The 115,343-nt window shown below is 68.4% G+C and carries 102 protein-coding genes (2 of these 102 cut by a window edge); 46 read left to right on the top strand and 56 right to left on the bottom strand.

All coding sequences use genetic code 11. The features are described 5' to 3' along the window. Positions 1–96 carry the start of a DUF1990 domain-containing protein gene (locus EV649_RS37340; protein ID WP_206751601.1) on the bottom strand. Its footprint begins 426 nt before the window's first position, so only the first 96 of its 522 coding nucleotides appear in the window; the start codon lies at positions 94–96; the stop codon falls past the left edge of the window. A 58-nt stretch (positions 97–154) separates the two neighbouring features. Here EV649_RS37340 and EV649_RS37335 point away from each other — a divergent pair, with 58 nt between their 5' ends. After that, the gene (locus EV649_RS37335; protein WP_157996385.1) at positions 155–865 is read left to right on the top strand and encodes a class I SAM-dependent methyltransferase; all 711 of its coding nucleotides are present in this window, start codon (positions 155–157) and stop codon (positions 863–865) included. Here EV649_RS37335 and EV649_RS37330 read toward each other — a convergent pair. The 8 genes from EV649_RS37330 to EV649_RS37295 form a co-directional block, all read right to left on the bottom strand. Further along, a complete protein-coding gene (locus tag EV649_RS37330; RefSeq protein WP_130388426.1) occupies positions 849–1,202 on the bottom strand; it encodes a GntR family transcriptional regulator in 354 nt (117 codons plus the stop codon). The two genes, EV649_RS37335 and EV649_RS37330, sit on opposite strands and share 17 nt — an antisense overlap. 12 nt (positions 1,203–1,214) lie before the next feature. Next, complete coding sequence (locus EV649_RS37325; protein WP_130388425.1) at positions 1,215–1,640, bottom strand: VOC family protein; 426 nt, start codon at positions 1,638–1,640, stop codon at positions 1,215–1,217. 32 nt (positions 1,641–1,672) lie between these two features. Beyond that, positions 1,673–2,098 carry an AraC family transcriptional regulator gene (locus tag EV649_RS37320; RefSeq protein WP_130388424.1) on the bottom strand — a complete coding sequence of 142 codons (426 nt, stop codon included), beginning with the start codon at positions 2,096–2,098 and terminating at the stop codon, positions 1,673–1,675. Between the two features lie 150 nt (positions 2,099–2,248). Beyond that, a complete protein-coding gene (locus tag EV649_RS37315) occupies positions 2,249–3,196 on the bottom strand; it encodes a glycoside hydrolase family 19 protein (RefSeq protein ID WP_130388423.1) in 948 nt (315 codons plus the stop codon). Positions 3,197–3,312: 116 nt separating this feature from the next. Beyond that, positions 3,313–4,581, bottom strand: coding sequence for a crosslink repair DNA glycosylase YcaQ family protein (locus tag EV649_RS37310; RefSeq protein ID WP_241999157.1), 1,269 nt, complete (start codon positions 4,579–4,581; stop codon positions 3,313–3,315). Between the two features lie 36 nt (positions 4,582–4,617). After that, positions 4,618–6,393 (bottom strand): aspartate--tRNA ligase, encoded by a 1,776-nt coding sequence (gene aspS, locus EV649_RS37305; RefSeq protein ID WP_130388422.1) that lies wholly within the window; start codon positions 6,391–6,393, stop codon positions 4,618–4,620. Further along, the gene (hisS, locus tag EV649_RS37300) at positions 6,390–7,721 is read right to left on the bottom strand and encodes a histidine--tRNA ligase (protein ID WP_130388421.1); all 1,332 of its coding nucleotides are present in this window, start codon (positions 7,719–7,721) and stop codon (positions 6,390–6,392) included. Before hisS ends, aspS begins: the two co-directional genes overlap by 4 nt. After that, positions 7,718–8,407, bottom strand: a complete 690-nt coding sequence (locus EV649_RS37295; RefSeq protein WP_130388420.1) for an MBL fold metallo-hydrolase — start codon at positions 8,405–8,407, stop codon at positions 7,718–7,720. Before EV649_RS37295 ends, hisS begins: the two co-directional genes overlap by 4 nt. A gap of 260 nt (positions 8,408–8,667) precedes the next feature. On the opposite strand from EV649_RS37295, the gene EV649_RS37290 reads away from it, so the two are divergent. From EV649_RS37290 to EV649_RS37280, 3 genes are read left to right on the top strand one after another with little or no spacing between them, the layout of a single operon-like run. Beyond that, positions 8,668–9,894, top strand: coding sequence for a DUF349 domain-containing protein (locus EV649_RS37290; protein WP_130388419.1), 1,227 nt, complete (start codon positions 8,668–8,670; stop codon positions 9,892–9,894). A 56-nt stretch (positions 9,895–9,950) separates the two neighbouring features. Further along, a complete protein-coding gene (locus tag EV649_RS37285) occupies positions 9,951–10,814 on the top strand; it encodes a hypothetical protein (RefSeq protein WP_130388418.1) in 864 nt (287 codons plus the stop codon). A 5-nt stretch (positions 10,815–10,819) separates the two neighbouring features. Continuing rightward, a complete protein-coding gene (locus EV649_RS37280) occupies positions 10,820–11,707 on the top strand; it encodes a GNAT family N-acetyltransferase (RefSeq protein ID WP_130388417.1) in 888 nt (295 codons plus the stop codon). 265 nt (positions 11,708–11,972) lie between these two features. On the opposite strand, the gene EV649_RS37275 is transcribed toward EV649_RS37280, so the two are convergent. Both EV649_RS37275 and EV649_RS37270 read right to left on the bottom strand, forming a co-directional pair. Beyond that, positions 11,973–12,743 carry a hypothetical protein gene (locus EV649_RS37275; protein ID WP_130388416.1) on the bottom strand — a complete coding sequence of 257 codons (771 nt, stop codon included), beginning with the start codon at positions 12,741–12,743 and terminating at the stop codon, positions 11,973–11,975. 1 nt (position 12,744) lies between these two features. Continuing rightward, positions 12,745–13,332 carry a papain-like cysteine protease family protein gene (locus EV649_RS37270; RefSeq protein ID WP_130388415.1) on the bottom strand — a complete coding sequence of 196 codons (588 nt, stop codon included), beginning with the start codon at positions 13,330–13,332 and terminating at the stop codon, positions 12,745–12,747. A gap of 178 nt (positions 13,333–13,510) precedes the next feature. Between EV649_RS37270 and EV649_RS37265 the strand changes: the two genes are divergently transcribed. After that, on the top strand, positions 13,511–14,413 hold the full coding sequence (locus EV649_RS37265; protein WP_130388414.1) for a hypothetical protein: 903 nt from the start codon (positions 13,511–13,513) through the stop codon (positions 14,411–14,413). A 172-nt stretch (positions 14,414–14,585) separates the two neighbouring features. Here the strand turns inward: EV649_RS37265 and EV649_RS37260 are convergent, their stop codons facing one another. From EV649_RS37260 to EV649_RS37205, 12 genes are all read right to left on the bottom strand, one after another. Then, the gene (locus tag EV649_RS37260; RefSeq protein ID WP_241999155.1) at positions 14,586–15,302 is read right to left on the bottom strand and encodes a hypothetical protein; all 717 of its coding nucleotides are present in this window, start codon (positions 15,300–15,302) and stop codon (positions 14,586–14,588) included. A gap of 235 nt (positions 15,303–15,537) precedes the next feature. Next, positions 15,538–17,727 (bottom strand): bifunctional (p)ppGpp synthetase/guanosine-3',5'-bis(diphosphate) 3'-pyrophosphohydrolase, encoded by a 2,190-nt coding sequence (locus EV649_RS37255; protein WP_198682927.1) that lies wholly within the window; start codon positions 17,725–17,727, stop codon positions 15,538–15,540. Positions 17,728–18,044: 317 nt separating this feature from the next. Then, positions 18,045–18,584, bottom strand: coding sequence for an adenine phosphoribosyltransferase (locus EV649_RS37250; protein WP_130388412.1), 540 nt, complete (start codon positions 18,582–18,584; stop codon positions 18,045–18,047). Next, complete coding sequence (gene secF / locus EV649_RS37245; protein WP_130388411.1) at positions 18,584–19,771, bottom strand: protein translocase subunit SecF; 1,188 nt, start codon at positions 19,769–19,771, stop codon at positions 18,584–18,586. The genes EV649_RS37250 and secF overlap by 1 nt, the downstream gene beginning before the upstream one ends. Beyond that, on the bottom strand, positions 19,771–21,522 hold the full coding sequence (gene secD, locus EV649_RS37240) for a protein translocase subunit SecD (protein ID WP_241999150.1): 1,752 nt from the start codon (positions 21,520–21,522) through the stop codon (positions 19,771–19,773). Before secD ends, secF begins: the two co-directional genes overlap by 1 nt. An 86-nt stretch (positions 21,523–21,608) precedes the next feature. Next, on the bottom strand, positions 21,609–22,106 hold the full coding sequence (gene yajC / locus EV649_RS37235; RefSeq protein ID WP_130388410.1) for a preprotein translocase subunit YajC: 498 nt from the start codon (positions 22,104–22,106) through the stop codon (positions 21,609–21,611). 235 nt (positions 22,107–22,341) lie between these two features. Further along, positions 22,342–23,394: a Holliday junction branch migration DNA helicase RuvB gene (gene ruvB, locus EV649_RS37230; RefSeq protein WP_130388409.1), complete on the bottom strand. Its 1,053-nt coding sequence runs from the start codon at positions 23,392–23,394 to the stop codon at positions 22,342–22,344. A 3-nt stretch (positions 23,395–23,397) separates the two neighbouring features. Beyond that, positions 23,398–24,000 carry a Holliday junction branch migration protein RuvA gene (gene ruvA / locus EV649_RS37225; protein ID WP_130388408.1) on the bottom strand — a complete coding sequence of 201 codons (603 nt, stop codon included), beginning with the start codon at positions 23,998–24,000 and terminating at the stop codon, positions 23,398–23,400. A gap of 31 nt (positions 24,001–24,031) precedes the next feature. Beyond that, on the bottom strand, positions 24,032–24,628 hold the full coding sequence (ruvC, locus tag EV649_RS37220; protein WP_130388407.1) for a crossover junction endodeoxyribonuclease RuvC: 597 nt from the start codon (positions 24,626–24,628) through the stop codon (positions 24,032–24,034). Between the two features lie 70 nt (positions 24,629–24,698). Next, complete coding sequence (locus EV649_RS37215; RefSeq protein WP_241999148.1) at positions 24,699–25,859, bottom strand: GNAT family N-acetyltransferase; 1,161 nt, start codon at positions 25,857–25,859, stop codon at positions 24,699–24,701. 27 nt (positions 25,860–25,886) lie between these two features. After that, a complete protein-coding gene (locus EV649_RS37210; RefSeq protein ID WP_130388406.1) occupies positions 25,887–26,345 on the bottom strand; it encodes a hotdog fold domain-containing protein in 459 nt (152 codons plus the stop codon). Positions 26,346–26,354: 9 nt separating this feature from the next. Next, a complete protein-coding gene (locus EV649_RS37205; RefSeq protein ID WP_130388405.1) occupies positions 26,355–28,184 on the bottom strand; it encodes a heparinase II/III family protein in 1,830 nt (609 codons plus the stop codon). An 87-nt stretch (positions 28,185–28,271) separates the two neighbouring features. On the opposite strand from EV649_RS37205, the gene EV649_RS37200 reads away from it, so the two are divergent. The 10 genes from EV649_RS37200 (at position 28,272) to EV649_RS37155 (ending at position 41,197) form a co-directional block, all read left to right on the top strand. After that, positions 28,272–29,309: a LacI family DNA-binding transcriptional regulator gene (locus tag EV649_RS37200; RefSeq protein ID WP_241999146.1), complete on the top strand. Its 1,038-nt coding sequence runs from the start codon at positions 28,272–28,274 to the stop codon at positions 29,307–29,309. Further along, positions 29,309–29,944: a DUF1961 family protein gene (locus EV649_RS37195; protein WP_130388404.1), complete on the top strand. Its 636-nt coding sequence runs from the start codon at positions 29,309–29,311 to the stop codon at positions 29,942–29,944. Before EV649_RS37200 ends, EV649_RS37195 begins: the two co-directional genes overlap by 1 nt. A 121-nt stretch (positions 29,945–30,065) precedes the next feature. Further along, positions 30,066–30,686: a DUF624 domain-containing protein gene (locus tag EV649_RS37190; RefSeq protein ID WP_130388403.1), complete on the top strand. Its 621-nt coding sequence runs from the start codon at positions 30,066–30,068 to the stop codon at positions 30,684–30,686. Further along, entirely contained in the window at positions 30,683–32,233 is a 1,551-nt protein-coding gene (locus EV649_RS37185) for an extracellular solute-binding protein (protein ID WP_130388402.1), read from the top strand. The genes EV649_RS37190 and EV649_RS37185 overlap by 4 nt, the downstream gene beginning before the upstream one ends. 3 nt (positions 32,234–32,236) lie before the next feature. Further along, positions 32,237–33,217 carry an ABC transporter permease subunit gene (locus EV649_RS37180; protein ID WP_130388401.1) on the top strand — a complete coding sequence of 327 codons (981 nt, stop codon included), beginning with the start codon at positions 32,237–32,239 and terminating at the stop codon, positions 33,215–33,217. A 13-nt stretch (positions 33,218–33,230) separates the two neighbouring features. Next, a complete protein-coding gene (locus EV649_RS37175) occupies positions 33,231–34,118 on the top strand; it encodes a carbohydrate ABC transporter permease (protein WP_130388400.1) in 888 nt (295 codons plus the stop codon). After that, on the top strand, positions 34,115–36,661 hold the full coding sequence (locus EV649_RS37170) for a Tat pathway signal sequence domain protein (protein ID WP_130388399.1): 2,547 nt from the start codon (positions 34,115–34,117) through the stop codon (positions 36,659–36,661). The genes EV649_RS37175 and EV649_RS37170 overlap by 4 nt, the downstream gene beginning before the upstream one ends. Next, the gene (locus EV649_RS37165; RefSeq protein ID WP_130388398.1) at positions 36,634–39,327 is read left to right on the top strand and encodes a Tat pathway signal sequence domain protein; all 2,694 of its coding nucleotides are present in this window, start codon (positions 36,634–36,636) and stop codon (positions 39,325–39,327) included. The genes EV649_RS37170 and EV649_RS37165 overlap by 28 nt, the downstream gene beginning before the upstream one ends. A 10-nt stretch (positions 39,328–39,337) precedes the next feature. Next, a complete protein-coding gene (locus EV649_RS37160) occupies positions 39,338–40,336 on the top strand; it encodes a rhamnogalacturonan acetylesterase (protein WP_130388397.1) in 999 nt (332 codons plus the stop codon). Positions 40,337–40,405: 69 nt separating this feature from the next. Next, complete coding sequence (locus EV649_RS37155; protein WP_130388396.1) at positions 40,406–41,197, top strand: hypothetical protein; 792 nt, start codon at positions 40,406–40,408, stop codon at positions 41,195–41,197. On the opposite strand, the gene EV649_RS37150 is transcribed toward EV649_RS37155, so the two are convergent. The 7 genes from EV649_RS37150 to EV649_RS37120 form a co-directional block, all read right to left on the bottom strand. After that, positions 41,198–41,914 carry an alpha/beta hydrolase gene (locus EV649_RS37150; protein ID WP_130388395.1) on the bottom strand — a complete coding sequence of 239 codons (717 nt, stop codon included), beginning with the start codon at positions 41,912–41,914 and terminating at the stop codon, positions 41,198–41,200. It abuts the gene before it with no gap. 118 nt (positions 41,915–42,032) lie between these two features. Beyond that, complete coding sequence (locus tag EV649_RS37145) at positions 42,033–42,794, bottom strand: YebC/PmpR family DNA-binding transcriptional regulator (RefSeq protein ID WP_130388394.1); 762 nt, start codon at positions 42,792–42,794, stop codon at positions 42,033–42,035. A 33-nt stretch (positions 42,795–42,827) separates the two neighbouring features. Continuing rightward, complete coding sequence (pdxT, locus tag EV649_RS37140) at positions 42,828–43,421, bottom strand: pyridoxal 5'-phosphate synthase glutaminase subunit PdxT (RefSeq protein ID WP_130388393.1); 594 nt, start codon at positions 43,419–43,421, stop codon at positions 42,828–42,830. 115 nt (positions 43,422–43,536) lie between these two features. Continuing rightward, entirely contained in the window at positions 43,537–44,082 is a 546-nt protein-coding gene (locus EV649_RS37135; RefSeq protein WP_241999144.1) for a hypothetical protein, read from the bottom strand. 45 nt (positions 44,083–44,127) lie between these two features. Next, complete coding sequence (gene hrpB / locus EV649_RS37130; protein WP_130388392.1) at positions 44,128–46,635, bottom strand: ATP-dependent helicase HrpB; 2,508 nt, start codon at positions 46,633–46,635, stop codon at positions 44,128–44,130. 64 nt (positions 46,636–46,699) lie between these two features. Further along, positions 46,700–47,599, bottom strand: a complete 900-nt coding sequence (gene pdxS, locus EV649_RS37125; protein WP_130388391.1) for a pyridoxal 5'-phosphate synthase lyase subunit PdxS — start codon at positions 47,597–47,599, stop codon at positions 46,700–46,702. 72 nt (positions 47,600–47,671) lie between these two features. After that, the gene (locus tag EV649_RS37120) at positions 47,672–49,024 is read right to left on the bottom strand and encodes a PLP-dependent aminotransferase family protein (protein WP_130388390.1); all 1,353 of its coding nucleotides are present in this window, start codon (positions 49,022–49,024) and stop codon (positions 47,672–47,674) included. Positions 49,025–49,151: 127 nt separating this feature from the next. On the opposite strand from EV649_RS37120, the gene EV649_RS37115 reads away from it, so the two are divergent. After that, positions 49,152–50,807 carry a bifunctional 3'-5' exonuclease/DNA polymerase gene (locus EV649_RS37115; protein ID WP_130388389.1) on the top strand — a complete coding sequence of 552 codons (1,656 nt, stop codon included), beginning with the start codon at positions 49,152–49,154 and terminating at the stop codon, positions 50,805–50,807. Here EV649_RS37115 and EV649_RS37110 read toward each other — a convergent pair. The 3 genes from EV649_RS37110 to EV649_RS37100 form a co-directional block, all read right to left on the bottom strand. Then, a complete protein-coding gene (locus EV649_RS37110) occupies positions 50,789–51,733 on the bottom strand; it encodes an RNA polymerase subunit sigma-70 (protein ID WP_130388388.1) in 945 nt (314 codons plus the stop codon). The two genes, EV649_RS37115 and EV649_RS37110, sit on opposite strands and share 19 nt — an antisense overlap. Beyond that, a complete protein-coding gene (locus EV649_RS37105) occupies positions 51,730–52,872 on the bottom strand; it encodes an NAD(P)/FAD-dependent oxidoreductase (RefSeq protein WP_130388387.1) in 1,143 nt (380 codons plus the stop codon). The genes EV649_RS37110 and EV649_RS37105 overlap by 4 nt, the downstream gene beginning before the upstream one ends. Before the next feature lie 127 nt (positions 52,873–52,999). Further along, positions 53,000–53,494, bottom strand: coding sequence for a hypothetical protein (locus EV649_RS37100; protein ID WP_241999142.1), 495 nt, complete (start codon positions 53,492–53,494; stop codon positions 53,000–53,002). 197 nt (positions 53,495–53,691) lie between these two features. Between EV649_RS37100 and EV649_RS37095 the strand changes: the two genes are divergently transcribed. Both EV649_RS37095 and EV649_RS37090 read left to right on the top strand, forming a co-directional pair. Continuing rightward, a complete protein-coding gene (locus EV649_RS37095; RefSeq protein WP_130388386.1) occupies positions 53,692–54,444 on the top strand; it encodes an S-methyl-5'-thioadenosine phosphorylase in 753 nt (250 codons plus the stop codon). Then, positions 54,441–55,466 carry an NAD-dependent epimerase/dehydratase family protein gene (locus EV649_RS37090; protein WP_130388385.1) on the top strand — a complete coding sequence of 342 codons (1,026 nt, stop codon included), beginning with the start codon at positions 54,441–54,443 and terminating at the stop codon, positions 55,464–55,466. Before EV649_RS37095 ends, EV649_RS37090 begins: the two co-directional genes overlap by 4 nt. On the opposite strand, the gene EV649_RS37085 is transcribed toward EV649_RS37090, so the two are convergent. Beyond that, entirely contained in the window at positions 55,446–56,591 is a 1,146-nt protein-coding gene (locus EV649_RS37085) for a HAMP domain-containing sensor histidine kinase (protein WP_130388384.1), read from the bottom strand. The two genes, EV649_RS37090 and EV649_RS37085, sit on opposite strands and share 21 nt — an antisense overlap. Continuing rightward, positions 56,591–57,286, bottom strand: coding sequence for a response regulator transcription factor (locus EV649_RS37080; RefSeq protein WP_130388383.1), 696 nt, complete (start codon positions 57,284–57,286; stop codon positions 56,591–56,593). The genes EV649_RS37085 and EV649_RS37080 overlap by 1 nt, the downstream gene beginning before the upstream one ends. Before the next feature lie 122 nt (positions 57,287–57,408). Between EV649_RS37080 and EV649_RS37075 the strand changes: the two genes are divergently transcribed. The 4 genes from EV649_RS37075 (at position 57,409) to EV649_RS37060 (ending at position 61,553) form a co-directional block, all read left to right on the top strand. After that, a complete protein-coding gene (locus EV649_RS37075; RefSeq protein WP_130388382.1) occupies positions 57,409–58,059 on the top strand; it encodes a glycosyltransferase family 2 protein in 651 nt (216 codons plus the stop codon). Continuing rightward, positions 58,056–59,312, top strand: a complete 1,257-nt coding sequence (locus EV649_RS37070; RefSeq protein WP_130388381.1) for a DUF2064 domain-containing protein — start codon at positions 58,056–58,058, stop codon at positions 59,310–59,312. The genes EV649_RS37075 and EV649_RS37070 overlap by 4 nt, the downstream gene beginning before the upstream one ends. A gap of 263 nt (positions 59,313–59,575) precedes the next feature. After that, positions 59,576–60,748 carry a glycosyltransferase family 87 protein gene (locus EV649_RS37065; protein ID WP_157996384.1) on the top strand — a complete coding sequence of 391 codons (1,173 nt, stop codon included), beginning with the start codon at positions 59,576–59,578 and terminating at the stop codon, positions 60,746–60,748. Further along, positions 60,705–61,553 (top strand): hypothetical protein, encoded by an 849-nt coding sequence (locus EV649_RS37060; protein WP_130388379.1) that lies wholly within the window; start codon positions 60,705–60,707, stop codon positions 61,551–61,553. The genes EV649_RS37065 and EV649_RS37060 overlap by 44 nt, the downstream gene beginning before the upstream one ends. Here EV649_RS37060 and EV649_RS37055 read toward each other — a convergent pair. Next, positions 61,550–61,810 carry a WhiB family transcriptional regulator gene (locus EV649_RS37055; RefSeq protein ID WP_130388378.1) on the bottom strand — a complete coding sequence of 87 codons (261 nt, stop codon included), beginning with the start codon at positions 61,808–61,810 and terminating at the stop codon, positions 61,550–61,552. The two genes, EV649_RS37060 and EV649_RS37055, sit on opposite strands and share 4 nt — an antisense overlap. An 83-nt stretch (positions 61,811–61,893) precedes the next feature. Between EV649_RS37055 and EV649_RS37050 the strand changes: the two genes are divergently transcribed. Beyond that, on the top strand, positions 61,894–62,820 hold the full coding sequence (locus EV649_RS37050) for a threonine/serine dehydratase (RefSeq protein WP_130388377.1): 927 nt from the start codon (positions 61,894–61,896) through the stop codon (positions 62,818–62,820). Here EV649_RS37050 and EV649_RS37045 read toward each other — a convergent pair. Next, positions 62,817–64,262: a glycosyltransferase 87 family protein gene (locus tag EV649_RS37045; protein WP_130388579.1), complete on the bottom strand. Its 1,446-nt coding sequence runs from the start codon at positions 64,260–64,262 to the stop codon at positions 62,817–62,819. The genes EV649_RS37050 and EV649_RS37045 overlap by 4 nt on opposite strands. Positions 64,263–64,343: 81 nt before the next feature. Beyond that, positions 64,344–64,844 (bottom strand): MarR family transcriptional regulator, encoded by a 501-nt coding sequence (locus EV649_RS37040; protein WP_130388376.1) that lies wholly within the window; start codon positions 64,842–64,844, stop codon positions 64,344–64,346. 31 nt (positions 64,845–64,875) lie between these two features. On the opposite strand from EV649_RS37040, the gene EV649_RS37035 reads away from it, so the two are divergent. Then, entirely contained in the window at positions 64,876–65,772 is an 897-nt protein-coding gene (locus EV649_RS37035; RefSeq protein ID WP_130388375.1) for an EamA family transporter, read from the top strand. Here EV649_RS37035 and EV649_RS37030 read toward each other — a convergent pair. Then, on the bottom strand, positions 65,751–66,443 hold the full coding sequence (locus EV649_RS37030; protein ID WP_130388374.1) for a hypothetical protein: 693 nt from the start codon (positions 66,441–66,443) through the stop codon (positions 65,751–65,753). The genes EV649_RS37035 and EV649_RS37030 overlap by 22 nt on opposite strands. A gap of 121 nt (positions 66,444–66,564) precedes the next feature. On the opposite strand from EV649_RS37030, the gene EV649_RS37025 reads away from it, so the two are divergent. Then, a complete protein-coding gene (locus EV649_RS37025) occupies positions 66,565–67,590 on the top strand; it encodes a LacI family DNA-binding transcriptional regulator (protein WP_130388373.1) in 1,026 nt (341 codons plus the stop codon). Here the strand turns inward: EV649_RS37025 and EV649_RS37020 are convergent. From EV649_RS37020 to EV649_RS37000, 5 genes are read right to left on the bottom strand one after another with little or no spacing between them, the layout of a single operon-like run. Further along, positions 67,566–69,473: a beta-galactosidase gene (locus tag EV649_RS37020; RefSeq protein ID WP_130388372.1), complete on the bottom strand. Its 1,908-nt coding sequence runs from the start codon at positions 69,471–69,473 to the stop codon at positions 67,566–67,568. The two genes, EV649_RS37025 and EV649_RS37020, sit on opposite strands and share 25 nt — an antisense overlap. Continuing rightward, the gene (locus EV649_RS37015) at positions 69,470–71,641 is read right to left on the bottom strand and encodes a sialidase family protein (protein ID WP_130388371.1); all 2,172 of its coding nucleotides are present in this window, start codon (positions 71,639–71,641) and stop codon (positions 69,470–69,472) included. The genes EV649_RS37020 and EV649_RS37015 overlap by 4 nt, the downstream gene beginning before the upstream one ends. A 7-nt stretch (positions 71,642–71,648) precedes the next feature. After that, positions 71,649–72,551, bottom strand: coding sequence for a carbohydrate ABC transporter permease (locus EV649_RS37010; RefSeq protein ID WP_130388370.1), 903 nt, complete (start codon positions 72,549–72,551; stop codon positions 71,649–71,651). Then, a complete protein-coding gene (locus EV649_RS37005; RefSeq protein ID WP_130388369.1) occupies positions 72,548–73,456 on the bottom strand; it encodes an ABC transporter permease subunit in 909 nt (302 codons plus the stop codon). The genes EV649_RS37010 and EV649_RS37005 overlap by 4 nt, the downstream gene beginning before the upstream one ends. Before the next feature lie 46 nt (positions 73,457–73,502). Further along, entirely contained in the window at positions 73,503–75,167 is a 1,665-nt protein-coding gene (locus tag EV649_RS37000; protein WP_130388368.1) for an extracellular solute-binding protein, read from the bottom strand. A 108-nt stretch (positions 75,168–75,275) separates the two neighbouring features. Here EV649_RS37000 and EV649_RS36995 point away from each other — a divergent pair, with 108 nt between their 5' ends. Beyond that, the gene (locus EV649_RS36995; protein WP_130388367.1) at positions 75,276–76,469 is read left to right on the top strand and encodes an ROK family transcriptional regulator; all 1,194 of its coding nucleotides are present in this window, start codon (positions 75,276–75,278) and stop codon (positions 76,467–76,469) included. Positions 76,470–76,587: 118 nt separating this feature from the next. Further along, positions 76,588–79,383, top strand: a complete 2,796-nt coding sequence (locus EV649_RS36990) for a glycoside hydrolase family 3 protein (RefSeq protein ID WP_130388366.1) — start codon at positions 76,588–76,590, stop codon at positions 79,381–79,383. On the opposite strand, the gene yicI is transcribed toward EV649_RS36990, so the two are convergent. Beyond that, entirely contained in the window at positions 79,332–81,563 is a 2,232-nt protein-coding gene (gene yicI, locus EV649_RS36985; RefSeq protein WP_130388365.1) for an alpha-xylosidase, read from the bottom strand. The genes EV649_RS36990 and yicI overlap by 52 nt on opposite strands. A gap of 120 nt (positions 81,564–81,683) precedes the next feature. On the opposite strand from yicI, the gene EV649_RS36980 reads away from it, so the two are divergent. The 5 genes from EV649_RS36980 to EV649_RS36960 all read left to right on the top strand — a co-directional run bounded on the left by EV649_RS36980 (position 81,684) and on the right by EV649_RS36960 (position 86,072). After that, positions 81,684–82,361, top strand: coding sequence for a response regulator transcription factor (locus tag EV649_RS36980; RefSeq protein WP_130388364.1), 678 nt, complete (start codon positions 81,684–81,686; stop codon positions 82,359–82,361). Positions 82,362–82,375: 14 nt separating this feature from the next. Next, the gene (locus EV649_RS36975; protein WP_130388363.1) at positions 82,376–83,788 is read left to right on the top strand and encodes a HAMP domain-containing sensor histidine kinase; all 1,413 of its coding nucleotides are present in this window, start codon (positions 82,376–82,378) and stop codon (positions 83,786–83,788) included. Positions 83,789–83,843: 55 nt separating this feature from the next. Further along, on the top strand, positions 83,844–84,488 hold the full coding sequence (locus tag EV649_RS36970; RefSeq protein ID WP_130388362.1) for a LysE family translocator: 645 nt from the start codon (positions 83,844–83,846) through the stop codon (positions 84,486–84,488). Positions 84,489–84,524: 36 nt separating this feature from the next. After that, positions 84,525–84,713 (top strand): DUF1918 domain-containing protein, encoded by a 189-nt coding sequence (locus EV649_RS36965; protein WP_130388361.1) that lies wholly within the window; start codon positions 84,525–84,527, stop codon positions 84,711–84,713. A 123-nt stretch (positions 84,714–84,836) separates the two neighbouring features. Further along, positions 84,837–86,072 carry an HNH endonuclease signature motif containing protein gene (locus EV649_RS36960; RefSeq protein WP_130388360.1) on the top strand — a complete coding sequence of 412 codons (1,236 nt, stop codon included), beginning with the start codon at positions 84,837–84,839 and terminating at the stop codon, positions 86,070–86,072. 81 nt (positions 86,073–86,153) lie between these two features. Here the strand turns inward: EV649_RS36960 and EV649_RS36955 are convergent, their stop codons facing one another. Both EV649_RS36955 and EV649_RS36950 read right to left on the bottom strand, forming a co-directional pair. Next, the gene (locus EV649_RS36955) at positions 86,154–86,762 is read right to left on the bottom strand and encodes a superoxide dismutase family protein (RefSeq protein ID WP_130388359.1); all 609 of its coding nucleotides are present in this window, start codon (positions 86,760–86,762) and stop codon (positions 86,154–86,156) included. 63 nt (positions 86,763–86,825) lie between these two features. Then, positions 86,826–87,722 carry a LysR family transcriptional regulator gene (locus EV649_RS36950; protein WP_130388358.1) on the bottom strand — a complete coding sequence of 299 codons (897 nt, stop codon included), beginning with the start codon at positions 87,720–87,722 and terminating at the stop codon, positions 86,826–86,828. Positions 87,723–87,803: 81 nt separating this feature from the next. Here EV649_RS36950 and EV649_RS36945 point away from each other — a divergent pair, with 81 nt between their 5' ends. Continuing rightward, positions 87,804–88,682 (top strand): DMT family transporter, encoded by an 879-nt coding sequence (locus EV649_RS36945; protein WP_130388357.1) that lies wholly within the window; start codon positions 87,804–87,806, stop codon positions 88,680–88,682. A 45-nt stretch (positions 88,683–88,727) separates the two neighbouring features. Beyond that, positions 88,728–92,000, top strand: a complete 3,273-nt coding sequence (locus tag EV649_RS36940) for a BTAD domain-containing putative transcriptional regulator (protein WP_198682901.1) — start codon at positions 88,728–88,730, stop codon at positions 91,998–92,000. 60 nt (positions 92,001–92,060) lie between these two features. Here EV649_RS36940 and EV649_RS36935 read toward each other — a convergent pair whose 3' ends face one another. Then, a complete protein-coding gene (locus tag EV649_RS36935) occupies positions 92,061–92,552 on the bottom strand; it encodes a hypothetical protein (RefSeq protein WP_130388356.1) in 492 nt (163 codons plus the stop codon). A gap of 123 nt (positions 92,553–92,675) precedes the next feature. Next, positions 92,676–94,058 (bottom strand): ricin-type beta-trefoil lectin domain protein, encoded by a 1,383-nt coding sequence (locus EV649_RS36930; protein WP_241999141.1) that lies wholly within the window; start codon positions 94,056–94,058, stop codon positions 92,676–92,678. A 138-nt stretch (positions 94,059–94,196) separates the two neighbouring features. Here EV649_RS36930 and EV649_RS36925 point away from each other — a divergent pair, with 138 nt between their 5' ends. After that, the gene (locus tag EV649_RS36925; protein ID WP_130388354.1) at positions 94,197–94,607 is read left to right on the top strand and encodes a hypothetical protein; all 411 of its coding nucleotides are present in this window, start codon (positions 94,197–94,199) and stop codon (positions 94,605–94,607) included. A 53-nt stretch (positions 94,608–94,660) separates the two neighbouring features. Here the strand turns inward: EV649_RS36925 and EV649_RS36920 are convergent, their stop codons facing one another. Next, the gene (locus tag EV649_RS36920) at positions 94,661–95,770 is read right to left on the bottom strand and encodes a crosslink repair DNA glycosylase YcaQ family protein (RefSeq protein ID WP_130388353.1); all 1,110 of its coding nucleotides are present in this window, start codon (positions 95,768–95,770) and stop codon (positions 94,661–94,663) included. Positions 95,771–95,870: 100 nt separating this feature from the next. Here EV649_RS36920 and EV649_RS36915 point away from each other — a divergent pair, with 100 nt between their 5' ends. Next, positions 95,871–96,716, top strand: coding sequence for a hypothetical protein (locus EV649_RS36915; RefSeq protein WP_130388352.1), 846 nt, complete (start codon positions 95,871–95,873; stop codon positions 96,714–96,716). A 117-nt stretch (positions 96,717–96,833) separates the two neighbouring features. Beyond that, complete coding sequence (locus EV649_RS36910; protein WP_130388351.1) at positions 96,834–97,088, top strand: hypothetical protein; 255 nt, start codon at positions 96,834–96,836, stop codon at positions 97,086–97,088. A gap of 36 nt (positions 97,089–97,124) precedes the next feature. Here EV649_RS36910 and EV649_RS36905 read toward each other — a convergent pair whose 3' ends face one another. The 5 genes from EV649_RS36905 to EV649_RS36885 all read right to left on the bottom strand — a co-directional run bounded on the left by EV649_RS36905 (position 97,125) and on the right by EV649_RS36885 (position 102,724). Next, on the bottom strand, positions 97,125–99,494 hold the full coding sequence (locus tag EV649_RS36905) for a glycoside hydrolase family 65 protein (RefSeq protein ID WP_130388350.1): 2,370 nt from the start codon (positions 99,492–99,494) through the stop codon (positions 97,125–97,127). Further along, positions 99,491–100,234 (bottom strand): beta-phosphoglucomutase family hydrolase, encoded by a 744-nt coding sequence (locus tag EV649_RS36900; protein WP_130388349.1) that lies wholly within the window; start codon positions 100,232–100,234, stop codon positions 99,491–99,493. Before EV649_RS36900 ends, EV649_RS36905 begins: the two co-directional genes overlap by 4 nt. Positions 100,235–100,254: 20 nt before the next feature. After that, positions 100,255–101,205, bottom strand: coding sequence for a sigma-70 family RNA polymerase sigma factor (locus tag EV649_RS36895; protein WP_130388348.1), 951 nt, complete (start codon positions 101,203–101,205; stop codon positions 100,255–100,257). Next, a complete protein-coding gene (locus tag EV649_RS36890) occupies positions 101,202–101,615 on the bottom strand; it encodes a glyoxalase superfamily protein (RefSeq protein WP_130388347.1) in 414 nt (137 codons plus the stop codon). Before EV649_RS36890 ends, EV649_RS36895 begins: the two co-directional genes overlap by 4 nt. A gap of 104 nt (positions 101,616–101,719) precedes the next feature. Continuing rightward, on the bottom strand, positions 101,720–102,724 hold the full coding sequence (locus EV649_RS36885; RefSeq protein WP_241999140.1) for an acetylxylan esterase: 1,005 nt from the start codon (positions 102,722–102,724) through the stop codon (positions 101,720–101,722). Between the two features lie 145 nt (positions 102,725–102,869). Between EV649_RS36885 and EV649_RS36880 the strand changes: the two genes are divergently transcribed. The 9 genes from EV649_RS36880 to EV649_RS36840 are packed head-to-tail and all read left to right on the top strand — an operon-like array spanning position 102,870 to position 114,995. Continuing rightward, a complete protein-coding gene (locus EV649_RS36880; protein WP_157996383.1) occupies positions 102,870–103,457 on the top strand; it encodes a PadR family transcriptional regulator in 588 nt (195 codons plus the stop codon). A 40-nt stretch (positions 103,458–103,497) separates the two neighbouring features. After that, positions 103,498–105,081: a sulfatase gene (locus EV649_RS36875; protein ID WP_130388344.1), complete on the top strand. Its 1,584-nt coding sequence runs from the start codon at positions 103,498–103,500 to the stop codon at positions 105,079–105,081. Between the two features lie 10 nt (positions 105,082–105,091). Then, positions 105,092–106,606, top strand: coding sequence for an ABC transporter substrate-binding protein (locus EV649_RS36870; protein WP_130388343.1), 1,515 nt, complete (start codon positions 105,092–105,094; stop codon positions 106,604–106,606). 4 nt (positions 106,607–106,610) lie between these two features. Next, the gene (locus EV649_RS36865) at positions 106,611–107,552 is read left to right on the top strand and encodes an ABC transporter permease (RefSeq protein WP_130388342.1); all 942 of its coding nucleotides are present in this window, start codon (positions 106,611–106,613) and stop codon (positions 107,550–107,552) included. Continuing rightward, positions 107,549–109,243 carry a dipeptide/oligopeptide/nickel ABC transporter permease/ATP-binding protein gene (locus EV649_RS36860; RefSeq protein ID WP_130388341.1) on the top strand — a complete coding sequence of 565 codons (1,695 nt, stop codon included), beginning with the start codon at positions 107,549–107,551 and terminating at the stop codon, positions 109,241–109,243. The genes EV649_RS36865 and EV649_RS36860 overlap by 4 nt, the downstream gene beginning before the upstream one ends. Continuing rightward, positions 109,236–110,066, top strand: coding sequence for an ATP-binding cassette domain-containing protein (locus tag EV649_RS36855; protein ID WP_130388340.1), 831 nt, complete (start codon positions 109,236–109,238; stop codon positions 110,064–110,066). The genes EV649_RS36860 and EV649_RS36855 overlap by 8 nt, the downstream gene beginning before the upstream one ends. Beyond that, entirely contained in the window at positions 110,063–111,823 is a 1,761-nt protein-coding gene (locus tag EV649_RS36850) for a sulfatase (protein WP_130388339.1), read from the top strand. The genes EV649_RS36855 and EV649_RS36850 overlap by 4 nt, the downstream gene beginning before the upstream one ends. Next, complete coding sequence (locus tag EV649_RS36845; RefSeq protein WP_130388338.1) at positions 111,823–113,331, top strand: sulfatase; 1,509 nt, start codon at positions 111,823–111,825, stop codon at positions 113,329–113,331. The genes EV649_RS36850 and EV649_RS36845 overlap by 1 nt, the downstream gene beginning before the upstream one ends. A 26-nt stretch (positions 113,332–113,357) precedes the next feature. Continuing rightward, complete coding sequence (locus tag EV649_RS36840) at positions 113,358–114,995, top strand: MOSC and FAD-binding oxidoreductase domain-containing protein (protein ID WP_130388337.1); 1,638 nt, start codon at positions 113,358–113,360, stop codon at positions 114,993–114,995. A 9-nt stretch (positions 114,996–115,004) separates the two neighbouring features. Here EV649_RS36840 and EV649_RS36835 read toward each other — a convergent pair whose 3' ends face one another. Further along, positions 115,005–115,343: the 3' portion of an enolase C-terminal domain-like protein gene (locus EV649_RS36835; protein WP_130388336.1), read on the bottom strand. It continues 696 nt past the right edge of the window; the window shows 339 of its 1,035 coding nt (coding positions 697–1,035); its start codon lies beyond the right edge, outside the window — the gene reads right to left on this strand; it ends in the stop codon at positions 115,005–115,007.

Below are 115,343 nucleotides of genomic sequence, written 5' to 3'. Positions count from 1 at the left end.
CCGCTCGACGCATCGATACCCAGGCGGCACGACTGTCCAGACGGGGTCAGAAACGCACGTCGCCCCGACGGCCGAGTACGTCAGGCCTGTCGTCACACCCCCATTGTGTCCAAATTGCGTGGCTCGCCGCAGCACGGCGAGACATAGTAAGCGGGTGCGGTACTACTACGCCGAGCATCAGGCGGCCTACCAGCGGCTCGGGCACGAAGGTATGACGCAGTGGAACGACCTCTTCGGCGAGAGTTGGACGTTCGACGACTTCCCCAACCGGGTGTTCCTCGAGAGCGTTCTCGATCGGCTGCCTGCGTCGGGTGATGTGCTGGAGTACGGATGTGGCACCGGTCCGGCCGCGTGCTTCCTCGCCGCACGAGGGTTCCGCGTCGACGCGATCGACCTGATCCCGGAAGCGATCACCCTCGCCCGCCAATTCGCGCGACAGCGAGGTGTGACCGTCAACTTCAGCGTGCAGGACGTGTGCGCGATGCCGCCCGGGAGCAAGCAGTACGACGTGATTCTCGACAGCTACTGCCTCCAGTCGATCGTCACGGACCCCGACCGGGCCAGCGTCTTCACCGCCGTACGCGACCGCCTGAAACCCAACGGCCACTACATCCTCTCAACAGCCATGTACGACCCGGACCGCGTCTACGAAGGCGACTTCCGGTACGACGCCACCACCGGCATCTGCTACGAAAGATCCCCCGAACCAGCGGACGACGCCGTCCAACTCGACAACACCTGGTACCTCCCCCACCGCCGCCACCTGCGTCCGGACGCGCTCCGTGCCGAACTAGAGCGCGCCGGCCTCCACGTCATCGCACAGGACGGCGGCAACGTGATCTGCACACCTACCAAGCGTGGCTGAGGATCTGAGTTGCTTCGGCCAATGACAGACCGGCTTTGCGAGCCGCGCGGACCAAGGTGACAGCCGCGGCTCGGGTTGCTTCGTCGTCGATCTGGCTGCGGGAGGCCAGGACGAAGGTGCCGTTGCGGCCTCGGGTCTCGACCAGGTGGTCGGCTTCCAGTTCCTTGTAGGCGCGCGCGACGGTGTTCACGGCCAGCCCGAGGTCCAGCGACAGCTGCCGCACGGTCGGCAGCCTGGTGCCCCGCGCCAGCTCGCCCGCGCGGATCAACGCCTCAATCTGCGAGCGGACCTGCTCGTACGGCGGCGTCAGACCGACCGGATCGACTGTGATGTCCATCCGGTCAGCATCTCAGGTGAAGTCCTCCGCGGTGTACGGGCGCTGCTCTACCAGGACCAGCCAGTTGCCCGAGTTGTCACGCAGTACCGCTTCCACGCCGTACGGGCGGTCCGATGGTTCCTGGATGTACTCGACGCCCTTGGCGGTCAGTTCGGCGAAGGTCTTGCGGCAGTCGTCGGTGGCGATGCCGAAGCCGTGCATGGTGCCCTTCGCCATCATCCGCTTGATCGCCGTGGCGGCCTCCTCGTCCAGCGGCGGCCCTGGCAGCGCGAGCTGCAGCTCCAGCTCCGGGTGGTCGGCCTGGTACACAGTGCACCAGCGGAAGTCGGGCAGGCTCACGTCGTTCTTCAGCACGAAACCGAGCTTCTCGGTGTAGAAGGCCTTTGCTTCGTCGATGTCGTCGACAAAGACACTGAGCAGGCTGATGTTGGTGATCACGGCAGCTCCTCATCGTTGCGTTCGGTACGAACCTAGGCCCCGGACTCCCCCGCCGGCTTCTCCGGAATTGCTGAGTTCAGTCCGAGCATGAACACGAAACACCCCGGGATCCGCGCGCCGGCCTGCGTCCGCTGGCACTGCGTCGGCGTCATCCCCACCAGCTCGGTGAACCGCTGCGAGAACGACCCGAGGCTGCTGTACCCGACCATCGTGCAGACCTCGGTGACGGTCAGGTTCGTCGCCCGCAGCAGATCCGTCGCGCGCTCGATCCGCCGGCGCGTGACGTACTGCATCGGAGTCTCGCCGTACGCCGCCGCGAAACACCGCAGGAAGTGGTACTTCGACACACCCGCCGCGGCCGCCAGCGCGGCCAGGTCGAGCGGCTCGGCATAGTTGCGATCGGCAACGTCCCGCGCCCGCCGCAGATGCGGCAACAACTCCACCGGTACGACGCTCACCTCAACGAGCCTAGGGACTTTCGGCCGGTGCCGAAAGAGCGGCGGGCCGATCACGACCCGACGGAGGGTACGGCGTATGAGAGTCGGACAGGGTGGTACCGGGCCAGCACCGCGGCCGGACCCCCAGGGCGCTGGGTCCGGCCGCAGCGGTCAGCCGAGGCCGGAGCCCTGTTTGGCGAGGGTGGCGAACTGGGTGCGGGTCAGTTTGGTTGTGTCGGCGTTCAGGGCGGACGGGCGGGTGCAGATGACGCCGGACGGGACGGAGCCGGTCAGGTAGTTCAGTGCGCTCTTGAACGAGTCGCAGCGGCGCTGGTCCTCGGCGCCGGCCGGGTAGCCGATCGCGGCGTTGACGCGGCCCATGTCGAGGTTGTCGGCGTACGGATTGATGTCGCGGGCAACGGTCCAGTACCAGCGGGCGATCGGCGCGCTCCACTGCAGCGACAGCGCGAGGTCCGGGTTGCCGAGCAGGTCGATGCCGAAGTACTGGCCGGCCGGGCCGTAGTTGAAGTCACCGGTGAGCTGGATGTACCCGCGCCCGCCGTACGGCCGGGTGTCGCCGATCTCGCGGATGTTGTACTCCAGCCGCGACTCGTGCACCAGCGTCGCGAGGAACGCGGCCTTCCGGTACGGCGTGTTGATCTGAGCGTCCCGCATCGCCTGGTTCAGCGAGGGCAGACCGGTCTCGACGAGGGACGGGTTGGCGATCCGGCTGCCGAACATCGTCTGTACGTCGGCCAGCGTGATGTCCTCACCCGGCGGCTCCGGATCGCCGCCGCACTCGGGTACGCCAGGCAGCTTGTCCTCGGGAATCGCGACGTACACGACCGTCACGTAGCCGCCGAGCGCGGGCACGTGGGCCCACCACGAGCTCGTCCCGTCCGAGTTGCTGACCAGGTCGCCGCTCTTCTGGCAGTCCACGTCGATCGAGGTGGGACCGCTCAACGTGCCGACGACGGCGGAGGACAGATAGGCGTCGGCGCGGACGTTGACGCCGCTGCCGTACGTCTGGAAAACGGCCGCGTACGCCGGTGAGGCGGCGACCAATGCGCCCGCCGTGAGACCGAGGCAGGCGAGAACAGCTAGGAGAAAGCGACGCATTGAACAACTCCTGGGGCGGTAGGAGGGGGCGGTTGCTGTGAAAACCTAACCAAGCATCCTCACAACGCCGCCAGTTTCCTCCACAATCCGGGAGGGCTCAACCCTTTCGACCAGGGCTAGTGCTCTGACCGTCGGCCGGCGGTAACTGCCTTCGCCAGCTTCCCGGCGAGGTCGCCTTTCCTCGCCACCGAGACGTGTTCGAGCTCGAGCCATCCGGCGAGCAGCCGCAGCTCGTCCGCCAGTTCCAGAGCGACCGCGCGGGTATCAGCCCCCGGCTCGGCGAATGCGCCGAGCACCCGCAGGACACCCGCACCGCGGTCGCTCTTGACATCGATCCGCGCCACCAGGCTGTCGCCGAGGAGGAACGGAAGCACGTAGTAACCGTGCAGCCGCTGGGCCGCCGGCGTGTAGAGCTCGATCCGATGGCGGAAGCCGAAGACCCTCTCGGTGCGCGGCCGCGACCAGACCAGCGGATCGAAGGGCGACAGTAGGGCGCGCGCTTCGCGCGCGGCCTTTGGGAGCCGCCCCGCGGTGACGTAGGCGGGTGCGCTCCAGCCTTCGACTCGGGCCGGGGTGAGGGCGCCGGCCTCGACCAGCTCGGCCACGCGCGCCTTGGACTCCGCCCGTGGCAGGCGGAAGTAGTCACCGAGGTCGGGCTCGGCCGCGACGCCGAGGCTCGCCGACGCGATCATCAGCAGCTGACGCTGCGCCTCGTCCTCGGGCGGGGTCGGGGCGTCGAGGACGGCTGCGGGCAACACGCGCTCGGGAAGGTCATAACGGCGCTCGAAGCGGACGCGATGCGTGGCGCAGACGCGGCCGGCGAAGAAGAGGTAGTCGAGCGCGATCTTGCCCTCGCTCCAGTTGTACCAAGGGTTTCCGGGCTTGCGCACCGGCGTGGCGAGCTCGGCGGCACGGATCGGACCTCGCTCGCGCACCGTGCGCAGAACCGACTCGAGCAGCTCGGGCTTCTCCGCGGCCAGGAGGCGGGCAGGTCTCTCGGTGAGCTTCTCCGCTCGCGCCATCCGCCAGCGCAACAGCGGCTGCAGTTCGACCGGCAGTAGCGAGGCTTCGTGTCCCCAGTACTCGAACAGGCTGCGGTCGCGCCCGGCCCGCGTCGCGGATCCGGCGGCGCTGTCAGCATGCGACGCCAGTCGGTCGAGGATGCCCCGCGGGTAGGGGCCGAGCCGGGAGAAGAGCGGCAGGTAATGCGAGCGGCACAGGACGTTGACCGAGTCCAGCTGCAGCAGACCGACATCCTCGATCCCGCGCCGCAGGCGGCCGGCGGCGATCCGGCCGCCCGGCCGCCGTCGGCCCATGCCCTGCGCACCGAGTGCGACGCCCCGCGCCTCCGCCGCACTCAGCTCGATCTCGGCGTCGACGCCCACCCTCCTCGTTCTGGCGCTGACTTTTGATCGACCTTCCTAGTTGTCCTTGGGCTCCGGCTTCGCGTCGACGCCGGCTTCCTTGCGCTGCTCGGGGGTGATCGGCGCCGGCGCCGCGGTCAGCGGGTCGAAACCGCCGCCGGACTTCGGGAACGCGATCACGTCGCGGATCGACTCGGTGCCGGCCAGCAGCGCTGTGATCCGGTCCCAGCCGAACGCGATCCCGCCGTGCGGCGGCGCACCGAACTTGAACGCGTCGAGCAGGAACCCGAACTTCTCCGAGGCTTCCTCGTCGGTCAGGCCCATCACCTTGAAGACCCGCTTCTGCACGTCCTCGCGATGAATACGGATCGAGCCGCCGCCGATCTCGTTGCCGTTGCAGACGATGTCGTACGCGTACGCCAGCGCCGACCCCGGATCGGTGTCGAACGTCTCCAGCGAATCCGGCTTCGGCGACGTGAAGGCATGGTGTACGGCGGTCCACGCGCCGGAACCGACCGCGACATCGCCCGCGGCGGTCGCGTCGTCGGCCGGCTCGAACAGCGGCGCGTCCACGACCCACACGAACGACCACGCCGACTCGTCGATCAGACCGCCGCGACGGCCGATCTCCAGCCGGGCCGCACCGAGCAGCGCCCGCGACGTCTTCACCGGACCCGCAGCGAAGAAGATGCAGTCACCCGGCTTCGCGCCGACGTGGTCGGCGATGCCCGCGCGCTCCTCCTCGGACAGGTTCTTCGCGACCGGCCCGGCGAGCTCGCCGTCCTGACCGACCAGCACGTAGGCCAATCCGCGAGCGCCTCGCTGCTTGGCCCACTCCTGCCACGCGTCCAGCTGCTTGCGCGGCTGGTCAGCGCCACCCGGCATCACAACAGCACCGACGTACGGCGCCTGGAACACGCGGAACGGCGTGTCCTTGAAGTACTCCGTGCACTCGACGAGCTCGAGGCCCATCCGCAGATCCGGCTTGTCGGAGCCGAACCGCGCCATTGCCTCGCCGTACGTCATCCGCGGGATCGGCGTCTGCACGTCGTACCCGACGAGCTTCCAGAGCGCGGTGAGGATCTCCTCGGACAGCGCGATGATGTCGTCCTGGTCGACGAAGCTCATCTCGATGTCCAGCTGGGTGAACTCGGGCTGCCGGTCGGCGCGGAAGTCCTCGTCGCGGTAGCAGCGGGCGATCTGGTAGTACCGCTCCATACCGGCCACCATCAGCAGCTGCTTGAACAGCTGCGGCGACTGCGGCAGCGCGTACCAGCTGCCCGGCTGCAGGCGGGCCGGGACCAGGAAGTCGCGGGCGCCCTCCGGCGTCGACTTGGTCAGCGTCGGCGTCTCGAGCTCGACGAAGTCGTGCTTCGACAGCACCTCACGGGCGGCCTTGTTCACCTCGCTGCGCAGACGCAGCGCCGAGCCCGGGCCCTGGCGGCGCAGGTCGAGGTACCGGTACTTGAGCCGGATCTCCTCGTTCACCGGCGTCGCGTGGTGCTCCTCGACCGGGAACGGCAGCGGCGCGGCCTCGTTCAGCACCTCGACCTCTTGCGCGATGACCTCGATCTCGCCCGTCGGCAGGTTCGGGTTCGCGTTGCCCTCCGGGCGCGGCGAGACCTCGCCGACGATCTTCAGGCAGTACTCCGAACGCAGGCCGTGCGCGGCGTCCTCGTCGCGGATCACGACCTGGACGGTGCCGGTCGAGTCGCGCAGGTCGATGAACGCCACGCCGCCGTGATCGCGTCGCCGCGCCACCCAGCCCGCCAGAATCACCGTCTGCCCGGCGTGCTCGGCACGCAACGAGCCTGCGGAATGGGTACGGATCACGAGTTCTCCTCTTGCGTGTTGATGCTTGGACGTAGATCTTGGGCCGGCGGGGTCCAGTTGGCCGCATCCGCGGGCACCTGCTCACCGCTGCGGATGTCCTTCACCTCGGGCCCGTTCTCGGTGCTGAACCAGACGAACGGAATCCCGCGGCGATCGGCGAACTTGATCTGCTTCCCGAACTTGGCCGCGGCCGGCGCCACCTCCACCGCAATCCCGCGGGACCGCAGCTGAATCGCCGTCCGCATCGCCTCGGCCCGATCGTCCTCCGAGTTCAGCGCGATCAACACAGCCGTTGGCGTACGCCGGGACGCGGTGAGCAGACCCTGGCTCACCAGCCGGTGCACGAGGCGGGACACACCGACCGAGATCCCGACACCTGGGTACGTCGTCTTGCCGTCGGAGGCGAGCGCGTCGTACCGACCACCGCCACCGACCGAACCGAACGACTCCTGGCCCACCAGGTAGATCTCGTAGACGGCGCCCGTGTAGTAATCGAGCCCACGCGCGATCCGCAGGTCGGCCATCAGCAGTCCCGGAGCGTGCTCGGCCGCCGCGGCCATCACCTGGCTGAGCTGCTCCAGCCCTTCCTCCAGCGTCGGGTGCTCGACACCCAACGCGCGCACCTGGTCCGCGAACGACGTGTCCGTGCTCGAGATGTCGGCGAGCTGCACCGCGAGCCGGGCCTGCTTGTCGGTCGCACCCGCCTCGATCAGCCGCTCGACGACCTTCTCCGGGCCGATCTTGTCGATCTTGTCGACGATCCGCAGCACCGTGGTCACGTCGTCCAGGCCGAGACCGCGGTAGAAACCCTCGGGGATCTTGCGGTTGTTGACCTTGATGACGAATTCCGGCACCGGCAGCTTGCGCAGCGCGTCCGCGATCACCAGCGGCAGCTCGACCTCGTAGTGGAACGGCAGTTCGCCACTGTCGATGATGTCGATGTCCGCCTGGGTGAACTCGCGGTACCGGCCCTCCTGCGGCCGCTCACCGCGCCACACCTTCTGGATCTGGTAGCGCCGGAACGGGAACACCAGCTTGCCGCTGTGCTCCAGCACGTAGCGGGCGAACGGCACGGTCAGGTCGAAGTGCAGGCCGAGGGCCGCGTCCTCGTCGGCGCCGGCCGCGAGCCGCCGTACGCCGTAGATCTCCTTGTCGGCGTCCTCGCCCTGGTTGGACAGCCGCTCGACCGGCTCGACCGCACGGGTCTCGATCGACGCGAAACCGTGCAGCTCGAACGTCTCCCGGATCACGTCGAGGAACTGCAGCTCGACGATCCGGTCACTGGGCAAGAACTCCGGGAACCCGCTGAGCGGGGTCACCTTACTCATTTCGGTTGAATCTCCAGGTCCTGCAAGTAGGGGTTGGTCGCCTTCTCCCGGCCGATCGTGGTCTGGCCACCATGACCCGGCAGGACGACGATCTCGTCGCGCATCGGCAGGATCTTGGTGGCCAACGTATGCAGCATCGCCGGATGGTCGCCGCCAGGCAGATCCGTCCGGCCGATCGACCCGGCGAACAACACGTCACCGGAGAACAGCACCGCCGGCACTTCTTCCGGCCCGTCGTACGGCGTGGTGAAGGTGACCGACCCGCGGGTGTGACCCGGGGTGTGGTCGACCGTGAACTGGAGCCCCGCTAACTCGAGCGCCTGTCCGTCCTTCAGTTCGGCGACCTCGTCGGGCTCGGCAAAGCTGTGATTGCCGCCGAGCAGCATCCGCGCCGTCTCCGGGCTGATCCCGGCCATCGGGTCGGCGAGCAGGTGCCGGTCGTCCGGGTGGATCCAGGCGGTCGCGTCGTACGTCCCGCAGACCGGGAGCACCGAGAACATGTGGTCGATGTGACCGTGCGTGAGCAGCACCGCGACGGGTTTCAGCCTGTTCTCCCGGACCACCTGCTCGACGCCGTCGGTCGCGTCCTGACCAGGGTCGATGACGATGCATTCCGCGCCCTGGCCGGTGGCGACGACGTAGCAGTTCGTACCCCACGACCCCGCGGGGAACCCGGCGATGAGCACGGCAGACCTTCCTGGAACGGGGTTCGGGACCCACCAAGGTTACCCGGGTCGTTCGCCGTACTTCGAACCGGATTGTGATGCAACCCCGTTGCGCCTGAGCTGGGAGTTTGTGATTGTTCAGGGATAGGCCTTCGCACGCCGGAGGCTTGAGCGTCGAGAAGGTAGCTCGACGCGCCCAGGCGGGCCCTGTTCGCGCGGTTGGACCGGGGACTGACCAGAATGGGCACGAGCGCAGTGCATACCGCCGGAAGGGGCGAGTTGTGGCCGGAGAGAACTGGGGCCGGGTAGCCGAGGACGGAACGGTCTTCGTACGGACGAAGGACGGTGAACGGGCGGTCGGCCAGTGGCCGGACGCGAACCCGCAGGAGGCGCTCGCCTTCTACACCCGCCGGTACGACGCGCTGGCCTTCGAGGTGGAGCTGCTGGAACAGCGGGTCCAGGCCGGCACGGTGTCCCCGGACGACGCCCGCGCCGCGGTCAAGAAAGTCACCGGCTCGATCGAGGACGCCCAGGCCGTCGGCGACCTGGACGGCCTGCTGACCCGCCTCGAGGCTCTCACCCCCCTGGTCGCGCAGCAGCGTGAACGCCGGAAGGCCGAGCGGGCCGCCAAGGTTGAGGAGGCGCGCTCCTCCAAGACCAAGATCGCCACCGAGGCCGAGACCATCGCGGCCGGCACCGACTGGCGGCACGGCGTGACCCGGCTGCGCGAACTGCTCGACGAGTGGAAGGCACTCCCCCGGCTCGACAAGTCCAGCGACGACGAGCTCTGGCACCGGTTCTCCTCCGCGCGTACGACGTACACGCGGCATCGCAAGCAGCACTTCGCCGAGCTGTCCTCCAAGCGTGAAGAGGCCGCCCTGGTGAAGGAGCGGCTCGCCGCCGAGGCAGAGACGCTCGCGTCGTCGAACGAATGGGGCCCGACCTCCGGGCGCTTCCGGGACCTGATGCGGCAGTGGAAGGCCGCCGGGCCGGCACCGCGCGAGGTGGACGACAAGCTGTGGGCCCGCTTCCGGGCCGCGCAGGACCTGTTCTTCGGTGCGCGGGACGCCGTACAGGCAGAGGAGAACGCCGAGCAGGTTCAGAACCTGCAGGCCAAGGAAGCGCTGCTGGCCGAGATCGAGACCATCCTGCCGGTCGAGGACGCGCGCACCGCCCGCGAGCAGCTCCGGGAATACCTGGACCGCTGGGACCAGATCGGCAAGGTCCCGCGGGACTCGATGCGCGCGATCGACGGTCGGCTGCGCGCCGTCGAGCAGGCCGTGAAGGCAGCCGAGGACGAGGTCTGGAACCGCAGCAACCCCGAGGCCCGAGCCCGCGCCGAGGCCACGGTCAAGCAGCTCCAGTCCCTGATCTCGGACCTGGAGAAGCAGGCCAGCAAGTTCGAGGCCCAGGGCAACACCCGCAAGGCCACCGAAGCCCGCGAAGCCATCGCCGCCCGCCGCGAATGGCTAACCCAAGCCCAAAACGCCCTCACCGACTTCAGCTGACCGAACCCTGTGGACAACTTCCGGCACCGGAACGACGAATCAGTCATCCTGCTGGGATGTTCGAGTACGACCAGCCGTTCTATTTCGCCGGCCTCCCCTTCACCGCCCGCCAGGTGCCCCGCAAACTCGCCTGGCTACTGGCCCGCGGCGAGATCCGCCAGTTCCTGAAAGGCGTGTACGTCGACGTCCGGGTACCCGACTCCCCCACCCTCCGCGCCGACGCCCTGCGACTCGTAGTCCCGTCCGACGCGATCATCTGCGGCCGGGCCGCAGCCTGGCTCCACGGCATCGAAACCACGGCCCTCGGACCAGAGCCAATGGTCAGCCCACACTGGACCTTCGTCGAGCAACCCTTCGTCGAGACGCAGGGTCTGAACGTGATCCCTCCGGCCGCGACGGCCATCGAGCTCGCCAGGAACCTCAGGCTCCCGTTCGCGCTCTCAGCCGTCGATGCACTGCTCCATGCGAAGGTGGTCAGCTTCCACGACCTCAGAACAGCCGCCGCGGCGTACTTCGCCGAAGACGACAACTCTCTGGCCGCCCGCGTCATCCGCTACGCCGACCATCGCGCTGCCTCGCCGGCGGAGTCCTGGCTGCGGTTGCGGCTACTGGATGCCGGTTTCGGGCAGCCGGATCTACAGGTACGCGTGGATGGGCCCGACCGTATGTATCGGCTTGACGTCGGGTATCCGGATCGGCCCGTCGACGGGCGGCGGCTCGGCCTCGAGTACGACAGCGACGAGTGGCACTCGAGTACGAAGCAACAGCTCCGCGACGAGACCCGCCGTACAGAACTGGACGCCTTGGGCTGGCACATCATCTCAGTACGCCGAACAGACCTGTGGGGCTCCTATCCGGCGCTGGAGCTGGCAGTAGGCGGCTTCCTATCCCAGGAACCGCGCTTGCCGCGGCGGTGGTGACCGGCATGGACTGGCGCCGGGCGACTGCCGACGACGCTGTGCTGGTGGCCGAGCTGGCGAGCCGGACGTCTGACACCGAACTCAGCGCGGAGCAGGCGTTGGCCTTCCTCAACTCCTGGTACGTCGAGATCGCTGACCAAGGTCTCGCCACCGAAGCCGCAGTGGCTGTTCTTCCGCCTGCGAAGGGCCGGAGCAGAGGGTACGGCGCCTGGTGGACCCGCCACGACTCGGACTCCGACCGGTTCGGCACGATCGGCGGTCGTCTCGTGCAACTGGCGGAATCGACGCCCGGCCTGAGCGTCCTGCAGATCTCCGTGCCTGCCGAGCGCCCGATTGATGCAGATCAGCTCCGCGATCTCCGGTTCGAGCGCGCGTACCCGCTGTGGACCATGGTCCACGACAACGCGACCTGGCCGAACCGGCAGCTGGACTTACCGCCACCCCTGCGCTTCGGCCGTTGGGTGGACGTCGCGTCAGACGAGTTTCAGGCTGCCTATGAACACGCGTACCGCGATCAGCGCCTCGTTGAACCACAGACGCCCGAAACCTGGGATCTCCTGGTCGGCAGCGACAGTTTCGCGACGGATCTCGCCACCATGGCAATAGCCCCTGACGGCCAAGTCGCAGGATTCGTTCTCGGCTTCCACCACAGCGGCGGCGGAATCGAACTAGGGCCGATCGGCACCCTCCCGTCGTGGCGTGGGCGCGGCGTGTGCTCTGCGCTGCTGGCAACGGTCTTGATGCGCTGTCGAGACTCCCGATCACACCCGATAGGCCTCACAGTCGACGGCGAGAGTCCCACACGGGCCCAGCAGCTCTATCTACGACACGGTTTCCAGGTAACCCGACGCCTCGTCGCGTACCAAGTCCAGCCGTCCGCACGGATCACTTGACCATCCAGCCCGTTTGGGTTGCCCACCGTTCGGCGGCGGTCATGAGGAGGTTGGTGGCGGGCGGCTACCCGGATCTGCGCGTCGATGCAGTTCTTCGGCAAGACCGGGCATGCTGCCAACCACCCGGTTCGCCGCACCAATGGATTTGTGCGGCGAACCGGGTGGGGCGGACCCCGCGCGCCCCGGCGGGGACATGGTGCCCGGGTGGCGACCAGTCCGGTACGGCGGGATCATCTCCGGTGCCGACGACCGACAACCGGAGGGGTCAGTCGTTGTAGCGGGCCTTTAGGGAGTAGCGGCGGGCGAGCACTAGGAGTGCGAGCACGAGCACGCCGCCGGAAGCGGTGATCAGCAGGATGTGGGTGTTGGCAGGCGCGACCTCAGCGACGGCGGTAGCCGTGGGGTCGTAGCCGCCCGCCATGCCGACGTCGTTGTAGTGGGTGCCGGGGAGTTTGTCGGAGTAGCGGTCGGAGACGAGTTCTTGGTAGGCGGTGACGGTGATCGGTCGGGCGCCGATCGACTTGATAGCCGACTGGTTCAGCGGCCGGACCTGAGTGCCGGAGAGTGCGTACCAAGCGCCGACCTGGGGCTCGGTGAACACAAGCGAACCCGCAGCAGCCGACACCATCCGCGCCTCGGTGTTGCCGGAGGCCACGTTGACCGCATGCCAAGCGCCCTTCGCGTCCGGTGTGGTGAAGACGGTCAACGTCCGGCCGCCTTGCGCTGCAGTGGTTGCGGCGTACCAGAAGGTCGCGACCGGCGCCGACGCGTCACGCACGAAACCTGGGTTGAGCGCGTAGATCGGCTGCGTGTCCCGCGCGACACTAGCCGCAGCCGCCTTCGCCGTACCTCCGGCCTTGTCCAGCAGGCTCAGCGCCTCGGACGAACGCGCGGCATTAGTTGCCTTGGACAACTCCGTCGGCGCGACCGGCTGCGGACCCGCCGCACCGGCCAGACCGGCGGCAGCGAAGGTGAAACCGAGACCAGCAGCGAGTACGGCGGCGCAGCGGAGCAGGACGTTCTTCGGGCGGCGCATGTCAGGCTCCGATCCGGTACAGGGAATGCGTCCAGGTGAACTGCGAGTTGGACCGGTACCAGTTGTAGGACGAGTAGTTGTAGCGCGGGTCGTCCGGCCACGGGTTGTAGTACTCGATGGTCGAGTCGGAGGCGTCGTACCCGATGATGTCCATCATGTGACCGCCGCCCGAGGTCCAGCCGATCCGCGTCATCACCGGGCGGCCGGCGGCGATCTCGGTGACGAGCGTGCTGAAGGTGAGCGTGGACGAGACGTAGCTGCCGGCGCTGATACCGATCGCCCGGAAGGCCTTCTGGTCGTTGCCGAGGGTGGCCTGGTTGTTCGGGCAGGTGCCGTTCATCGAGTAGCCGAAGGCAAGGTTGCAGAACTGGTTCTGCGAGTACGAGCGGCCGTAGAACGCGGCGATGCTGTTGCCGCTCGCGGCCCAGCACCAGTTCGACTTCTGCTGGGCCTGGCCGGTGACGTTCAGGTAGTAGCTGCTGGGTGCGGCCGAGGCCGGCGGGGCGAGCGGCGCCAGTGTCACCAGACCGAGGATCGTGGCCAGGAGCAACGACCAGCTGCGACGAGGCCGAAGGCGGAGCCTGCGCATGAGTTCTCCTTCGAGAGGTACTGCGGGTGGGCGGAGTCCATCGTCGGGACGGGACCACCGCGCGGCAAGAACTCGGATCCGGGGTGTGAACGGCAACGGCGCGTGAACGATGCGTGACGAGGCAGTGTCAGCGGATGCTGTGAATGTTTACACTGCTGCCCTGAAGGAGCGTGGGCCCATGATCAAGCCGGTCGAAGTCCCTGTGGTGACTCCGGAAGCGTCGTTCGCGGAGGCGCTGCGGCAGGCGATCGCCCGCCGCGGGCTGGCCCTCAACCGGATCCGGACCCATCTCGCCGACCGCGGGCTGCACGTCGGGGTCGCGACGCTCAGCACCTGGCAGAGCGGCCGCCGGGTCCCCTGCGAGGATTCGCTGGCGATCGTGACAGCGCTCGAAGAACTCTTGCAGGTGCCGCCCGGCTGGCTGACCGGACGGATCCCTCCGGCGCGGACCGGGCCGGAGACGGCGCCGCAGCCGTACGCCGTTGTCGACTACGCCGAGGCGCTCACCCGGCTGCTCGACCGGCTCCGCCGCGACGCCCACGGCCGGCTGCGCAACGTGACCGTTCTCGAAGAGGTCCGGCTGGGCGCGGATCGGAGCGCGCACTGCCGACGGGTGATCCAGAGCGTGGTCGCCGTACAGCCGGTGGATCGGCTGATCATCGCGCACCAGGGCGAGCCGGGCTGCGACGCCGAGCAACTCGCCTTGCGGGCGTTGAGCGGTTGCCGGACCGGCCGGATCGCCCGCTCCCCCGAAGCCGGTGCGATGCTCGGGGAACTGCTGCTCGACCGAGTCCTCGCCGTCGGCGAGACAGCCGTCGTGCGCTACGAGATCGAGGACCGCACCGGGCTGCCGGCGACGGAGTACCAGCGGTTCAGCGAGTGGGGCGGGATGCACTACGTGCTGGAGGTGCAGTTCGACCGAGCCGCGCTGCCGGTCCGCGTCCACGAGATCCGCCGCCGCCACACCTCCGGCCCGAACCTCCTCCATCGCGACCTGATGCTCACCCCCGACGGCCGCGTCCACGTCATCGAAGCCTCCGCAGACCCCGGCACAGTAGGAATCACCTGGGAATGGGACTAACCCGCTCCCCACTCCCGGCCGTCCGCAATTTCGTGGGCTGACCCACCAATTTGGTGGGTAGACCCATGCCCTGCTGGGTTCTGGACCGTGGTCCAGGGTGCAGAACCCCCGACCTGATGGGTCTACCCACCAAATTCACAGTCAGCGGCGGGTGCGGGCGAGTGCGGTGGGACTAGGTGCGGAAGCCGGCGTGGATGTGGTCGTGGTGGGTTTGGTCGGAGAAGTACGCCGTACCGGAGAGTTGGTAGGGGCCGCCTACGTTGTAGGAGCCCAGGGACTCGGTGGCGCGCATGTACGACGTGATGAGCGCGCGGGACGTTGACGGCGACACGACGGGGTGGCCGTCGATCTGCCAGGTGTCGAATGCGCGTCCGCGGGGGTGATCGCTCGGGCGGTCGGTGCCGAACACGTTGGCCGGGTGGCCGGAGCGGATCACGCTGACGCCGATTCGATAGGTCTTCGCGAGCTCGAGCATCGTGGTGAGCACGCTGTCGTGCACCTGTCCCGAGCGGATGTCTGCAGCGGATGCCGGCGGCAACAGGATCTGCTCGTTGGCCAGCACCTGCCGCGCGGCAGCCGACAGGCTCGCAACCGGCGCTCCGGGTTGAGCCGGGTGCGTCGCGGTCACCCGCCACGTCCCCTGCGACGACTTGCTCAGCCGTACGTCGACCGTCGTACCACCGCTGATCAAACGGTTCTGTCTGATCGAGTACACGCGGCACGGCACCAGAACGCTTGCCGAGTCGCTCAAAATGCCGCCGTACTGCGCGTCGATCACCTCGATCACAGCCGGCGTTTCGGTCGGCTGCAACAGCTTCACCACCGCCGCCACCGCGAGCCGCTTCACCTCCGGCTGAATCTCCCCCGGCCCCACCACCCAACTCCGCACGGAGGGCAGGGCAACAGTCGGCGTCGGCGTCGGAGACGTCGGCGGCGGACTAGGTGTCAACGAAGGAGCCGAAGAAGGAGTAGATGGGGGCGGAGAGGGGGTCGCACTCGGCTGGTTCTGAGCCGAGGAATCACTGCACCCGACCAGCAATCCCGCACCCGCAACCAAGAACGCACGCCGTCCAACACGACTCATACACGCAGTGTCCCCCGGCCGCACAAACGGCCAGGAGGACCTACTGCGTGACGCGGTAGACGTCGAAGACGCCCTCGACCGAGCGAACTGCCTTCAGTACGTGCCCAAGGTGTGTCGGATCGCCCATTTCGAAGGTGAAGCGGGACTTCGCGATGCGGTCGCGGGTTGTGGTGAGGGCCGCGGACAGGATGTTCACGTGGTAGTCGGACAGCACCCGGGTGATGTCCGACAGCAGGCGAGCACGGTCCAGCGCCTCGACCTGGATCGCGACCAGGAAGACGGACTGCGCGGTCGGCGCCCACTCGACCTCGACGATGCGCTCGGGCTGGGTCTTCAGATTCTCCACATTCGCGCAGTCGGCCCGGTGCACCGAGACGCCCGCGCCGCGGGTGATCCAGCCGATGATCTCGTCACCCGGCACCGGCGTGCAGCACCTGGCGAGCTTCGACAGCACGTCGGTCGCGCCCTTGACGATGACACCGGCGTCGCCGCGCGCGGTGCGCTTCCGCCGCTCCTTGGTGGCCGGCAGCCGCATGCCCTCGGCGAGGTCCTCGGCCGCACCCTCCTCGCCACCGTACGTCTCGATGAGTCGCCGTACGACGGCCTGCGCGCTCACGTGCTGCTCGCCGACGGCGGCGTACAGACCGGTGACATCCGGGTACCGCAGGGAGTTCGCGACCGCGGTCAGGGTCTCGTGCGACAGCAGGCGCTGCAGCGGCAGGCCCTCCTTGCGGAGCTGCTTCGCGATCGCGTCCTTGCCGTGCTCGATCGCCTCGTCGCGGCGCTCCTTGGAGAACCAGTGCTTGATCTTGTTGCGCGCACGCGGGCTCTTGACGAACGTGAGCCAGTCCCGCGACGGACCCGCGCCCTGCGCCTTCGAGGTGAAGACCTCGACGACGTCACCGTTCTCGAGCGTGCTCTCCAGCGGCACCAGGCGCCCGTTGACGCGGGCACCGATACAGCGGTGACCGACCTCGGTGTGCACGGCGTACGCGAAGTCGACCGGCGACGACCCGGTCGGCAGCGACATCACGTCGCCACGCGGGGTGAAGACGTAGACCTCGGCGTTGTTGATCTCGAACCGCAGCGAGTCGAGGAACTCCGACGGGTCGGAGGTCTCCCGCTGCCAGTCGACGAGCTGCCGCACCCAGGGCATGTCGTTCGGCCCGCCGATTTCGGTGCTCGGCGTGGCCGGCGCGACCGACGACGGGTCCTCCTTGTACTTCCAGTGCGCGGCAATGCCGTACTCCGCGCGGCGGTGCATGGAGAACGACCGGATCTGCAGCTCCACCGGCTTGCCCTGCGGCCCGATCACCGTCGTGTGCAGCGACTGGTACATGTTGAACTTCGGCATCGCGATGTAGTCCTTGAACCGGCCGGGGACCGGGTTCCACCGCGCGTGCATGATGCCCAGGGCCGCGTAGCAGTCGCGGACCGACTCGACCAGGACCCGGATGCCGACCAGGTCGTAGATGTCGCCGAACTCGCGGCCGCGGACGATCATCTTCTGGTAGATCGAGTAGTAGTGCTTCGGACGGCCGGTGACCGTCGCCTTCACCTTGGCGAGGCGCAGATCCTCGTGCACCTGGTCGATCACGGTCGCCAGGTACTCGTCGCGGGACGGCGCACGCTCGGCGACCAGGCGGACGATCTCGTCGTACACCTTCGGGTGCAGGGTCGAGAACGCCAGGTCCTCGAGCTCCCACTTGATCGTGTTCATACCGAGCCGGTGCGCCAGCGGGGCGTAGATCTCCAGCGTCTCGCGGGCGATCCGCTCCTGCTTCTCCTGGCGCAACGAGCCGAGCGTGCGCATGTTGTGCAGCCGGTCGGACAGCTTGATGACCAGCACCCGGATGTCCTTGGACATCGCGACGACCATCTTGCGGATCGTCTCGGCCTGCGCGGACTCGCCGTACCGCACCTTGTCGAGCTTGGTGACGCCGTCGACCAGCATGGCGATCTCTTCGCCGAAGTCGCGGGTCAGATCCTCCACCGTGTACGGCGTGTCCTCGACGGTGTCGTGGAGCAGCGCGGCGCAGAGCGTGGTCGCGGTCATACCGAGCTCGGCGAGGATGGTGGCGACGGCGAGCGGGTGCGTGATGTACGCGTCGCCGCTCTTGCGCATCTGGCCGGTGTGGTACTTCTCCGCGGTCCGGTAGGCGCGCTCGATCATGCCGAGATCGGCCTTCGGGTGGGTCGCACGGACCACCCGGAACAGCGGCTCGAGCATCGGCGCCCGGTTCGGGTGCCGAGTGCCGCCGAGGCGGGCGAGCCGGGCGCGGACCCGGGCCGGCGCGATCCGCGGCGGTTGGGACGCAGGGGGCGGCGACACGGGAGCCGGGCGCACCGGCGACGGCGCGCGCGGCGGCTCCTGCGGTACGGCATCCGGCACCGCAGATGTCATCGCCGGGTCTTCGCCCACGTTGTGTCCCTCCGCCGACAGGGCACCAGTCTAGAGGCCAGCGTCCAACGAGGCAGAACCGCCTGTGGACAACACGCCGGGTAAGCCGGCGACGACGGAGAGTTTGCCCGAATTCAGACGCGATTTCAGACTGTGACGAGGGCGGTGACGGCTTCGCTCTCGAGGCGCTTGCGGCCCGGGAGGAAGGACAGCTCCAGCAACACCGCCGTACCGAGGACCTCGGCGCCGCAGCGGCGGATCAGCCGCAGACAGGCCTCGACCGTGCCGCCGGTGGCCAGGACGTCGTCGATGACAAGGACGCGGTCACCGGGAGTGAACGCGTCCTGGTGCACCTCGATCGTCGCCTCGCCGTACTCCAGCGCGTACGACTCCTCGTACGTCGCCGCCGGCAGCTTCCCCTTCTTCCGCACCGGCACGAACCCGGCGCCGAGTGCGAGCGCGACCGGGGCCGCCAGGATGAACCCGCGCGCCTCGATCCCGACCACCTTGTCGACGACCGGCCTGCCGTCGTCGTCCTTCCCGGCTGCCGCCAGCGCCTCCACGACCTGGCCGAAGCCGGTGTGGTCGGCCAGCAGCGGGGTGATGTCCTTGAACACCACACCCGCCTGCGGGTAGTCCGGAATGTCGCGGATACCGTCCGCGAGCACCTGCTCGAGCGACCGCATCACTTACCGCGCTTCGACCGCGGCTTGCGCGTCGGCTGCGGACGCCCTGCGGCCGCCGCCTTCATCGGCCGCGACGACGGCGTCGGAGCCGACCCGGTCGCCCGGTCCGCCTTCCGAGGCGTGTCCTGTACGTCGGAACGCGCCGCAGCACCCGCCGGCGCGCCGGCCGTCGCCACGCTCACCGGAGCGGCCGCAGCGGCAGCGAGCTGCGCCTTCTTCGCGCTCACCCGCTTGTTCAGCGCCTGCATGCCCGGCTCGCGCTCCTTGAAGACCGCGAGCAGCGACGGCGCGATGAAGATCGACGAGTACGCACCGACGGCGATACCGACGAACAGCGCCAGCGAGAGGTCCTTGAGCGGGCCGGTGCCGAGAACCGCCGTACCGACGACCAGGATCGCGCCCACCGGCAGCAGCGCGGTGACCGTGGTGTTGATCGACCGGACCACGGTCTGATTGACGGCGAGGTTGGTCGCGTCCGAGTAGGTGTAGCGGTTCGACCCGGTGATACCGCGGGTGTTCTCGCGGACCTTGTCGAACACCACGACGGTGTCGTACAGCGAGTAACCGAGGATCGTCAGTACGCCGATCACCGTCGCCGGCGTGACGTCGAAGCCGATCAGGGCGTACAGACCGACCGTGATCGTGACGTCGTGGATCAGCGCGATGATCGCGGCCATCGACGCCTTGGATTCTCGGAAGTACAGCCAGATCACCGCGAACACCGCGACCAGGAACACGACCAGCGCCAAGATCGCCTTGTCGGCGATCTGCTTGCCCCAGGACGCGCCGATCTGCTGCGAGGTGACCTGCTCGGCCGGGATGCCGGCCTCCTTGGCGATCGCCGCGCGCACCGTGCCGATGTCGTTCTGGGCCAGCGGCTTGGTCTGGACCCGGACCTTCTCGTTGTTGATCGTGGTGACGACCGGGTCGCCGAGGTCCTTGGCGTTGGTCGCCTTCACGGCGTCGCCGAAGTCCTGAACGGTGTTGTCGGTGACCTTGACCTTGGCCTCGTACTCGACGCCGCCCTTGAACTCGATACCGAGCGCCAGGCCGCGGACGAACAGGCCCGCCAGCGAGATGATGACCAGGACCGCCGAGAGGCTGAACCAGAACTTGCGGTGGCCGATGAAGTCGTAGGAGACGTCACCGCGGTGCAGCTTGGCACCGATCTGTCCGAGCCTCGACATCAGACCTCCCCTCCGACCGGCTTGCGCGTGGACGGCGTCTTCCGCGGCCGGACCGACGGTTTCGTCTGTCCGGGCAGTCGTTCGACGCCCAGATGCTCCGGATCCAGTCCGGACAGCTTGTGCCCGTGGCCGAAGAAGTCGGTCCGGGCCAGCAGCGTGACCACCGGCTTGGTGAACAGGAACACCACGACCAGGTCGATCAGCGTGGTCAGGCCGAGCGTGAACGCGAAGCCGCGGACGCTGCCGATCGCCAGCACGTACAGCACCAGCGCGGCGAGCAGCGAGATCGAGTCGGCGGCGATGATCGTGTGCTTGGCGCGGGCCCAGCCGGTCTCCACCGACGAGCGCAGGCTGCGGCCCTCACGGACCTCGTCCCGCAGTCGTTCGAAGTAGATGATGAACGAGTCCGCGGTGATACCGACGGCCACGATCAGACCGGCGATACCGGCCAGCGTCAGCGTGAACCCGATCGCCTTGCCCAGCAGGATCACCAGCGCTCCGGTGAGTACGCCGGCGGCCGCGAGCGAGAGCACCACGACGAGGCCGAGACCGCGGTAGTACAGGAAGCAGAACACGACCACCAGCGCCAGACCGGCGAGACCGGCCCAGATACCGGCGGAGAGCTGATCGCCACCGAGCTGCGGCGACACTGTCTCGACCGAGGAGATGTCGAACTTGATCGGCAGCGCGCCGTACTTCAGCACGTTCGCCAGGTCGCGGGCCTCGGCCTCCGTGAAGGTACCGGTGATCTGCGCCTGGCCGCCCGGGATCGGGCTGTCCACGCTCGGCGTCGAGATGGTCTCGCCGTCGAGCACGATCGCGAACAGGTTCTGGCCCTGGCCGCGCTTCGAGATGGCCGTGGTGGCCTTGAGGAACTTGTCGCCGCCCTCACCGGTGAACTTCAGGTTCACCTGCCACTGCAGGCCGTTCTGCGGGATGCCGGCGGAGGCGTCCGACAGGTCGGTGCCGTTCAGGATCGCCGGGCCGAGCAGGTACTTGTAGGTGCCTTGGCGGTCGCAGGAGAAGATCGCCGTGTTCGGGTTGTCGAGCTGCTTGTCACCGCACTTGTACGCCGCGAACGCCGCCTGCGTGGCCGCGTCCGGTGTGTAGTTCAGCGGGTCGCCCCCGGTGGCCGGCGTCGACGGCGTCGCGGACGGCGTGGCACTCGGCTTCGCGGTCGGCGTCGTACTGGCCTTCGGGGTCGGCGTCGGCGTCGCCCCACCCAGCGCGCTGCTCCAGGCGCGGCCCTTCGGCGTGGTGCTGGGGGTGCTGCTCGGCTTGACCGTGGCGCTCGGCTTCGGCGTCGTACTGGGCTTCGGCGTGGTGCCCGGCTTCGGCGTCGTCGACGGCGTCGGAGTGGGCTGCGGCGCGGCGGCGTCGGAACCGTACACGACCCGGAAGTAGAGCAGTGCGGTCTGACCGACCTGCGACACCAGGGATTCCTTCGTGGCGCCCGGAACGGCCACGTTGATGTGGTTCGCGCCGGAGGTGGTGATGTCGGACTCGGCGACACCCGCCCCGTTGACCCGCTGGCCGATGATGTTCTTGGCCTCGTTCAGCTGGTCGGCGGTGACCTTGCCGGTGCCGTCGAACGTGCTGGCAGTCAGCGTGATGGTCGTGCCGCCCCGCAGGTCCAGCCCGAGCTTGGGCTTCCAGGTCTTGGTGAGCGCCATGATCCCGAACAGCAGAACCACGACCACCAGCAAGCCGATCAGGCTCCGCCCGGGGCGGGATGTCGAACTCGTTGCCACGTCAGTTTCAACCTTTGTACTTCTGGGCGCGCCGCACCGTCAGGTGGACGCCGAACGCCGCGCCGCAGGCCGTTGGGACGGAAAAATCAGTTCTCGGTGTGCGTCGGCGGCAGCTTCGGCGTGTCCTGGACCTTGCCGTCGGCCTTGTCACCGGCCTTACCCGCATCCGGTACGTCGACCTTCGCCGCGTCGCGGTCAGCCGCTTCGTCGGCGTCGGCGTCGGCGGTCTCGGCGGTCTCATCGGCGGCAGTGGCCTCGGTGGAGGTCTCGGCCTCATCGGCGGAGGTGTCCTCTTCCGGGATCACCCGGCCGACGGCGGCCTTGACGACCTGGACCAGTACGCCCTCGGAGATCTCCAGCGTCACGTACTCGTCGTCGGTCTCCTCGACGATGCCGACCAGGCCACTGGTGGTGATCACCTTGGTGCCGGGCGTCAGCGAGGCAACGGTCTGTGCCTGCCGCTCGCGCTGCTTACGCTGGGAGCGGCTCATGAACCAGATCATTCCGACGATCAGGATCAGCGGCAGCAGCAGCGTGATGCCGCCACCCCCGGAGGAGGCCATCGGTACGGCGAGGAGTTGCATCGGGTCTCAGAATCCTTCGTCGGGTCGGTTGGATGGCTACGCTACGCATTTGCGCAGGTCGCGGCGGAAGACCTGGAGGTCAGGCCACCGGGGAGTCTAACGCCGGGCGTCAATAACTACCGCATGACGCCGGGTCACGTTTGCGTTACTCACTACTGGTCGCTACGCAGTGTCTACGTTCCGGCACCGGCGGAGGTTCCCCGCGGTCGTCGTGTTCAGTTGAGGTTGAACTCCTTCAGTCCTCATCGGAGTCGAAGAGCGTATCCGCGAACGTCGCGCCCTTCGGGACCTTGAGCCCGATGTGCCGCCAGGCCGCGGGCGTGGCGACACGACCACGCGGCGTACGGGCCAGGTAGCCCGACCGGACCAGGAACGGTTCGGCCACTTCCTCCACAGTCTCACGTTCCTCGCCGACCGCAACCGCCAACGTGGAAAGACCGACCGGCCCACCCCCGAATCGGCGGCACAGCGCGTCCAGAACCGACCGGTCCAGCCGGTCGAGGCCCATCTTGTCCACCTCGTACAGGTCCAGGGCGGCTTTCGACAGCGCGAGCGTGATGATGCCGTCCGCGCGCACCTCGGCGAAGTCGCGGACCCGGCGCAGCAGCCGGTTCGCGATCCGCGGCGTACCGCGGGAACGGGACGCGATCTCGGTGGCGGCCTCCGGCGTGATGTCGACCTCGAGCAGCGCGGCCGACCGGTTCACGATCTTCTCGAGCTCGGCGGATTCGTAGAACTCCAGATGACCGGTGAACCCGAACCGGTCGCGCAGCGGCCCCGGCAGCAGACCGGCCCGCGTGGTCGCGCCGACCAGGGTGAACGGCGGAATCTCGAGCGGGATCGCCGTCGCGCCCGGTCCCTTGCCGACGATCACGTCGACCCGGAAGTCCTCCATCGCCATGTAGAGCAGCTCTTCCGCGGGCCGCGACATCCGGTGGATCTCGTCCAGGAACAGGACTTCGCCCTCACTCAGGCCTGACAGGATCGCGGCCAGATCGCCGGCGTGCTGGATCGCTGGACCGCTGGTCACCCGCAACGGAGCGGCCATCTCGCTGGCGATGATCATCGCCAGCGTGGTCTTGCCGAGCCCGGGCGGGCCGGACAGCAGCACGTGGTCCGGCGTGCGGTTGCGGCCACGAGCCGCGTGCAGCACCAGTTCGAGCTGCTCGCTGACCCGGCGCTGACCGCCGAACTCGGCCAGTGTGCGCGGCCGCAGCGCGGACTCGATCTTGCGTTCCTCGAGGTCCGCCGCGTCGGCGGAGACCAATGGACGAACGTTGTCTTCCATCGCCTACGCCTTGGAAAGAACGCGCAGCGCGGCGCGCAGCAGGTCGGGAACGGACGGGTTCGGGTTGTCGGCGGCGAGCGGCGACACGGCGGTGACCGCGTCCTCGGCGTCGCGGGCGGACCAGCCCAGACCGACCAGACCGGCCTGCACCTGGTCGCGCCACGCCTCCTGCGCCTGCAGCGGACGGCCTGTCACCGTCCTGGACGGTGCACCGATCTTGTCCTTCAGCTCGAGCACGATCCGCTGCGCACCCTTCTTGCCGATACCCGGAACCTTCACCAGTACGGCGAGATCCTCGGTCGCGACCGCCTGGCGCAACTGGTCCGGGCTCAGCACCGCGAGCGCGGCCTGGGCGAGCCTCGGCCCGACACCGGACGCGGTCTGCAGCAGCTCGAACAGGTTCTTCGCGTCGTCGTCGGCGAACCCGTACAGCGTCAGCGAGTCCTCACGAACCACCATCGACGTGGAGATCCGCGCCTCCTGCCCCGGGCGTAAACCGGCCAGCGTGCCCGGGTCGCAGTACACCTGCAGGCCGATCCCGCCGACCTCGACCACGGCACTGTCCAGCCCGATAGCCGCCACCGGTCCACGTACAAAGGCGATCATCGCCACCCTCCAAGCCCGTTCATTTCAGTGCTCACCGCTTGCCCTGCTGCGCCGCGACGGCGGCCCGCAGCCTCGCCATCTGCAGCCGTGACTGTGCCTGCGCCGCCGCCTCGAGATTGGCCCGGCTGGTGGCCGCTTCCTGCAGCTTGCTCGCCACTCCGCCACGCCAGACCTGACAGATGGCCAGCGCCAGCGCGTCCGCGGCGTCCGCGGGCGTCGGACGCTCGCTCAGCTTGAGGATCCGGGTGACCATCGTGGTCACCTGCTCCTTGTCGGCGCGGCCCGATCCGGTGACCGCGGCCTTCACCTCGCTGGGCGTGTGCAGGGCGACCGGCAGCCCGCGACGGGCCGCCACCACCATCGCGACCCCCGAGGCCTGCGCCGTACCCATCACCGTCCGGACGTTGTGCTGTGCGAACACCCGCTCGACCGCGACCGCGTCCGGCTGGTACCGGGCGATCCACGTGTCGAGCTCCTCCTCGATCATCACGAGCCGCTTGGAGACGTCCAGGTCGGCCGGCGTCCGGATCACCCCGACGGCGACCAGCGCCGGCGGCTTCCCCGGTGTCCCCTCGACGACGCCGAGGCCGCACCGGGTCAGTCCCGGGTCGACGCCGAGCACCCGCATGACCACCTCCGAACGTTTGTTCGACAACCCTAGTCGGAGGCGTCAGGAGTTCAGAAATCGACGCGCCGTCTCAGAAGTCGTCGAGCATGTACGCCGCAGGTCCGCCGAAGACCGCGTCGAGCGCCGTGTCGGCGAGGGCTGCTCCCCCGGTAGTCAGTCCGGCGCCGCGGAGGGTAGCCAACGGCATACCGGCGTACAGCGCTGCCAGTCCGCGGGGTCCGAGGCGCAGCGCGTCGCTCGACGGCTCAGCCGGGGTGAGAGTGGAGGATCCGTTGCTGATCGAGAGGTGCCAGTCGCCGGTGTTCGCAGGCAGTTCTGGGTCGTCGATCCGCAGGTCCGCCTCAAGTACGACACCGTCCGGGAAGCCCCGTCCCGCAAAGGCTGCCGGAGCGTCGACGAGCCGGAGCATCCACCGGTTCTGCCAGGACTTGCCAAGCGCCTCGTGCTCCGCCATCAGGTGGATCGGATCGAACGGCGGGCAGCAGGCCTCCACCGTCTTCGCGATCGACGCACCCGAGCCGACGGTCGCCCACAGCGCGCGGGCGGTCTCCTCCGACCCGGCGATGAGCTCCTCGACCGCGAGGTTGCCGTCTTTCCACTTGTAGACGACGAAACCGTCATCGGCGACGTACGCGAAGCTGCTCTCGTCCTCCAGCCAGGACTCGACCTCGGTGTGCGGCCAGATCAACGGGCCGTTCGAGCGTCGTGCCTCGTGTGCCTTCGCGGCGAGCTCCAGGAACAGGTCCGCGTCGTCGCGTCCCGCCTTGCGCACCGCCGTACCGCTGCCGCCCAGGGTCCGCAGATCGGCGGCCTCGAAGGTGTAGAGGTGCCGGCTCCCGGCGAACTCGTATCCGAGGTGCCGATAGAGCACGGTCGTCGCCGGATACAGCGCCGTCAGCGGATAACCCTTCTCCACGCACAGGTTGAGTACGGCGCGCATCAACAGGCTGCCGACCCCACGACCGCGGTACTCCGGTGCGACGACAACGCCGGCCACGCCGCCCATCGGCACCCGGCGCCCGCCCCACCACTGCTCGTGCGGCCAGACCCGCGCCGCCGCGACCAGTTCGCCACCGTCGAGGACACCGAGATACCGCCCGTCGACGATGAACGACCGCGCGGTGTTCTTCCACTCGTCGCGGTCACCACCCATCCCGAACGACCGCGTCCGCACCTGCCACACCGAGTCCAGGTGCTCCTCGGTAACCTCCACCACCCGCAGTTCAGTCACGCCAGGACCTTACGTCGTACGGCGGGTTCACTTCTTGTCAGTTACCCACAGGTGGATCGTGCCCTCGACGACCACCGTGCCGTCGTCGCGGGTCGCCCTCACTTTCACGGGTACGTCGGGCCCCGCGATCCACGTCTCCGGATCGGTCTCCGCCGAACACGTCAGGTCCGTCGTCGACTTGGCGAGGTACGAGACCTCCATCCCCTTCGGCAGCCACCGCTTCCCCGCCGGCACCGTCGCCTCCGCCAACGCCCCCATCGCCGCCTCGAGACCGTTGCACACAGCAATCGCGTGCACGGTCCCGATGTGGTTCAGCACCGCCCGCCGCTTCGGCAACGTCAACGCCGCGTAGTTGGGACTGACCTGCACAAACCGAGGCCGCACCGACCGAAAGTACGGCGCCTTCCAGGTGAACCCCCAAGAGAACACCCGCTCCCCACCCGGCACCCCACGCAACCGCTCCCACAACCCCAACACCTGACTCATCCCGTCATGTTACTCACGAGTCACATCCGGTGTGAAGGTCACGGCAGTGATGCCCGTTCGATTCAGGAGGGACGGACGGGCGGTGAGTACGACGCGGGTGACCTGGTTGCCCCAGATGTCGGCGAGTTTGGGGTCTGTGAGTGGGAGGGGCTCGAGTACGGCGGTCAGATTGTCGGCGTCGTACGAGATGGTGAGGCCTTCGACCCGGATCGTGCCGTTCTCGTGGGTTGCCGGGCCGTTGAGGATCAGGTGCCAGACGAGTTGGGTCGGTGCGTACTCCAGGTCCCAGGTGTCGGTCAGTTCGACCGCTTCGTCCAGAGTGATGCTGCGGCGCCAGGAGCGGATGCCGGCCTCGGGTGGATAGGCGTGGGCCAGGTCGAGTTCGCAGGTCGTACGGTCGCCGAGTTCGGCGGACATGCCGGTCGCCTGGAACTCGCGCCCGGGCGGCTGCGAGAACCCGTTGATCAGCGGCAGGTTGTGGTAGTCGCTCTGCATCGTGAAGATCCGGTAGCGATCGGCCGAGAACGTCTGCCGGGTGTACGTACCGACACCGAGATCGATAACGCGCGGTACGCCGTCGACGGCGACGATCAGCGAGCCGACGTCGTTGTGGTTGTGCGACTCGGCGTTGTGTCCGCCCTTCACCGCGACGAGCAGATTGTTCGAGCGGGCCACGAGTACTTCGGTGTCCGGCAGGTAGATGTCCTGGTGGCCGGCCCCCTCCTCCTCGGTCCGCAGGCCGGGCTCGAGCAGCGTGCCGATCACCCGGAGCATGGACGGAATCCGCGGTACGAGCGGATCGTCGCGATGCCGGATCACCCGCGCGTGCTGACGTGCGGCCGGCTCGTCGGTGTGCACGCCGAGCCGATACAGCGGGTACGCCGCCGACGGGTCCGCCAGTTGCGCCGGGCAGTCCGCGAAGTTCACGTACCACCGGTCGTCGATGTGCATGGCCGGCAGGTACGACGTGATCGGCCGCAGCTTGGGATGACCGAAACCGTCGAGCTGCCCGGCTGTTGCGTCGTACAACAGAACCAGGCTGTCCGCGAGGGAGCCGCCCGCTCGCGTCCAGTACGACGCTCCCTCGTCGCAACCACCGTCGTCCGGGTAGGAATCGAGGAACACGTCGAGACCGTCGACCACGAGCTCGACGACCTGTGCGCGGCGAGCCGGATCGGGTTCGAGCAGGAGGGCGCACGCGGTGAGGTTCGAGTGGATCCACGGGTTCCAGTTGTTCGTGAACTCCTTCAGCCAGCGCCAGTCGCGAATCTCGAGGAACGGCGTCAGCACCCGCTGGTCGACCTCGGTCGAGATCCGCAGCCTGGTCGCCGCATCCAGAGCGGACCCCAGCAAGTGATCCACCCAGGCCAGTAGACCGCCGGTCTCGGCACAGAACAGATCCAGATCCCGATCCCCCGGCCGCGGCAGCGCCTCACCACGCGCGGCAGCCGTACTCGCATGCGCCGGAAGAGTCCAGGTCGCCTCATCACACACCAGCCAGACGCCATCCACGACGTCCGCGACCCACCGCTCCGCACCGGTCAGCAGCGCCGCCAGCGTGCTCGTGACGATCCGGCGACGCCGCTCGAAGTACGGCGTCTCATACAGGTCGCGATTGCCCTCCCGCTGGAACCGCGCGAAGTCACTCGCCAGCAGTACCGGCCACTCGCCCGCGGCCTGCTCCTCGGCATCCGTCAGCAGCGCCGCACGATCTCCCGCCGGCACGCCGTTCCACACGTCCCGCGCATCGATTCCCGGCGCCAGCTGCACCGACCCGGCAGCGCCCAACACCCGGTTCACCAGTTCCCCGGGCAACAGTCCACGCATCGTCTGAGCCACACCGCCAACCTATCGGCCTGCGGACCGATCAAGTCATGGCGATTTAGACGATTCAACTGGGGTCTGGATAGACTGCCGGTGACCGGGATGGCTGCTGGACGGGGGACGATGGGGACGCCCAGCATCAAGGAGGTTGCGCAGCGGGCCGGGGTTTCGGTGGGGACTGTGAGCAACTTCCTCAATCGGCCGGGGATCGTGGCGCCGGAGACTCGCAAGCGGGTGCAGGACAGCATCCAGGCGCTCGGATTCGTGCGCAACGAAGCGGCGCGGCATCTGCGGGCCGGCAAGAGCCGGACCGTCGGGCTGATCGTGCTCGACGTGACCAACCCGTTCTTCACCGATCTGGCCGAAGGCGCCGAGGCGCTGGCGTACGAGCACGACACCGTGGTGATGCTCTGCAACAGCAAGACCGACCCGGTGCGCGAGGGACATCACCTCGACCAGCTCGAGCAGCAGCGTGTGATGGGCATCCTGATCACGCCGTTCGACAGCACCGATCCGCGGCTCACCGCGCTGGTCGATCGCGGTACGCCGGTGGTGCTCGTCGACCGTACGGCGGACCGCGGACTGTGCTCGGTGTCGGTCGACGACCAGCTCGGCGGACGCCTCGCCGGGAACCACCTGATCGAGTCCGGCCATCGCCGGATCGCCTTTATCGGTGGGCCGTTCACGATGCAGCAGGTGGCGGACCGCAAGGCCGGCATCACCGCGATCGTCGAGGAGACCGGCGACGTCGACCTGGAGCACTACGAGGTCGACGTGATGGGCGTGGTCGAAGGTCGCGCGATCGGTGAACAGCTCGCCGCGCTGCCGGCACGCTCGCGTCCGACCGCGGCGTTCCTCGCCAACGACCTGCTCGCGCTCGGGTTCCTGCAGGGGATGGCGGTGGCCGGCCTGCGGGTCCCACGGGACATGGCGATCGTCGGGTACGACGACATAGATTTCGCCCGCGCCGCCGCCGTACCGCTGTCGTCCGTGCGGCAGCCGGCCGAGTTGCTCGGGCGGTCCGCGATGGAACTGTTGCAGGAAGAGGTCGAGTCGGCCGAGCGGCATCGGCATCGTCAGGTGATCTTCCAGCCGGACCTGATCGTCCGCGAGTCCAGCGACTTCAAGCGCCGGCGCTGATGCCTGTCCTGTACGAGAACCCGCTCGCGTCGCCGGCCGATCTCGACGGTTTCCGGCTGGAGGGTGACGGCGCGACGTCGTTCCCGCTCGGCCGGTTGCGTCTGGAGAGTGTGCGACCGGCGGCGGACGGGCAGGACGCGAACGTCGTGCTGTGGTGCCCGGAGGACTTCCCGCCGGACGTGACGATCGAGTGGGATTTCCGGCCGATCCGTGAACCTGGCCTGTGCATCCTGTTCTTCCAGGCCAAGGGCCGACACGGCGAGGACCTGTTCGACCTGCAGCCGCGCACCGGGCCGTACGAGCAGTACCACCACGGCGACCTCGACACCTACCACGTCTCGTACTTCCGCAGACGCTGGCCGGCCGAGCGGGCCTTCCACACCTGCAACCTGCGCAAGAGCTACGGGTTCCACCTGGTCGCGCAGGGCGCCGATCCGATCCCGGACGTCGCCGACGCCGACGGCCCGTACCACCTGCGCCTCACCGTCCGGCACGGCGAGATCACCTTCGCGGTCAACGACCTGCCCAGCTTCACCTGGCACGACGAGCAACCCCTGACCGGCGGCCGGATCGGCTTCCGGCAGATGGCGCCGTTGATCGGCGAGTACGCGAACCTGCGCGTCTCCCAGGCCTGACCCCCGCCTTCGCGCACCCCCGTGACCACTCTCTGACAAACGCTTTCCCAAGCCTTGACATTGAGACGATTCAACCATACGGTCACATCACTTTTCGCCCCGAAACAAGGCAGGAACCGGCATGAGAACTGGCTGGGCCATCAAGCTGTACGACGCTGCGGACGAGGTCCTTTGGGTGATCAAGTTGAACGCCCTGTGGATCCTCTTCACGCTGCTCGGCGGGATTGCCCTGGGTATCGGCCCGGCCACACTCGCGGCATATTCGCTGGCCAGACGCAGGTCATCCGATGAATCGTTTCACGCCTTCCCTGCTTTCCGTACCGCGTTCCGCCAGGAGTTCCGCCGCGGCTCGCTCGTCGTACTCCCCCTGGTCGCGGTCGCCGTCGTTCTCGTCGGCAACTACCTGTACTTCGCCGCGCTCGGGGCCGCACTCCCCCGCCTGGCCAGCCTCACGGCGCTCGTCGCGCTCGGGCTGATCGCGGCGTACGCGCTTCCGATGGCCGTGCACTACGACCTCGGGATCCGCATGTTGTTGCCCAAGGCATCGCTGGTCGCGCTCGCGCGGCCGGCGTCGTCCCTGGTCCTGCTGTTCGTCGCGGTGTCCATCGCCTTCGTGTCGGTGAAGTTCCCGGTGTTCGGGTTCGTCCTGGCCGGCGGCGCCTGGATCCAGCTCGACACCTGGCTCTGCTTGCGCTTCTTCGCCGAGAACGAAGCGCGCCTGCACCTGAAAGGGAACCAATGACCATCTCCTCCCGACGGCGCCTCGCCGTCGCCGCCGCTTTGTCGACGGCACTGCTCGTCGCCTCCGCCTGTTCGGGCGGCGGCGACGACAAAGGCGGCCAGGCCGCCAGCACCGAGCTCACGGTGATGACTAAGTTGTTCGGCACCGCGCCGGATCCGAACGGCGAACTCCAGCAGGCGGTCGAGAAGCTGATCGGCAAGAAGCTCAAGATCACCTGGGTGCCGAACGCGGAGTACGGCGACAAGGCGAACGTCACGCTCGCCTCGGACAACATCCCGGACGTGATGGCGGTGAACGAGAAGAGCCCCTCGTTCGTCAAGGCCGCCGAGGCCGGCGCGTTCTGGGACCTGACCGGCAAGCTCGACAAATACCCGAACCTGAAGCCGGCCAATGAGCAGACCGCGAAGAACTCGCAGACCAACGGCAAGACCTACGGCATCTACCGGGTCCGGCCGCTGCTGCGCTCCGGCATAGTGATCCGCAAGGACTGGCTGGCCAAGCTCGGTCTGCAGGAGCCGAAGACCGTCGACGACCTGTACGCGATCGCCAAGGCGTTCGCCGAGAAGGACCCGGACGGCAACGGCAAGAAGGACACCTACGGCCTGATCATCCCGAAGTGGCCCGGCAACTACGCCAGCGCCAGCCCGTACGACGTGGTCGAGACCTGGTTCGGTGCGCCGAACGGGTGGGGCGAACGCGACGGCAAGCTGGTACCCGGCTTCGACACCCCGGAGTTCCTGGCGGCGAACCGGTGGCTGCGCAAGTGGGTACAGGAAGGCCTGGTCAACCCGGACTTCGCCACCCTCGACAGCGCGAACTGGAACGACCCGTTCGTGCAGGGCAAGGGCGGCATGATCATCGACGTGAACGTGCGGGCCACCCAGCTCCTCGACCTGTTCAAGGAGAAGAACCCGAAGGACTTCGACAAGGTCACCCTGGTCGGCAACCTGGCAGGCCCGGACGGCGAGAAGCATTCCTACCCCTTCACCGGGTACAACGACGTCCTCGCGATCTCCAAGCAGCACATCCGGACCGACGAGCAGCTCGACGACGTGCTGAAGACGCTGGACAAGCTCGAGTCCAAGGAGGGCTCGATCCTGCTCACCAACGGGATCGAGGGCCGCAACTTCAAGGTCGAAGGAGAGTACGCCGTACCGATCAACCAGGAGGACCCGAAGGTCAAGGCGATCCAGAACGACGTGGACAAGGCCTTCATCCAGCTCGGGACCCGGGCCAGCGTCGGCACCGGCGCCTACCAGCTGCGGCCGGCGGACGAGGCCAGCCGGAAGATGCGGGAGAAGTTCGATGTGCTGATGAACGAGGATCTGAAGACCGCGGTCTTCAACCCGGCGCTCGGCTTCGTCGCCCCGACCGCGGTGGCGAAGGGCCAGACCATCGACACGATCATCCCGGACGCGCGGATCAAGTACCTGTCCGGTGCGATCACCGAGGACCAGCTGAAGGCGCAGATCAAGCGCTGGTACGACAGCGGCGGCACGGACATCGCCAAGGAGATCAACGACCTGTCCGCCAAGGCCGGCGGCTGATCGATGGCCACCGACCTCGTGCCTGAGGTGGTGCAGCCGGCCGCGAACTCTTCGCGGCCGGCGACCGGCCCGCGGCGCAGACGCCGTACGCACAACCTCTGGCGCTACCGCTGGTTGTACCTCTTGCTGCTGCCCGGCCTGGCGTACTTCTTGCTGTTCAAGTACCTGCCGATGTACGGCCTGACCATCGCGTTCAAGGACTACGTGCCGTTCCTCGGCTACTCGGGGAGCGAATGGGTCGGTCTGAAGCACTTCCAGGAGCTGTTCACCGGGCCGGACTTCGGCCGGCTGATGTTCAACACGCTGCTGCTCGCCGTGCTGACGGTCGTCTTCGTGTTCCCGGCGCCGATCGTCGTCGCGCTGCTGCTGAACGAGCTCCGGGTCAACGTGCTGAAGCGGTCCGTGCAGTCGCTGGTCTACATCCCGCACTTCCTGTCCTGGACGATCGTCGCCTCGCTCACCTACCTGCTGTTCTCGGTGGACTTCGGCGTGATCGCGAACTGGATCCACGGCCTGGTCGGCGGGCAGAAGACGGACTACGTCGCGCAGGCGGACTGGTTCCGGCCGCTGATCGTGCTGCAGCTGCTGTGGAAGCAGACCGGCTGGGGAACGATCATCTACCTGGCGGCGCTGGCGGGCGTGGACTCGCAGCTGTACGAGGCCGCTCGAGTGGACGGCGCCGGGCGGTGGCGGCAGTTCTGGCACATCACGCTGCCGGCGATCCGGCCGACGATCGTGGTGATGGCGATCCTGACGTCCGGGCATCTGATGGACTCCGGGTTCGAGCAGATCTGGCTGATGACCACGTCGCTGAACCGTGACGTCGCGGACGTGTTCGACACGTTCGTGTACTACATCGGCATCACCCAGGGCTCGTTCAGCTACGCGACCGCCGTCGGCCTGTTCAAGGGCGTGATCGGCGTCGTGCTGATCTTCGGCTCCAACTTCCTGGCCAAGCGCATGGGCCAGCGCGGGCTGTTCTGAGAGGAGGAACACGATGAAACAACGAGTCCGGTACTACGACTCTGTCGGCAGTCGCGTGTTCGACGTACTGAACGTCGTACTCCTGTCCGGTCTGGCGATCGTCACGGTGCTTCCGCTGCTCTACGTGCTCGCCGGATCGTTCGCGACCGAGTCCGAGATCAGCTCGCGGCCGTTCTTCCTGTGGCCGCACAAGTTCGTCACCGACACGTACCACTACATCTTCTCCACCGACACGTTCGTCCGCGCGTTGCTGACCACGGTCGGCGTGACCGCGGTCGGCACGGTGATCCAGCTGCTGCTGACGCTGACGATGGCCTATCCCTTGGCGAAGAAGTTCCTGCCGGGGCGGGCGCTGGTGCTGAACCTGGTGATCTTCACGCTCGTGTTCAGCGGCGGCATGATCCCGACGTACCTCGTCGTACGGGATCTGGGGCTGCTGGACAGCTACTGGGCGCTGATGCTGCCGCTGGCGATCAACCCGTTCTACCTGATCGTGGTGAAGAGCTTCTTCCAGGAGTTGCCGGAGGCGCTCGAGGAAGCGGCCCGGATCGACGGGTGCAACGAGCTGAACGTGTTCCTGCGGATCGTGCTGCCGTTGTCGAAACCGATCATCGCGACGTTCTCGCTGTTCTACGCGGTCGGGATCTGGAACGACTACATGTCGCCTTTGCTCTACATCGACGACAGCAAGAAGTGGACGCTGCAGATGATCGTCCGCCAGCTGACCGCGGCGAACGCGGACTCGGCGAACGTGCTGCAGCAACTGGAGACGGTGACGTTCCCCGAGCAGGGCCTGAAGTTCGCGGTCGTCGTGGTCGCGACACTGCCGATCCTGTTCTTCTACCCGTTCCTGCAGAAGCACTTCGCGAAGGGCGTGCTGATCGGGTCGGTGAAGGAGTGACGACCTTACAATGGCTGGAAACTCCTTGCAGACAAGGTGTTTCCTGGGGCGTCCCCTGGCCGCTTGGAACGGTTGCCGACGGCACTCGGTTCGCGTTGGACGACGGTACGCCGGTGCAGAGCTGGACGACTGCGACGTGGCCGGACGGCTCGGTGAAGTGGTCCGCGCACGCGATCGGGCCGTCCGAGCAGCCCGATTCGTCGTACGAGCTGGTCGCCGGTGAGCCCGCGACGCCGGCTCAGCCGGTGCACGTGGAACGTGCAGATGGCGAGGTGCGGATTACGACCGGGCCCGTCGCGTGGGTGCTCCGGCAACCGGGGTTGATCGCGTCGATCAGCTACGACGGTCAGGAGGTCGTGCGGAACGTTCGGCTGGTGAGTCTGCGGCAGAATTCTCCGGACGACGACCTGGGCGGACCGCGGGAGCAGACGACGGCGACGGTGGATCGCATCACCGTCGAACAGGACGGCCCGGTGCGGGCCGTCGTCCGGCTCGAGGGGAAGCACGGCGACTGGCTGCCGTTCTCGGTGCGGCTGTACTTCTACGCGGGCGCTGCCGACGTACGGATCGTGCACAGCTTCGTCTGGGACGGCGATCCGGATCGGGACTTCCTGGCCGGACTGGGGCTCAGTGCAGACGTCGTGATGCGCGACGAGGCGCACAACCGCCACATCCGACTCGCGGGACCGTCCGGGTTCCTGACCGAGGCAGTGCGCGGTCTGACCGGTCTACGTCGCGATCCGGGCGAAGAGGTACGACGTACCCAGGTCGCCGGCCGTGCCGTAGGGGCGATCCCCAACCCAGAGGTGGCCGACCGCCTGCAGCGCATCCCGCAGTGGAACGACTACACCCTCGACCAGACGAGCGCGGACGGGTTCACGCTGCGCAAACGCACCGGCGCGGGACAGGGGTGGATCACCATCCCGTCCGGCACCAGAGCACCCGGCTACGGGTACGTCGGTGGCGTCAGCGGCGGACTGGGCTTCGGGCTGCGTGACTTCTGGAAACTGCACCCGACCCGCCTCGACATCCGCAACGCGGCCACCGACGTCGCCACGGCCACGGTGTGGATGTGGTCGCCCAGCGCTCCGGCCATGGACGTGCGCTACTGGCACGACGGCATGGACCAGGACACGTACGCCGAACAGCTCGAAGGCCTCGAGATCACCTACGAGGACTACGAGCCCGGCTTCGGCAACGCACAGGGTGTCGCCCGTACGCACGAGCTCAGCCTGCGGGTCCACGACACCACACCGTCAGCTGAGGAGCTGTCGGAGCACGTAGCGCTGCTCAATTCCCCCGGGCTGCTCACGGTCTCGCCTGCTCGTCTGCTCGAGGCAGGTGTGTTCGGTACCTGGAGCCTGCCCACTGCGGACCACCAGGACATCGAGGCCCGGCTGAACTTCCTCTTCCAGTACTACGTCGGGCAGCGCGAGCAACGCCGCTGGTACGGGTTCTGGGACTACGGCGACGTCATGCACACCTACGACCGCGACCGGCACACGTGGCGGTACGACGTGGGCGGGTTCGCCTGGGACAACTCGGAGCTCTCCCCCGATCTGTGGCTCTGGTACCAGTACCTGCGGACCGGGCGGGCCGACGTGTTCCGCTTCGCCGAGTCGATGACACGGCACACCGGTGAGGTCGACGTACATCACCTGGGCCGCTGGAAGGGCCTGGGGTCGCGGCACAACGTGCAGCACTGGGGCTGCAGCTGCAAGCAGGTGCGGATCTCCAGTGCGATCTACCGGCGCTTCTACTACTACCTGACCGCGGACGAGCGGACAGGTGACCTGATGGACGAGCTGGCGACCATCGAGGAGACGTTCCTCGTCGTCGACCCGCAGCGCAAGGTACGACCGGACGTCTACTCCCCCGACCCGCACGCGCTGTCCATCGAGCTGGGCGTGGACTGGGGTGCACTGGCCGCTGCGTGGCTCACGCGATGGGAACGACACGGCGACGAGCGGGCCCGTGCACGGCTCGTGGGAACGATGTCCGACATCGCTGCGCTGCACTACGGCTTCCTGACCGGTAGCGCGCGGCTGAACCTGTCCACCGGGCGCTTCGACACCAGCCGGGACACCATCGCGGTGTCCCACCTGTCCTCGCTCTTCGGGCTGCCCGAGATCTGTTCCGAGCTCATCGACCTGGACCTCGACGTACCGGGGTTCGAGAAGGCGTGGCTCGACTACTGCCGGCTCTACCTGCTCTCGCCCGAGGAGCAGACCGCAGAGCTCGGCCAGCCGTTGCAAGGCATCTCGCAAGAACGGGCCCACAGCCGACTGGCCGCGTACGCCGCCGCACGCACCGGTGACCCGGAGCTCGCTCGGCTGGCCTGGCGCAACTTCTCAGTGGACACGGCCGAGTGGAAGACCACTCCCGTCGACGGCGCGCTGATGCCGGTCGACGAGGCCGCGTTCATCAGTACCAACGGCGCGTCGCAGTACGCGCTGGCAGCGATCCAGAACCTGTCCCTGATCCCCGAACACCGGAATGACAGAGGTGGAACGGCATGGAGGTCTCAAGACGCACAGTCCTAGCAGGTATGGCCGCAGTGCCCGCGGTCTCCTTGCTGGACAACATCCAACCTGCAACTGCCGCGGAGGTGCAGGAAGTGAAGCTCACTTGGCTCGAAGGCAAGCCGACGACGGCAGCGGTGACGACGTGGGGTACGCCCTGGCCGAAGGGCGCCGTACCAGCGAACCAGTCGTTCGCACTCAAGTCCGCGGACGGCGCCGACGTACCACTGCAGAGCTGGCCGACCGCGTACTGGCCGGACGGCTCGCTCAAGTGGAGTGCGCACGCGATCGCAGTGGACGCACCTGCTGAGTCGTACACGCTCGGCCCGGGTACGGCGACCGCGCCGGCGCATCCCGTCACCGTGCAGAACGAGAAGCTGTACGTCGACGTCGACACCGGCGTGATCAAGGCGCGGATCCGGAAGAGCGGGACCGAGCTGATCAGCCACATCTGGCGTGGTGACGTGCTGATCGCGCGCAAGGGTCAGCTGATCAACCTGAAGCAGGACAAGATCGCGGACGACGAGGACGGCGGTGCGGTCCGGGAGCAGTACGAGAGTGACATCCAGAAAGTCACCGTGGAGCAGTCCGGGCCGGTGCGCGCCGTCGTACGGATCGAGGGCCGGCACAAGTCACGCAAGGGCCTGACCTGGTTGCCGTTCTCGGTCCGGCTGTACTTCGTGGCCGGTGCGGAGAACGTGCGAATGGTGCACACGTTCGTCTACGACCGCGACGGGCAGAAGGACTACATCGCCGGGCTCGGCGTGCGCTTCTCGGTGCCGATGCGCGATGCGGCGTACGACCGGCACGTCCGGTTCGTCGGCGAGGGGCACGGGATGGTGTCCGAGGCCGTGAAGGGCATCACCGGTCTGCGGCGGGATCCGGGCGCCGTCGTACGGGCCGCGCAGATCGCCGGGACGAAGCTGCCCGATCCGGCGACGTGGGACCAGCGGGTCACGACGCGGCTGCAGTACATCCCCGAGTGGGGCGACTACTCGCTGAGCCAGTTGACCGCTGACGGTTTCACGGTGAGGAAGCGGACCGCGAAGGGGTACGGCTGGGTCTCGGTCGACCAGGGCAAACGCGCCTCCGGCCTCGGGTACGTCGGTGGCGTGAGCGGCGGATTCGCCTTCGGATTAAGGGACTTCTGGCAGCGGCACCCGACGCAGCTGGACGTCCGGAAGGCAGCGACCGAGGAAGCCGAGGTGACCGTGTGGCTGTGGTCGCCGGCCGCCGGTGCGATGGACACGCGGTTCTACCACGACGGCATGGGCCAGGACACCTACCCGGAGCAGCTCGAGGGCCTCAACATCACCTACGAGGACTACGAGCCCGCGTTCGGTACGCCGTACGGCATCGCCCGGACGTCTGAGCTGACGTTCTGGGCGCTGGAGGCGACGCCGTCGGCTGCGCGGCTGGGTGACCTGGCCGACCAGGTGCGGACGCCGCCGCAGCTCATCAACCCGGTGGACCAACTGGTGAGCTCCCGGGTGTTCGGTGGGCTGTTCAGCCCGGTGGACCGGTCCGTGCCGGCGAAGAAGGCGATCGAGGACCACCTGGACTTCCTGTTCGACTACTACCGCGGGCAGGTCGAGTCGCGGCACTGGTACGGGTTCTGGGACTACGGCGACATCATGCACACGTTCGACGAGGACCGGCTGGTGTGGCGGTACGACGTGGGCGGGTACGCGTGGGACAACTCGGAGCTGTCACCGGACCTGTGGCTCTGGTACGCGTTCCTGCGGTCAGGGCGTGCCGACATCTTCCGGTTCGCAGAGGCGATGACGCGGCACACCGGTGAGGTCGACGTCTACCACCTGGGTCAGTGGGCCGGCCTGGGTACGCGGCACGGCGTACAGCACTGGGCGGACAGTGCGAAGCAGCAGCGGATCAGTACGGCGGCGTACCGGCGGTTCTACTACTACCTGACGGCTGACGAGCGTACTGGCGACCTGCTGTCGGAGCTGGTGGACTCGGACAAGACGTTCCTGGTGCTGGACCCGCTGCGGAAGATCAGGACCGAGCCGTACACACCTGACCCGCATGCACTGTCTATCGGCCTCGGTACAGACTGGAGTGGTCTGGCTGCTGCCTGGCTGACCGAGTGGGAGCGGCAAGGGCCTAAGGCTGCTGTCGCCAAGGCCAAGCTGCTTGGGACGATGGAGACGATCGGGGCGATGCCGAACGGGTTCGTCACCGGCAGCGGGCTCTACGACCTCGACACGGGTCGCTTCGCACCTGTGGCCGAGAAGACCGTCAGTGTGTCCCATCTGAGCGCCATGTTCGGCGAGGTGGAGATCTGCGCCGAGCTGATCGACCTGGTGGAGATGCCTGCGTTCGAGGCCGCGTGGCTGCAGTACTGCCGGCTGTTCAACGCGACCCGTGCAGAGCAGACAGCTGAATGCGGGGCGTACTTCGGCAACCTCATCCTGCGGCAGGGGCATGCGCGACTCACGGCGTACGCCTCGGTCCGGCTGAACCGCGACGACCTGGCCGCCCGTGCCTGGTCGGAGTTCTACAAGGGCGACGGCTACGCGCCGAACCTCCCGTGGACCGCCGAGGACGTGGAGTCGACGCTCAACAAGACACAGGCCGCCAAGTGGGTTTCCACCAACACGACGGCGTTGTACGGCCTGGCCGCCATCCAGACCCTCGCCCTGGTCGGCGACCAGATCGTGAACCCGTGAGGTGGCTGCCATGCTGCGTTTGCTCACCGCTGGGGTCGTGCTGGCTCTCGGCGCCCAACCAATGACGGCCGCGGCAGAGGCCCCGTCGGAGTGCACCGGCGAGGCGCCTGTCACTTGCACGTACGACGTCCCTCCCGGCGACTACAACGTGAAGGTGGTCCTGGGCCGCGAGCGGAAACCTGTGGAGGTACTCGCGGAGGCGCGGCGGTTGATGGTGTCAGGGAGCTCGGCTCCGGTGCTGCACTTCACCGTCAATGTGCGGGAGCCGGAGGGGCAGCAGAACGGCTTCGGTGGACCAGGTACGCCGGGCCTCACGCTGCGCTTCTCCGGGGCGGCTCCGTCGAACGTCGTGGTGACCCCGGCGCCGGTCAGCACGCGACGGCTGTTCCTGGTGAGCGACTCGACAGTCACCGACCAGGAGACACCGCCGTACACGGGCTGGGGCCAGCGACTGCCCAGCCGCTTCGGTCAGGGGTTGTCGGTGACGAACCATTCCGGATCGGGTGAGAGCACGGTGTCGTTCCTGGCCGAGCCGGCGATGTGGGCCGCGCTGCAACCACAGCTCCGGCCGCAGGACGTCGTACTCGTGCAGTTCGGCCACAATGACAAGCAGACGACGGCCGCGCAGTACCGGGCCAATCTCAGCGAGATCGTCGCCGGCATCCGCTCGACCGGTGCGACTCCGGTCCTGGTCACGCCGATCGTGCGGAGATGGTTCACCGGGACGAAGCTCAACTCGACCGGTCTGATCGTCAACGGTTTGGGTGTCGACCTACCGGCAGAGATGCGCTCAGTCGCTGCGGCCGAGCACGTCGCCCTCGTCGATCTCACGGCCCGTACGCAGGCGGTCGTCGAAGCCCTCGGACCGGAGGCCGCCAAGGCGCTGTATCTGACCCGGGAGAAGCGCGACGACACCCACACGTCCGAGTACGGCGCCACCGTCTACGCCGATCTCGTCGCGACCGATCTCGCCGCGTTGAACCTGATCGACGACCGCTACTGGAACTGATGGCAACTTTTCGGGCTGTGTCGGCATCTCTCCATATATCTGCACTGGGGAGTGCGGGAGGGGGAGCAAATGCTGACACGTCGTACGGCGGCCTGCGCGATGGTGGGCGTGCTGGTTGTACTCGTCGCTGGTTGCCAGGGATCCGACCCGGCAACCAGCGACGCGATCGGAACCACACCGACACCTACCGCAACGTCCGTCACGCCGTCGCCGGTGGCGACGCCCACGAAGCCGTCTACCAGTACGCCGGCAAGCACGATCGCCGGACTGTCCTCGGCGAAGATCCTCGCCAAGGCCCAGGCCGCCGCGAAGGCCGCGACCAGTGTGCGGATGAAGGGCGCGATGTCCGACGACGGCGACAAGATCGTGCTGGACATCCGGCTCAGCAAGGCCGGCGGTCAGGGCACGATGAGCATCAACGGGGCCGCGTTCTCGCTGATCGTCCTGGACAAGACGGCGTACCTGAAGATCAGTGACAAGTTCTGGCGCGCCCAGATCAAGGACAAGGCCGACGCGGACGCCGTGATCGGGCTGGTCGGGGGCCGCTGGATCAAGACGTCGCTGACCGACAAGGACCTCGGTGAGCTCGCGGCGTTCGCCAGCAAGCCGAAGTTCTTCGACACGCTGTTCGAGCCGACCGGCACGCTCCGCAAGACCGCGCCGCGGACCGTCGACGGTGTCACCGCGATCGGTCTCCGCGACACCGACGGCACCCTGTGGGTCGACACCGCCACCGCACGCCCGATCCGCCTCGAGTCGTCCGGCACCGACGCGCTGACGTTCACCGAGTACAACCAGGTCACACCGCCGAAGGCCCCTCCGGCCGCCCAGGTGATCGACGGAAAAGCCCTCGGAATGTAGCTAGATCTTCAGCAGGGCCTCGGCCAGTTCGACCGGACGGGTGAAGCAGGCTTCGTGGCTGCCGGGGGTCGGGACGGGGGCGACGCCGAGCCGCTCGGCGAATCGGTTCCAGCCGTATTCGCCGGGCGGAAGGGCGACGTCGTCCTCGCCGAGCAGGTAGGCGACCGGTACGCCGAGGGTGTCGAGATCCAGCGGTGCGACGGTCTCGGTGAAGTACTGCATGGGCTGCGGCACGAGCAGGCTGTGTACGACGCGTTGCACGTCCTCGGACGCGTCCGGCATGAACGCCAGCTGCCACACCTCGAACGGCATCGCGACCGAGTTGTTCCCGGACGCCTGCGCCTGTCCGTCGAACAGGGCCTGATAGTTCGGCGGCACCTCGTCGTACAGGCTGCGGCCCTCGGCCGGGACGAACGCGCTCCAGAACACCAGCTTCCGCAGCCGCCCCGCGAGCCTCGGCGCGGCGCCGGCGATCACGTAACCGCCCCAGCTGTGCCCGACCAGCGTGACGTCCCGCAGGTCCTCGCCGTCGACCAACTCGACGACCGAGTCGACGACATCGGTCAGCGTGTACGGCGTCGGGTCCGCACCGTCCTGCAGTCCGGGCAGGGTCGGAGTCAGCACCTGATGACCCGCGGACCGCAGCTGCTCGGCGACGGGCCGCCAGGCCCACCCGCCATGCCAGGCACCGGTGATCAACACGAACGTTCCAGCCATGGCGCGCTCCTTCAAGGCTCAGGGTGCCTCGAATCGTGCCATTCTCTCTGACGCTCGTCAATAATCTGACACACTTCAGTCCGGGCAAAGGGGCCGCGGTCACCGCGGCCCCTAGGCTTCAGCCGACCTCGGCCATGATTTCGTCGGACACGTCGAAGTTCGCGTAGACGTTCTGGACGTCGTCGCTGTCCTCGAGGGCGTCGATCAGGCGGAAGATCTTGCCGGCGCCCTCGGCGTCCAACTCGACCGTCATCGACGGGACGAACTGGACATCGGCGGAGTCGTAGTCGATGCCGGCGTCCTGCAGTGCGGTCCGGGCCGCGACCATGTCGGTGGCCTCGGTGACGACCTCCCAGGACTCGCCGAGGTCGTTGACCTCGTCGGCGCCGGCCTCGAGCACGGCCTCCATCACGTCGTCCTCGGACAGCGACTTGCCGTCCTGGTCCTTGGCGACGACGATGACGCCCTTGCGGTTGAACATGTACGCGACCGAGTTCGGGTCGGCGAGCGATCCGCCGTTGCGTGTCATCGCCGTACGGACGTCCGCGGCGGCCCGGTTCCGGTTGTCGGTGAGGCACTCGACCAGCATCGCCACGCCGTTCGGGCCGTAGCCCTCGTACATGATCGTCTGGTACTCCGCGCCGCCCGCCTCGGCACCCGAGCCGCGCTTGATCGCGCGGTCGATGTTGTCGTTCGGGACCGAGGTCTTCTTCGCCTTCTGGATGGCGTCGTACAGCGTCGGGTTCCCGCCAGGGTCGCCACCGCCCATCCGGGCGGCCACCTCGATGTTCTTGATCAGCTTCGCGAAGAGCTTGCCGCGCCTCGCGTCGATGACGGCCTTCTTGTGCTTCGTGGTGGCCCACTTGGAGTGGCCTGACATGGCGAACCCAACCCTTCTACCGCTTGCAACGTCTCAGAGGCCGCGGACCAACTCGGCGAAGTAGCCGTGCAGCCTGGCGTCCCCGGTCATCTCCGGATGGAACGACGTGGCCAGCAGCCGGTCGTGGCGAACCGCGACGATCCTACCCGCGGCGGGGCCCGACCTCACCGTCGAGAGTACCTCCACGTCCCTCCCGACGCGCTCCACCCACGGTGCCCGGATGAACACGGCGTGGTACGGCGTGTCGAAAGCGGCAAACTCGAGGTCCGCCTCGAACGAGTCGACCTGCCGCCCGAACGCGTTCCGCCGGACGGTCACGTCGAGCCCGCCGAGCGTCTCCTGGTCCGCGGTCCCGCCGGTGATCTCGTTCGCCAGCATGATCATCCCGGCGCAGGTCCCGAACACCGGCATCCCGTCCGCGATCCGCTTCTGCAGCGGCTCGAACAACTCGAACGACCGCGCCAGCTTGTACATCGTGGTCGACTCACCACCCGGCAGGACCATCGCGTCGACCTGCTCCAGCTCGGACGGACGTCGTACGGCGAGACCCTCGACGCCGACCTCCGCCAGCATCGCCAGGTGCTCGCGGACGTTCCCCTGCAGTGCGAAAACGCCGATGCCGGTCATGGGGCCTCCCGGTCTGGACTGAGGAGCGGAGGGAGCGAAGCGACCGGAGCGACGAGGGAAGACCGGGAGCACCAGCCCCATGACCCGCCGCGCCGGAGGCGTGGCATCGGTAGAGTCATAGGTTCACCCTCCGTTGCCAGTCGACCGTGACCTCGATCCGGCCCTCGTCGAACACCGCGGGCAGGTCGTTCTGGCGCAGCAGCGCGAGCACGTCCTCCAGCAGCGGCTCCCCCGGTGCGACGTTCGCGGTGTCCGGGTGCCAGAGCTTCAGCTCGAGCATGCCGAAGTCGACCGCGTGCCAGACGTCGGTGTCGGTGAAGAACACCAGCCCCTGCGGACTGTCGGCGGCCTCCAGCGCCTGCCGAGCCGCGTGGTGGTCCGACGTGTAGCGGACCACCACCAGGCCGAGACGCTCGAATTCCGCGAGTACGGCGTCCAACCGGTCCGGATCCGTGGACTCGGGCCAGGCGGCGGCGTCCTCGTTGAGGTCCATGACCGCCTCGCCGATCAGCAGCGGCACCAGAGCGGCCGCGTCCATCGACGGCGCATCCTCCGAGACGGCCTCGGTCAACGCGGCCGTGATCGCCGCGTGGTCGGCGTACCCGGACCGCACCAGGACGCGTGCCAAGCCACGCAACTCCCGGGCCGTCCTCTCGTCCACCGATTGCAGGTTGCTTATCACCCGCCCAGGCTACTTCAGGCAACGTCAGCGAGGTTTCAGTCGCTTGGTCGGGATGGCGGTGAGTGGATCTTCCGGCCACGGATGGCGGGGGTAGCGGGCTCGCAGGTCAGCTCGGACCTGTGGATAGCCCTGCTTCCAGAAAGACGCGAGGTCGCTCGTGATCGCGACCGGGCGCCGTGCGGGCGACAGGAGGTGCAGAACGACTGGGACACGACCGTCCGCGACGGCTGGAGTGGCAGTCCAGCCGAATACCTCCTGCAGCTTCACTGCGAGCACCGGTGGCTCGACACCGTCGTACGCGAGTCGCACCTCGGAGCCCGATGGGACCTGGAGCCGTTCCGGTGCGAGTTCGCCGAACCGGGCTGCTGCAGGCCACGGCAGTAGTCGCCGGAGCGCCGAAGCCACGTCGATGTGGGCAAGGTCGCGCGAGCCTCGCACCGAGGCGAGCTCGGTCCCCAGCCATTCGTCGAGATCGGCCAGCAGCGCCTCGTCGTCGACCGCAGGCCACGGGGCTCCGAGGTGGGCATGGCAGAACGCGAGCCGCTCCCGCAAGGCGAGTGCGGCCTCCGACCAGCGCAGTACGGACAGACCGCTGCGCCGGATACCGTCGCGGACGGCCGCTTGGACGAGCAGCCGGTCGGGCTTTGCCAGCGGGACGTCGTTGAGCACGATCGCGCCGAGCGCCTCGACGCGCCGCGTCACGACCCGGCCGTCGTCCCAGCGGATCTGGTCGGTGGTCGAGACGAGGTCGCCCGCGATGTCTCGCGCGGTCTGCTCATCGATCGGCGCCGCGGAACGGATCCTGGCGTCGGCGCGGCCCGGTGCCCGGTCAGCAGCCGCGATCGCCAGCCAGGTCGTGGTCCGCAACGGCGACTGCGGATCCAGCGCAGCCCCCGTACCACCAGACATCTGGTACGTCGCCGAATCGGCCCCCCGGACCCGCGCGATCCGATCCGGATACGCCAGACCCACCACAATCCCCGCCGCAAGATCGTCCGCTACTAGGCGCGGCTCCGGACCAGGCGATGCGGTCGTCGTGCCTCGGCCGAGACGCTTGGTTTCTTCTCGCCAGCGCGCCGTGGCTCCGCGGTCCTCGCCGCGGCGGAGGGCTCGCCAGCGGGCCGGTAGATCATCGCCGAAGTCTCGGCCGGAGTCGTCCGAGAGCATCGCGACGACCTCGCGTGCCCGGTCGGCGCCGACCCGCGGCGTCCCGTCCAGCAACGCACGGGCCAACCGGGGATGCGCCCCGATCGCCGCCATCCGCCGGCCCCGCTCGGTGATCCGGCCGCCGACGTCGAGGGCATCGAGGCGACGCAGCAATTCGGTGGCCGCGGTCATCGCCACCACCGGCGGCGCCTCGAGCAAGGTCAGACCGTCACCAGCGGGCGCACCCCACGCCGCGAGGTCGAGGGCGAAGGCTGCCAGATCGGCAGTCGCGATCTCCGGCGCCGCGTGATCGTCGAGATGCGAGTGGTCGGTCGCAGACCAGCACCGATAGACCCGGCCGGGCGCCTCCCGCCCGGCGCGACCCGCTCGCTGGTCGGCCGACGATCTCGAAACCCGGCAGGTGACCAACGCGCCGAGGCCACGGGATTGATCGGTTCGCGGCTCCCGGGCAAGACCCGAGTCGACCACAACCCTGACCCCGGGCACGGTCAGCGAACTCTCCGCGACCGACGTCGTGACCACGATCCGGCGGGTGGCGGCCGGCGCCAGCGCGCGGTCCTGTTCAGCCCTGGACTGGCGACCGAACAACGGCAGGACATTCTGACCGGCCAACCGGCGAGTCACACCGTTGATCTCGGCCTCCCCCGGGACGAACACAAGAATGTCCCCGTCGTTCTCGATCAGTGCACGCCGGACGACGGCCGCGACGTGATCCAGCAGGCGCGGGTCGACCCGCCCACCGGGAAGCAGCGGCACGGGAACCGGTGGCGGGGCCCACTCGATCGCCACGTCGAACAGCGCGGCAGACGCGGTGATCACGGGCGCCGGAACTTCCGAGCCCAATGCGCTACGCAGCCTGATCGTGTCCGCCGTGGCCGAGGTCGCGACGAGCGCCAGGTCTTCGCGAAGGTTCGCCCGGATGTCGACGCAGAACGCGAGCAGCAGATCGGCATCGAGGTGCCGCTCGTGGCACTCGTCGATCACAATCGCGGCGACCCCCGGCAACTCCGGGTTCTGCTGCAGACGGCGTACCAGGAGCCCTGTCGTCACCACCTCGACACGGAGGCCCTTGCCGCCGCTGCGTTCACCGCGCATCGCGTAGCCGATCCGCTGCCCGAGCGGTTCGCCGACCAGCATCGCCAGCCGGGCCGCAGCCGCGCGGGTCGCCATCCTGCGCGGCTCGGCGACGATGATCGTGCCCCCGAGCGCGTCGCCCAGCGCAAGCGGCAACAGCGAGGTCTTCCCCGAGCCAGGCGGCGCTACCAGCACGGCAGTGCCACGCGAACGCACCGCATCGACCGTGGCAGGCAGAACCGCCCGGACAGGCAGATCCGCCCCCGGCACCGACGACTCAGGCAGCAACACGCCCCGACGCTAACCGACCGCCACCGCAGAACCCTTCACCCACCCGCAAGCGGGTCGATCAGCCTTACCAGCCGCGCTCGGCGAGCCGGTGCGGCTGCGGGATCTCGTCGACGTTGATGCCGACCATCGCCTCGCCCAGACCGCGGGAGACCTTGGCGATCACGTCGGGGTCGTCGTGGAACGTGGTGGCCTTGACGATCGCCTCCGCGCGCTGCGCCGGGTTGCCCGACTTGAAGATGCCGGAGCCGACGAACACGCCCTCGGCGCCGAGCTGCATCATCATCGCGGCGTCGGCCGGGGTGGCGATCCCGCCCGCGGTGAACAGCACCACCGGCAGCTTGCCCAGCGCGGCGACCTCCTTGACCAGCTCGTACGGCGCCTGCAGCTCCTTCGCCGCGACGTACAGCTCGTCCTCCGGGAGGTTCTGCAGCTTGCGGAGCTCCTGGCGGATCTGGCGCATGTGGGTGGTCGCGTTGGACACGTCACCGGTGCCGGCCTCGCCCTTGGAGCGGATCATCGCCGCGCCCTCGGTGATCCGGCGCAGCGCCTCGCCCAGATTGGTCGCGCCGCAGACGAACGGCACGGTGAACTGCCACTTGTCGATGTGGTTCGCGTAGTCGGCCGGGGTGAGCACCTCGGACTCGTCGATGTAGTCCACCCCGAGGCTCTGCAGCACCTGCGCCTCGACGAAGTGACCGATCCGGGCCTTGGCCATCACCGGGATCGACACCGCGCTGATGATCGAGTCGATCATGTCCGGGTCGCTCATCCGGGAGACGCCGCCCTGCGCGCGGATATCGGCCGGGACCCGCTCCAACGCCATCACCGCGACCGCGCCGGCGTCCTCGGCGATCTTGGCCTGCTCGGCGGTGACGACGTCCATGATCACGCCGCCCTTGAGCATCTCCGCCATGCCGCGCTTCACCTTGGCGGTGCCAACCTGCGGGGTCTCGTTCTCGGTCACTGCATCCTCCTGGTCGTGGGCCTCAGCTCCAGGTTAGGAGGTGGCGGGCATCGATCTTCAGTCCACCCGGAATCAAGTGGACTGAAGTACCTCGTCCAGCCGGGCGACCACGAGCCGCAGCGTGGCCGGCGGGGCCGTGAACGGGATCCGGATGTGCCGGCGGTCGGTCGCGTCCGGCGTGAACAGGTCGCCGGCGCCGAGCAGCAGCCCCTGCTCGCGGGCCGCATCCAGGACGCGGCGGGCCCTGGTTTCGGTCAGCTCGAGCCAGAGCGTCATACCGCCCGTCGGCGTGGGCCATGCCACACCGTCGAGGGTCCGGAGTCCGGTCTCCAGGGCGTTCAGGTTGGCGCGCAGCCTCGTCCTGCGGCGGCCGATCACCTTGTCGAGCTTTGGCACGATCGCCCGGGCCAGGAGATCGTCCAGCGCACTCGGCGACGCCACACTGAGCTGTGCCGCGGTGTTGATCCGCCTGCGGAGTTGCTTGCCCGTACGCACCCAGCCGACGCGCAGTCCGCCCCACACCGTCTTGGACAGCGAGCCGACGCTCACGGTGCGCGGGTAGCGGCTCAGTGGTTCGGCCTGCGCCCCGCTCGCCAACCACAGCGGCCGCATCGTCTCGTCACTGATCAGAGCAGCGCCGTACCTGCGTGCTATCTCGACCACAGCTTGACGGCGATCGGCTGGCAGGCTGAGGCCGGTCGGGTTGTGGTTGTCGGCCTGCAGGTAGATGACCTTCGGCCGGTGGCGCCTGCAGAGGTGAGCGAGCTGGTCGGTGTCCCAGACACCTGCGGGCCAGCCTGCTACGTCGAGGCGGTGTCTGCGGAGCAGGTCGAAGGCAGCCGGGTACGTCGGGGTTTCGGTGATCGCCACGCCCGGTCCGAGGTCCAGCCCGGCCAGTGCGGCGTTCAGACCGGCTGCTGCGCCTACGGTGAGCGTCAGCTGCTCCGGCTCGGTCGGCACGCCCTCTGCGGTGAGGCGCTCGGCCAATGCCGCTCTGAGCTCCTGCGATCCACCTGGTGGCGGTCCGTCACCTCCCATGGCCTGTGGCAGCCCGTCCTGCACGATCTGTGCGGCGGCCTCAGCGACGTCATGCGGCGCGGCCGTCGTGGCGAACCGCAGGTCCAGCACCGGCCGGTCCCCCGCTGTCACCGTCGACGCCGGCGCCACAGGGTCCAGCAGCCGGTCCAGCGGACGCACCACAGTCCCGGAGCCACGCTTGGTCTCCAGTACGCCGTCGCGCCGGAGGTTCTCCAGCGCGCGTACGACGGTCACGCGACTCACCCCAAGCCGCTCCGCCAGCACCCGCTCCGACGGCAACCGCGACCCGATCGACAGGTCGCCCCGCTCGATCCGCCGCAGCACGAGCCCCTCGACCTGCTCGGTCTTGGTCCCGTCCGCCGCCTCCAGATCCCCCGCCCGCCACATAAGTCCAGTCTCCCACAACTGGCCTGATCCGCCGTCTTTGTGCCCCCACCGACCGTTTTCTGGCCCTCGAAACGGATGGTGGGTGCTCAAGGTTGGGGCTGTCGGTGGCGGGTGTGAGGATTCGGGTATGGACGAACGGTGGCTGATCGCTGCGGAGGAGGGCGGCGGGGCGATGCTCGTGGCCCTGCATCCGGACGGGCAGCCGGCCGGGGAGATCCTGCGCGAGCCGGATCTGGTCGCGGCCGTCGCGTCGCGGCCGCAGGTCACGCGGTGGGTTTGGCGTTCGTCGAGCGAGATCTATCCGCGGTTGCTGGCCGCCGGCGTGCGGGTCGAGCGGTGCTACGACATCGAGAACACCGAGGGCCTGCTCCTCGGCCACGAGGGCCGGCTCGGCGAACCACGGTCGGCGGCCGCCGCGTGGGCGCGGTTGAGCGGCCGTCCGGTCCCACCCGATCCGCCGCTGCGTGCCGTCGTACCGGGTGAGCAGTCGTCGTTGTTCGAGATCGCCGTCGAGCCGATCCCGTTCGAGGCGTTGCTCCGGGTGTACGCCGACCAACTCCGACGTCACGATCTGGCCGAGTACCCGGATCGCATGCGGTTGCTCACGGCATCGGAATCGTCCGCGATGCTCGTCGCCGCGGAGATGGATCAGGCCGGGCTGCCGTGGAGCGCGGCCGCGCATCGGGAGCTGTTGAGCGAGTTGCTCGGTGAACGGTTCCCTGGTTCGGGCGAGCCGCGCCGGTTGACCGAGCTCGCGGACGAGATCTCCGCGGCGTTCGGGCATCGCGTGCGGCCCGAGCTGCCGGCCGACGTACTGAAGGCGTTCAAGCAGGCCGGGCACCAGGTGAAGTCGACGCGGAAGTGGGAGCTCGAGCATGTCGATCATCCTGCGGTTGCGCCGCTGCTGGAGTACAAGAAGCTCTACCGGATCTACACCGCAAACGGCTGGAGCTGGCTGAACGACTGGGTCCACGACGGCCGGTTCCGGCCCGGGTTCCTTCCGGGTGGCACGGTGTCGGGTCGATGGATCACCAACGGCGGCGGCGGTCTGCAGATCCCGAAGGTGATCCGCCGCGCGGTGGTCGCCGACCCCGGCTGGCGGCTCGTCGTCGCCGACGCGTCGCAGCTCGAGCCGCGCGTCCTCGCCGCGATCTCCCGCGACCGCGCGCTGATGGAGGTCGCCAGCGATCCCGGTGATCTCTACAAGGCCGTTTCAGACCAGGCGTTCTCCGGGGACCGGGCGCAGGCGAAGATCGCCGTACTGGGTGCGATCTACGGGCAGACGTCCGGCGACGGCCTCAAGAACCTCGCCATGCTGCGCAAACGATTCCCGCACGCAGTCCAGTACGTCGACGACGCGGCCCGCGCGGGCGAGGAAGGCCGACTGGTCCGCACTTACCTCGGCCGCACCTGCCCACCCAGCGGCCACCCCCTCGACGAAGCCCTCCTCGAAGGGCCACCCGCCGATATCCCCACCACAGACCCGCGCCACGCGAGGGCCCGCGGCCGCTTCACCAGAAACTTCGTAGTACAAGGCAGCGCCGCGGACTGGGCACTCCTGCTCCTGGCCGCCCTCCGCCAGTCCCTGACACCCCTCAAGGCCGAACTCGTCTTCCACCAGCACGACGAGGTCATAGTCCACTGCCCCACCGAAGAAGCCGACCAGGTAACCGAAGCCATCCAACAAGCCAGCAACCTCGCCGGCACCCTGACCTTCGGCCCCACCCCCACCAACTTCGCCTTCACCACCGCCACCGTCGAAACCTACTCCGACGCGAAGTAGCTCTCGGGCAGGTTGTACAGCTGGTGGTTTGTGGTTTCGAAGGCGGTTATTTCGGCTATCAGGCTGGACTCTATGCGGAAGATGTCGAGGGCGAAGAGGTGGTGTTCGAGGTAGGCGGCCAGGGTGGGTTGGCGGTTGATTGTGGTGGGGATGAAGTGCCAGTGGCCGCGGTACGTCGGGGTGAGGTTCGGGATCAGCGAGCGGATCGCGTCGGTGCGGCCCTCGAACCAGAACGGGTACGGCGGCATCGTGATGCGGATGTCTTCGTGCATGAGGGCGGCGAGCGCGGTGGGGTCGGCGTTGTCCCAGGCGGTCAGGTAGCGCTGGAGGAGTTTGCGTTCGTCTTCGGAGGTGTCGCGCGCCGACCACTCGGAGCGATGTGGTGGTAGATGCTCGCGAAGGACAGGACGCGCCCGTTGCAGGGCTGAGTTGACGGCTGCCACGGACAGGTCGACAGCGGCTGCGGTCTCGCGGGCGGACCAACCCAGGACGTCACGGAAGATCAGTACGGCGCGCTGCCGCGCAGGCAGGTGCTGGATCGCGATCAGGAACGCCAGCTCGATCGTCTCGCGCCGGATCGCGACCGCGTCCGGCTCCTCGGCCCGATCCAGCAGTACGTCGGGAAACGGCTGCAACCACGGCACATCCTCCCGCGCCGGCAGAGCTGTAGCGGGAAACGAGGCCGGCTCCAACTGGTACGGCAACACCCGACGAGGACGCCGTACGTCGATGCACGCGTTCGTCGCGATCCGGTACAACCAGGCCCGCACCGACGATCGCCCCTCGAACTCCCCCATCGCCCGCCACGCACGAAGAAACGTCTCCTGCACCAGATCCTCAGCCTCGTCGTACGACCCGAGCATCCGGTAGCAGTGCACCCGCAGCTCATGCCGATACCGCTCAACATCCTCCTCGAAGCCGCTCACTTCGCGTCCTCCAACGGGTTCTGGCCGACCAACTCGTGCCCGCGCCGTGCCGGGTCACGCACCGCGTCGAAACCGTAGCCCACCATCTCCGCCTCGTACTCCCGCAACGCCTCGACCACCGGCCGCCCGCCCGCCGCCTCGCGGATCCGCGCGGCCAGCACCTGCCCGTCGCGCAGCGCGGTGTTGGCACCGACCCCGATCGCCGGACTCATCACGTGAATCGCATCCCCGAGCAGCGTTACGCGACTCGTCTCCCAAGGACCGATCGGCACGCTGGAGCGCACCGTCACCGGAAAGATCGCGTCCTGTCCGGCAAGAACCTCCCGTACGGCGGGATGCCACCCGTCGGTCATCGCGAGAGCGACTGCCCGCAACTCCGACCCGGACAAGGCGACCAAGTCCGAGCACGGAAACTCCTCGACCCGTGCTCCGAACACGCACGTGAGGTAGTCCGTCACCGGCGACAACCCGGGCGTCCTGCCCGGAGCCTCCCCGAACCGCACCGGCGCCAGCCCGACGAACCGCTTCCCCGGACCCACAACCGTCGTCCACAACCCGAGCAGCTCCTCGGCCCCGAACGCCGCCTTCCCGTACAGCAACCGCAGCCCCGCATCCACGACCCGGGCCTCAGGCAACAACTGTCGCCGCGTCACCGACCCGGCCCCGTCAGCCCCCACCAGTACGTCGCCGACCGCCACGGACCCGTCCTCGAAGTGCGCCGTGACGCCATCCGGCCCCGACTCGAACCGGGTGAACCGAGCCCCGAACCGCACCACCCCGTCCAGCCCCGCGAGCAGGATCTCCCGCAACGTTTGCCGGTTGACCGCAAGATTCCCGCCACCGGGCAGCCCTGGCACCGGAGGCTGCTCGAAGCGGTGCAGGAGATTCAGCTCGTGGTCGTACGTCGCCGTCACCCCACCCGGCGTACCGGCCGTCGCAACGAAAACGTCGTACGCCGATCTGCTCAGCACCGCGCGCAACGCGGCAATGCCGTTGGGATCGATCCGGATCCGGTACCCCTGGTTGCGGATGACAGGCGTTGCGTCCCGCTCGTAAACGGCAACGCTGATCCCGGCGCGGCGCAGGCCCTGAGCGAGCGCCAGACCACCCAGGCCGGCACCGATGACTACTACATGCATGACGGTTGTCCCTTCTCTTGATCGAAAAGGGACGCACCGGAGAGCTTCTGTACGAGCGGTCGAACCGCCATCCGGACTACCTACCGGACCGTGACTTTCGTACGTCCGCCGTCGACGCTAGCACGCGTCAGTTGCCGTCTTCCAGTTCGATGGTGGTGGGCATGGGGGCGTGGCCGGCTAGGCGGAACCAGGTGACCAGGCGGCGGTGGCGGAGGTCTCGGGTGGAGACGACGACGTCGTTGTGGAAGCGGCGGGCCAGTTGGACTCGGCGCATGGCGAGGGTGAGTTCGCCGGACCAGGGTTCGATGTCGGTGCCGGTGGCATGGATTGCGCGGGTGAGGGCGGACTCGGCTTGTTCGCGGAGTTCGAGCGCGTCGAGTGAGGCTGCCCGGGCACGGTGGGCCGCGTCGAGTAGCAGGAGCGCGGAGGCCGGGTCGAGGATGTCGCTGCCGGCCAGTTCCGCGACCAGCGCGGAACGTCGCGCGAGCTCGGTCTCCAGCGATGCGCGGGCGAGTTCCACGCGGTGGTGCAGCCGGTCGAGCCGACCGGCGGTCCAGCTCGCGTAGGCGCCGAACAGCAGCAGCACCGCGCCCACCGCGAGCAGCACCCAGGAGATCTCCACACCCCCATTCGATCACCCACCACGCCCCAGGCCGCCAACCCCCGCTCTGGAGCCCAACTTTGAGAACCCACCAACCAAAAATCGCGCGGGAATTTGGTTGGTGGGTTCTCAAAGTTGCTGTGGAGGGCGCTTACGGAGCGGTGACGGTGGGGTTCGTTGGGGTGATTGGTGGGGTGGGGCGGCATTAGCGTCGGGGTATGGCTGAGATTGGTGTGGTTGGTGGGTCCGGGTTCTACTCGTTTCTGTCCGGTGCGGAGACGATCGAGATCGACACGCCGTACGGCGCACCCAGCGAGCCGCCGCTCGTTGGTGACCTCGACGGGCGGGAGGTCGCGTTCATACCGCGGCACGGCGCCGACCACCGGTTCCCGCCGCACCGTGTGAACTACCGCGCGAACCTGTGGGCGCTGCGCGAGCTCGGCGTCCGCCAGGTCCTCGGTCCCTGCGCGGTCGGATCGCTCAAGCCCGAGCTGACCCCCGGCACGTTCGTGGTCCCCGACCAGTACGTCGATCGCACGTGGGGCCGGGCGCACACGGTGTACGACGAGGCGCCGGTGGTCCACACGTCCGTCGCGGATCCGTACTGCCCCGTCGGCCGCGCCACGGTGATTGCCGCGGGCAACGTCGTACCCGAGGGCACGATGGTGGTCATCAACGGACCGAGGTTCTCGACCCGGGCCGAGTCGCAGTGGCACGCGGCGCAGGGCTGGTCGGTCGTCGGCATGACCGGCGCACCCGAGGCAGCCATCGCACGCGAACTCGCGCTCTGCTACACGTCGATCGCCGTCGTCACCGACCACGACGCGGGCGTGGAGACCGGCACCGGCGTCACCCAGGCCGAGGTGTTCGAGGCCTTCCAGCAGAGCATCGAGCGCCTCCGCGAGCTGCTGACGAACGTGATCGCGCAACTCCCGAAGCCCGACACCGACTGCACGTGCCACCACTCATGAGAGTCCTGCTCACCGGCGGCGCCGGCTTCATCGGTACCCACGTCCACGACCAACTCATTGCCGAGGGCCACGAAATCACCGTTCTCGACTCGTTCCGCCCGGACGTGCACGCCTCACGCCCCGCGAGCCGCCCCGGCCTGATCGTCGGCGACATCCGCGACGCGGACGTCGTGACCAGGGCACTGGACGGCATCGACACCGTCATCCACCTGGCCGCGAAGGTCGGCCTCGGCGTCCATCTCGACGACATCGACGACTACGTCTCCTCCAACAGCCTCGGTACGGCGGTCCTCCTGAAGTCCCTCGGCAAGATCCGCAACCTTGTCTACGCCAGCTCGATGGTCGTGTACGGCGAGGGCCGCTACGACTGCGACGACCACGGACAGGTCGCCCCGGGCCCCCGACGTACCGAAGACCTCGAACAAGGCCGCTTCGAGCCGCCCTGCCCGCACTGCGGCGCACCGCTCCGCCCCGGCCTCGTCACCGAGGATGCCGCGCTGGATCCGCGGAACGCCTACGCGGCCAGCAAGCTCAACGGTGAGCATCTCGCCGCCACCTGGGCCCGCGAGACGGGCGGCCGCGTCACCGCACTCCGCTTCCACAACGTGTACGGGCCCGGCATGCCGCGCAACACGCCGTACGCCGGAGTTGCCGCGATCTTCCGCTCCGCACTCGAACGTGGCGAGACGCCACGTGTCTTCGAGGACGGCCGTCAACGTCGCGACTTCGTGCACGTCCGCGACGTCGCAGCCGCAGTCACGCTGTCGGCGACCGCGCTCCCCCACCAGCCACCGTTCGCGGCCTACAACGTCGGGAGCGGGACCGTCACCACGATCGGTGAGGTCGCGGCCGAGCTGGCCCGTGCGTACGGCGGCCGGCCGCCCGTCGTCACCGGCGAGTACCGCCTCGGCGACGTCCGGCACATCACCGCCTCGTCCGACCGCCTGAAGAACGAGCTCGGCTGGAAGCCGGCGTACGACCTGCAAGCTGGTCTCGAGGATCTACTCCACTCGGCTCGCTAGCACCGGCGGGAGGTCGATCTCGAACGCGCAACCACCGTCGACGTTGCTGACGGCAATCTTCCCGTCGTGGGACTCGACCACACCTCGTGCAATCGCCAGCCCCAGACCGCCGCCGCCCGCGTCGGGCGTGCGCTGCTCATCGCCGCGCCAGCCGACATCGAAGACGCGCTCCAGATCGTCAGCCGGAATCCCGCCGCAACCGTCGGTCACCGCGAGCCGGACCCGTCCGTCGATCTCGCGATCGACCGTCAACGTCACCGTCCCACCCGCCGACGTGTGGCGGATCGCGTTGCCGACCAGGTTGGTGACGGCGCGCGTCAACTCGTCCGGATCCCCTTGTACCGCGAGCCGATCGTCGTCACCCGGCGTCGAAACGGCCAGCTGAACGCCTTCCGCCCGCGCATGCTCGTTGTTCTCCCCCGCGACGTCCTCGGCCAGCTCCCGCAAGCTCACCGCCGACCGTCGGCGCGGTGGCGGCGCCGTGGACAACCGCGACAGCTCGAACAGGTCGTCCACCAACCCGGTCATCCGGTCGACCGTCGACCGCATCTGCCGCAACGCCCCCGGTACGTCGTCGATCACGCCGTCCTCGAGCCCTTCGGACACCGCCCGCAACCCGGCCAGCGGCGTCCGTAGGTCATGCGACATGAACGCCACCAGCTCCCGCCGGCTCGTCTCCAGAGCCCGTTCCCGCTGATGCGACGCGGCGAGCTTCTTCCGCGTCATCTCCAACTCGTTCGTCAACGCGGCCAGCTCCGCCGGGACGACAACACCAGCAGCTTCCGTCGGCTCGTACGACGTACCGAGATGACGCAACCGCCGTCCGACATCGCGCGACCCCACAGTGATCCAGTGCCCGAGCAGCACCGACATCGCCAACCCGAGCAGCGCAGCGAACGCCAGCGTCCACAGCACCACCCACGAGTCGTGCTCGGAGATGAACATCGCCCGCACGCTCTGCAGGACCGCCGCGAGCGCGCCCGCCATCGGCGCCAGCGCCGCCACGATCATCGTGATCCGCAACGACCGCCGCCGGAACCGCCACAGCACGACCGCCCCGACCGCCGCCACCACGAGCGTCCAGAGCGTGGTGAGCGCCAGGATCGTCGCCATATCTCTGTTCATCAGGCGTCACCAGCGAACAAGTACCCGGTCCGCGGCACGGTCAGCACGAGTTTCGGGTCGGACGGATCCGCCTCGATCTTCTCCCGCAACCGCCGTACATGCACGGTGACGGTCGACGAGTCGCCGAAGTCCCAGCCCCAGACGCGGCGGAGCAACTCGGCCTTCGTGTACGCCTTGCCCGCGTGCGACACCAGGTACGCCAGCAGGTCGAACTCCCGGTGCGTCAGCGACAGCTCGTCCTCGCCGAGGTACGCACGCCGCGCCGCCGTGTCGACCATGACCGGCCCCGCGCTCAGCTTGGTCGGCGTCAGATCGAGCCCGGCCAGGCGCTCCTCCCGCCGTACCATCGCCTGCACCCGCAGTGTCAGCTCCCGCGGGCTGAACGGCTTGACCACGTAGTCGTCCGCGCCGACCTCGAGCCCGACCAGCCGATCCTCTTCCTCGCCGCGCGCGGACAGCATGATCACCGCGGCACCGTCGTCGGCCGCGCGCATCCGGCGCAGCACCTCGAGTCCGGAGAGGCCGGGCAGCATCACGTCCAGTACGACGACCGACGGCTTCCACTGCTGCCACACCTCGACCGCCGAGGCGCCGTCCGCGACCACGCGGGCGTCGTACCCGGCCTTCGTCAGGTACGCCGAGACGACGTTCGACACGGTCGGGTCGTCGTCCACCACAAGAACACGAGTAGCCACGGTCCGAGCGTAGATCCTCCGCCCGTCCCGGAGCCGCACCAGCGCCGGAACGCAGTACGCCGTAAGCGACCCGTAGTCGTGTTCGCGCCCTGACGACGCGGGTTCGTCCTTACCGTCGAAGAATGTCCGTCGATCTCGTCCTGCCGTGCCTGAACGAGGCGGCCGCCCTGCCCTGGGTCCTCGAACGGCTCCCGCCCGGCGTCCGCGCCATCGTTGTCGACAACGGCTCCACCGACGACTCGGCCGCCGTCGCCGCACGACTGGGCGCGACCGTTGTCCAGTGCGAGATCAAGGGGTACGGCGCTGCGTGTCATGCCGGTCTGGAGGCGGCCGACGCGGACATCGTGGCGGTGATGGACGCGGACGCCTCGCTCGATCCGCGGCAGCTGGTCCGGGTGACCGCGCCGGTCGCTGCCGGCCGCGCGGATCTGATCGTCGGTCGCCGGCGGCCGGTGTCGCGGCAGGTCTGGCCGTGGCATCTCCGGCTGGCCAACGCGGAACTGTCCCGGCGGATCAGGCGCCGTACGGGCGTCGCCTTGCACGATCTCGGTCCGATGCGTGCAGGGCGGCGTACCGCGCTGCTCGGACTCGGGCTGACGGATCGACGGTCCGGATACCCGTTGGAGACGGTGGTCCGCGCCGCCGACGCCGGGTGGCGGATCGCTGAGGTCGACGTCGATTACCTCCCGCGCTCGGGGCGCTCGAAGGTCACAGGTACGCCGCTCGGCGCCGCGCGCGCCGTACTCGACATGTCGAAGGTTTTGGCGCGATGAAGCGCGGCACGGTGATCGTGATCGCGAAGGCGCCGGTGCCGGGGCGGGTGAAGACGCGGCTGCAGAGCGAGTTCACAGCGCGGGAGGCGGCGGCGCTGGCGCGGGCGTCGCTCGTCGACACGCTCAGCGCGGTCCAGTTCGCGCCCGCGACGCGGCGGGTGATCGTGCTCGAGGGTGAACCGGGGCCCTGGTTGCCGCCGGGGTTCGAGGTCGTGGCGCAACGCGGTGGCGGGCTCGACGAGCGGCTCGCGGCGGCGTTCGAGGACGTGTACGACGGTACGCCGATGCTGCTCGTTGGGATGGACACGCCGCAGCTGCGGCCGGAGCTGCTCGGGTTCGAGTGGTCCGGGTATGACGCCGTACTGGGGCTGACCGAGGACGGCGGGTACTGGTGCCTCGGGCTCCGTACGCCGGATCCGCGTGCGCTGGTCGGCGTACCGATGTCGACCGACCACACCGGGCGGGATCAGCTCCGTCGGCTGCTGGCGTTGGGTTTGCGCGTGCAGATCCTGCCGACGCTGCGGGACATGGACACGCCGCGGGATGCGGCGTACCTCGCTGACGAGTTCCCGTCGTTGCGGGTGTCACGGCTGTACCGGCGGCTGCAGCATGCGGCACATCCGGGACTGCTGTTCGAGCAGGCACTCGGCGGTACGGCGCGAGTTGTTGCCACCGGCATCGATGGACGGACTGTGCCGTCGCTGTCCGAGGTGGATCGCTGGACGGCGCCGGCGGACGACGTGGATCGGCTCGCGCTGAGTCGATGCGAGGGGCCGGTGCTGGACATCGGGTGCGGTCCGGGACGGATCGTGACTGCGCTCGCCGAACGCGGCATCCCAGCGCTCGGGGTCGATGTGTCGCCGCGGGCTGTCTCGCTCACCACGTCGCGTGGCGCCTCGGCGTTGCATCGTCCGGTGCAGGATCGGCTGCCGGGTGAGGGGCGCTGGGGCAGCGTGCTGCTGATGGACGGGAACATCGGGATCGGCGGTGATCCGGCCGATCTGCTGCGTCGCTGCGCCGAGCTCGTGCGCCCCGACGGTCTCGTGCTCGTCGAGGTCGATCCGGACGACGATCTCGACGACATCACGCCGATCGTCCTCCGCAGCTCCACCGGCCGCCGCTCCACCCCGTTGCCCTGGGCAAGAGTAGGCACCCGCGCCCTCATCCGCCACGCCCGCACAACCCACCTCCATCCCACCGAAGACTGGCGCACCCCCCACCGAGCCTTCCTAACCCTCCGCCGAACCGCATGACACGCCCCTCAATCCCCAACTTTGTGCACGGTTCAGTCAAATTCTGGCGCCGGAAATGGTCGAACGGTGCACAAAGTCGCCAGTCCATCCGGGTGGGGGGTGCTGTGGTGGCTCTGGCGGCGGCGACCATCGCCGCCGCGCGGGCGCAGTGGTGGGCGGATTTGGTGTTGGTGGTGGGGGCGGTTGTAGTTGCTGGGGTGGTTTGGCGGTTTGGGCGGGGGCTGAGTGTCGGCGCGGTGGTGGTTGTGGCGGGGTTGTGTCAGGTGCCGGGGCTGACGCAAGCGCCCATCACCAGTACGGACGCCTACCGGTACGTGTGGGATGGGCGGGTGCAGTTGTCGGGGCATTCGCCGTACGGCTATGTCCCGCTGGACGACTCGTTGGCGCCGTTGCGGGATCCCGTGCTGTTTCCAGGGTTGTCGCCGGATCAGCGCTCCGGTGTAACAGGCATTCCCGACGACCCGGCGCAGCTCCCCGTCGACGACGCCAGGACGCGGATCAACCGCCCCGGTGTGCCGACCATCTACCCGCCGGTCGCCGAGGCCTACTTCACCGTGGTCGCGCTGTTCACCCCGTGGTCGGCCGGCACCCTCGGACTGCAGATAGCGGCCGGATTGATCGCGATCGCGCTCACCTGGCTACTCGCCGTACAGAACCCGCGCTGGGCCGCGCTGTGGGGTTGGTCACCGATCGTCGCTCTCGAAGCGAGCAACGCCGCCCACGTCGACGTCCTCGCCGCACTCTTCATCACGGCTGCCGTCGTCACCGCCGCCCGCAGACCGAAACTCGCCGCCGTCCTCCTCGGAGCGGCCGGCAGCGTCAAGCTCCTCCCGCTCCTGCTGCTCCCCGCGTTCCGCCGCCGGCGCCCACTCGTTGCCCTGGGCACCTTCATCGCCTCGTATGTCCCGCACGTCCTTGCCGTCGGCACCTTGGTGCTCGGCTTCCTCCCCGGCTACCTCAACCAGGAAGGCTTCGAGGACGGCAGCTCCCGATCCGCGATTCTCGCGCTCCTGCTGCCTCCTGAGGCCCGCCAGGTCGTCGCCGCGGTCCTCGCGCTCGCCCTCGCCGCCCTCGCCTTCCACCGCGCCCGACGCGACCCGATCGCCCTCACCTGCTGCTGGCTGTACGGCGCGGCGCTCCTGATCGCCACCCCGACGTACCCGTGGTACGGCCTCCCGCTGATCGCCCTCGCCGCGCTGGCCAGCCGCCCCGAGTGGGTCGCCGTACCGCTCGCGTCGTACCTCGCCTACGCGAGCTTCGGCCACGACACCCGCCAGGGCCTCATCCACCTGACCGCCGCGGTCATCGTTGCCGGCGCCCTCACGATCCGTCACCAACTCGTTGCGAAGTCAGGTTTGACCGCGCCGCCCCTCCCCGCCAACACTGGCCAGCGTGACGAATCGCATCGCCCTCGCAACCTCGGCCGAATACGCTGAGTTGCTCCCTGACGAACGCCCGCTCCTCGACGCACTCCGCGCCGCGGGCCTCGACCCGGTGGTCGAGGTCTGGACCGACCCGTCGGTCGACTGGTCCGCGTACGACGCCGTCCTGCTGCGGACCGTGTGGGACTACTTCTGGCTGTACGCCGAATTCACCGAGTGGCTCGCCCAGCTCGACAAGGCCGACGTACCGGTCCTGAACTCCACGGACCAGGTCCGCTGGAACAGCGACAAGCAATACCTGCTCGAACTGCGCGAGCGCGGTGTCGCGATCGTTCCGTCCCAGGTCGCCGCAGGCCCGTGCCTGCGCGAGGTCGTGGCCGGGCTGACCGGCCAGCAGATCGTCGTCAAGCCGACCGTAGGCGGCAACGCCCTGCACACGGTTCGCGGCGTCGCGGGCTCCGCCGAGCTGGAGCAGGCGCTGAGCGAGCTGCCGGACGTGGTGTACCTCGTGCAGCCGTTCGTGCCGGAGATCCAGTCCGACGGCGAGTGGTCGCTGCTGTTCTTCAACGGCGAGTTCAGCCACGCGGTGGTCAAGCGTCCCGCGACCGGTGATTACCGCGTCCAGGAGTCGTACGGCGGCCAGACGACGCCGACAGACCCGCCTGCGCACGTACTCGAGAGCGCCCAGGCCGCCCTGGCCGCCTCCGGCCCGACGCCCACCTACGCCAGGGTCGACGGAGTCGTCGTCAACGACCGCTTCCTGCTGATGGAGATCGAGCTCATCGAGCCGTACCTCTTCCTGCCGCAGTCCCCCGACGCCGCCGGCAAGCTCGCCTCCGCGGTCGCCGCCCGTATCTAGCTCGCAGCCGACTCCGGATGGCCCCGGCGACGCCCGTACAGCAGGGTCTCGCCGGCGGCCGTCCCGGTGTACTTCGTCCGCCGCGCCCACTCCCGGCACTCGGCGAGCACCGGGCACGAGGTCAGGCACAGCTCACGGGCCTTGCGCTGCTCCCACCGGGACGCGTCCTCGTCGTACACCGGCGCCTGGCCGATACACGCGGCCCGGCTCATCCAGCGGTCGGCGGGATCCACGATCACGGTCAGCGTCGGCCTCATGACACGACGGTAGATCGCCCGCGACCGGCCACAGTCTTTGTCTCGAAATATGATCAACCTACTAGACTTTTAGGCTGAGGCGTATGCCGACGCTCGAAGACATCCGCCAGGCCGCCAGGGAGCTCGAGGGACGGATCCACCGGACACCGATACTGACCTCGTCCGCGCTGAACGAACGGTTCGCGGCCGACCTGGTGCTCAAGGCCGAACTGTTCCAGAAGACCGGCAGCTTCAAGGTGCGCGGACTGCTGACGAAGCTCTTGCGGTTGACGGCCGAGGAGCGCGAGCGTGGTGTCATCACGGTGTCGGCGGGCAACGCGGCGGGGGCGCTGGCCTGGGCGGCCCGGGACGCCGGGGTCCCGGCGACGGTGGTGATGGCGGCGACCGCCGTACCGGCGAAGATCGACGCTGCCCGCGGTTACGGCGCGACCGTCGAACTCGTCGAGGGTGACCTGATGGCTCAGTACGAGCGGATCCGGGACGATCGGCAGTTGACCGGCGTTCATCCGTTCGACGACGAGGACGTGATCCTCGGGCACGCCGGCCTCGGCCTGGAACTGTTGGCGGATCGACCCGACATCGACATGGTCCTGGTTCCGGTGGGCGGCGGTGGACTGATCTCGGGCGTCGCGACGGCGGTGAAACTGATGAAGCCGACGATCCGCGTGATCGGGATCGAGCCGGAGCAGGCCGACGTGGTCAGCCGCAGCCTCGCGGCCGGCCTACCGCAGAAGCTCCTGACCGCTCGGTCGATCGCCGACGGCCTCGCCGCACCCGTCTGCGGCACCCGCAATCTCCCGCTCATCCAGCAGTACGTCGACGACGTCGTCCGCGTGTCCGAGGACGCACTGCTCGAGGCGACGCGCCTGGTCATGTCACGGACCAAGCTCGCCCTCGAACCGGCGGCCGCGGCACCCTTCGCGGCGCTGCTCGAGGGCCTCCGGCCCGAAGGCGTCACCGCCGCCGTGGTGAGCGGCGGCAACCTGGACGTCGCGAAGCTGAGGTTCTAGGCCGTTGCGAGGTCGGCGCGGGCCCGGGATCTGACGCCGTCGCTGGGATCGTCGACCACGTCACCGTGACGCACCGGATCGTTCTCCGGGAGGAGGATGTCGCGGGCGACCACCAGCATCAGCCAGAGCGTGCCGGCCATCCGCAGGATCACCGACAGCCAGTAGATCCGGTCCGGGATCTGCGGGTCGCCGGGCGCCAGGAACTGCGCCAGATGCATCCACACCAGCATCCAGTAGAAGCATTCGCAGGCCTGCCAGATCAGCCAGTCACGCAGCCGCGGCCGGGCCAGCGCCACCAGCGGCAGCAGCCACAGCACGTACTGCGGTGAGTAGACCTTGTTGATCAGCAGGAACGCCGCCACGACCAGGAACGCGAGCTGCGCGAATCTGGGCGGCCGGGGCGCCATCAGGCCGAGGATCGCGATCGACAGGCACAACCCGGCGAAGATCACGATGTTCAACTGGTTGACGTCCGCGACCTCGTGTTTCGCGAGCTTGAGGACGTACCAGATCGAGCCGTAGTCGCTCTCGCGCTCGTCGTTGAACTGCCAGAACGACAGCCACTCCTTCTTCGCGAGCAGGTAGATCGGCGCGTTCACCAGTCCCCACGCGACCGCTGCCGCCACCGTCGCCTGGATCCACGGCCACAGCTTCCGTCCGCGGATGCACACGATCAGCAACGGACCGAGCAGCAGGAACGGATAGAACTTCGCCGCTGTCCCCAGCCCGAGCAGTACGCCGAACCAGATGGGTTTCCCGCGCGACCACGCGAACATCGCCCCGGCGGTCAACGCGACCGCGAACAGGTCCCAGTTGATCGTCGACGTCAGTGCGAGCGCCGGCGCCGCAGCGACGTACAGGGCGTCCAGCGGCTGCCCACGGGCCGCGCCTGGGCGTTTCGCGACCCCGCGCGCGGTCGCGACCGTGAGGCCGACGATCAGCAAGGCACAGAGGAACAGCAGCACGGTGTTGACCAGGAAGAACACCCCGGCCGTGTCGCGCTTCTGCTCGACGGTCAGATCCTTCTTCGGGTCGCCGGTGACCAGCCAGGTGAGCTGCGCCGCGACCTCCATGAAGCCGCCGGTCAGTACCGGGTACTCCAGCACCGGGTAGTTGCCGGTGTCGAGGAACGGCCGGTTGCCCTCCGCGAAACCGCGCTCCTGGTACAGGAACCCGATGTCGGAGTAACAGAGCGCCTTGAACGGCCGCCAGCTCTGGCGATCCCAGCCGGCCTCCATGCACGGCGCCTTCTGCAGCACGCCGAGCCCGAAGGTGAGCGTGCAGACGGCAAGCGCGATCCGCAGCGGCGTCCACCACGACGAGCTGAGCCGGGCGAACCGCCCCGACGGTCCACCGAGCCCGACGGTCAGGCCGGCGACGGCCGGATCAGCCTCCGACGGCGTCTGCGCGAGCTCGCGTTGTGGTCCGGTCACGGTGGGCATCATCTCCTATCGGACCGCTGGCGACCACCAGAGGTTACCCACCCAGCCCTACGGCGCCTCGCACCTGCCTCGGCGCGCGTGTCAGTCAGGTGGTTCCAGGCGGGTGAGCCAGGTGGTGAGGAGCTTCTCGAGTTGAGTGGTCTCGTCCGGTGTGAGCGCCTCGAGGAGGCGTTGCTCGTTGGCCATGTGGGCGGTGAAGGCCTTGTCGATCAGCCGCCGACCGCTCGGAGTCAGGCGGACCACCCGGCCGCGCCCGTCCGCATCGCTGCGCCGGCGCTGGACCAGGCCGGCTTCCTCCAGCCGGTCGACCCGCTTGGTGACCGCGCCCGTGGTCACCATCGTGTGCAGTGCGATCTCCCCCGGCGCCCGCTCGTACGGCGCTCCCGCACGCCGTAGCGCCGCGAGGACGTCGAACTCCCCCTCGGTCAGCCCGTACTTCGCGTAGAGCAATGTCAGCTCACCGGTGAGGTGGTTCGCGACCCGGTGCAGCCGCCCGATCACGCCCTGCGGGGCGGTGTCGACATCCGGTCGTTCGACCTGCCACTCCGCCTGGATTCTCGCTACATGGTCCACGGGTTCCATTATATCTTCCCGGGAAGATATAGTAGTTTCCATGGAAGATACCTTCCGCTGGAGCCTCGTCACCGCGATCGCGCCGATCGCCTGGGGCACGAACTACTTCGTCACCCACGAGTACTTACCGGCCGGACATCCCTTGTACGGCGCGGTGTTCCGCGCACTGCCCGCGGGCCTCCTCCTGCTCGCGCTCGCCCGCCGCCTCCCCCGCGGCGTCTGGTGGTGGCGATCGCTGCTGCTCGGGATCTGCAACATGGGCGCGTTCTTCGCACTGATCTACCTCGCATCCCAGCTGCTCCCGGTCAGCCTCGCGTCGACGATCATGTCCGCGGCGCCCTTCACCATGGCGCTCTTCGCCTGGGGGCTGCTCGCGGAACGTCCGACCGCTCAGGTCCTGATCGGCGCGACCGCCGGGATCGCCGGCGTCGTCCTGCTGCTCGGCGCCGGATCGACCGCGGTCGACCTGCGCGGTGTGGCGGCGTCGGCCGCCGCGCTGACGATGTCCTCGTGCGGTTATGTCCTGACCAAGAAATGGGGCCGGGCCGGCGAGGGTCCGCTGGCGATGACCTCGTGGCAGCTGATCGCCGGCGGTGTCGTCCTGATCCCGTTCGCGATCGTCGTCGAAGGCGCCCCACCCCGACTCGACGGACCGGCCGTCGCCGGTTTCGCGTACGTCGGACTCGTCGCGACCGCCCTCGCGTTCACGGCCTGGTTCGCGGGTCTCAGCAGGCTGCCCGCGGCGACCGTCGGGTTGATCGGTCTCCTCAACCCGGTAACCGGCGTACTGCTCGGGGTCCTGGTCTCCGGGGATGTGCTGAACCTGCGACAGGTCGGCGGGCTCGCCCTGGTGCTGCTCGGCATCACGCTCAGCCAAGTCAGGGTGAACCCGCCGACCCCCTTAGGTCGGGTGCGTCAGTTGGACGTGACGGAGTAGGAGTTGCTGGTGAAGTTCATGCCACCGGACGACGAGGTGATCTCGAAGCCGAACTGGACCTCGCCGACGGTCGCATCACCCATCCAGCCCTGACTGCGGATCCAGTTCAGGACAGCCTTGATGTCGACGGAGCCGGAGTTGGTGTTGGAAGTGCGGAGGAACGAGAACACCGCGTTGGCGCCGTTGCTGCCGCGGTAGACGTCCCAGGTGTGGCCGCCGACGCTGAGCGTGGTCTGCTTGCTGCCGATCGGGCCGACCGCACCCTGCTTGTTCATCCACAGCATGATCTCGTAGGCGTTGTTGCCGGCCCAGATGTCGTAGGTCGACGAGTACGACCCACTGCCGGGCCGCGACACGTTGAAGCTGCTGGTCAGAGTGCCGATTGCACTGACCGGCTTGCCGATGTTCCGGGCGGAGTGCGGGTACGACTTCACGCCGCCGGTGTTCGGGTGGTCGGCCCAGACTCCCCAGTTGCTGTAGGAGTTGGCCCAGATGGTCTGCGGTCCGGCGCCACTGCCCCAGACGTCATTCCGGACGGTGTACCCGCCGTTGGACCAGCTGCCGAACTTGTCCGACGACGACCACACCGCCGCGTGGGCGGGTGCCGCGGTCACCAGGCCGGCGGCCAGTACTGTCAGTACAGCGATTGCTGCTTTCCACCATCTCTGCATTTCCATTCCTCTCGTCGAGCCCGGCCGGCGGCCGGACCTTGGGCGAACGCAGGGGAACAAATGGGGTGTCGAAGCGCTTCGACTGGGGTAGAACTGGGACAGGCTCAGGAAAGGGGACGACGTGGTCACGATCGCCGACGTCGCACGGCACGCCGGGGTTGCGGCCAGCACGGTCTCGTACGTGCTCAGCGGGAAGCGGACGATCTCGACCGATACCCGGGAGCGTGTGCAGCGCAGCGTTCGCGCACTCGGCTACCGCCCGAACGCGAGCGCCCGCGCGCTGGCCAGCCAGCGGTCCAACGTGCTCGCGCTGGTGATCCCGCTGCGCACCGGTATGCACGTCCCGGTGATGATGCAGTTCGCCGCCGCGGTCGTCACCACGGCCCGCCGGTACGACCACGACGTACTGCTGCTGACCGCCGACGAAGGACCGGACGGGCTCGAGCGGGTCGCGCAGAGCTCGCTCGTGGACGCGCTCGTGGTCATGGACATCGAGCTCGACGACGAACGGGTCCCGGTCCTCCGGGAGCTGCCGATGCCGTCGGTGCTGATCGGTTACCCGGACGACGCCGACGGACTCACCTGTATCGACCTGGACTTCGTGGCCGCCGGCGCGCACTGTGTCGACCACCTGGCCGACCTCGGCCATCGTTCGCTGGCCCTGCTCGGGACGCCGTCCGCGGTGTACGAACGGCAGACGGGCTTCGCGCAACGGACGCTGACCGGTTTCGCGGACGCCGCCGAACGACGCGGCGTGGTCGGCGTCGAGACGCCCTGTGAGCACACGTTCGACGCGATCCTGCACACTGTGCGTCAGCTGCTCGACGAGCACCCGGACATCACCGGCCTGGTGGTGCAGAACGAGCCGATCATCGGGCCGCTCCTGGACGTACTGCGCCGGCTCGGTCGCCGGGTCCCCGACGACATGTCGCTGGTGGCGATCTGCGCGGACGACGTCGCCGAGCGACAGGTCCCGCAGTTGTCGTCGGTCTCGATCCCGGCTGAGCGCATCGGCGACCAGGCGGTCGAGTCGCTGATCACGAAGCTCGAGGGCGGCGACGTACCGGCGTTGACCCTGCTGCCACCGGCGCTCACGGCTCGCGAGAGCAGCTGCCAGGCCCCTCACCGCGATCTCACCACGGCGTAGCCTCCAGGCGGCAACGGCAGCTCACCGACGACCAGCTCGCTCCCGTCGGCGGGTACGGCGACCTGCGTGTCACCGTGGTTGATCAGGAACGTCCACGTGATGTCGCCGGCCCGGCGCCGTACCGTCTCGACCGGTGACGCCGACAGGCCCAGCAGCCTCGCGGCGGTCTCGTCATCCAGCTCGGTCGACACGTACCAGGCGACGCCGGCGCCCAACTCATGACGCGTGATCGCGGGCTTGCCGTCCAGCACGCCACCGGCGTACCGATCGATCACCTCCGCGGACACGGCCCGGACGTCCTCGCTCCACACTCGCCCGCGTCCACCGGACGACAAGGCGATCTCGCCGTCGATCGGCAGCGGGTGGAACTCCTCCACCCGGATGCCGAGAAGGTCCGTGAACGCCCCCGGATACCCGCCGAGCCGGACCCGCAGCTCGGGATCGACGATCCCGCTGAAGTACCCGACCACCAGCTGTCCGCCGCCTTCCACGTACGCCGTGAGCGCTGCCGCGGCCTCGTCGCTCACCAGATACAGGCTGGGGACGACAACTGTCGTGTACGACGAGAGATCCGCGCTGGGCGACGCGAAGTCGACCGTCACGCCGGCACGCCAGAAGTGCCGATGCGCAGCTCGTGCAGCCGTGAGGTAGTCCAGTGCCGACGACGGCAGATGGGTACCCTGCATCGCCCACCAGCACTCAGCGTCCCACAGGATTGCAACCTCGGCCTCGACGTTGCTCTCGGCAACGTCAGCCAACTGTGGCAGCACCGCGCCGAGCTCCGCGACCTCCCGGAAGATCCGGCTGTCCGGCCCGGCGTGCGGGACCATCGCCGAGTGGTACATCTCGGACCCGCCGCGCGACGCCCGCCACTGGAAGAACAACGCGCCCTGCGAACCCCGCGCGATGTGCGACAGGCTGTGCCGCGCCATCCGGCCGGGCTCCTTCGCCTGCAACCGGCGTCCGTCGTTGAGTGTCCCGGCGGCCTGCTCCATCAGCAACCAGGGCCTGCCCCCGGCCCATGACCGGGCCAGGTCCGCGGCGAAAGCCGTCTGCTCCTCCGCACCGGTCCCGGTCTGATCCGGATAGTTGTCGATGGCCACGACATCGACCGCCTCGGCCCACTGGGCGTGATTCACCGGCACCCAGTTACCGAAGACGAAGTTGGTCGTGATCGGCAACTCCGAGAACGTCCGCAGTTCGGCCTTCTGCTCGAGGAACGCCGCCAGGAGTTCGTCCGACCAGAAGCGCCGGTAGTCCAGGAACTGCGTCGGATTCACCAGGTACTGCGTTTTCCGCGGCGGCTCGATGTCCGTCCAGTCGGCGTACCCCTGGCTCCAGAAGGCGGTCGTCCACGCCTCGTTGAGCCGGTCCAATCCGCCGTACCGCTCCCGGAGCCACTCGCGAAAACGTGCCGCCGCGAGCGAGCAGTGACACGTGGAGCCGTACTCGTTGTGCACGTGCCACATCGCGAGGGCGGGGTGATCGTGATACCGCTCGGCCAGCGTCCGCGCGATGCCTCGGGCGGCATCGCGGTACGCCGGTGCGCACGCGCAGTACGTGTCCCGGCTGCCGTGTGTCAGGCGTACGCCGTCCGCTGTGACCGGCATCGCCTCCGGGTGCAACCGGCTGAACCACGGCGGCGGTGACGCGGTCGGGGTTGCCAGGTCGACGCTCACACCACCGTCGTGCAGCAGGTCGAGCACCTGGTCGAGCCAGCCGAACTCGTACCGCCCCGGCGCGGGCTCCAGCGACGACCACGAGAACACCCCGACGGTCACCAGGTTGACGCCGGCCTGCCGCATCAGGGCGACGTCCTCCTTCCACACCCCCGGATCCCACTGCTCGGGGTTGTAGTCGCCGCCGTACCAGAGTCGTCTCATACCGGCTCACCGTAGGGGATGCCGAATCCGTTGGTGGACAGGTACACCCGCCCGTAGACCCGCGGATCACCCGCGATCGCGTCACCGGTGGAGGCGTACTGGTGCCGGTCGTCGTTCACGCGGACCCAGGAGGCGCCGCTGTCGTCCGATCGGTAGATCCCGCGGACGCCGTCGACCTTCCCGGACGTGTACGCGGCCATCTCCCGGCGGTTCGGCGCCGCCTTGCCGAAGCCGATGGTGTACGCCTCCTCGATCGTTGTCACGGGCAAGTACGTCGACCCGCGATCGACCGATCGGTACAACCCGCCGGCACCGGCCGCGAGCCAGCAGTGTCCGGCCCGATCCAGCACGGTCTCGAGCTTCCCGGCGCCCGTCGGCAGACCGGTTGCCGTCGCCGTGAAGGCGGCGCCTCCGTTCGTGCTCACGTACGCCGTACCGGTCGCCGGATCGAACCCGTAGAAGACACTCCCATCGACCCGGTCGCCGGCGAGCACCGATGCGGCAGGCAGACCGGCGACGGCGATCCAGGTCGCTCCGCGGTCGCGTGAGTAGTGCGCGAGGACATCACCCGGTGCCCAGATGATCGTTCGGGCGTCGGCGCCGACCGTGACACGGCCCGGCTGCGTCAAACCGGGCGGCTCGCCCGCGAACGGCTGCCAACTGCTCCCGGCATCGGTCGAGTACGCGCCCCGCTCGCCGGCGTTCGCGTTCGCCAGCCGGACCACGAATCCCGGCGCGAGCGCCGCGTAGTCCAGACTCGGCGACGTCCCACTGACCGGATTCGACGCCTGCCCGTCCGGCGGTACGACGTCCAACCGGTCGTGCCGGTAGACGCCGATGTCCCCGAGCGCGCTGATCAACGGCGGACCCCACGGCGGACTGATCAGATCGAGGACGGCCGTCTCCTCGAGTCCCTGCGCGCGGACCGACCAGTGCGTACTGCGACCCGCCTCCACCCCGGTCGCGTCGTCGGTGCCGAAGATCGTCGCACCGGTGACGTACATGACCTTGTCCGAGTCGAACGGGTCGATCGAGATGTCACCGATCATCCAGCCGAGCTTCGGGGTGCCGTGGAAGTCCAGGTACGGCGCTCCGGACGTGTCGAGCACGATCCGCTCGCCGATCGAATGCCAGGTCCGGCCGCCGTCGACGGACCGGAAGATGTCGTCGACCGGACCCCACCGGCTCATCGTCGACACCATCACGGTGCCGGGCTTGCGCGGGTCGGTGGCGAGACCGCCGTACCCGAAACCGGCTTCACCACCGGTGTTCGGTCGCAACGGGGTGATGTCGGTCCACTCGCCGGTCGCGGTGTTCAGTTTGTGGACGGCGCCGTCGTACATCTCGTACGGTCCGGGGAGATCGCCGTACGTGACATAGATGTTGCCGTCGGCCCCCAACTCGCCGTGATGGGGCAACAGCCCGGTCGGCTGCCCGGGGACCGCCGCCCAGGTGCGGCCCGCGTCGGTGCTGCGGTAGAGCGGGTTCGCCGGATCCGCAACGCCGGCATAGATCGTGCCGTCGCGCCGGTCGAAGAAGACGAAGCCGATGCCGATCCCGGGTTTTCCGGTCACCGGGAAACTGTCCACCCGGGACCAGGTCGCGCCGAGATCGCCGCTGCGCCACAGCCCCTGATTGCGCGTGCCGAACAGCAGCACGCGGCCGTCACGGGGATCGACGACGAGTCGCTCGCCCATCGAGCGGCCGGGCTCGTTGCCGCCGAGCTTGAACGGCAGGTCGGTCCGCTCGAAGGTCCGACCCTGGTCGCACGATCGCAGGATCGCACCGTTGATCGGCGACCACTCGTTGGTGTAGGTGCCGACCGCCAGGTACAACCTTTGCGGATCCGCCGGGTCGAGCGCGAGACTCTCGACCCCGCTCCAGTTCCACTCGTCCCAGCCGATCCAGTGCAGCAACTGCACCCAGCGCTGTGTGCGGTTGTCGAATCGCACGGCACCGCCGATGTCGGTCCGCGCGTACACCAGACCACGCTTCCGCGGATGGTGGACGATCCCGGTGACGAAGCCGCCTCCGACGATCTCCACGTTGCGCCAGCGGTACGAGCCCGCTGCCCCTGCCGCTCCCGCCGCCGTAGCGGTTGTCGCCGACGCCGCGGCCAGTGCCGTACCGGTGCCGAGGGCAAGGAAATGCCGTCGTGCCAGGTTCATCGTGACCTCATCCCTTCACCGCGCCGATGATGACGCCCTTCTGGAAGTGCCTCTGGATGAACGGGTAGACCAGGAGGACCGGCACGATCGCGATCACCACGATCGCCATCTTGATCGCCAGACCGGGCGCCGGTGACAGGCCCGCGATGCCGGTCGCCACTCCGCCGGCACCCGTCGGCAGCGGCTGCTGCTGCACGATGTAGGTCCGCAACACCATCTGCAGCGGCCACTTGCTGTTGTCGTTGATGTACAGCAACGCGTTGAAGAACGCGTTCCAGTAACCGACCGCGTAGAACAGTCCGACCACGGCGACCACGGCCTTCGACAACGGCAGCACGATCCGCCGCAGGATCGCGAACTCGCCGGCGCCGTCGATCCGGGCACTGTCGATCAGCTCGTTCGGGATACCCATGAAGAACGACCGCATCACGATCAGGTTGAACGCCGAGATCGCCGCCGGGAGGATCAGTGACGCGTAGTGGTCGATCAGCCCGAGCGCGTTGACCACGAGATAGCTCGGGATGATGCCCGGCCCGAACAGGAACGTGAGCAGCACGATGAACAGCAGCGGCCGGTGGAACAACGATCCAGGCCGCGACAACCCGTACGCCGCCAGCACGGTGATCCCGAGACTGAACGCCGTACCGATCACGGTGATCCCGACGCTGATCAGCAGCGCCTTCGTCACCACTCCGCCGGAGAGCAACTGCACGTACGCCGCAACCGTCAGCTCCCGCGGTACGACGACCAGCCCGCCGGCCCGGGTCACCGCCTCGGTCGTGGACAGGCTCGTCACCACCACGACGTACAACGGGAACGCGACCGCCAGCGCGATCAACGCCAGCACCACCGGCTTGCCCAGCCGACCGACAGCGGTCGGTTCTTCCTCCCAGACAGCTCGTGCACTCATGACTTGGAATACACCCCCTGCTCGCCCACCATGTGCGCGAATCGGTTGGCCACCAGGACGAGGACGAGTCCGACGACGCCCTTGAAGAGGCCGGCCGCGGCGCCGTAGCCGAAGTCGCCGACGAGCAGGCCCTGGTAGTAGACGTACGTGTCGAGTACCTCCGCGGCGCCGCCGCCGACGGCACTGCGTTGCAGGATGAACTGCTCGAACCCGACCGTCAGCGCGTCACCCAGTCGCAGGATCAGCAGCAGGACGATCACCGGCCGCAGACCCGGCAGCGTGATGTGCCAGAGCCGGCGCCACCGGTTCGCGCCGTCGGCCGCGGCGGACTCGTAGAGCTCCGGGCTGATGGTGGACAGCGCCGCGAGGAACACAATCATGCCCCAGCCGGCGTCCTTCCAGACGGCCTGTGCGGTGACGAGCAGGATGAACGTGTCCGGTTTGGTCATCAGGTCGACCGCCTGGTGGCCGTGGTCGCGCAACGTCTGTGCGAGCAGGCCGGCGCCGCCGATCATCTGCTGGAACAGCGACACGACCAGCACCCACGAGAAGAAGTGCGGCAGGTACACGACGCCCTGGATGAGGTTGCGCAGCTTCGACGACAGGACGCTGTTCAGCAGCAGCGCCAGGGCGATCGGGATCGGGAAGAAGAACGCGAGCTGGACCGCGGTGATCGAGACGGTGTTCGCGACCGCCTTCCAGAAGGCGGGTTCGGCGAACATCCGCTGGAAGTTCCCGAACCCGATGAACTCGCTCCCGCGAATCCCGGCGTACGGCGAGTAGTCCTGGAAGGCGATCACGTTCCCGAGCGTCGGGAAGTAGTGGAAAACGCCCAGCAGAACCACCACCGGCAGAACCATCACCAGCAGCGGCCAGTCCCGCCGCAGCCGGTGCCGGAAAGTCATCCCGCCGGCCCGGGCTGTTCGCGACCTGGCACCACGCACGCGCACCCTACCGACCGTTGTCACTGAGGACCTTCGCGTAGAAGTCGCGGCCTTCGTTGCCGCCGTTGTCCTGCCACTGCTTGACGGCGGCCTTCAGCTCGCTGATCGGCTTGCGACCGCGGTAGATGTCCTGCAGGGCGTCGTCGAACGGCTGGTTCAGCGCCGCCATCTTGGCCGGCTGCTCGACCCGGATCCCGTCGAACAGGTTCTTCTCCCGGACCTTCGCGGACGCGTTCTGCCACGCGCTCATCGACTGGACGTACCCCGGGTACTCGCTCTCGGTGATCGCCGTCGGACGGCCGCCCAGGAAGATGTACGTCTGCGAGACCTCCTTCTGTCCCAGGGCGGTGAGCTTCGGGGCACCGGACGGCTGCTTCGTGTAGTGCTTGCCCTCGACGCCGTAGTTGTAGAGCTGGTACTCCTCGGTCCCGAACGGCGCGGCCGTGTAGTTCATCACGCCGAGCAACTCCTTGACGCGCTCCTCGCCGAGCCCCTTCTTCACGAAGGTGAAGATGCCGGCGGGGTCGCCGCCCCACGTGATCGGCGTACCGCCGTCGTGCGCGAACGGCATCACCGGCTGCGGGTTGAACTTCGGGTTGACCGTCTGCTGCCGTTGCAGCGACTCGTGCCAGCCTCCCGGCCCGTTCTGCCGGATCAGGAACTTGCCGCCCTCGAACAGCGCGTTCTCGTCCGCGCCGGCGTTCGCGACCACTTCCGGGTGCACGTACCCCGACTGGAACAGCCTCCGGATGAACGCCACCGCCTCCTCGAACTGCGGTGTCTCGATCTTGTTGACCAGCTTGCCGCCGGAGTCCTTGATCCAGCCACCCGGCACTCCGAACGACCGGTGGACCTCGTCGGCGACCGAGCCGAACGCCCACCGGCCCGCCTTCGCGTCGGTCAGTTGCTTGCCCAGCGCCAGCAGGTCGTCGGAGTTCTTCGGCGGCTCCGCGCCGAGCTGGTCGAGGATGTCCTTGCGGTACATCAGCATCCAGGGAAAGCCGTCCGACGGGAACGGCACGGCCTTCAGCTGCGAGTTCCAGACGCCGTACGCCCAGGCCCGGGTCGGCAGGTTCGCCAGCATTGGGTACGCCGACACCTTGTCGCCGGCCAGGTGCGGTGTGAGGTCCTCGAACAGCTTGTCCGCTGCCTGGCCGAACCGGGTCAGGCTGGAGATGTTCCAGCCCGGGATGCAGAGCAGCTCCGGAACGTTGCCGGCCGCAAGGATCGGTCCGAGCTTGTCACCGTAGTCGTTGCCGTTCAGGATGTTGAACTTGACCGGCGCGCCGATCCGTTCGTTGTTCGCCTCGAAGTACGAATTGCCGGCCAGCGGCGGGATCGGGCTCCACAGCGGCGTCATCGCGGTCACTTGCTTGCCGCTCGGCACCATCTTCTCCGGCACCGCCCGCTTGAGCTCGGCCGGGTAGTGCGAGTAGCCCGGCGAAGCGCCGTTCTCGCCCGGCAGGTCCGGCTTGACCGACTCGTACGGGGTGTACTTCGGCAGCAGGCCGGACAGTTTGTCCTCGGTCTCGGCGCGGCCCGTCGTACTGGACCCCGAACCGCCGTTCGAGCATCCGGTCAGCGTCGTCCCGCCCGCGGCCGCCGCGGCGCCGGCGCCGAGCAGGGAGATGAAGGTGCGGCGGCTGGTGCCGCCGATCACTGGTCCGGTCACGGTGCATCCCCTAGACTTAGTTGGGCTGGTAGCCAAACAAATTAACGCAGAGCCGACAGCACGACAAGGTGTAGAACTGACTCAGCACTTCTTTCGACGGGACGGACCTTGATCACACAGACCGCGGACCACACCGACATCCGCGCCACCAACCTGGCGGCGGTGCTCGGCTACCTGCGCCGGGAAGCCCCGTGCTCGCGGGCCGCGATCGCGGCCGGGACCGGGCTGAACAAGGCGACCGTGACGAGCATCGTCGGGGAGCTGCTGGACCGACGGCTGGTGCGTGAAACGCAGCAGACCCAGAACCACGTCGGCCGTCCGGCGACGCTGCTCGTGCTCGACGGTTCGGCGTACGCGACGATCGGGCTCGAGGTCGGCGCGCGCGGCCTGACCGCGCTCGGCTGCGACGCGGCCGGTGAGCAGGTCCTGCGCTGGCATCGCGCCGGACCGGGAGTCGACGCCGGCCCGGCGAAAACCATCGCCGCCGTGGTCGCGCTGGCCCGCCGCGCGATCACGAGCGTGCAGTCCTCCGGCCGCCAGGTCCTCGGCATCACGGTCGGCGTACCCGGCTTGGTCAATCGCGACGGCGCCGTCGTACTCGCCGCCGGACTCGGCTGGAGCGACGTACCGCTGCGGGCCGAGCTCGCGGCGGCGCTCGGACGGCCCGACATCCCGGTGACCGTCGACAACGACGCGTCGCTGGGCGTGCTGGCCGAGCACCTCTACGGCCCGCACGCAGGTACGGCGAACCTCATCCAGCTGACCGGCGACACGGGGGTCGGCGCGGGCATCATCGCCGACGGCCGGCCGCTCGCGGGACATCTCGGGTACGTCGGCGAGATCGGGCACCTGCGCCTGGTCCCGGACGGACCGGCCTGTGGTTGCGGACGCCGCGGATGTCTCGAGGCGCTCGCCAGCCTGCCGGCGATCCTGGAGCAGGTCGACGGCAGCATCGATGACGACCCGCAGCACCAGCTCGAGACGCTGATCCGGCGCGCCGACGCCCAGGACGCCGCCGTCACGAAGGTGCTCGCCGAGGCGGGAACCCACCTCGGCCACGGGATCGCGGCGCTGGTGAACATCCTCAATCCCGAGGTCGTGCTGCTCGGCGGCGCCTACGCCCTGCTCGCCGACCACCTGTCGCCGGCCATCGACAAGGCGCTCCGTGAAGCCAGCATCGCGCCCGACGCCGGGGGCTGCACCATCGCCGCGTCCACCTTTCCGCACACCGCCACTCCCCTGGGCGCCACCGCCCACGCCCTCACCCCGCTGACCCACGGTCGCCTCCCAGCGAGGTCTTGACCGTCAGCGCCCGGGATGCAACCCTCTGTTCACGCCCGTCTGTCGAAGCGCTTCGACCAGCTCTCCGCCGCCCGGTTGATCGAAGCGCTTCGACACCAGCCCGTGGAGTCGACCGCCGATGAGTACTCCAACTCCTCCTGCCCCCTTCCGCCCTCCCCCGTTCCGCGACCCGGCCCGGCCGATGGACGCGCGGATCGACGACCTGCTCGCCCGGCTCACCCCGGACGAGAAACTCGCGTTCCTGCACCAGTACCAGCCGCCGGTCGCCAGGCTCGGCCTGGAGGCGTTCCGGACAGGCACCGAGGCCCTGCACGGTGTCGCCTGGCACGGTCCGGCGACCGTGTTCCCGCAGGCGATCGGCCTGGCCACGAGCTGGAGCCCCGACCTCGTGCGCGCGGTCGGCGCGGCGGTCGGGGACGAGGTCCGCGTGTTCCACTGGAAGGACCCGGCCGGCGTCGGCCTCAACGTCTGGGCGCCGGTCGTCAACCCGTTGCGCGACCCACGCTGGGGCCGCAACGAGGAGGGGTACGCCGAGGATCCCTGGCTGACCGGGATGATCGCGACCGCGTACGGACACGGTCTGGCCGGCGACGACCCGACGTACCTGAAGACCGCTCCGACCCTGAAGCATTTCCTTGCGTACAACAACGAGACCGACCGGTGCACGACCTCGAGCAATCTGCCGCCCCGGGTCCTGCACGACTACGAGCTACCGGCGTTCCGCGCGCCGATCGAAGCGGGCGCAGCGGTGGCGGTGATGCCGTCGTACAACCTGGTGAACGGCCTGCCCGCCCACCTCAGCCCGCTGATCAACGACGTACTCCGCACGTGGACGACCGACGAAGTGCTGGTCGTCAGTGACGCCTACGCACCGGCCAACCTGTTCGGCCTGCAGCACTACCTGCCTGATGGACCGACCGCGTACGCCGCCGCGCTCAAGGCGGGCGTGGACAGCTTCACCCAGGACGGCGAGGACGCCACCCCGACCATCGAGCGGCTGACGACGGCGCTCGACCGCGGGCTGATCACGGCCGCGGACCTCGACACCGCCGTACAGCGAGCGCTCGCGATCCGGTTCCGGCTGGGCGAGTTCGACCCGCCCGAGCTGGATCCGTACCGCGCGCTCGAACCCGAACTGGTCAACTGCCCGACCCACCGCCGCCTCGCCCAGGACGCGGCCCGTCAGGCGATCGTGCTGCTCAAGCACGAGGACCAGCTCTTGCCGCTCAACACCTCGACGCGCGTCGCCGTGGTCGGCCCACTCGCGGGCACGCTCTCGGAGGACTGGTACGCCGGGACACTGCCTTACCAGGTCACCGCGCTCGACGGCGTCAAGGAACGACTTGGCCAGGTCGAGTACTGCGAGGGCGTCGATCGGATCACGCTCCGGATCGCGGGGTCGGCGACGTACCTTGCCGTCGGCGCCGACGCGGTTCTGCGGACCAGCACGGACGCCGGCGAGTTCGATCTCTTCGACTGGGGTGGTAACGCCTGGGCGTTGCGCTCGGTGCGGAACGGCCAGCACCTCACCGCCACCGACGACGGCGAGCTGGTCGCGGACCAACCCGGCCCGAACGGTTGGGAGGTCAAGCAGACCTTCAGGCTCGTGCAGTCCTCGAACACCCTTCTCGTCCAGCACCTGCACACCGGCCGGTATCTCGAAGTCGGCCCGGACGGCACAGTCGGCCTGGCGGAGGACGGAACCGCGTTCGAGCTCGATGTGGTGGTCGACGGGGCAGCCACGGCTGCCGAGCTGGCCGCCCGTGCCGATGTCACGATCGTTGTCGCGGGCAACCACCCGTTGGTGAACGGCCGCGAGACCGAGGACCGGGAGACCTTGGAGCTGCCGCCGGCTCAGGACCGTCTGATCCGGCAGGTGCATGCGGCGAATCCGCGGACCGTGCTGGTGCTGACCAGCAGCTACCCGTACGCGATCGGCTGGGCACAGCAGCACCTTCCGGCGATCCTGTGGTCCGCGCACGGCGGGCAGGAGTACGGTCGCGCACTCGCCGACGTACTCTTCGGCGACCACGATCCCGCAGGCCGGCTGACCCAGACCTGGTACCACTCCGCCGCGGACCTACCCGGTCTGCTCGACTACGACATCATCGCGACGGACGCGACGTACCTGTACTACCGGGGCACACCGCTCTACCCCTTCGGCCACGGCCTCAGCTACACGACCTTCGCGTACGGCGACCTGCAGCTGAGCACACCGTCCGTCTCGGCGGACGGGGAGGTCCGCGTCACGTTCACTGTCACCAATACGGGTGATCGACCAGGGACGGAGATCGCTCAGCTGTACACACGGCAGCAGCGCTCGCGGGTCAAACAACCGCTGCGGCAGCTGCGCGGCTTCCGCCGAGTGGCGCTGGAGCCGGGCGAGACCGAGGAGGTCGAACTAACCGTCGCGGCTGCGGACCTCGGTTTCTGGGACGTGACGCGAGACCGGCGCTGTGTCGAGACGGCGCGGCACAGCGTGATGGTCGGCCGGTCCAGCACCGATCTGCGACTGACCGCGACCGTCGACGTGCGCGGCGAGCGGATCCCGCCCCGAACGCTCACCCGCCTCGCCGCAACCAGCTTCGACGACTACTGCGACATCACGTTGACGACCGCGGCACACGGCGACGCGGTTGTCTCGCTGGAACCCCAAGCCTGGTTGGCCTTCGACGACACCATGCTCGAACCGACGACGTACCAGGCCCGGGTCGCCAACCGCGGCGACCGACCCGCGACGATCGAGCTCCGCCTGGACGATCCGTTGCACGGTGAGCTCCTGAGCACCGTGCAGGTGTCACCGACGGACGAGCTCGTCGCAATCGCGGGCGAGCTCGCCACGGTGACCGGAATCCACACGCTCTACTTGGTGTTCTCCGCAGCCGACGTCGTACTGGAGAGCTTCACCGTGTAGCGCTCGCAGGACCCTTCGACGACGCGGGACTGCACCTGCCCTGCCCGGTACGCCAGTTCGAACACAACGTCTCCGACCGCAACTGTGGTGACCTGTCCGTCGGCCGGCTCGAACCAGTGCAGTTCGACGCCGTCTACCCAGTCGTACTCGGGCCGGTCGTCGACGGCTCCGATCGGGATCACCGCGCCCTCCCGCACGAACAGCGGCAGGGAGTCGAACCCGTGCGTCTGCTGCACCCACGCCGGGCCGGTCACCACCTTACCGGTCAGCAGCGACGTCCACCGCCCCTGTGGCAAGTAGAACGAGACCTCGCCGTCGAAGCTCATCACCGGCGCGACGAGCAGGTCCGGTCCCAGCAGGTACTGACGGTCCAGATAGGCCGCCGCAGGATCGTCCGGGAACTCCAGCACCATCGGCCGCATCATCGGCACCCCGTCACGATGCGCCTCTTCAGCGGCCGCGACCAGGTACGGCATCAACGACAGCTTCAGCTTGGTGAACTTCCGCAGTACGTCGACCGCCTCCTCGTCGAACGCCCACGGCACCCGGTACGACGACGAGCCGTGCAGCCGGGAGTGCGACGAGAGCAGCCCGAACGCCACCCACCGCTTGAAGATCGCGGGATCCGGCGTGCCCTCGAACCCACCGATGTCGTGACTCCAGTAGCCGAAGCCCGACGAGGCCAGCGACAACCCGCCGCGCAGCGATTCCGCCATCGCCTCGAACGTCGACTCGCAGTCGCCGCCCCAGTGCACCGGGAACTGCTGCCCACCGGCCGTCGCGGAGCGCGCGAACAGGACCGCATCGCCCTGTCCCCGGTTCTCCTCGAGCAGTCCGAACACAGCCTCGTTGTAGAGCTGCGAGTAGTAGTTGTGCATCCGGTCCGGGTCGGAACCGTCGTACCAGACGACATCGGTCGGGATGCGTTCGCCGAAGTCGGTCTTGAAGCAGTCGACGCCGATGTCGATCAGTGTCTGCAGCTTCGAGCGGAACCACGCGGTCGCGTCCGGGTTGGTGAAATCGACGATCGCCATTCCCGCCTGCCACATATCCCACTGCCAGACCGAGCCGTCCGGGCGCTTCAGCAGGTACCCGAGCCGGCGGCCCTCCTCGAACAGCACCGAGCGCTGCGCGATGTACGGGTTGATCCAGAGGCTGACCCGCAGACCGCGCTCCTTGAGGCGGCGGACCATCCCGGCCGGGTCCGGGAACGCGATCGGGTCCCAGATGAAGTCGCACCAGTGGAACTGCCGCATCCAGAAACAGTCGAAATGGAAGACGCTCAGCGGCAGGTCCCGCTCCGCCATCCCGTCCACGAAAGCGCTCGTGGTCTCCTCGGTGTAGTCCGTGGTGAACGAGGTCGACAACCACAACCCCATCGACCAGGCGGGGACGCGAGCGGGTCGTCCGGTGAGGGCGGTGTAGCGGCGCAGCACGTCCTTCGGCGTCGGGCCGGCGAAGACGTAGTACCCGAGCTCTTCGCCTTCGACGCTGAACTGGTTGCGCGAGGTGACCTCCGAGCCCACCTCGAACGACACGTGGGCGGGATTGTCGACCAGTACGCCGTACCCCTTGCTGCTCAGATAGAACGGGACGTTCTTGTACGCCTGCTCGCTCGACGTACCGCCGTCGGCGTTCCAGCTGTCGACCACCTGGCCGTTCTTGACGAACGCGCCGAACCGCTCACCGAGCCCGTAGATCGTCTCGCCGACCCCGAGCGCCAGCTGCTCGTGCACGTAATGCTTGCCGTCGGCATCGGTGATCAGGCCGACGCTGCGCTCCCCCGAGTTCGTCAGCGGCTTTCCGTCCTGCTCGAAGCGCACGTCCCACGGGCCGTCGAGGGCGATCACCACGCTCAGCTCGCCCGAGGTCAGCCGCGCCTCGGCCGCGCCGACCTCGACCTTCACCGGATGCTCGTCGTCGGTGTTCAGCCTGTACGACGGATGTGCGGGCAACCCGCCGAGATGGTGCGCGATCCGGACGCCGATCACGCCGCGCGCCGGCGAGGAGAACGTCACCGTGAACATCGGCTGGTTGAGCGTGTCACCACGCCGCTCGATCCGCCGCACCGGGGCGAACACGGTCAGGTTGCGCTCCCCCGCCTGCACGCTTTCGACCTCGGCCGGCCGCAACCGGGTGAGCCCCGCCCGCAACTGCCAGTACCCATCGGTGAACTTCATCGTGGAGGCCTCTCTCGGCGGATTGTCGAAGCGCTTCGACAACCGTAGGTACGCCGACTTCACGGCGTCAAGTTGTGGGCTCTCAGCGGACTCTCAGCGGTTTGCGGTGAGACTGTGAGGATGCGAGTGCTGATGGTCGAGGACGAACTGCGGCTGGCTGACACGGTGCACCGTGGGCTGACCGACGCCGGTTTCGTGGTGGAACTGGTGCACGACGGCGAGAACGCGGTGTGGGCCGCGACCGAGCACAGCTACGACGTGATCGTGCTGGACATCATGCTGCCGAAGCTCAACGGGTACCGCGTACTCGAACTGCTCCGGGCGCGCGGGATCTGGACGCCGGTGCTGATGCTGACCGCGAAGGACGGCGAGTACGACCAGACCGATGCGTTCGATCTCGGCGCGGACGACTACCTGACCAAGCCGTTCAGCTTCCTGGTCCTGGTCGCCCGGCTCCGGGCGCTGATCCGTCGCGGCGGGCCGGAGCGCCCGGTGGTGCTAACGGCCGGCGACCTGACGCTCGACGTGGCCCGTCGCCGGGTCGAGCGCGACGGGCGGGAGATCACCCTCACGCCCCGCGAGTACGGGCTCCTGGAGTTCCTGATGCGGCACCGTGGGGACACCGTCAGCAAGACCGAGATCCTCGCCGGGGTCTGGGACCCGGCCTTCGACGGCGACCCGAACGTCGTCGAGGTCTACGTCCGCTACCTGCGGATGAAGATCGACACCCCGTTCGCCCGGCACGCGATCGAGACCATCCGCGGGATGGGCTACCGAATGAACCCCGAAGGGGGCTGAGCGAGACTAGGTGCGTGAGCACGGTGGTGCGACGTCGCGTCGACGGGTGGTACCGGACCGCCGGCGGCCTGCGGCAGGCCAGTGTGCGGAGCCGCTCGACCGCGGCCGCGGTGATCGTGGTCGCCGTCGCGATGATGCTCGGCGCGGCCGCACTGTTGCTGCTCCTGCAGCGCGCGCTGATCACTGAGGTCTCCGACGCCGCCGAAGGTCGCGTCGGCGACGTTGCCAGGCAGGTCAGCACGAAAGGTACGGCGGGACTCACGAACGACCTCGCCGAGACCACACGCGCCGGCCAACTGATCCAGGTGCTCGACCCGTCCGGCCGGGTCGTCGCCGCCTCGTCGACCCGGGTCGACGCCACTCCGCTGACCGACCTTCGCCCACCGGCCGACGCGCTGCTCCGGGCTCAGGTCGGCGAGATGCCGCTGATCGACGACGACCACTCGTTCTTGATCGTCGCCCAGGGAGCGGCGTACAACGGCCGCACGTACACCGTGGTCGTCGCGTCGTCCGTGGAGACCCAGCGGCAGACGGTCGCGACCGTGGCGAAGTACCTGGCGATCGGATTCCCGGCGTTGCTGATCGTGGTCGGCGTCGCCGGGTGGCTGATGGTCGGGCAGGCGCTGCGCCCGGTGGAACGGATCCGCGGCCGCGTACAGCGCATCGGGACCCGGGACCTGACCGAACGGGTCCCGGTGCCGCAGACCCGGGACGAGATCGCGCGGCTCGCAGTCACGATGAACGAGATGCTCGACCGGCTGGAGACCGGGCAGGCGACACAGCGGGCGTTCGTGGCGGACGCCAGCCACGAGTTGCGGTCGCCGCTGGCCACGCTGACGGCGGCGCTGGAGGTCATCGAGGCGGACACCACCGGGCAGGCGTGGCACGAGCTGCGTCAGGTGATGGAGACCGAGACCGACCGGATGCGGCAGCTGGTCGAAGATCTCCTGCTGCTCGCGAAGGCCGACGACACCGGGATCCGGATGCGGCAGGTCGACGTGGATCTCGACGACCTGGTCGCGGCCGAGATCCAGCGGCTGCGGAGTTCGGCGCCTGATCTGACCGTGACCGGCGACGTACATCCGGTCAGGGTCGTCGGCGATCCGGGCAGGTTGGGCCAGGTACTGCGGAACCTCGTAGACAACGCCGCCCGCGCCGCACACTTCACGGTCCACCTGGCCACGGCCGAGCAGAACGGGTCCGCGATCATCACGGTGTCGGACGACGGCGACGGAATCCCCGAGCAGGACCGGCAGCGCGTCTTCGAACGCTTCGTCCGCCTGGACACCAGCCGCTCCCGAGCCAGCGGCGGCTCCGGCCTAGGCCTGTCCATCGCCCGCGAAATCACCCGGGCCCACAACGGCACCATCACCCTGACCTCCTCATCCACCGGCGGCACAACAGCCACCGTCACTCTCCCGAACTGACCACAGACCGAAAACCCGGGCGACCCGGTGGCACCCGTGGGTCAGGATGGAATGCATGGACGTGTCGGTGGTGCTCGGGTTCCTGGTAGCGGTCTTCCTGGTCAGCGTCGTACCAGGACCGGACATGCTGTTCATCGTCGCGAACGCGGCGGCGGGCGGGCGACGTACCGGGGTCGTCGCCGCGGCCGGGATGTCGACGGGCCTGGCGGTGCACAGCGGCGCGGCAGCACTCGGGCTGGGCGCGTTGATCCAGGCGGCGCCGCAGGTTCTGAACGGTGTACGGATCGCGGGAGCGGCGTTCCTGCTCTATCTGGCCTATCTGACCTGGCGTGCGAGCCGGCAGGACTTCGGGGCGCCCGAGGACGCGCCGCAGTTACCCCGGCGGACGCTGCGCCGGACGTACCTGATGGCGACCCTCACCAATCTGGCGAATCCAAAGGTGATCCTGTTCTACCTGGCGTTCGTTCCGCAGTTCATCACGACGGGGAGCGGTAGCTGGCCGGCGACGGTGCAGTTCCTGGTGCTCGGGGCCGTGTTCATCATGGTCGGCTTCCCCGTCGACGCGAGCGCGGCGCTGCTGGCCGGGACCCTCACCGAGAAGTTCTTCCGCACCGGGAGCAGGATCCGGCGGCGGCTCGAGCGCGTCACGGCGGCGATCTTCGCGGGGCTCGCCGCTCGACTCGCCATCGACATCCACTGAGGAGTGGACCAAGCTGGGGTGCAGGAGGTGAGTGTGGTGAAAGCTGCAGCAGGGGACCAGGTCGTAGTGGAGAGCAGCCACCTGTCGGCACACCGGCGCGAAGGACAGATCGTCGAGGTACACGATCCGAACGGCGAACCGCCGTACCTCGTGCACTGGACCGACACTGACACCGAGTCACTGTTCTTCCCAGGTCCGGACGCACACATCGTCCACACCAGCTAGGAGGACGCCGAACCAGGCCGGCTCGGTGGACAAGTTGACAGGAAGTTGCCAATAGCGGGAACCCTTGCAAATAAGGGATGCGCGGGGTCGAAACTGTCCGTGGGTGTGTCTAGGGTCTTGGGTATGGCGATCCTGGATGAGCGGCCGGTCTGGTCGATGAGCGGCGGCGAGAAGCTGACGGCTCTCGACGCGGCGTACGCCGAGATCGCCCGTCTCCAGGTGCGCTGCCTGCACCTGTCAGCCGGCCTCGATGCCGACGGCTATGCCCAGGAGATCGGCGCCCTCGACACCGTGCAACTGCTCTCGGTCCGCTACCGCCTGGATCCCGCCGACGTACGCCGAGACCTCCGCCTGGCTCGCGCCTTGCACAAGTACCCGGCCGTGACCGCAGCCCTCGGCACCGGTCGCCCGGCCGACTCCGAGAGCGCCCGGCCGACGGTGAACCTTGGACAGGCCAACGCGATCGTGTCCGCACTCGAGAAGGTGCCGACGTCGGCCGGCGTCCCGGTCGCGGACCTGCGCGTCGCCGAGGAGGCCATGGTCGAGGCAGCCGGCCTGCTCCCGCCGGCAGACCTGCGCACTCTCGGCAAGGAGATGCGCGAACGGCTCGACACCGACGGCCCCGAACCCCGTCGCGACGAGGACGAAGCGTCCTCCCGCGAGGCCCTGTGGATCAAGTCGGCCGATCGCGGCGTCAGCTTCGGCGGCTACCTCGCCGACGAGAACGCCGAACTCTTCCAGACCCTGATCTTCGCCGGCGCCAAACCGCACAAGACTCCCGACGGCGAGCGCGACCCGCGTCCGCGCAGCAAGCGACAGGCCGACGCCCTCACAGCGATCCTCACGACCGCTGCCGGCGCCGGATCCGCCGTGCCCGGCCACGGCGAGATCAAGCCGCACATCACCGTCACCATCGACTTGGAAGACCTCAAGGGCGCCACCGACACCCGCGGCCGCGGTGACCTGGTCCACGGCGACACGCTCTCTGCCGCGGCCGTACGACGACTCGCGTGCGACGCCGGCATCATCCCCTTGGTCCTCGGCTCCAACTCCGAACCACTCGACGTCGGCGCCGAACACCGCTTCGTCACCCGCGCCATCCGCCAAGCCCTCAACGCCCGCGACAAAGGCTGCATCGCCTGCGGCGCACCGCCGGCCATGTCCGAGGCCCACCACATCACCCACTGGGCCGACGGCGGCCCCACCTCCCTCGAGAACCTCGCCCTCCTCTGCAAACGCGACCACATCAACGTCCACCGAGGCCACCTCACGGTCCACCCGAACAACGGCCACCCCACCATCAACCGCCCCACCTGGTCCGACCCCGACCCACCCCCCGCCCTGGCCCACCCGGCCTGACCCCACCCTCGTCGCCTTCCTCTGCTCGCCCCGAGGTCGGTGGATCAACGCCCAACTCCTGAAGAGCGACGGCGGCTCGGCCTAGGTCCAGGTCAGCGGGAGGCATGCGAGGCGGGCGCCGGCGGTGCCGTGGTGGTCGGTCGCGTGGTCGTGAATGACGATGGAGCGGTCGCCTGGTTTCGGCGCGAAGGGTACGGCGGTCGACGCCTTCGCTGCGCCGCTCGGGCTGACGGTGAAGTCGAGCCAGATCTCGCGCTCGCGGTCGACGCGTACCGGCTTGCGGCCGTTGATCACGTCGGCGTTGTAGTGCGGTCCGGCGGCGGCGCCGTCGCCTGCCACGCACTCGCCGGTGTGCAGGTGGGCGCCGAACGTGCGGCCGGCCGCCGTACGCCCGACTCCGGTCACTTTCAGGCGAACGGTGGTTCGTGCACCCTGCGACACCATCACGACTACCGCCCGTCCACGCTCGAACGGCCCGTGCGGCGCCAGCGCGAGCAGCGGCCCGTTGCTCGTCGCCACGTCGGACTCCCCTGCCACCGGGATCGCGACTTCACCCCGCGGTACGCCCGGCGGCCGCTTCGCCGCCGTGTTCTGGGCTGGGTTCTGGGCTGCCGCCACCGGCCCGGCGATCACGCCGATGACTCCCAGCACGCCGACCGCGGCAAGGACGCCACGCACAGTTCCTGTCATGTCTCCCTCTCCGGACCCGAACCACTGCCCCGGGCGGGGTGACAGCGAACTCACGCGAGGCTATCAAGCGCTCGGCTTCCGGACCGTCGCCGCCGCGGCCTGAAGGTTGGCGAGTGTCGTGCGCACCGCGCGCCGAGCAGTCCGCTCCGGCCGATGAAGCGCGTCGATGTGCCGCCGCGCGTGCACGCCCCGCATCGGAAGAAGCGCGACGCCCGGATGCGAACGGGCCGTCCATCGCGGAATCAGCGCCAACCCGCCGCCGGCGGCAACCAGCTCGGCGACCACGGTGAACTCGTTCACGCGGTGGACCAGTTCAAGCCGATGGTTGGCCGCCGCGCCGATCGCCTCGATCGTCGCCATCAGCGGGAAGCCGTCGTGGACTGTGATCCACGGCTCGCCCGCCACGTCCCGCGGCGACAGCGAGCGCTTCGACGCCAACGGATGATCAACAGGTACGGCGACGTCCAACGGCTCATGCAGCAACGGCGTGACCGCAACGGTCCGCGGCCAGGCGGCAGCATGATCCAGCCGATGCGCCAGCACCACGTCGTACTCCCGGGTCAACGGTGGGAACTCGTCCTGCGGCACATCCTCGTCATGCAGACTGACCCGCGGCCCGTTCCCCGCCCGCAACAGCGACGGGAAGAACGCCGCGGCCGCGCTATGGAACGCGGCGACCGACACGACCGCATCCGGCTGCTCGGCAAACTCATCGACCACCTGCCGGGCCCGCGCGAGCGCTGACTCCACGTCCGCAGCAGCCCCAGCCAACGCGCGCCCGGCCGCGGTGAGCACTACCCTCCGGCCGTCGCGCTCGGTCAACGGCACCGGAATCGATCGCTGCAAGAGCCGCAACTGCTGCGAGATCGCCGACGGGGTCACCAGCAACGCGTCGGCAGCTGCGGTCACGCTGCCCAGCTCGCCGACTTCCCGGAGGACCCGCAGTTGCCGTTCGTCCATCCAGATACTTTAGCTGTCCTACAGCGTTACTGAAGACATTCGTACTTGGCTTCAACGTCACAAGCCCTCACCGTTGAACCCGTGCCCGGATCCCGCCGTACCGATCTCGTCCTGCTCCTGGTCGCCGTCGTCTGGGGTTCGAGCTATCTCGCCGCCAAGACCGCGACCAGCAGCGCACCGGTGCTGACCGTGCTGTTCCTCCGCTACGGCATCTCGGCTCTCGCCCTCGTCCCGTTGGTTCGCGGCATCACCCGGAAGGAGTTGAGGGCCGGTCTGATCCTCGGGCTCACGCAGGCGTCGGTCCTCGTGCTGGAGACGTACGGCGTGACGCACACCAGCGCCGCGAACGCCGGACTGATCATCAGCCTCACGCTGGTCCTCACGCCGCTGCTCGACGGTCGCGGCCTGCCGCCGCGGTTCTATCTCGCGGCCGGGATCTGCATGGTCGCCGTCGGACTGCTGATGTCCGCCGACGGCCTGCACTCCCCCGGCACCGGTGACCTGCTCATGCTCGCCGCCGCCGCCGTCCGCGCGGGCCACGTCACGCTCGTCGGACGGCTCTCCGTCGGCGTGCGCCCGTTGCAGTTGACGACCGTCCAGACTCTCGTCGGTACGGCGTTGTTCGTGGTGCCCGCCGTACCGCATCTGCCGACGCACGCCGGTGTCGGCACCTGGCTGCAGATGGTCTATCTCGCCTTGTTCTGCAGCGTGTTCGCCTTCCTCGCCCAGACCTGGGCGGTCCAGCGCACGTCCGCCAGCCGAGCTAGCCTGCTACTCGGCACCGAACCGATCTGGGCTGTTGCCATCGGCATCAGCCTCGGCAACGAACACCTCACTATCCCGGCCGTCGTCGGCGCGATCCTCATGCTGGTCGGCACAACCTGGGGCCAATCCATCGAACGCACCCACCGCGAATCAGCACCCGAGCGCATCCACAGGGCGGACGCAGCAGCGGCGTGATGGTCCGGTGATGCCCGATGATAGGGGCTCGTCGGGGAGGTGGGCATGCACTTCGAGGTGCTGGGACCGGTACGTGTGATGCGGAACGGCGAGGTCGTCGGGCCGATTTCGGAGCTCCGCCGCCGATTGCTCGCGGTGCTCCTGGTGCGGGCCGGGCGTGCCGTGCCGACCGATGTGCTGAGCGAGGGGCTCTGGGGCGCCGACGTCCCGCGCCGGCCGGCGAACAGCATTCAGGTGCACGTCCACCGGCTGCGCCAGGTGCTGGACAGACCGGACCGGCTGGCCAGCGTGCCGAACGGTTATCTGCTCAAGGTCGGCGAGGACGAACTTGACGCATTGATCTTCGACCGGAGGCACGCCGAGGGTCGTGCTGCTGTGGCTGCCGGCGATCTCGAGGAGGCTGCCGATCGGTTCCGGGCGGCGCTGGCGCTCTGGCGGGACACGCCGTACGCCGATGTCGACGAGGCCGAGGTGGTCGGGCCGGAGGCGAAGCGGCTGGCCGAGGTCCGGCTGATCGCCCACGAAGAACTCTTCGATGCCGAGCTGGCTCGCGGGCGCGCTCGCGAGATCGTCCCGGAGCTGACCGAGCTCGTCGCGGAGTACCCGTTGCGGGAGCGGATCGTCGGTCAGCACATGCTCGCGCTGTACAGGTCCGGCCGTCGAACCAGGGCCGAGGTCGCGTATCGGGCGGCGCGGCAACGACTCGCGAAGGAGCTACGCACCGAGCCCGGCCGCGAACTCCGTCAGCTCGGCGAAGCGATCCGCGCCGAGGACCCGACCCTCGATCACCAGCCGGCAGCACGAGCCAGGACCTCGGTCACCAAGCCCGCGGCAGCTGCCACGCGGCCGGGGCAGTTGCCGCCGGTGCCTGGGACGTTCGTCGGGCGGGATCCGGAACTCGAGCAGCTCGAGCGGCTCGCCGCTACAGATGGTGACGGCAACCTGATCGTACTGACCGGCATGGCCGGGATCGGGAAGACCGGCCTGGCCTTGCGCTACGCCCACCAGGTCGTGGACCGCTACGGCGACGGCCAGCTCTACATCGATCTCGGTGGCCACGCGTCCGGCCCGGCCCTCGACCCGATGGTCGCGCTGGCCCAACTGCTCCGCGGTCTCGGCGCGGATCCGGCGCGAGGCTGGGAATCCGTGGCAGACGCGACCGCCGAGTACCGCTCCGTGCTCAGCGGTCGCAAACTGCTCGTGCTGCTCGACAACGCGGCGAGCGCGGAGCAGGTCCGTCCGTTGCAAGCAGCAACGGACGGCTGTCTGACCCTGGTCACCAGCCGGAACAACCTCTCCGGCTTGATCGCCCGCGAGGGCGCGCAACGTGTCCACGTGGGTGAACTCCCGCCCGACGCCGCGCACGCTCTCCTGCTTCGCCTCGCCGGCCCGGACCGTTTCGACCGCGAACCGGAATCCGCTGCCGCCCTGATCGAAGCCTGCGCCGGCCTCCCGCTGGCTCTCCGGATCGCGGCCGCACAGCTCGCCGACGAGCCGCAACGCCCGCTCTCCGACTACCTCGCCGAACTCACCGAACACGGCCCGGTCACCCTCGCACTCGACGACGACGAACACTCCGCCGTCACCGCCGCGTTCGACCTGTCGTACGCGCGTCTGGCTCCGGCCACCCGCCAACTGTGCCGGCGCCTCGGTCTCGTGCCCGGCCTCGACTTCACCGTCGACGCGGTCGCGGCCCTGAGCGGTACGACGCCGTCCGCGGCCCGCAAGTCCATCCGCGAACTGACCAGCGCCCATCTCCTCGAACAACACGCCCCCGGTCGCTACCGCTTCCACGACCTGCTCCGCGACGACGCCCGCCGCCGTACCGAGACCGAAGACACCGCTCAGGCCCGCGCCGACGCCGTGGAACGCCTCTTCGCCTGGTACTACCGCGGGAAGCTGGCCGTGGTGAATCTGCGGGCCTCGATCCGCCACCATCCGCCGCCGCCCGACCTGCCGCCAGGAACGGCCGAGATCACGTTCGCCGGCCTCTCGGACGCCATGACGTGGACACGCGCCGAGTTCGCCAACCTTGCTGCCGCGGTCGAGGCCGCCGCAGGCCACCGGGAGCACGCCCACTGGACCTGGCAGCTCGCGATCGGCCTGATGCTCCCGATGGCCGAAGAGGGATACCAGACCTCTGCTCAGGCGATGGCGGCCACCGGTATCGCCGCGGCCAGGGCGGCCGGCGACCGACGCGCGCTGGCAAACATGCTGGCCGAGAGCGCGGCGACGCAGCATCGAGTCGAGCTTCCGCTGGACCCCGACGTCCTCACGGAGGCGCTGCAACTGGCCGAGCAGGTCGGCGACCATCCGCTGCTCGGGTACTGCCTCAACGTTGCCGCAGTCGTCTCCATGGCCTCCGGCGAACTGGAGGTTGCCGAGCGCAATTTCCTCCGCTCGCTCCAGATCCACCGCGAGGACCGCGACAGCGCAGCCCAGACTCGCGCCCTGCTCAATCTCGGCGTGATCGCCTATCAGCGGGGCGAACTCGACAAGTACGCACAGAGCTCCGAAGACGTGCTCCAGCTCCCCGGCGCGAACCGCGACCGCGTCGCCGCGCTGGCGTTGCCCGAGCTGGTTCGGGCACGCGCGATGCTGGGCCGCCTGGACGGCATCGACGAGTTGATCGCGCAGGCCGAGGACGCGCTCACGAGGTTCGACAACCGGATCAAAAGACACCTGCTGCGCCTCTACCGCGCCATCTGGTACCGCGACGCCGGACGCCACGCGGAATCGTTCGAGCAAGCGACGGCGGCGGAGAGATCGGCGGGACAGCTGGACCATCCGCAGGCTTACAGCGACGCCAACTACCAACTGGGTCTGTGTCACCTCGCGCACGGTGAGCTCGACGCCGCCCGCACCAGGTTCGAGTCAGCCACCCAGTGGGCTGTCGCGCGCCCTCAAGCCCGGGACACCGCCACCTGGCACGCTCCGGCACTGCGGGGGCTGGCCGAGACAGATCTCGCGGCGGGCAATCTCGCCAGGGCACGATCCCACGCGGTCGACGCTGTCGCGGTCGCTCGGACCGCAGACCGGGACCCGGTCCAACTCGCCGGCGCGGTCGTCACGCTCGGCCGGGTCGAGCTCGCGAACGGCCGGTCGCCGGCTGCGATCGGCCATGGCGAGGAAGCCCTCGCGATCCATCAGCGGACCGGTCACTTCCTGGGGCAGGCTCGGGCGCATCGGCTGCTGGGCGAGGCTCACCAAGTGCTCGAGGCTCGCTCGGGTCACGCGCGGTTGCGGGAAGCGCTGCGGATGTTCGAGGCCTACGGGTCGCCCGAGGCGCAGGAGGTACGGCGGTTGCTGACCCGGTGAGGCACAAGAGCGCTCGTGCACATACATCCCGCGCAGGTACACGAGCTCTCTTGGTCTGGATCAGGCTTTGAAATAGTAGGTTTGCGAGCAGATTCCGACCTCGTTGATGCAGACCTTGATCGCGACGGTCAAGCCCTCCGCGATGTCACCACTCCCGTCGGGCGTGCCCAGATCGAACACCTTGCCCGACTCGCTCGTGCCCACGTAGAAGGTGTCCGTGTCGAGCGAGGCACCGTTCTTCTGGACCGACACAACAACCTTGGCGGCGTGACCGTCACTCAGGTTGTCGCGGACCTTCAGCATCTCGCCGTTGTCGTAGAAGATCGCGACATAGTCCTGGATGCAAGCGACGTCGCAGTGCTTCAGACCGACCTCGCCACCGTTGCCGTCCGGGTCCTTGGCCTCCTCGGCACTCGACAAGTCTTCGGTGTATGACTTCCAGGTCATCGCCTGGGCAGGGGCCAGGTTGGAAAACAGGACGATGAGTCCGACGACGGCCGCGACCGAGAACAGGCGGATCGGGCGCAGTCGGCGCCACCTTTTCGTGTTCAAGAGATTCTTCCTTCCTCGTCTACGTGTGCAGGCTCCCCGGCCATGTCCCGCCGGATGCGAAGGAAGGTAGTGTGCAGCGCTTTCCGTCTGCTTACTGTGTGCTTGCAGGGGGCGGACCCCCGCTCAGGAGCGGGTCCACTTCTGGTCGGACGAACCGTTGCAGGCGGCAACGACGACGGCCGAGCCATTCTCCGTGCCGTTGGCTGTCAGACAGCCGGCCGCCGAGGTGACGGTCTGGTCGGCGTTGAGCTGCCAGACCTGGTTGGCGGCGCCGGTGCAGGTCTCGATGGTCACGGCCGAGGCCCCTGCCGTCATGCACTTGTCGGCGTAGACCGTCAACTCATTCGCAGCGGTGAGGTTCCACGACTGGTTCCCGCCGTTGTTGCAGTCCCACAGGTCGAGCGCCGTACCCGGACTGGTCGAGAAGCCCGGTACGTCGACGCAGCGGTTGCTGGCGACACCGCGCAGAGGCTCACCCGGCGGTGCAGGCGGCTCACTGTTCGTCGGCTCGTCCCGCAGGAGGCCCCAACCCCACCACAGCTGGTCACGTCCGCTGATGCTGTTGACCTCGAGATCGGCCGGACCGACCTGCGTCGTCATCGAGTACGAGTCGCCGGTGCGCAGGCCTGGCCAGTAGACGATGCCCATCCGCTGCTCGCGGGCGACCTGGGTGAGTGCGGCCAGGTACGACGTGTAGACGTTTCCCTCGTGGTTGCCGTAGTTCAGGCCGATCGTCATCGGTGAGCCGGCCTCGTCGATGATCGTCCGCCAGCCGTACGAACCGATCCGCGGCCGCAGGTTCGCCAGCCAGGCGGCCTCGTTCGTGTCGGAGGCCCAGAAGCCGTAGAAGTGCAGCGACAGCAGCGTCCCGTTCAGCTCCGGCGCCGCACCGACCCCTGTCACGTTGTCGTTGTAGCCCGTCCCGGAGATCACGATCCGCCCGCGGGGAACGTCGCTGTGCCGCGCGATCCACGACGACGTCAGCGACACCCACTCGGGCAGCGAGTACCCGAACGGCTCGTTCATCGGCTCGAAGTACACATGCGAATTCCGCTGGTACGCCTTCACCACCGTGTCCCACATCGCCGCGTACGCCGCCGGATCGTCGACCCGACCGTCCTTGGCGCTGTCGGCCTCCCAGTAGCTGAGGATCACCTTGAAACCGCTGGCCGTCGACGCGTCGATCGCCGCGCGGTAGGAGCGCCACCAGTCGGTGCCCACACTCGACGGGTTGATCGGGAGCCGGATCGTGTTCGCCTTCAGTTCCTTGCGGAACTCCCCCACGATCCCGAGTGCCTTGCTGTACGTCGTCGTGTAGTCGTCCGCCGTACTGAGTCCGGACGGGACGACCTCGTCGTCGGCGTAGTTGTCCCGCGGATCGGCCCAGTTGACGCCACGGAAATCGTTCGTGCGCGGCGGACTCGCGGCCGCGACGCCGGGCACCGCGGCGGTCAGCGCGAAGAAGCACAACAGGACGGCGAGGAGACTGCGGACGGTTGATCTCACCCCGAGATGTTTACGTGAACAGAGCCGTTGGTCAAGAGCTGAACACATCCACCGGAAAGTGAACAGAAAGTCGACAGAAAGCACCCGTGGCTACCGTCGCGTCTCGAATGACATCCCACAACAAGGAGCGATCTCGCTATGCGAACCCTGAGCACCAGGCTCAAGGCTGTCCTCGGCGTGCTGGTCTTGACGACCACGGCATTCGTGGCAGTCAGCATCACTCACCCGGGCAAGGCTGACGCCGCCGGCTGTCTCGACGGCTCCAACCAACAGGACGTCTCGCTACCGAGCGGTTCCCTGCGGTACCCCAGCAGCGGCTACTTCAAAACGACCAGCAACTGCCAGGACATCAACCTGTCGGGGAACCCCTGGTACTCGCAAAATGTACGTGCCATCAAGGTGTGCTTCAGGACGGCAGGGTGCCAGGACCACTGGACGAACGTCAAAGGCAGCAGCTGGTACGAGATCGCGACCAACGTCAAGGACGGCACCGAGTACTACTTCAAGTTCTACAGCTACGGAAAGTGGCACGGCCTGGTCGCCGACTGACATCCGCCGCGGGCCAGACGAACCCGATCCGGGTGTGTCTGGCCCGTGACGTGTCAGCCGCCCGGCCCCAGCACGAGTTCCAGTTGCAGCCATTTTGCGAGGTCGCGGATTTCGCGGTGGACGGTGGCGGTGAGGGTCTTGGAGAACGGTTCGTCCTCGTGGATCGCGTTGACGCGGAAGATGCCGGACTTCCGGTCCGACATCGCGTCGAGCTTCCCGACCAGGCGGTCGTTGTGCAGGATCGGCAGCGCGAAGTAGCCCCACTTACGCTTGGCGACCGGTTTGTACATCTCCAGCTGGTAGTCGAAGTCGAAGATCTCCAGCAGCCGCTTCCGGTCGTACACCAAACGGTCCAGCGGCGACACGATCGCCGTACGGCCGGTGAACGGCCGGTCGAGCAGCTCCGGATCGACCCGCCACTCGCCGCGGACGCCGTCCACGACGGCCCGCTCCCCCGCCTCGCCGGCGTCGAGCGGTTCGCCCGGGCACGCCGGTCCCTTCGCCCGCAGCAGACCCATCGAACGTAGCCGCTGCTCGTCCCGCATCCGGGCCGCCTTCGCGATCGGCACCGCGGGATCGTCGGGGTAGACCCGGGACGCGAGGTCCCACAGGCGATCCCGGCCGTCGCGGCCCGCGATCGCGACCTCGCCGCGCTGCATCATGAACTCGAGCAGCTGCGACACGTTCCGGTTGTTGGTCCAGCCGCTCGATCTCCACGGCTGCACGCAGGTGTCCGGCAGCTCGCGCATCACCAGCGGACCGTCCTGCCGTAACCGCTCGAGGATGTCGACGCGGCAGCCTTCGTTCGCCCGCACCCAGTCCCGCCGGTACTCCTGCCAGTCGAGCGGCTCCCCGTCGCTCGGCCACGCCACCATCTCGGCCCGGAACAGCGCCAGCGTCTCCGGCAAGCGCACGAACCCGCGCAGCTCCAGCAGCTCCAGCGAGGCGAGCGCGTCGGCCAGCTCCGTCGGGTCGTACGACGAACCGAGCCGGCTCCAGGTCACCAGATCGGCGTTCGGCGCGACGTACGCCGTCTGGTCGAGCTGCAGCACGTTCAGACCGCGGACAACCTCGAACAAATCGGCTGGTCGCTCGCTGGTCAGCAGCTGCGCGCGCACGGCCAATCGTCTCGCATCTCGCTTCGAGAGCTGATGAATGGTCACGATCTGAGGCTAGGCCATGGCGCGGACAGTATCCTGGGAGTGATTCTGAGGTTGTACCCGAGTGGGTGGGGACCTGGTGCTCGGAGTTCAGGGGGTCATAGTGGCAGTACGTAGTCGGGCGCTCATGCCCTGTGCTGTGGTGCTGGCGTCGTTGGTCGTCGCCGGCTGCTCGGTCGCCGAAGGGTCTGGTCTGCCGCCCACGGCGCAGCCGACGCCGACAATCGTCGCGTCTCCCACGCAGGCATCACTCAAACCAGCGACCGACTGTGCCCGGTCGACCGTGTCGCTCACGACGGCGTCGGAGACCGATGGCGTCCAGCTGACCCTCAGCACCGATCCAAGCGGTACGTCGTTACTCGTGAAGAACACCGGCAGCCTGTCGGTCGTGGTGATCCCGGATGCGAACTTCAGCAGCCACCTGGTGGCCGCGCCGTACGCCAACCCGCAGGACCAGGCGTCGCGGGCCGCGCTGATCGCCGTCAACAACAGCGGCGCGAAGCTGCCGGGCATCCCGAAGTACGTCCCCCTGACCCAGGTGATCAACGTGCCGCCGCAATGGTCGGTCTGCGCGCTCACCGACGACGTCAAGCACACCGCGACCGTCCGCTACCTCCAGGACAAGCCGTCCAGCGCGGAGTACTTCGTCACAAAGGCTCTGGCCGACCAACTGATCGTCCGGAGCGGCTCGAGCTCGGAGGAGACCCGCCCGGCGCTCATCCGCTGCGCGAAGACCACTCTGGCCGTGCTCAAGAAATTCCCGAAACTGTCGGACATCCAGGTGTACGTCGAGATCCTGAGCCGCTCCACGTGCCGGGCCGGCTACAAGGCCCTGGTGGGCGACACGCGCGCGACCGAGCAGCTCGAGGCCGCTGTCATCGGACGGCTCGGCGGCGCTCCCCGCCTGCTCGCCAACAGCCAGCTCTTCACCCTCACCGCGCGACCCTGACCGGCCGAGATCACCCAGGGTCGGGTCCGGGTCCGGTCAGGGAGAACTCCCCTGCCGCGGGCCCGGTCGCGACGGCAGACTGGAGTCCTACCGTTCGACCCTCGGAGGACATCAGCCATGATCGGCTTCATCATCGCCGGACTCGTCATCGGAGCGCTGGCCCGGCTCTTCACGCCCGGCAGGCAGAAGCTCGGCCTGCTCGCCACGCTGCTGCTCGGACTGGCCGGCTCGGTGATCGGCGGGACCATCGCGAGCTTCCTCGGCACCGGCGGGATCTTCGAGCTGAACGTGCTCGGGTTCATCGTCGCCGTGATCTCGTCGGTGATGCTCGTCGGCACCGCCGAGTCGCTGGCCGCCCGCAAGAAGGCCTGACCAACCATCCCCTGACGTCTGGCGAAGCGTCGGCCTTCAGCTGTCCTCGTTGATCGCCATCGCCGGCCGCGGCTCGCGGCCCGGCGGCTGCGGCGGCCGAGGCAGCAACGGCCGCCGCTTCTCCAGCGTCCGGACCACCGGCTGCTTCGCGGTGACCGTGAGCTCCTCGCCGGCGTGCCGGATCGTCATCGACGCGTCCGGACCGTCGTGCACCGAGTACTTCACCGCCACCGGATCGATCTCCACCTTCAGCCGGACGCCGCGCCACCGGATCGTGAAACTCAGCCCGGCCAGGCCGATCGGCAGCGCCGGATCGAACGACAGGCCGCCGTTGTGCTCGCGCAACCCGCCGAAGCCGGCGACCAGCGCGCTCCAAGCGCCACCGAGCGACGCCATGTGCAGGCCGTCGCCGGTGTTGTGGTGCAGGTTGCGCATGTCGATCAGCGCGGCCTCGTACGCGTAGTCGTACGCCAGATCCAGATGCCCGACCTCGGCCGCCATCACGGCCTGCACGCACGCCGACAACGACGAGTCCCGCACCGTCAGCCGCTCGTAGTAGTCGAAGTTCCGCGCCTTCTCCTCGGCGGTGAACGCGTCGCCACACCAGTACGTCGCCAGCATCAGGTCGGCCTGTTTCACCACCTGGGTGCGATACAGCTGGAAGTACGGCGCATGCAGCAGCAGCGGATACCTGCCCTTGTAGGCCTCGAAGTCCCACACCGCGTACCCAGTGAAACCTTCGGACTGCGGGTGTACGCCGAGGTCCGCGTCGTACGGCACGTACACGGCAGCCGCCGCGTCCCGCCAGCCGGCCTCTTCCTCGCTGTCGACGCCGAACTCCCGTGCCTTGGCCGGCAGCTTCGCCGCGACCTCGGCCGCGGACCGCAGGTTGCGTGCCGCCATGAGGTTGGTGAAAACGTTGTCGTCGGCAACGGCGCTGTACTCGTCCGGGCCGGTCACACCGGGCAGGTGCCAACGGCCTTTGCGGTCGTGGTGGCCCAGCGAGATCCACAGCCGGGCGGTCTCGACGAGCAACTCCAGTCCGACCTCGTCGAGGAAGGCCTCGTCGCCGGTGGCCCGGTAGTACCGCATGACGGCTTCGGCGATATCGGCGTTGATGTGGAATGCCGCCGTACCCGCGGGCCAGTAGCCGGAGCACTCCTGGCCGCGGATCGTCCGCCACGGGAACGAGGCGCCCTTGAACCCCAGCTCCTCGGCCCGTTGCTTGGCCATCCGCAGCGTCGAATGTCGCCAGCGCAGCGCATCGGCGGCCGCGTCCGGCATCGTGTAGGTCAGCACCGGCAGCACGAAGCCCTCGGTGTCCCAGAACGTGTGCCCGTCGTACCCGGCTCCGGTCAGCCCCTTCGACGGGATCGCGCGCCGCTCGGCGCGCGCACCGGCCTGCAGGACGTGGAAGAGCGCGAACCGCACCGCCTGCTGCAACTCCGGGTGCCCCTGCACCTCCACGTCGGCGCCGTCCCAGAAGTCGTCCAGGAACTCGACCTGCTGCTTGGTCAACCCGTCCCAGCTGGAGAACCGGGCACTCGCGAGCGCGGCCGCGACCTGGTCCCGGATCGCGGTCTCCGACCGCAGGCTGGACCATCCGTAGGCCAGGTACTTCACGACGCGCAGACTCTCGCCCGGCTGCAGCTGGCAGATCACCGTGGTCCGCGCCCAGTCCTCGCGGACGTCCTGGTCCATCGCGTAGCGGGCCGTCGTGTCCACCTCGTGCGACATGGCCGCGGCCATCAACTGCTGGCTACGCGTCGTCCGGTGGATCAGGACGGTCCCGTGCTCGCCGCCGTCATGGCTGACCGGCTTCAACGGGTTGTCCAGTACGGCGGCCACGCGCGGATCGTCGGACAGCTTCGGCTGCGCCTCGTTCGCGACCAGCTCGGACTGGATCACGAAGCGGGCGGGCTGGTCGACGGGCTCCACGACGTACTCGATCGCGGCCACCGCGCGCTGGGTGAGCGATACCAGGCGGCGGCTGCGGACCTTGATCCGCTTGCCACCGGGCGACGTCCAGTCCACGTCGCGCTCGAGCATGCCGGTCCGGAAGTCCAACGAGCGCTCGTGTTTGGACAGGTAGCCGTAGCGGACGTCGAACGGCGAGTCGTCGACGAGCAGCCGGATCAGCTTGCCGTTGGTGACGTCGACCAGGGTCTGCCCGGACTCCGGGTAGCCGTAGCCGGCCTCGGCGTACGGGAGCGGACGCTGCTCGTAGAACGAGTTCAGGTACGTGCCGGGAATCGCGTACGGCTCGCCCTCGTCGAGGTTTCCGCGCAGTCCGATGTGGCCGTTCGACAGCGCGAACAGGGACTCCGCCTGGGCCAGCTTGTCCATGGCGAGCCGCGTCTCCCGCAGCCGCCACGGCTCGATCGGGTGGTGGCCTCGGTCGATCATTGGTTCTCCAGCAGCTCAGCGAGATCGCGGACCACGACGTCGGCGCCGTGCGACTTCAGGTCGGCGGCCTGGCCGACGCGGTCCACACCGATCACATGCCCGAAATGGCCCGCACGGCCGGCGGACACGCCGGCGAGTGCGTCTTCGTAGACCGCCGCCTCCGACGGCTCGAGGCCGAAGCCCTTGGCCGCGGCGAGGAACGTGTCCGGCGCCGGCTTGCCTTTCAGGCCCTCGGTCCGGATCGTCACACCGTCGACGATCTGCTCGACGTACTGCGCGAGACCGGTGACGTCCAGCACCTCGCGGGTGTTCGCGCTCGACGACACCACGGCCCGGCGGAGGCCGGCCTTCTCGGCGGCCTGCAGGTACCGCCGGGAGCCCTCGAACACGTGCACGCCCTCGGTCCGGATCCGCCGCTGCACGGCCTCGTTCTTCCGGTTGCCGAGGCCGTTCACGGTCATCGCGGACGGTGGATCATCCGCGGTCCCCTCCGGCAGTGTGATGCCGCGCGCGGTGAGGAAGTCCCGGACACCGTTGGCCCGCGGCTTGCCGTCGACATACGCGTCGTACTCCGCGCGCGCGTCGAACGCCTGGAAGGCGATCCCGTGCTGCGCCGCATAGTCACGAAGGAACTCGTCGAACATCTCTTTCCATGCGGCAGCGTGAACGGCAGCGGTGTCGGTGAGCACACCGTCCAGGTCGAACAAGCAGGCCTGGATCCCCGTAGGTAGTCCCAGCATGCTCCCCACAGTAGCGGGGGCTAGGGGGTCAACCGGTCAGGGAGGCCGAAGGCGGGAAAACGGGAGTAGCCGAAAGTCATGATCTCGGCGATCTTTCCGTCGTGCACCCGCAGCACGTCCAGCTTGAACGCCCGCCACACGGTGTCCCCCGGACGGAGCAGGTACGACGCTGCCGCGGGCAACCGGTTCGCCGACGTCGGCACCAGCCGCCACTCGCCTTCGCGGTTCGGTCCGAGTCCACGTTCGAACAGCGGAAGGCATGCGGTGAGGCCGTCGAACGACAACCGGTCGGGCGGCATCGAGATCCGCAGGTCCTCGGCCGCGATCGCTATCGCCGCCGCGGCGTCGCACCGCTGGTGCGCGTCGATGAAGCGCGCCAGCACTTCTCGCTCCTCAGCTGTCGGCTGCGGCGCACTCCAGTCGCTCCGACGCACGGGCAGGCGTTGCTGCATCGTCACCCGGGCTCGCTGGAGTGCACTGTTCGCCGCGGCCACGCTGGTGTCCAACAGCCCGGCAGTCTCCGAAGCCGACCAGCCCAGTACGTCGCGGGCGATCAGGGCAGCCCGCTGTCGAGCAGGCAACGCCTGAAGGGCGATCAGGAACGTCAGCTCGATCGTCTCCCGATCCACGGCCACCACGTCGGGCCGATCATGGGACGGAGCGATCTCGTCGAGCAAACGGTCCGGGTAAGGCTGCAACCACACCAGGTCCCTCGCGGTCGGCCGCCGTACGACGTCCAGGCAGATGTTCGTCGCGATCTTGTAGAGCCAAGCCCGGAAGTACGTGCGCCCGTCGTACGAGGCGCGGGCACGCCACGCGCGCAAGAACGTGTCCTGCACCGCATCCTCGGCCTCGTCGTACGACCCGAGCATCCGGTAGCAGTGCACGTGAAGCTCCCGCCGGTACTGCCCGGCCAGGGCGGCGAACGCGGTCTCATCACCCGCGAACGCCGCCTCTTCCAGAGTTGTCACGGCCGGTGTCCTACCTCCTGGACCGTCCAGCCGTTGCCGTCCGGGTCCTCGAAGGACAGGAAGGTGCTGTAGTCGGAACGGTCCGGGTGCAGGCCGTCCTGTTTGCCCTGGCCACCGAAGTGGAACGGTTCGCTGACCTCGACGCCGCGCTCGACCAGCTCGGCCCGCGCTGCCTCGATGTCCTTCACCACCAGGTGCGTGCCCTGGTAGGTGCCCGGCGTCGCCGAGGTCACCCCGATGCCGATGGTGATCGAGCACGCCGACCCGGGCGGGGTGAGCTGCACGACCCGGAACGAGTCCCCCACCCGATGGTCGACGTCCTCGGCGAACCCGAGCTGGTCGGTGTAGAACTTCTTCGCCCGATCCACGTCCGACACCGGCACGATCACGAGCTCGAGTTTCCAGTCCATCTGTGCCATCTTGCGGCCTCCCGCGGTCACCGTCGGTCCAGTCTGACCGACATCCATGACCGTGTAACGCCGCCCGGACCGAAAACTCATCGGTCCGGCGATGACTATTTCCCGGCGGCCTCGAAGATCCCGGCGAACCAGTCGAGCTGCGCGAGTTGCTGGTACGTCTGGCCGCCCTCGTGGTTGTTGTAGTGGTAGACCTCGATGTCCTTCTGCTCGCTCCCGGTGGCGCCGTAGTGGTTGAACGCGGCGAACACCGTCGAAGGCGGGCAGGTGGCGTCCATCAGCGCGACCGAGAACAGCGCCGGCGCCGTGGCCAGCCGGCCCAGGTTGACGCCGTCGAAGTAGCTGAGGGTGTTCAGCGCGGCGTCGACGTCGTGCCGGAATCCCTTCAGGTACCGCGTGATCTCGCCGTACGGATCCTTGTCGGTGATCTGCAGCGCCCGCTGGAAGTGACACAGGAACGGTACGTCGGGAGCGCAGCCGAGCAGCTCGATCCCCGCGATGGGCGCGAGGCCGGCCGCGGCGATCGAGATGCCGCCGCCCTGGCTGCCGCCGCTGACGATCAGCTTGTCCGGATCCACGAACGGCGACGTCCGCGCCGCGTCGATGGCCCGCACCGCGTCGATGTACACGCGGCGGTAGTAGTACGTCTCCGGGTCGGTGATCCCCAAGGTCATGAAGCCGGGCGTGTGGTTCAGACCGGCGTACGGCGTGTCGTCCGGCGTCCCGTCGGGGCCGCCGGAGCTGTAGCCCTGGCCGCGGGTGTCCATCACGAAGTGGGCGTAACCGGCCTGCGCCCACAGCGTGGTCGCGTGCGGGAAGCCGCGGCCGCCGGAGTACCCGTGGTACTGCACGACGGTCGGCAGCGGGCCGTCCGTGCCGGCCGGAACGTGCAGCCAGCCCTTCACGGGCGAGCCGCCGAAGCCGGCGTACGTGACGTCGTAGGTGTCGATCACCGCGAGCTTGTTGTCGATCGGGGTGAACGTTGCGGACAGGTCGTCGGCGCGCGCCTTCTCGAGGGACCGGCGCCAGAAGTCGACCAGATCGGCGGGAGCGGCCACCTCGGGCCGGTACTCGCGGAGCTTGTCGAGGGAAAGGTCGAACATGGCCATAAGTGACAAACCTACGCCCACGGAGCACCCGCCGGAAAGCGATGTCCACATCCGGCCGGGCGCCGAACCCTTGACGGGTTATTCCACTTGTGGTGTCCTCTCGGGTATTCCACTTGTGTCATACCGGTCGGAGGCGATCGTGAAGCTCGAGCACATCCTTCTCGGCGTGCTGCTGATGCGCCCCAGCACCGGGTACGACCTCAAGCGCTACATGGACGCCCGCGGGACGTTCCTGCGTCCCAACACCCAGATGAGCCAGGTGTACCGCTGCCTGTCGTCGATGGAGGAGCGCGGCTGGGTCTGGCACACCGTCGAGCCCCGGCCGGGTGCCCAGGACGCCAAGACCTACCGGGTCACCGACGAAGGGATCACGGTGTTCATGGACTGGCTCACGGCGCCGTACTCCCCGACCACGATCTTCACCCGGGATCCCGGGTTCTACGGGCGGCTCGCGTTCTGCGGGTTCCTCCAGCCCGACCAGGTGATCGAGCTGCTCGATCGGGAGATCCTCGCCCGGCAGCTGCAGATCAAGCGCTTCCGCGACCGCGACCGCTCCGTTCCCGAGGAGCCGGAGCTGCCGTACGACGCGGAACTCCAGGCCTTGGTCGAGGAGCGGACCCACGAGCTCGGTTCGCAGTACATGGACCAGCACGTCGCCTGGTGCATCGAGCTCCGCGAAGAGCTGCAGAGCCGCAGCTCCCAGCGGCGCATCCGCGCGGTCGACTGACCGCCGGCCACGTTGGCTGCCCCCTTTCAGGAGCACAGCTATGCCTACTTGCAGGCCGAACGTGCTGTGGATCAGCACGCACGACATCAACCCGCATCTCGGTTGCTACACGGGGATCTGGCCGGGTGCCGAGCAGGCGTCCACGCCGCGCCTCGACGCGCTCGCCGCCGACGGGCTGCTGTTCGAGCAGGCCTTCGCCGCGGCGCCGGTGTGCGGTCCGTCCAGGAGCGCGATCGTCACCGGCTGCTTCCCGCCGGCGATCGGCACCATGCACATGCGAACGCGCGCCACTCCCCCGCCGGAGGTCCGCCTGCTCCCCGAGTACTTCCGTGCCGCGGGCTACTGGACCGGCAACACCGCATTCACCGACTTCCAGGTCGACGTTCCCGAACCGGTGTACGACGAACTCGGCGACCACGCACACTGGCGGCTGCGCGAGGACCCGGAGCAGCCGTTCTTCATGGCCTTCCACAGCCTGATCACGCACGAGTCGCAGATCTACTTGAGCGACGAGGAGTTCGCGGGCAAGACGCCCGACGCGCAGCGGGTGCAGAAGGCCGACGTACCGCCGTACCACCCGGACACCGAGGTGTACCGGACGTCGTGGCGCCGCTATCTCGAGCTGATCAGTCAGATGGACCACTGGGTCGGCACCCTCCTCGACCAGCTCGAGGAGGACGGGCTCGCGGACAACACGATCGTCGTGTTCTGGAGCGACCACGGGCTCGGGATGCCGCGCGGCAAGCGGTGGGCGACCGAGCTCGGGTTCCGCGAGCCGTTGATCGTCCGCTGGCCGGAGCGGATCGCGCGCGGATCGACGTACGCCGAACCGGTCGCGCTGATGGATCTGGCGCCGACGATGCTCGCGATGTGCGGCCTCGAGGTACCGAGCCACATGCACGGCGAGGTGATCCTCGGGCCCGACGGACAGATCCAGGACCGCAGCGAGTACGTCGTGAGCGCCCGGGACCGGATGGGTGAGGCCGAGGACACCTCCCGCTCGATCCGTGACCGCCGGTTCCGCTACACCCGCCATCTGCATCCGGACCGTTCTCCGATGGGCCACACCGAGTACCCGGACAACCTGTGGACCTGGAAGGAACTCCGCCGGCTGTTCGCGCAGGAAGCCCAGCAACAGCTGGCGTTCGGCGAACCGCCGTCGATCCTCACCGATCTGCAACGCTCGATCGTTGCCGCAAGCAAACGTGCGCCGGAGGAACTGTACGACCTCCGGAACGATCCGCACGAGGAGCACAACCTCGCCGGGTTGCCCGGGTACGCCGACGTACAGCAGCGGCTCGCCTCCGCGCTCGACACGTGGCTGGCCGAGGTCGGCGATCTCGGCACCAGACCGGAGCGCGACCTGCTCGCGCGATGGCGTCCCGACGGACGACGTCCACGCGCCGCGGAACCCGAAGTCGGCAACCGAGACGGCCTGGTGGCGCTCACGGGGACGACAGACGGCTCCACGATCGGCTGGACGACCGACCCTCCCACGGCGGACAGCCGTCGGTGGCAGCTCTACACCGCCCCCTTCACCCCACCCGCACCGATCTGGGTCAAGACCTGGCGGCTCGGCCACGAGCCCAGCGCAGACGTCCCGATCGCAGCACCCGCACGTTAAGGAGCCGATCATGCTCATCCGCCGCTGCAGCGCGTTACTCGCCGCTGCCGCACTCGTCGTCGGCGCCGGCGCCTGTTCCGGCACCAGTGCGAGTTCGTCCGCCGCGAGGACGCTGACGATCGCGAACGTCCTCGACAACAACTCCTTCGACCCCACCCAGCTGAACATCGGCAACCAGATGCAGTACTGGTCACCGGTCTTCGACACGCTGCTGACCCGCGACAAGGACAACAAGCTGAAGCCCTGGCTCGCGACGTCCTGGGCGTACGACGCCAAGCGCACCACGCTCAACCTGAAGCTGAAGAGCGGCGTGAAGTTCACCGACGGCACGCCGTTCGACGCGACCGTGGTGAAGGACAACCTGACCAACCTCGCCGCCGGGACCGGGCAGAACGCGTACATGAGCCGGTCGATCGCGACGTACCAGATTGTCGGCCCGACCGAGCTGAACCTGAAGCTGAAGGCGCCGGACCCCGGGCTGATCGACTACCTGGCCAGCGTCGGCGGCGTGATGGCGAGCCCCAAGTCGCTCAAGTCGGCCACCGTCGCGACCGTGCCGGTCGGCAGCGGCCCGTACGTGCTGGACAAGACCGGGACCGTTGCCGGGAGCACCTATACGTACAAGCGGAACCCGGGCTACTGGAACGCCGCCGCCTTCCCGTACGACAAGATCGTTATCAAGCCGATGACCGACGTGACCGCACGGCTGAACGCCCTCAAGTCCGGGCAGCTGAACGCGACACTGACGGACACGAACTCGCTCGCTGACGCCAAACGCACGGGACTGACGGTCAACACGACGCCGGTCAACTGGAACGGCCTGCTGCTGATGGACCGCGAGGGCAAGCTGGTGCCGGCGTTGAAGGACCTGCGGGTCCGGAAGGCGATCAACTTCGCGTTCGACCGGGAGGCGATCCTCAAGAACGTCTCGCACAGTGAAGGTGCGCTGACCACCCAGATCTTCAACGCCGCCGGCGACGGGTACGACAAGTCGCTCGACAGCACCTACAACTACGACCCGTCGAAGGCCAAGCAGCTCCTCGCCGAGGCCGGCTACGGATCAGGCTTCTCGATCACGATGCCGGAGTCGCCCGGGTTCGCGCAGTACAACGCGATCATCGAGCAGCAACTGGCCGCGGTCGGTATCAGGGTGAAATGGGTCAAGGTCCCGGTCAATGCGGTCATTCCGGAGATCCTGTCCGGCAAGTACCCGGTGGTGTTCATGACGCTGGGCAGCCAGTCCGCGTGGCAGGACATCCAGAAGGCCGTCACCCGCAAATCGCCGTGGAACCCGCTGAAGGCCGGCGACCCGCAGCTGGACAAGCTGCTCGCCACCGCCCAGAACGCATCGGAGGCACAGCTGCCGGCCGCGATGAAGGCGGTCAGCAAGTGGCTCGTCGACAATGCCTGGTTCGATCCGTGGTACCGCGAGAACAGCGTCTACCTGAGCGATGCGAAGACCGCGGTCGCCATGCAGGCCTACAACGTGGCGCCCGGCATCAGCTCGTTCTCCCCGAAGGAGTGATGGCATGCTCGGATTCATCGGGCGCCGGCTGGTCGCCTGTCTGGTACTCGTCGTGGTGATCGCCGGCATCACCTTCCTGCTCGCCTTCTCCGCCACGAGCAACGTCGCTCGCAACCTGCTCGGTGAGAGCGCCACCCCGGACCAACTGGCCGCGAAGAACGCGGAGCTCGGCCTGGACAAGCCTCTGCTCGCGCAGCTCGGCACGTGGGCCGGGCACGCGGTCCGCGGCGACCTGGGCATCTCCTGGTTCACCAACGAGCCAGTGGCGCAGGCGATCGCCAACCGGCTGCCGGTCACCTTGTCCATGGTCGTCCTGGCCGTTTCCCTGACGGCACTGATCAGTGTCGGGCTCGGTGTGGCGGCAGCGGTACGTGGCGGCTGGCTGGATCGGGTCATCCAGGTGCTGAGCGTCGCCGGGTTCGCACTGCCGAACTTCTGGGTCGCGCTGGTCCTCGTGGTGTTCTTCTCGGTCACCCTCGGAGTCCTGCCGGCGACCGGCTACGTGCGGCTCTCGGAGTCACCCGGCAGTTGGGCGGCCGCCCTGGTACTGCCGGTGGCGTCCCTGGTGATCGGGAGTACGGCGTCCGCCGCGCAGCAGGTCCGTGGCGCGGTCATCGACGTACTGCGCCAGGACTTCGTCCGCACGTTGCGGGCCCGGGGCATCAGTCCGCGGTCCGTACTGTTCCGGCACGCGCTGCGGAATGCGGCGATTCCCGCGCTGACCGTGCTGTCGCTGCAGTTCATCGCGCTGCTCGGCGGTGCCGTGGTGATCGAGAAGGTGTTCGCGATCCCGGGTCTCGGCACGCTCACCGTCAACGCGGCGCTCCAGGGCGACGTACCGGTGCTGATGGGCGTCGTGGTCACGCTGGTCGTCCTGGTCGTCATCGTCAACCTGGTCATCGACGTCGTCAGCGGCTGGGTCAACCCGAAGGTGCGTGTCGAATGACAGCTCGCAAAGTGTTCCGCAACCCGCTGGCGGTCGCGGCGCTGGTGATTCTGTTGGTGATCGTGCTGGCGAGCGTGTTCGCACCGCTGGTCGCGCCGCACAGCCCGACCGCGCTCCGGCTCGACAGGATCAACGCCGGCCCGGGGAGTGGCTACCTGCTCGGCGGTGACGGTGCCGGCCGGGACATCTTCAGCCGCCTGCTGTACGCCGGCCGCAACACCCTGACCGGCGCGGTGATCGCTCTCTCGGTGGCACTGGTGCTCGGTGTGGTCTCCGGTCTGCTCAGCGGGTACTACGGCGGTCTGCTCGACGGCGTCCTCGGTTGGGGCGCCAACCTGCTGATGGCCCTGCCGACGATGATCGTGCTGCTCGCGCTGTTCCAGGCGCTCGGCTCGTCGATCTACCTGGCCATGGTCGCGTTCGGTGTGATGCTGTCACCCGGTTTCCACCGCCTCGTGCGGAGCCAGGTGATGGCGGTCAAACACGAGTTGTACGTCGACGCGGCCCGGGTCTCGGGGCTGAGCGATCCCCGGATCATCGGCCGCCACGTGCTCCTGGTTGTCCGCGCGCCGATCGTCATCCAGGCCGCCGTCGTGGCCGGTATCGCGATCGTCGTCCAGTCCGGGCTGGAGTTCCTCGGCCTCGGCGATCCGGGGACGCCGACCTGGGGCGGCATGCTGCAGGACGCGTTCACGAACATCTACACGTCCCGGATCGCGATCTGGTGGCCCGGTATGACGATCGCTCTCACCGTCGCGTCACTCGTCCTGCTGGGCAACGCGATCCGCGACGTCATCCAGCGCACCGAGCGGGTCCGCAAACCACCGAAACCGCCGGAGCTCGTCCCCGCGACCCCGGACACCGATGAGCTGCCGCTGCTGCGGATCACCAACCTGACCGTCGGGTACCCGAGCAACGACGGCTACCGCGAGGTCGTGCACGGCGTCGATCTCGACGTACGGCACGGAGAGGTGATGGGTCTGGTGGGCGAGTCGGGTTCGGGTAAGACCCAGACCGCGTTCTCGGTTCTCGGTCTGTTGTCGCCTGGCGGGACGTTGCTGGGTCAGAGCAGCATCGCCTTCGACGGCACCGAGCTGGCCCGGCTGCCCGAGTCCGAGCGGCGAGCACTGCGCGGCCGGCGGATCGGGTACATCCCGCAGGAGCCGATGTCGAACCTCGACCCGTGCTTCCGGGTCGGCGAACAGCTCGTCGAGCCGTTGCGCGCGGTCAGCGGCCTGTCCAAGCAGGCGGCTGTCACCGAAGCGCTGCACCTGCTGGAGCGCGTCGGGATCCCGGAGCCCCGTCGTACGTTCGCGGCCTACCCGCACGAGATCTCCGGCGGTATGGCGCAGCGGGTGCTGATCGCCGGCGCGGTCTCGGGCAAGCCCGATCTGCTGATCGCGGACGAGCCGACGACGGCTCTGGACGTGACCGTGCAGGCCGACGTACTCGACCTGCTGCGCGGGTTGCAGACCGAGTTCGGTATGGCGATGTTGCTGGTCACGCACAACTTCGGAGTGGTCGCGGACATCTGCGACCGGGTGGCCGTGATGCAGGACGGACGGATCGTCGAGGTCAACGACGTCCGGCCGTTGTTCGCGAGTCCGAAGCACCCGTACACGCAGACGTTGCTCGGCTCGACGCTCGAGGACAGCGCGCCGCGCACCCGCCTGGAGGTGAATCATGCTTGAAGCACACAACGTCGTGGTGGAGTACGCCGGCCGCGGCTGGCGATCGAAAGGCTTCAAGGCCCTGCACGACGTCTCGTTCGACATCAAGCCGCACGAGACGCTCGGCCTGGTCGGTGAGTCCGGCTCCGGGAAGACCACGATCGGGCGGGCGATCCTCGGCCTGGTCCCGGTCGGTTCCGGATCGATCCGGTTCGACGGGCGGGAGCTGGTCGGGATGTCGCGCCGGGAGCGCCGGCGGTTGAGTGACGACATCCAGGTGGTCTTCCAGGATCCGTACAGCTCGCTCAATCCGTCGATGACCGTCGAGGACATCCTGGTCGAGCCGTTGGTCGCCCGTCGTACGGCCGACCGCCGTCAGGCCAGTGTTCGGGTCCGCACGCTGCTCGACCAGGTCGGTCTGCCGCACGACGCCGTACATCGGCTGCCGCGGGAGTTCTCCGGCGGTCAGCGGCAGCGGATCGCGATCGCGCGGGCGCTTGCACTGCAACCGAAGCTGATTGTCTGTGACGAGCCCGTGTCCGCGCTGGACCTGTCCACGCAGGCGCGCGTGCTCGACCTGTTCATCTCGATCCAGGAGGAGACCGGCGTGGCCTATCTCTTCATCTCGCACGACCTCGCGGTCGTCCGGCACATCAGCCACCGCGTCGCGGTCCTGTACCGCGGCGACATCGTCGAGTACGGCGACGTGCTCGACGTCACCGAGCGGCCCGAGCACCCGTACACGAAACGGCTGCTGATGGCCGCACCCCTTCCCGACCCGGACCGCCAGGCAGTGCGCCGCCAGGAGCGTCGCGACCTGCTGGCGAGTGAGGCGATTGCATGAAACGCGCTGTGATGGTCATGTACGACTCGCTCAATCGGCGGATGCTGCCGCCGTACGGCGCGGAGAACGTGCATGCACCGAACTTCAGCCGGCTGGCCGAGCGAACCGCGCTGTTCGAGAACTGCTACGCCGGGAGCATGCCGTGCATGCCGGCGCGGCGTGAGCTGCACACCGGCCGGTACAACTTCCTGCACCGCTCGTGGGGTCCGCTGGAGCCGTTCGACGACTCGATGCCGGAGCTGTTGCAGCAGAGCGGCGTGCACACGCACCTGGCGACCGATCACCAGCACTACTGGGAGGACGGCGGGGCGACGTACCACAACCGGTACTCGACGTTCGAGTTCTTCCGGGGGCAGGAGGGCGACCGGTGGAAGGGACATGTCCGTGATCCCGAGGTGCCGGAGACGCTGAACGCGACGACGTTCCTCAGCCGGCAGGACTGGGTGAACCGGCAGTACCTGCAGGACGAGGCGCGGCATCCGCAGACGCTGACGTTCGACGCGGGCGTCGAGTTCATCGAGACGAACGTTGCCGAGGACAAGTGGTTCGTGCAGATCGAGACGTTCGACCCGCACGAGCCGTTCTTCAGCTACGACGAGTACCGGCGGTTGGCCGGGGTCGACACCGAGGCGCCAGTGTTCGACTGGCCGTCGTACCGGCGGGTGGTCGAGTCGCCGGAGGAGGTGGAGCGGGCGCGCGGTGAGTACCTGTCGCTGCTGACGATGTGCAACCGCTCGCTCGGCCGGGTGCTCGATCTCTTCGACCGGCACGGGTTGTGGGACGACACGATGCTGATCGTGTGCACCGACCACGGGTTCCTGCTCGGTGAGCGGGGGTGGTGGGGCAAGAGCGTGCAGCCGTGGTTCGACGAGACGATCCACACGCCGTTGTTCGTCTGGGACCCGCGGGAGCGGGCAGCAGGGGTACGACGGGACACCCTGGTGCAGACGATCGACATCGCGCCGACGCTGCTCGACTACTTCGCTGTCGAGGCTCCGGCCGATATGCAGGGCCTGCCGCTGACAGGCGATCAGACACGTGCGGGCGCATTGTTCGGCTCACATGGTGGCCATGTCAACGTGACGGACGGCCGCTATGTCTACATGCGGGCCTGCGCGGACCCGTCCAACGGTCCGCTCTACAACTACACGCTCATGCCCACACACATGCGCGCCCGCTTCCGACCCGGGGAGCTGCAGGACGCGACCCTGACCGACGGCTTCACCTTCACCAAGGGCGTCCCACTGCTCAAAGTCGCAGGCCCACCGGTCGGGAACCCCTGGTGGCACGGTTCGCTCCTGTTCGACCTCCAGAACGATCCGCAACAGCAGCACCCGTTGCGAGACGACGAACTGGAGCTGCAACTGTGCGGTCTGATGGTCGACCTGATGCGCGCCAACGACGCCCCTGCCGAGCAGTACGAACGCCTCGGTCTGCCCGCCGAAGGGCATGTGCAGACAGAGCATCTGCTCATCGAACGCCAGTGGGACCAGGCGCAACTGGCCCTCCAGCCGTCAGTACGCCGGAGCGAGCTCGCAGCGGACTCTCCACTGCGAACGCTGACGCTGACCGACGTACTGGAGCGCTTCCCGGACGCACTGCCACGTCACCTGATCGCCGGGCTCAACGGAATGCGCAGGCTCGTCCCGACCGCGCCCCTGCTCGAGGTGTTCGCCGCGCATCCCGGTGTGACCGCTGAGATGATGCTGGAGCTCGACACCGCACTGTCCGACCACATCACCCGAAAGGTGAGTTGATGCGCCAGCCGAACAGGCCGAACATCGTCTTCGTCATGTCCGACGACCACGCCGCGCACGCGATCTCGGCGTACGGGAGCAAGGTCAACAGCACGCCGCACCTGGACCGGCTGGCCCAGGACGGGGTGCGGATGGACGCGACGTACTGCACGAACTCCATCTGTTCGCCGTCGCGAGCGTCGATCCTGACCGGGACGTACAGCCACGTGAACGGGGTCGCGTCGATCTTCACCGAGATCGACTACCGCGTGCCGACGTTCGCCGAGGTGCTGAATGAGGCCGGCTATCAGACCGCGCTGTTCGGCAAGTGGCACCTGGGCGAGCGGCCGGAGTCCGCGCCGCGGCACTTCGACGCGTGGCGGGTGTTCCCCGGGCAGGGTGAGTACGTCGACCCGCTGATGCTCGGACCGGACGGTGCCTCGTCGGTCCCTGGATACGCGACAGACATCGTGACCGACCAGAGCATCGACTGGATCAGGCAGCGGGACCCGGACCGGCCGTTCCTGCTGTTGGTGCATCACAAGGCACCGCATCGGCCGTGGGTACCGGACGAGAAGCACAAGCACCTCTATCCGGTCGGTTCGATCCCCGAGCCGAGCACGCTGTTCGACGACCACAGCACGCGGAGCCAGGCGGTCCGTGGCGTCCGCATGTCCGTTGCGGACGACCTGGGTGCGGACGAGCTCGGTGAGGAGCTGCCGGGCGAGCTACGCGGCCCGGAGAACCGGGAGGCGCGGATGCGGTGGAAGTACCAGCGCTACCTTCGCGACTACCTGCAGTGCGTCCAGAGCATCGACGACAACGTCGGACGGCTGCTCGACGTACTGGACGAGGAGGGGGTCAGTGACAACACGGTTGTCGTCTACACGTCCGACCAGGGGTTCTTCCTCGGCGACCACGGGTGGTTCGACAAGCGGCTGATGTTCGACGAGTCGCTGCAGATGCCGATGATGATCCGCTGGCCGTCGGTGATCCCGGCCGGCAGCACCTGCGACGCGATGGTGACCAACGTGGACTTCGCGGCGACGTTCCTCGACATGGCCGGCGCGCCGGTGCTGCCTACTTCGCAGGGCCGGAGCTTCCTGCCGGTACTGCGTGGTGAGGAGGTCCCGGACTGGCCGGACGCCGTGTACTACCGGTACTGGGAGCACGACGACCCGATCCACCACGCTCCGGCGCACTACGGCGTACGGACGAAGGAGTTCAAGCTCATCCACTACTACGGCGCCGGTCTCGGCGTACCAGGGTCGTCGGAGCGGCTCTTCGAGTCCGAGTGGGAGCTGTACGACCTGCGCAAGGACCCGGAGGAGCTCGTCAACGTAGCCAACGACCCGGCGTACGCCGAGACCCGCGCTGCGCTGACCGTCCAACTGGCCGAGCTACAAGCGCACTACGCGGACCTCCCTTACGAGGGCCCGTCAACACCGGCGCCGACCTGGTCATGGGCAGACGAGAAGTCCCTGCAGCAGGTAGCGGAGTACACCAAGCGCCTGTCACAGGAGGCGTAACTTAGGACCGTGGAGAAGCGGTCCGGATGAGTGCAGCGACTGTGTTGTCGGTGAACGTCGGTCTGCCGAAGAACGTCGAGTGGAACGGGAAGACCGTTTACACCGGCGTCTGGAAGCAGCCTGTCGACGGGCCGGTGATGGTCCGGCGGCTGAACCTGGCCGGTGACGGCCAGGGCGACACAGCCGGCCACGGTGGTGAGCAGCGCGCGGTGCTCGTGTACCAGATCGACTCCTACCGCTACTGGGAGCAGCACTTCGGACGGGACGACTTCGGCTACGGACAGTTCGGCGAGAACCTGACGGTCGACGGGCTGCCGGACGACGAGGTGTGCATCGGCGACCGGTACCGGATCGGCGGCGCGGAACTGGAGGTCACCCAGCCGCGCGTCACCTGCTACCGGGTGGGTCTGCGGATGGGTGAGCCGGAGCTGCCCGCGCTGCTCGTCAGCCACCATCGGCCGGGCTTCTACTGCCGGGTGATCACGGAAGGCGAGATCTCGGCCGGTGACTCGATCGTGAAGACCGCCACCGGCCCTGGCGCGTTGAGTGTGTCCGACACGGACGCACTGCTCTATCTGCCAGACCGAGACCAGGAGAAGCTGCGGCTCGCCGTACAGATCCCTGCGATGAGTCCTGGCTGGCAGGGGTCGTTCCGGGACCTGCTGGAGGAGGCGGCCGCGCCCAAGCCGGCCTGGGCGGGCTTTCGGCCGCTGCGGGTGACAGATGTTGTTGCCGAGACCAGCGACGTGTTCTCCGTACACCTCGCGGCAGCTGACGGTGGTGAGCTACCAGCCACTCGGGCCGGTCAGTACCTGACGTTTCGGTTGCCAGGTGCAGTGCGCAGCTACTCGCTCTCCACCTCCCGCGGCTACCGAGTCAGCGTGAAGCGCGAACCTCATGGTCTTGGGAGTGAGTACCTCACCCAGCTGACGCCCAGCAGCCTGCTGGACGTTGCGGCACCACGTGGTGAGTTCGTCCTTGGTGGCGGGACCGAGCCGGTGCTGCTCATCTCGGCTGGCATCGGCGTGACGCCTGTGCTCGCGATGCTCCACAGCCTTGCCGGTAGTTCCCGTGAGGTGTGGTGGATCCACGCGGCCCGCAGGCCGGCCGAGCACGCGTTCGCGGCCGAGGCACATGAGTTGCTCGCACAGCTTCCTGGCGCTCACGAGCACGTGTACTACAGCGCGGTCGACGGTCGGCTGACCAAGGACAAGCTGGCCGGCCTGGAGCTGCCGACCGACGCGACGGCGTACGTCTGCGGTCCGGAATCGTTCATGGCGGACATGCAGGAGGCGCTCAACGCCCTGGGCGTGACGCGGATCCGCACGGAGCTGTTCGGAGCCTTGGCGTCGCTGAACCCAGGTGTGGTCGGTCAGACGAGCAGACCGCCGCACGCACCAGATGTGCCCGGCACAGGACCACTGGTCACGTTCGCGCGCAGCGGTGTCTCTACCGCCATGCAGGAGGGCAGTCTGCTCGAGCTGGCCGAGGCCTGCGACGTCCCAGCCCGCTGGAGCTGCCGCACCGGCGTCTGCCACAACTGCATCACCCCACTGCTCTCAGGCGACCTCGCCTACTCCCCCACCCCACTAGAACCTCCCCCGGACGGACAGGCGCTCATCTGCTGCTCCCGCCCGACAACCGACCTCATCCTGGACATGTGATCCGCCGGGCTACGGCAGATTGAGGCCGAAGCCGGAGGTTTCGGGGAGGACTACGTGGCCGTTCTCGAGGGTGTAGAAGCCGGGGCCGGGGACGCCTTCGATGATGGGGGTGTTGCCGAGGCCGGCTGCCAGGTGGGCGGCGTACAGGGTCTTGAGGGGTTGGCCCCAGGCGTGGGGTGAGGCCTCGGCCTTGAGCTGCGGCATGGTGCGGCGCCAGGCGGTGAGGCCGTGGCCGGTGACGTCCATCAGGGCCACGTCGACGAGGCCTTCGCGGGCCAGTTCCAGGACGTGGGCCTCGTTCGGGTCGTACTCGCCGTCGGCGACCTTCGGGCGGGACGGCATCGTCCC

This window comes from Kribbella sp. VKM Ac-2569 (genome assembly GCF_004216905.1).
In the GTDB taxonomy this organism is placed as follows: Bacteria; Actinomycetota; Actinomycetes; order Propionibacteriales; family Kribbellaceae; genus Kribbella.
This window is presented reverse-complemented; position numbering and strand designations above follow the sequence as displayed.

Bases quoted from the DNA above. Each gene is read 5' to 3' on its own strand.
- hisS (WP_130388421.1), bottom strand. From the start codon at position 7,721: ATGAGTAAGGTGACCCCGCTCAGCGGGTTCCCGGAGTTCTTGCCCAGT.
- EV649_RS37330 (WP_130388426.1), bottom strand. From the start codon at position 1,202: ATGGACATCACAGTCGATCCGGTCGGTCTGACGCCGCCGTACGAGCAG.
- EV649_RS37120 (WP_130388390.1), bottom strand. From the start codon at position 49,024: ATGTGGCGGGCGGGGGATCTGGAGGCGGCGGACGGGACCAAGACCGAG.
- EV649_RS36905 (WP_130388350.1), bottom strand. From the start codon at position 99,494: ATGATCGACCGAGGCCACCACCCGATCGAGCCGTGGCGGCTGCGGGAG.
- EV649_RS37090 (WP_130388385.1), top strand. From the start codon at position 54,441: ATGAGAGTCCTGCTCACCGGCGGCGCCGGCTTCATCGGTACCCACGTC.
- EV649_RS37180 (WP_130388401.1), top strand. From the start codon at position 32,237: ATGGCCACCGACCTCGTGCCTGAGGTGGTGCAGCCGGCCGCGAACTCT.
- EV649_RS37250 (WP_130388412.1), bottom strand. From the start codon at position 18,584: ATGCGGTCGCTCGAGCAGGTGCTCGCGGACGGTATCCGCGACATTCCG.
- EV649_RS37150 (WP_130388395.1), bottom strand. From the start codon at position 41,914: ATGGCTGGAACGTTCGTGTTGATCACCGGTGCCTGGCATGGCGGGTGG.
- EV649_RS36960 (WP_130388360.1), top strand. From the start codon at position 84,837: ATGGCGATCCTGGATGAGCGGCCGGTCTGGTCGATGAGCGGCGGCGAG.
- EV649_RS37105 (WP_130388387.1), bottom strand. From the start codon at position 52,872: ATGCATGTAGTAGTCATCGGTGCCGGCCTGGGTGGTCTGGCGCTCGCT.
- EV649_RS37070 (WP_130388381.1), top strand. From the start codon at position 58,056: ATGAAGCGCGGCACGGTGATCGTGATCGCGAAGGCGCCGGTGCCGGGG.
- EV649_RS36955 (WP_130388359.1), bottom strand. From the start codon at position 86,762: ATGACAGGAACTGTGCGTGGCGTCCTTGCCGCGGTCGGCGTGCTGGGA.
- EV649_RS36970 (WP_130388362.1), top strand. From the start codon at position 83,844: ATGGACGTGTCGGTGGTGCTCGGGTTCCTGGTAGCGGTCTTCCTGGTC.
- EV649_RS37155 (WP_130388396.1), top strand. From the start codon at position 40,406: ATGCTGACACGTCGTACGGCGGCCTGCGCGATGGTGGGCGTGCTGGTT.
- EV649_RS37275 (WP_130388416.1), bottom strand. From the start codon at position 12,743: ATGCGCCGCCCGAAGAACGTCCTGCTCCGCTGCGCCGCCGTACTCGCT.
- yajC (WP_130388410.1), bottom strand. From the start codon at position 22,106: ATGCAACTCCTCGCCGTACCGATGGCCTCCTCCGGGGGTGGCGGCATC.
- EV649_RS36870 (WP_130388343.1), top strand. From the start codon at position 105,092: ATGCTCATCCGCCGCTGCAGCGCGTTACTCGCCGCTGCCGCACTCGTC.
- ruvC (WP_130388407.1), bottom strand. From the start codon at position 24,628: ATGCGGGTGCTCGGCGTCGACCCGGGACTGACCCGGTGCGGCCTCGGC.
- EV649_RS37030 (WP_130388374.1), bottom strand. From the start codon at position 66,443: ATGCAGAGATGGTGGAAAGCAGCAATCGCTGTACTGACAGTACTGGCC.
- EV649_RS37055 (WP_130388378.1), bottom strand. From the start codon at position 61,810: ATGAGGCCGACGCTGACCGTGATCGTGGATCCCGCCGACCGCTGGATG.
- EV649_RS37005 (WP_130388369.1), bottom strand. From the start codon at position 73,456: ATGACTTTCCGGCACCGGCTGCGGCGGGACTGGCCGCTGCTGGTGATG.
- EV649_RS37185 (WP_130388402.1), top strand. From the start codon at position 30,683: ATGACCATCTCCTCCCGACGGCGCCTCGCCGTCGCCGCCGCTTTGTCG.
- EV649_RS36855 (WP_130388340.1), top strand. From the start codon at position 109,236: ATGCTTGAAGCACACAACGTCGTGGTGGAGTACGCCGGCCGCGGCTGG.
- EV649_RS36875 (WP_130388344.1), top strand. From the start codon at position 103,498: ATGCCTACTTGCAGGCCGAACGTGCTGTGGATCAGCACGCACGACATC.
- EV649_RS37255 (WP_198682927.1), bottom strand. From the start codon at position 17,727: ATGCTCGAGCCGCTGTTCCGGGTGGTCCGTGCGACCCACCCGAAGGCC.
- EV649_RS36900 (WP_130388349.1), bottom strand. From the start codon at position 100,234: ATGCTGGGACTACCTACGGGGATCCAGGCCTGCTTGTTCGACCTGGAC.
- EV649_RS37075 (WP_130388382.1), top strand. From the start codon at position 57,409: ATGTCCGTCGATCTCGTCCTGCCGTGCCTGAACGAGGCGGCCGCCCTG.
- EV649_RS37010 (WP_130388370.1), bottom strand. From the start codon at position 72,551: ATGAGTGCACGAGCTGTCTGGGAGGAAGAACCGACCGCTGTCGGTCGG.
- EV649_RS36950 (WP_130388358.1), bottom strand. From the start codon at position 87,722: ATGGACGAACGGCAACTGCGGGTCCTCCGGGAAGTCGGCGAGCTGGGC.
- EV649_RS36845 (WP_130388338.1), top strand. From the start codon at position 111,823: ATGCGCCAGCCGAACAGGCCGAACATCGTCTTCGTCATGTCCGACGAC.
- EV649_RS36910 (WP_130388351.1), top strand. From the start codon at position 96,834: ATGATCGGCTTCATCATCGCCGGACTCGTCATCGGAGCGCTGGCCCGG.
- EV649_RS37190 (WP_130388403.1), top strand. From the start codon at position 30,066: ATGAGAACTGGCTGGGCCATCAAGCTGTACGACGCTGCGGACGAGGTC.
- EV649_RS37045 (WP_130388579.1), bottom strand. From the start codon at position 64,262: ATGCCCACCGTGACCGGACCACAACGCGAGCTCGCGCAGACGCCGTCG.
- yicI (WP_130388365.1), bottom strand. From the start codon at position 81,563: ATGAAGTTCACCGATGGGTACTGGCAGTTGCGGGCGGGGCTCACCCGG.
- EV649_RS37095 (WP_130388386.1), top strand. From the start codon at position 53,692: ATGGCTGAGATTGGTGTGGTTGGTGGGTCCGGGTTCTACTCGTTTCTG.
- EV649_RS37280 (WP_130388417.1), top strand. From the start codon at position 10,820: ATGGACTGGCGCCGGGCGACTGCCGACGACGCTGTGCTGGTGGCCGAG.
- EV649_RS36925 (WP_130388354.1), top strand. From the start codon at position 94,197: ATGCGAACCCTGAGCACCAGGCTCAAGGCTGTCCTCGGCGTGCTGGTC.
- EV649_RS37285 (WP_130388418.1), top strand. From the start codon at position 9,951: ATGTTCGAGTACGACCAGCCGTTCTATTTCGCCGGCCTCCCCTTCACC.
- EV649_RS37015 (WP_130388371.1), bottom strand. From the start codon at position 71,641: ATGAACCTGGCACGACGGCATTTCCTTGCCCTCGGCACCGGTACGGCA.
- EV649_RS36885 (WP_241999140.1), bottom strand. From the start codon at position 102,724: ATGTTCGACCTTTCCCTCGACAAGCTCCGCGAGTACCGGCCCGAGGTG.
- EV649_RS37200 (WP_241999146.1), top strand. From the start codon at position 28,272: ATGGCTGCTGGACGGGGGACGATGGGGACGCCCAGCATCAAGGAGGTT.
- EV649_RS37210 (WP_130388406.1), bottom strand. From the start codon at position 26,345: ATGAGTCAGGTGTTGGGGTTGTGGGAGCGGTTGCGTGGGGTGCCGGGT.
- EV649_RS37160 (WP_130388397.1), top strand. From the start codon at position 39,338: ATGCTGCGTTTGCTCACCGCTGGGGTCGTGCTGGCTCTCGGCGCCCAA.
- ruvB (WP_130388409.1), bottom strand. From the start codon at position 23,394: ATGGAAGACAACGTTCGTCCATTGGTCTCCGCCGACGCGGCGGACCTC.
- EV649_RS37265 (WP_130388414.1), top strand. From the start codon at position 13,511: ATGATCAAGCCGGTCGAAGTCCCTGTGGTGACTCCGGAAGCGTCGTTC.
- EV649_RS36890 (WP_130388347.1), bottom strand. From the start codon at position 101,615: ATGGACTGGAAACTCGAGCTCGTGATCGTGCCGGTGTCGGACGTGGAT.
- EV649_RS37270 (WP_130388415.1), bottom strand. From the start codon at position 13,332: ATGCGCAGGCTCCGCCTTCGGCCTCGTCGCAGCTGGTCGTTGCTCCTG.
- ruvA (WP_130388408.1), bottom strand. From the start codon at position 24,000: ATGATCGCCTTTGTACGTGGACCGGTGGCGGCTATCGGGCTGGACAGT.
- EV649_RS37165 (WP_130388398.1), top strand. From the start codon at position 36,634: ATGGAGGTCTCAAGACGCACAGTCCTAGCAGGTATGGCCGCAGTGCCC.
- EV649_RS36990 (WP_130388366.1), top strand. From the start codon at position 76,588: ATGAGTACTCCAACTCCTCCTGCCCCCTTCCGCCCTCCCCCGTTCCGC.
- EV649_RS37040 (WP_130388376.1), bottom strand. From the start codon at position 64,844: ATGGAACCCGTGGACCATGTAGCGAGAATCCAGGCGGAGTGGCAGGTC.
- EV649_RS37195 (WP_130388404.1), top strand. From the start codon at position 29,309: ATGCCTGTCCTGTACGAGAACCCGCTCGCGTCGCCGGCCGATCTCGAC.
- EV649_RS36865 (WP_130388342.1), top strand. From the start codon at position 106,611: ATGCTCGGATTCATCGGGCGCCGGCTGGTCGCCTGTCTGGTACTCGTC.
- EV649_RS37145 (WP_130388394.1), bottom strand. From the start codon at position 42,794: ATGTCAGGCCACTCCAAGTGGGCCACCACGAAGCACAAGAAGGCCGTC.
- EV649_RS37035 (WP_130388375.1), top strand. From the start codon at position 64,876: ATGGAAGATACCTTCCGCTGGAGCCTCGTCACCGCGATCGCGCCGATC.
- secF (WP_130388411.1), bottom strand. From the start codon at position 19,771: ATGTCGAGGCTCGGACAGATCGGTGCCAAGCTGCACCGCGGTGACGTC.
- EV649_RS37050 (WP_130388377.1), top strand. From the start codon at position 61,894: ATGCCGACGCTCGAAGACATCCGCCAGGCCGCCAGGGAGCTCGAGGGA.
- pdxT (WP_130388393.1), bottom strand. From the start codon at position 43,421: ATGACCGGCATCGGCGTTTTCGCACTGCAGGGGAACGTCCGCGAGCAC.
- EV649_RS37315 (WP_130388423.1), bottom strand. From the start codon at position 3,196: ATGCGTCGCTTTCTCCTAGCTGTTCTCGCCTGCCTCGGTCTCACGGCG.
- EV649_RS36940 (WP_198682901.1), top strand. From the start codon at position 88,728: ATGCACTTCGAGGTGCTGGGACCGGTACGTGTGATGCGGAACGGCGAG.
- EV649_RS37020 (WP_130388372.1), bottom strand. From the start codon at position 69,473: ATGAGACGACTCTGGTACGGCGGCGACTACAACCCCGAGCAGTGGGAT.
- EV649_RS36860 (WP_130388341.1), top strand. From the start codon at position 107,549: ATGACAGCTCGCAAAGTGTTCCGCAACCCGCTGGCGGTCGCGGCGCTG.
- EV649_RS36980 (WP_130388364.1), top strand. From the start codon at position 81,684: ATGCGAGTGCTGATGGTCGAGGACGAACTGCGGCTGGCTGACACGGTG.
- EV649_RS36850 (WP_130388339.1), top strand. From the start codon at position 110,063: ATGAAACGCGCTGTGATGGTCATGTACGACTCGCTCAATCGGCGGATG.
- EV649_RS36840 (WP_130388337.1), top strand. From the start codon at position 113,358: ATGAGTGCAGCGACTGTGTTGTCGGTGAACGTCGGTCTGCCGAAGAAC.
- EV649_RS37175 (WP_130388400.1), top strand. From the start codon at position 33,231: ATGAAACAACGAGTCCGGTACTACGACTCTGTCGGCAGTCGCGTGTTC.
- EV649_RS37085 (WP_130388384.1), bottom strand. From the start codon at position 56,591: ATGAACAGAGATATGGCGACGATCCTGGCGCTCACCACGCTCTGGACG.
- EV649_RS37115 (WP_130388389.1), top strand. From the start codon at position 49,152: ATGGACGAACGGTGGCTGATCGCTGCGGAGGAGGGCGGCGGGGCGATG.